Here is a 115,343-nt window from a genome sequence, read left to right on the forward strand (position 1 = left end):
ACATCATCTATTTAACGCACAAAACAGCCGCTCGATTTGATCAGGTGGCTGTTTTATTTAAATATTTAATTAAAAATAAGTTAAATGAAAATTGAATTCTGTTTTTATTTAACTTTAACAAAAAATTGACTATGAAAAAATCACTACTTATTTTATTGGGAACCTCAGCGGTTCTTTCAGCACAGATCACCCTTACCAAAGCTTCTCACGATCCTATCGTTGGTGATATTGTCAATAACAATCTGGTAACGGGAACTGTAGATAACTCTGCAACAGGAGCTAATGTAACATTTTCAAACGGGAGCCTTACGATGGGCGCTGCATCACAAACTACTTATTCTGCACCTACTTCCACGGAAATAACAACATTCCCCGGTTCTAATATTAAAATGGCAGATGGTACTACAACGATTTATTACAAAGCTTCCACTACAAAACTGGAAATTACAGGAATCGTAAATCCACAGGCTACTTTAAATTTCAATGTAGATAACGGTACGTATAATAACTATCCTACCACTTATGGACCTGCCCAAAATGACAATGCCAAAGGAACATTTACCTCATCTGTTGCCAACGGACTATTTAGCGGAACGCTGGCTACACAGGCTGATGCTTACGGAACTCTGATCATAGGAAGCCAGACCTACAGCAATGTCCTTAGGGTAAAATATACCCAGAACTTTAATTTATACGCTTCTTTTGACATTACCTACGCTAATCCGATAGGAACTGCCACCAATACGGCATATGCTTATTATGATGCTTCTCACAGGTATGCACTACTGAGCTCCACAAATGGAAACATCAGTGTCCCTCTTTTGGGTATCAATCAGTCTACTTCAAGTGCACAGGCTTTAGCAGGGGCATTTTTGGCAGTCAACAATGCTGTAAAAAAGCAAAATCTGATGGTTTATCCTAATCCAGCACAAGATTTCATAGGCTTTAAAGGAGATGCGGAAAACTTTTCCACAGCAAAAATCTACAGTCTTGACGGAAAACTGATTAAAACTTCAGAGATAAAATCAGGAAACATACAGATCTCAGACCTTCCCCCTTCATCTTACTTTATTGAAGTCAGTGGAAAGAATTCTGAAAAACAGAATACAAAATTCATCAAAAAATAATACAAAAATCCCGTTCAACTTATTGAACGGGATTTTTTTTACCAGGAAACCAGAGCTGGGAAAATAGAATCAACCTTCGCCCCTATTCTCGCAGTATTATTCTTAAAAAGTAGCAGCCGGCGCCGTCTCATTGTTAAGTTTTCGTTGAATCTCAGTCTTTTTTCCTTTCGAGAAATCATAGCTGAGTCCCAGTATAAACATCGATTTATTGTTCATGATCTGGGTATGTACCTGATAATCGACCAAACTCTCCGGTAAACTTTTTGTCTTATATTCGGAAGGCATCCCTATCCAATACATTCCTGTAGAAAACGTCCAGTTTTTATGTTTATAGCTTACAAAAATATTGTTCTGGTTTTCATTGGTATTCAGGAATGCTCCGCTGAGACTATAGGTTGGGATATTAAACTGATACTGCATTGAAAAAGATTTATATTCCGAAGACAGCACAAAATAATTGCCTAAATAATTATTTTTAATCAATGCTCCTTTACTGGTTTTTACCGTTTCAGAAGTAGGAACAATCACAGCCTTTATCACCAGCAAACTGCTTCCAAAAGGCTTATAAGAACCCGTAAGCTGCGCTCCGTACCTCTGACCGCTTTTTCCGTTCTCATAGGTTAACGCATATCCTCCCAAAACATCATCCTGAACGTAATACTGATTGATTACACGATCTGTATAACGATAAAACAAAGCCGCATTAAAATCAAAATATTTATTATTGAAAGAATAGGTCAGATTATTGGAAAAGACTTGCTGTGACTCCAGAAAAGGATTTCCTCGCTGAACGATGTTGGGAGCCAGCTGCACCACATTACTGCTCAGTGCATTACTTTGTGGGCTAACCGGTGTATAACTTCCTGTATAACGGAGATTCTGATTATTCTTCAATTGGTAACCTAAAACGACTTTCGGGGTAAAGGTCCATTCATCAAAAGTATTTTCAGCACTCTTATTGTGAATATTGGTAAGCCCTGCTCCAAGCCTGTAACTGAATTTATCTATTTTGCCGGAAAACTCTGTGTAAAAATACTGCTCCAGATAATTGACACTGTACTGGGAATATCCGGCAAGGTTATTCAGATCATTGGAAATGGAAGACCTCGAGATCCTATACCCGGATGAAAGTTTTCCTGACCTGAAATCATGAGTATGCGCAAGTTCTCCTACAATACTGGTCTGTTTTGCTTTCAGAACCATGTCATTATCATACACAGAAAGCCCGGAAGCTGTAATCCATTCCTTAGCCGTTTCTGAGGTATTGGTTGTATAATGAGACCCCACCACATTGATGCTCAATTCATCTTTTTCTCCGATTTTTTTAGAATAATAAAGATCCAGTTTAGGAATCACATAGTTCGAACCGTTATTTTTAAACATCGAATGTACTTCACTGGAAGCATCTTCCGAAAAAATACTTCCCCCCACTGCTTTTGAGAACCTGCTGAAAATATCCATATTCAGTTTTGCCTGAAAAGAATAGTTATCAGGAACCAGCCTTGTATAGCGCAGCGCAATGTTTTGGAAAGTATATCCGAAATGATCTTTTCTGTTCTCATCCGAACGGTAGTGCGTGCCTCCCAGATTATAATCATAGATACTGTTGACTTTTCTGTTATTATAATCTCTTAAGTTGATTGAATATTCCAGCCCGAAATCGTTTTTCCCTTTTGTGTAATTGGCATATGCAGAACCGTTCACAAATCCTGTATTCAAAGCAGAAAAAACTTCAGTTCCGAATATATATCCCGTTTCAGTAGACCTTGTCAGAATATTGACCACCGTCTCTGCTCTGGTAGCCCATCTTGCCGGCGGAATATCATAATACTCCACTTTTACCACCTCATTGGGAGCAACACTTCGGATTTGCAAATCTGTAGCCTCAATTCCATTGATCAGGAAAAGTATAGATCCTCCTTTTGTACTGGTAATCGTATTACCGATAGGGTCAAGCTGCAATTCCGGCAGGGTTCTCAACAGATCTTTTGCATAGCGCGCCTTTTCCAGAGCTTCTTTATCAAAAGTATAAACAGCTTTATCTGCAAATTGCTTTTTACGTTGTGCTTTCAAAATGACCTCCTGAATTTCTTTGGCTGCTGAAACTTCTGCAGTATCTTTTTTTGCTTCCTGAGCAAACATGAAGGTTCCACAAAGAAAGAACAGGCTATATATCGTTTTTTTCATATCAGAAATAGGATTATACTGGTATGACAATCTGGTTCTGCCATTTGTTACATTTCCTGTATTTCTTTTTTATCAGTTTTAACCGTAAAATGCCTGTAAAGACCGAAGTATTATTTTTTATACCATTACCTTTGCCGGCCTTTATTTTTATCGACATACAAGGCAAACACTATTAAAAATTTAACATTAATAATTATTTTTAAAGATCATAAATGAAAACATATAAAAATAATATTGATTTTTTGCCCGTTTTTTGCTGTCATTTTCACACACCACAAAATATTAAGTCATGAAAAAGTCAGTCTTATTCATTTCATGCTTCCTGTTTTCGGCAATGCAGGCACAGGAAACCCAGAACAGTACTACAGAAAAGATGAATATCATCAAAACCAATGTGACCGCCTATGCTTTCAGAAATATTAATCTGTCCTACGAAAGAGCGATCAATCAATGGTTCTCCGTGAATATTGGTTTTGGTACGATGCCTGAGGGAAAAGTTCCTTTCATTAACGCCTTTTTGAAAGATAAGGATGAAAAAAGATTTGAAAACCTTAGAGTAAAAGCCACCAATTTTACAATTGAACCCAGATTTTATATTGGTCATGGATACGGAAAAGGATTCTACATTGCTCCTTATTACCGTCATTCTGATGTTTCATCCAATACATTTGATTTTTATTATGATTATAACGGACCAGATGGAAAAACCTATCAGATCCCACTCAAAGGACAAGGAAGTACCAAAGGAGACAGTGGAGGTTTAATGGTAGGGGTACAATTCTTTCTGACCAGAAGCCAGAATCTGGTCCTTGATTTCTGGATTGCAGGGGCTCATTACGGAAGCGGAAGAGGTGATTTTACGATGACTTCAGATTATGTTCTTACTTCGGATATGCAGGCACAGCTTAAAAAAGAAATAGAAAACCTGGATATTCCGTTTGTAAAATATACGGTGGAAACCGATGCTAATGGTGCAAGAATAAAAGTGGACGGACCATGGGCCGGGTTCAGGAGCGGGCTTTCTTTAGGCTATAGATTTTAAAACAATTCAACAATATAACAGGAAACCGTTCTTCTCAGAGCGGTTTTATTATTACCTGAAATTCATATGTTCAGACTCTTCTTTTAAAATGCTATCCATTTGATACCTCGAAAAACAGAAAACAATCTTTTTCAAAACAGAAAACAGAGTATTGCTAAATTTGTATCTTAGGTTGCTTATTTATTAAAACTAACAACATGAGTTTTTTTTCAAAATTGTTTGGTTCAAAAAAACAGAATCAACAGACATCACACGACAGGAGTCATCAGCAAAAAGCTGCAGAAGAACCTGCAAAAGGGAATCCTTTTTTCACTAACGCTCCATCACACTGGCCCATCATTACAGATGAATTTTTATCCAGTAATGTCACCTTCACCCATAAATTTGATCATAATAAAGAGGAAGCTGTATTTAACAAAAGGTTATATATGGTAAATTCCATGGCTTTATTAGGAGCTGTTAATAAAGGACTTACAGATAATATCGGCACAAAAGTACTTTCTTCCTATTCCGGAGGATTTTTTGATTCTAAAGAGCAATATGCAACAACCTTCTGTGTAGAAAAGCTTTCATCGAAAGGAATTATTAAGACCAATGGAATTGTAATTGATAATTTTGAAAAATATGCCGTTTTTCTATTTGAAAAACCCACTTCCGCAGCTTATCATCAGGAACTGAGAAACCTGTTTGCAGAAGATGGATTTAAAGATGTTATCTATTATTCTCAGACCGATCCGGAAACTGTGGAGCAGACGGGAGAAATTGTTCTTCCTTTTGAAGGGCTTAATGACAGCTGCTTTAGAATGAATCCTGAGAAACAGAAGAGCACAGACCGCAGCTATGAAACCTATGCGATGTGGTGGAGCGGTAATTCTGACGCTTCTTTTATGGATTCTTATGCTTTTAATTCTATTTCCAGCTATTACAACAGTTGTGCAGACTGCTATTCCTATATTCTCGGGAAACTGGGATTTGCACTTGGGCTCAACAAAGATGATTCCCGTATTGCATTGCCTGATTATGATGAAGTTCTGATCAGCGGTCCTGAAGATGCAGAAATACTCATGACTCTTTCTAAAACATCAGGAATTAATTTTCACTTCCCTACCATGCAGAAGTCAGAAAAATACAGAGATAATTTCCTTAAGGTATTTGCCACATTCGCAGAAAGCTTAAAAAAAGAAATTGAGAATAACAATTTTGATAAAGATCCGGAATCTGTACAACCGGTGTGGTTTGAGCAGGTAAAAAATAATCCTGATGCTGATCAGATCAGTTTTATCAGTCTTATATTAAGTGATCAGGTCCGTACGATGCTCAATTAAAACAAAAATTAAAGAATAACAGTCAATATATGGATCAACAGCCTATCAGCACTACTCAGAGAATCAAAGCCATCATAGGCGGCTCTATCGGAAATCTTGTAGAATGGTACGACTGGTATGCGTATGCTGCCTTTGCCATTTATTTTTCTCATTCTTTTTTTCCGGATTCTGATCTCAATGCCCAGTTGATGAATACTGCCGGAATTTTTGCAGTAGGTTTTCTGATGCGGCCTATCGGTGGATGGATGTTTGGCAGTATTGCGGATAAGGTCGGAAGAAAAAAGGCGATGACACTTTCTGTATTGCTGATGTCTTTCGGTTCATTGCTTATTGCCCTTACCCCCACCTATAAGTCTATAGGAATTCTTGCTCCTCTCCTTCTTTTGCTGGCAAGACTGCTTCAGGGATTGAGCGTTGGCGGAGAATATGGAGTGTCGGCAACTTATCTCAGCGAAATGGCAACCCAGGACAGGAGGGGATTTTATTCCAGTTTTCAGTATGTGACACTGATCGGTGGGCAGCTGATTGCCTTGGGAATTCAGCTTATCTTACAGAAATTACTGCTTACAGAGGCTCAGCTTGAAGATTGGGGCTGGAGAATTCCTTTTGTGATCGGTGCTTTGCTTTCCATCATTGCATTATACCTGCGGGCCAACCTTCATGAAACAGAAGCTTTTGAGAATAAAAAAGAAGTCAGTGAAAAGAAAAAAGGGACGGTAAAAGAACTCCTTAAGCATCCTAAGGCCTTACTTACTGTTGTAGGATTAACTTTAGGCGGAACACTGGCGTTTTATACCTATACGACTTATATGCAGAAATTCCTGGTCAATACGGTACATCTTACCAAAGAAGAGTCTACACTGGTTTCATTTATTTCTCTGTTTATATTTGCCTGTCTTCAGCCTGTCTTCGGTGGTTTATCTGATAAAATCGGGAGAAGACCGCTTCTTTTAGGCTTTGGGATTTTGGGAACTTTGTGTACTGTTCCGCTTCTTACAGCGCTGAGCACAACTACTTCAATGTGGGGTGCCTTCTTACTGATCATGGCTGCTCTGATTATTGTGAGTGGCTACACTTCTATCAACGCTGTTGTAAAGGCAGAACTTTTCCCTTCTGAGATCAGGGCTCTTGGTGTAGGACTTCCCTATGCGGTCACTGTAGCAGTTTTTGGAGGAACGGCAGAGTATATAGCCCTTTGGTTCAAAAAGATTGGCTCAGAAGAGTACTTTTACTGGTATATCACCGGCTGTATATTGTTTTCGCTGGTTGTATATATCGGGATGAAAGATACTAAAGACATTTCCACGCTCGATAAAGATTAAATTTCTATAAAAATCGTGCGCCGCAGATTCTCTGCGGCGCACGGTCTATTTTTTAATGATAAGCTTGTTTAAATTTTTCAATCATACTATCCAGTGTATGGCGCTGGACATATATACTTTTTACCTCATTATACCTCGGTGATTTGTAGAAAACTTCGTGGAAATCCATACTGCCGTTCCCCACTTTTACCACTTTCTGTACTTCGATATTCAACTTTCTTAATTCGTCTTTAAAGACTTTAAATTCATCTTGGATACTACTGCTCATTAATATTTTTTGGATTTTAATTAAAAAACTACTTTTATGATCCAATACCCTTATGATAGTCAGGGGGTAAGTCTCAATTTCTGATTAAAGTTAGTAAATTTATCAATACACACATACACTTTAGCAACATTTTATCATTTTTTTTACAAATAGAAGATTCATTTTTAAAATTCTATACAGATTCCGTATTTTTACCCCCGATAAAAACTATAAAAAACATGAATATTAAAGCCTTTTTCTCTTTGTTCTTACTGATTCTGATGAGTCTTGTACAGGCCCAGAAACCTGAATTCAAAGCTCCTGATTACTCTTTGATTCAAAAGAATATCGAGAATAAAAATTCAGAATTTTATTATCCTGAACTTTTAAAAAGGTTAAAGCAGAATGATACCCTTCTTACCGGTGAGCAATATCGCCATCTTTATTTCGGGTATACCTTTCAAAAAAACTACAAACCTTATAAAACCGGTAAGAAAGCGGAAGAGATGGCCAAATATTATCGTGGAGAAGGGATTACTGAAAAAGATATACCAGCTGGAATCAAACTTTTCCGTGAAGCTTTGGAAGAAAACCCATTGGATCTTCGTGCCATGAACTATATTGCTTATATGTATCATCTGGCACAGGATGAGAACACCGCAAAGAAAATATCAAATAATTTCCATGGATTGCTGGGAGCGATCCTCACTTCCGGAGATGGAATGAAATGTAGTACGGGTTTCCATGTAATTTCCGTCACAGATGAATATGTTCTTATGAATAGATTTCAAATGGAGGTAAAATCTCAAAGCCTGACCATCGAGAAATGTGATTATATGGAGTTTGAAAAAGACAAATATAAAATCCCGGGGTTATATTTCAATATAAGCAGATTCTACGGAAAGATCATGGATTGATGCAAGTAGCCGAAGGAGACCGGAAGTTTTTACCCATCAGAAAACAACCGGCTTTTTTATTCATCCAATCTCAGGAAAAGATTTTCAAAATTATTTTATAAAATTAATAGCTGATGATTTTCCTTTTGTAGTAAGGGTTTCAGAGAAGGAAAAATATTTTTTTCAAAAAAAATCAAAATTTAATGTAACATTTTTTCAGGGCTCGTCTCTAAAAGACAAATAAACCTTAAAACTTTAGAAATCATGAAAAAATCAACATTCCTTCTTATCATCCTATTATTTTTAGCAGCAGCATGTAATATATTTGGCCAGACCAAAACTTATCCTTTTGAAGTAAAGAAAACCGGAAAAGGAAGCCAGTCTTTAATATTCATTCCCGGATTTGCTTCTTCCGGTGAGGTATGGAATGAGACGACAGCCAAATTTGAAAAAAACTTTACCTGTTATACTTTAACAATGGCAGGATTCGCAGGGGTAAAACCGGAAGCAGATGCCAGCTTTACAGACTGGGAAAAGGCAATTGCTTCTTATATCAAGGACAACAAAATCGAAAAGCCTGTTATCATCGGCCACAGTATGGGAGGAGGCCTCGCTCTGGCCATTGCAGCAGATTACCCGGAGCTGGTTGGTAAAATTGTAATTGTAGACACTCTTCCATGTCTTGCAGCACTATCCAACCCTGCTTTCACTTCTAAAGAAAATAATGACTGCTCATCAACAATCGCTAAATTAACGTCAATGACAGATGAACAGTTCCGCCAGATGCAGAATCAGTCCATTCCACGTTTGTTGGCAGATACTTCCATGCAGGAGACTGTGATTGGCTGGAGCATGAAATCTGACCGAAAGATATTCGCCAAAATGTACTGTGATTTCTCGAATACTGATCTCAGAGAGAAAATAAAAAACATCCAATGTCCTTCTCTTATTCTGCTGGAATCTTTTTTTATCAACATGAAACCAATGATCGAAGAGCAGTACAAAAATCTGAAAAATGCCAATATGCAATATGCTTCAAAAGGCTTACACTTCATCATGTATGATGACAAAGAATGGTACTTTAGCCAGCTTAATAACTTTTTATCTGCGAAATAATGGTTTTTGAAGAGATCTACGAACTCTACTGGCAGAAAATATTCCGTTTGTGTATGGGATATGTGAATGATCCCGAACTGGCACAGGATCTGGCCCAGGAAACCTTTATCATCGTATGGCAGCAGCTTCCGAAATTCCGAAATGAATCCAGTGTGGGGACATGGATCTTCAGAATTGCTTCCAACAACTGCCTTCGGCAAATAGAAAAGGAAAAAAAATTCGCTAAAGCTGATCTTCCGGTCAATCTGGAAGAAAAGAAACAGGAATCTCTGGAACCGCAGATTCAGCTGCTCTATCAGTTTATTTCTGAATTACCGGAAACCGACAGAATTATCATTTCTTTGGAACTGGAAGAAGTAAAACAGGCGGAAATAGCCCATATCGTAGGACTTTCAGAATCCAACATAAGGGTGAAAATTCACAGGATAAAAGAAAAATTAACGCAAAAGTTTAAAGAAAATGGATACTAACATCGATTTCAAAAATATATGGAAACAGCAAACTTCCAACAAGCCCAATATAGAAGAGCTTTTGGGTAAACTGAAAAAGTTTAAAAATGAAAACCTGCGCAGGCTGATCACGACTAATCTTCTTCTGATTGCAACGTGTATAGGAATTGCTTTTGTCTGGTATCGCTATCAGCCTGAACTGGCTACTACAAAAATCGGGATTGTATTGGTGATTCTGGCAATGGTTGTCTTTTTGCTGGCTTACAACAAAATGTTTATGATCTTTTATAAAATCGACAGTACCCAATCTAACAGTGAATACCTGCACAACCTGTATCTGGTGAAAAATAAACAGAAGTTTATGCAGACAACAATGCTCAACATCTACTTCATTATGTTATTTACAGGTCTTATTCTTTATATGTATGAATATACTTCAAAAATGACAGCCACTTCCTCAGTCATTGCTTACGTCGCTGTTCTGACATGGGTGGGTATCAACTGGTTTTATCTGAGACCAAAAACAATAAAGAAACAACAGGCCAAAATTAACGGATTAATCAATAAATTTGAAGAACTCAACAATCAATTAAAAGGATCATGAATTCTTCGGAACATAAAAACCATTGGGAAAACGTATACGAAACCAAAAATCCCGATCAGGTAAGCTGGACACAGACAAAACCCCAAACCTCACTTGATTTTATCGCCTCCCTGGGATTGGGAAAAGAGGCCAAAATCATTGATATTGGTGGTGGAGACAGCAATCTTGTCGACTTTCTCCTTCAGGAAGGTTACGAAAACATTACAGTACTTGATATTTCCGCCAAAGCCCTGGAAAAAGCAAAGGAAAGACTTGGAGAGGCCGCCTCAAAAGTACAATGGATCGCCACTGATATTACGGAATTTGAACCTACAGAAACCTATGACATCTGGCATGACAGAGCCGCTTTTCATTTTCTGACCACTCCGGAACAGGTTTCAAAATATATTGATATTACAGAGAAATCTATAACCGGTTTCATGATTCTTGGAACTTTTTCTAAAAACGGACCTACGAAATGCAGTGGCCTGGATATTCAGCAATATGATGATGAATCTTTATCTGAAAAATTTGAATCCGGTTTTGAAAGAATAAAATGCATTACTGAGGATCATACTACTCCTTTTGGGACTACTCAGAATTTTGTTTTCTGCAGCTTTAAGAAGCGTTAGAAAGTGTATATATTTTGCTGTTGAAAAATGGCTAAAGATGGAATTTTGTTGTATAACGCAAGATTATCTGCGATAAAATTGTATACCGCTGAATATTGCCACGAATGCCGAATAAATGGTATGCGTTTAATTTATGCATAAAGAAAATTATTCGTTCATTCGTGGCAATAAAATCATCGAAACACCTACTAAAGATCTTTGATATTTTTTCGTCTTAAAGATATATACAATGCAAGTAAAAGTTTTGTGCCCTCGCACATTTCAGATCAATTTAACTTCCGCTTTGTATTTCCATCTATATCAGCAAACCAATACCTATGAAAAACTGCCAATTATTTCTTTTCCTGATCATTCTTTCATTTCCGGGATTTGCCTTGGCTCAAAAATCAGATGAAATTAAAGTACACATGATTCAGAAAGGTAAAAAAACAGCGTTAAAACAGGAAAATATCCCGCATTTTATTCAGTTCGGAATCATGTCAAAAAACCATGATGATTTCAGGAAAAAATACCACACAGGCATTACCTACCAAAACTGTGTGATCAGTTCAGCCATATCAAAGCAAGCTAAAGAAAATAATCTTGCTGTTGCAAAAGTTTTAACTGAAAAATATGGTGAGGCCTGGAAAAAAGATCTTGGTATGATTCCTTATGGATTATGATTTTTCCTCTTCTTCCATTTCCACTTCGTGACGCAGCTGAGCTTTGTACAGAGTAGCATAGTAGCCGTTCTTATCTAAAAGCTCCAGGTGTTTCCCTTCTTCCACAATTTTACCATGTTCCATCACAATGATCTTATCTGCCTTTTCGATGGTAGACAATCTGTGGGCGATAATGATAGACGTTCTGTTTTTGGTAATTTTTTCTGTGGCTCTCTGAATCAGTTTCTCACTTTCGTGGTCAATAGAAGAAGTAGCCTCATCCAGAATTAGAATTTTAGGATCAGATAGGTATGCTCTTAAGAAAGACAATAGCTGTCTCTGTCCTAAAGAAATTGAAGAACCTCTTTCACTCACAACATAATCGTAACCTCCTGGAAGCTGCTCAATAAACTGATCGACCTCAATTTCTCTGGCTCCTGCTTTGATCTGCTCCAGAGTAATGCTTTCGTCACCAAAGGAAAGATTCTCAAAGATACTTCCATGGAAAAGGAAAACATCCTGTAATACGACTCCGATATGGCTTCTCAGATTGTAAAGTTCATAATCTTTCAAATCCACATCATCGATCAGGATATTTCCGGAATTAATATCGTAAAGTCTTGTGATCAGACTGATAATCGTAGATTTCCCGGCACCTGTTGCTCCTACAATAGCTACAGTTTCTCCCGGATTTACTTTAAAATCAATTCCTTTCAGTACTTCCTGCTTTTCGTCATAGGCAAAATGTACTTTCTGAAATTCGATTTTTCCGGCAAAATGATCTTTCTTCACCGTTCCGGTATTCGGCATTGAATTTTCTTCATCCATCAGCCCCAAGACTCTTTCTGCTCCTACAATTCCTCTCTGAATATTGTTGAAACGGTCAGCAATCTGTCTCAGCGGACGGATCAGCATGGAAATATATTGGATGAAAGCGATCACCACCCCGGCACTGATCGTAATATACCCGCCATAGAACAGGATAAACCCGATAAACAATGAAGAAATAAGTTCTACTACCGGAAAGAACAATGAGAATATAAATACGGTTCTCAGCAATGCTCCTTTCAGCGTAATGTTAATATCATCAAATTTTTTAAACTCAGATTCCTGTCTGTTGAATACCTGGATAATAGACATTCCTGCCAATCTTTCCTGTACAAAAGAGTTTTGAGTAGACGTCCAGTTTCTTTCATCGCCGAAAGCTTTTTTAAGCCTTTTCTGGAAAAATCTTGTAATGACTACCATTAAAGGAAGAATAGCCAGCGTAATATAACTCAGATGTACATTGGTGCTGAACATCATAATCAGTACAAACACAATTCTCAAAATATCCCCGAAAACCATCAGAAATCCGTCTGTATAAACGGTTGCTATGGTCTCAACATCTCCTACGGCACGGGTAACCAGCTGCCCGATAGGAGTTTTATCAAAAAATGAAGTTTTAAAATAAATCAGCTTGGCATACAATCTTTCTCTAATGTCACGGATAACATTCTGTGAAATGAAGTTGGAAAAATAAACCAGGAAAAAATTTAAAATGGTTTCTGCAAATACCAACCCTACCAGAATATAGATATGCTTCATCATCAAAGCCTTATCCTGAAGCTTTGTAATATCATTATCCACTACTTCCATGGTAAGATATGGCCTATAAGTAGAAACGATGGAAAGTATAACGGAGATGATTAAGGTAAGGATGAACCAGGATCGAAATTTCATCCCGATAAAAAACAGCCTCTTTACAATCCCCCAGGTATCTTGTTTTTTCATTGTACGAATCGAAGAAAGAATTAAAATAAAATTCTATGCAAAAATAAGACTTTATAAATTGACAGCCTTTACAACTTCAACAAATCGTCATAGAAAATTTCAGATACCTATGATTTACAATATGAATATATTAGACATTTTTTTGCAGCCAACCCGAAATATAAGTGGTCCATTCCTTTCTCCGCAGATGGGTACTCCAAACCGCAGCAGTGAAATCAGCCGACTGATTATACTTCCAAAGGTCCATAATGTTATTTTGATTTCACAGGCCTTTTGACTACCTGGACATAATGCTGGAAGTACTGGTGAGTATCGTTTTTGAGTTTTTAAAATTCGTAGCCTACATCTACCAGATACAGTCCATGGGCAGGTGCTGAGGTTCCGGCAGCATTACGGTTTTTATCTTCAATGACTTTACGCAGATCTTCAGGTTTCAGTTTCCCCGTACCGATCTCTACCATTGTCCCTACAATGGCCCGCACCATATTTCTAAGAAAACGGTTGGCAGAAACCGTAAACTTCAGCTCAGATCCGTTCTGTTCCCATTCTGCTTTATACATTTTGCAGATATTGGTCTTATTGTCGGTCTTCAGTTTTGCAAAACTTGTAAAATCTTCGTATTCAAATAAAATCTTGCAGGCTTCATTCATTTTATCAATATCCAGAGGCCTTTTCCAGTGCTGCCAAGCTGATTCCTGTGTGAACGGATTTTTTTCCAAAGAAATATAATATTCATACATTCTGTAAGTGGCATCAAAACGGGCATGAAAATCATCCTTTACCGGAAATATTCTTTTGATAGAAATATCCGGTGGCAGAAAGCTGTTCAGCCTTCGTGGAAGTTCGTCGTTCAGCTCCTGTTCCGTATCGAAATGGGCAAATATTTTTTTAGCATGAACACCGGTATCCGTTCTTCCGGCACCGGTAGTTTTAATTTCTTCTCTTAAAATGGTGGAAAGTGCTTTTTCCAGTTCTTCTTGCACAGAAATAGCATCCGGCTGTATCTGGTAGCCAAAATAATTCTTTCCGTTGTAAGAAAATTCAATAAAGTATCTCAATGTATTGTAATAACTCCACAAAAATACTTTAATTTGACGAAATATTTGTTGAAAAGTCTTTGAGAATATTACACCAAATGCTTATGAAAATTCCTATTTTTGCAATCGTATGAAAAGATGGTACCTTTATCCTTTTTCCCTCGGTTATCATTTGGTAACGGGTATCCGGAACACCCTATATGATCTGGGAATTTTTAAGTCGACAAAATTCAAGACACCGATAATCAATGTCGGAAATCTCTCTGTGGGCGGAAGTGGAAAGTCCCCCATGGTGATGTATCTTGCCCAGTTTTTATCCAAACATTACAGAACCGGAGTCCTTTCACGAGGCTACGGAAGGCTCACCAAAGGCTATGAAGTCACCAATTATGACAGCAACTACAAAATCGTGGGTGATGAAGCGATGCAGCTTTTTGAGCGTTTCAAAAACCGCTTTGTAATTGCCGTTTCAGAAGAACGTGTTCCCGGAGCCAAAAAAGTGATTGAAGATATGGATCTTGGTGTACTGGTATTGGATGATGCCATGCAGCACAGAGCGATCAAAGCAGGATTCAATATTCTGATGACCGATTTTCATGATCCGTTTTTCAAAGATTACCTTCTTCCTGCCGGAGACCTCAGAGAATCGAGATCCGGTTACAAAAGAGCAGACATCATTATGGTCAGCAAATGTCCTGATGAACTGACGGAGGAAACCAAAAGATACTATATTTCAAGGATCAGACCTTCTCATACCCAAAAAGTATTCTTTTCGTCCATCGGCTATGATGAAAATGTATACGGAAAAGATAAAATACTTCCGGATAACAACCTGAATTATTACGATATTTTACTGATCACAGGAATTGCCAATCCTAAACCGCTTCTGGAGCATCTGGCTAAATTCTCGAAAAGGGTGAAACATTTAAAATTCAGAGACCATCATAATTTCACGGATGATGATATTAAAAAAATCCTTGCAGAGTATAAAAAATTAGGAGAATATAAGCTGATATTAACCACAGAGAAAGATTACGTTCGTCTGAAAACTTTTGACTATCTTAGAGAAATTGTTTACTACTGGCCTATCAATGTACTTATTGATAAGAAAGAAGAATTCAATCAAATCATCTTAGATTATGTTAGAAAAAATTAAAGAGACAGCTGATTTTATCAAAAATATCATTCAGGAAACGCCTGATTTTGCTGTTGTTTTAGGATCAGGACTGGGAAAGCTGCAGAATGAAGTAGATCAGATCCATGTTTTAGAGTACAAAGATATTCCTAACTTTCCTCAGACTACTGTTGCCGGACATACCGGAAAGCTCATCTACGGAATACTGGAAGGTAAAAAAGTACTGATGATGAGTGGCCGCTTCCATTACTACGAAGGTCATTCTATGGAAACCGTAACTTTCCCCGTGAGAGTTTTTCATTTGCTGGGCATTAAAAATCTTATTCTTTCCAATGCGTGTGGCGGAGTAAATCCGGACTACAGCGTTGCGGACATCGTTATATTAAAAGATCATATCAATATGATGCCTGAACATCCGCTTCGTGGAAAAAATATTGATGAACTCGGGCCACGTTTTGTGGATATGAGTGAGCCTTACAACAAAAAAATGATTGCTGTAGCTGAACAGGCTGCTACCGAAAATACAATTAAAATTCACCAGGGCGTTTACGTTGCATTGCAGGGGCCTACCTTTGAAACTCCGGCCGAATATGGAATGATAAAAGCCATCGGTGGAGATATGGTGGGCATGAGCACCGTTCCTGAAGTAATTGTCGCCATCCATATGGGAATGGATGTATTCTGCATGTCTGTGATCACAGATCTTGGCGGACCGGATATTGCATTTGCCGTTTCTCATGAAGAAGTTCTGAATGCTGCCAATAAAGCCATGCCAAATGTGATTACTGTGGTAAAAGGACTGATTAAAAACTATCAGTAGACCCTTCTTAATTCACAAAAAGATATTTTTAAAATATTTAAGAGTAACCAAAAATCTTTTTAAATAATTTTTTTTTGCCACGAATGCACAAATTCTTTTTATTAGTGCATTCGTGGCAATTATATTTTTTCATGAGTATCAGCATCATCTGCCTAACCCACGAGAGATAGAAACGTTTTTAAAATTTTCTACTTTAGAGTCTTCTTCCTTTAATACAGGATTCATAGAAATTTTCAATAATATAAATTTTTCCCAATTCATCAAAAATCAATCTCAGATTGCAATCCATTGCTTAGTTTTGTGTAAATGAAATTGTACGAAATGAAAAAGTTGTTATTAATTTTTATGATAGGGATATTTGGAGCAAGCTACGCCCAGAAGGCACCTACTGTGCTGAAAAAAGGGTTTTCCAAAGAAGCCTTACAGCAGAAACTCGAAGATGAAGACGGAAAAAGCATAACGATCCAACAGATTCTTGACCAGCATAAAGGAAAAGTTTTAGTGATTGATTTCTGGGCCGGATGGTGCAGAGACTGTCTTCAGGCCCTTCCAAAAGCCGAACAGTTGGAAAAAAACAATCCTAATATAGACTTTGTATTCCTGTCGCTGGAAAGATCAAAAGAAGGTTTTGATAAAAGCCTTGCAAGATTCAATATGAAAGATAAAGACAATTATTGGTTTGCTTCAGGCTGGAAAAATGATTTCAACAATTATGTTGACCTGAACTGGATTCCAAGATATATGGTTATCGATCAGAAATCTTCTATTGCCAAGTATTATGCAATTTCTCCGGAAGACCCTGAGATTCAGCAGACGATTGATAGTCTTTTAAAATAATTTTTTATCACCAACATATCAGCACTTAAGTTTTAAGCATTCCTTCAAAACTTAAGTGTTTATTATTTATTAAATCAACACCATGACCACAAGAGAAGCTACAGAACAGGATTTAGAAACGCTTTTAGAATTTGAACAGGGAATTGTTTCGGCAGAAAGACCATTCAACGTTACCCTTATTGATGGAGAGATTCATTATTATGACTTGAATCACTTTATACAATCTCCCGATGCCACCTTAATTATTGCAGAAGAGAACAATGAAATCATAGGATCCGGATATGCCCTGATCAAAAAAGCTGAAAAATATTATTATAAGTTTGAAAAATACGCTTATCTGGGCTTTATGTATGTGAAACCTGAGTACAGAGGAAAAGGAGTCAATAAAGTGATTACCGACGAACTGATCAGCTGGGCAAAATCCAAAGGTATATCAGAAGTAAGGCTCGATGTTTATGCCGAAAACGAATCTGCTGTAAAAGCGTATGAAAAGGCAGGATTTGAACCACATCTTCTTACGATGAGACTGAAGCAGTAAGGATGAAAAAATGGAAGATGGAAGTCGTTGATGTACCAAGAATAATCTGTAATGTTTTTAATTGATTTTCAATCAATAGATCATCAATTTCCAGATCGTCTTCTTTAACTTCCATCCTCCAGCTTCAAACTTCCATCATATAAAAAATTTACCGTCAATACAGGAATCCATATCTTTGCTATATGGATTTTTCTTTGCCGCTTCGTAAAATTATTCACGTAGATATGGATGCATTCTATGCTTCTGTGGAGCAGCATGATAATCCTGCGCTTAAAGGCAAACCTATTGCGGTAGGCGGTCAGCACCGGGGTGTGGTGGCAGCGGCCAGCTATGAAGCGAGAAAATATGGGGTACGTTCTGCAATGCCCAGTAAAACAGCTAAAGAAAAATGTCCTCACCTTATATTTGTTCCGCCCCGTTTTCCCCGGTATAAAGAAATTTCAAAGAAAATCCGTGAAATTTTTCATGAATACACCGATCTTGTAGAACCTTTATCCCTGGATGAAGCTTACCTTGATGTAACTGAAAACAAGAAAGGAATGGATTCTGCCAATCTGATCGCCAGGGAGATTCGTCAGAAAATATTTGAAGAGACCGGCCTTACTGCTTCTGCCGGAATTTCTGTGAATAAATTTCTGGCCAAAGTAGCTTCAGACATCAATAAACCCAACGGCCAGAAAACGATTCATCCGGATAAAGTAGAAAGCTTTCTGGAAGAGCTTCCTGTTGAGAAATTTTACGGTGTTGGAAAGGTTACGGCTAACAAAATGTTTAGTTTAGGAATTTATAAAGGAAAAGATTTAAAGAAAAGATCTCTGGAAGACCTGGTACGGCTTTTTGGAAAATCCGGCAAACATTATTACAATGTGGTACGGGGGATTCATACTTCCGAAGTAAAACCTCACCGTATCCAGAAAAGTGTAGCGGTAGAAAGAACCTTTTTTGAAGATCTTTCTGATGAACAGCAGATCAATGAAAAGCTGGAAAGTCTGAGCCAGGAACTTCATCAACGGCTGCAGAAAAACAGTATCCTCGGAAGAACTTTAACCTTAAAAATTAAATATAAAGATTTTTCACTTTTCACAAGAAGCATTACAAGAGAAGATTATTTCACCTCGCCGGAACAGTATTTCAATACCGGGAAACAGCTTTGGGAACTTCGCCCTTACGACAAAGCAGTACGTCTGCTGGGCTTGTCTTTATCACACCTGAATACGGAAGAAAAAAAGCAGGTTTCCGTTCAACTAAAAATCCCGTTTGAGGAATTCCAAAATTAACAGTCTTTTTTTGCTAACTTGTATCAATCAAATCAGCAAATTATGAACCCAACAATAATTCAGTTTTTTCACTGGTATTCTGAAGGAGACGGAAAATTGTGGAAAGAAGCCGAAAAACAGGCCAGATATTTAGCAAAGCTGGGAATTACCTCGGTGTGGTTTCCCCCTGCCTACAAAGGAGCTAACGGCGGCTATTCTACCGGCTATGATGCCTATGACCTTTATGATCTTGGAGAGTTTGATCAAAAAGGAACGATTCCTACAAAATATGGCTCTAAAAACGATTACCTGAAAGCCATCAAAGCCTTAAAAAAACAGAATATCGAAGTGATCATAGACATTGTTCTGGGACATAAAGCAGGAGGTGATGAGCTGGAAAAATTCAGGGCTGTAAAAGTAGATGAAGATAACAGGGAAAAAGTCATTTCCGATGTGATTGAAATAGAATCCTATACTAAATTTACGTTTCCCGGAAGAGGAAAAAAATATTCTGATTTTGAATGGAATTTCACCTGCTTCAGCGGTGTAGACTATGCAGAAGGAATGGATTCCCATATTTATAAAATACAGTCCGAATATGGGGATGACTGGGAGGAAATGATTGACGATGAAAAAGGCAACTACGACTATCTGATGTATAATGACATCGAACACCGCAATCCTTTTGTACGGGAAGAGCTCAATACATGGGCGAAATGGTATTTTGACCAGACCGATTTTGATGGGGTAAGGCTGGATGCCTTAAAGCATATTTCATTTGATTTTTATAAGGAATGGCTAAGCCTTCTCCGTTCCAATACAGGGAAAAATATTTTTGCTGTGGGCGAATATTGGGCTCCGGGCTATCTTCATCTGCTTCAAAAATATATTGAGGTGACAGAAGGCTGTATGAGTCTTTTCGACAGTTCTCTTCAGAATAATTTCCATAATGCATCTAAAGAAGGAAGTTCTTATGACCTTCGGAAGATTTTTGATGAAACTCTTACCCAGGCAGATCCCATGCATTCTGTAAGCTTGGTAGCCAACCATGACACTCAGCCTTTACAAGCCCTTGAAGCCCCTGTTGAACCCTGGTTCAAGCCTATTGCCTATGCGCTGATCTTATTGAGAAAAGACGGCTATCCATGTATTTTTTACCCTGATCTGTATGGTGCTCATTATGTGGATAAAGACCGGGAAGGCAACGATCAGGAAATATTCATGGAAAAAACAAACGGTATTGAGGAGCTTCTTAAAGCGAGAAAAGAGTATGCCTATGGAGAACAAAGGGATTATTTTGAAGATGCTAATTGTCTTGCCTGGGTACGTGAAGGTGATGACCAACATACAGGATGTGCTGTTGTTTTAAGCAATAAAGATGCATATAATAAACCTATGGAAATGGGCAAACGCTATGCTGGAAAAAAATATAAAGATCTGTTGAAGAGATTCAAGGAAAAAGTAACAATCGATGAAAACGGCTGGGGAAATTTTCCTGTTCCTGCAGGAAATGTGAGTGTTTGGATTTTAGAATAAAAAAGGCATACAGCAGAAAGATTTTTCTTTTGATGTATGCCCAAGACATTCTTTTAATTCTATAATTTTATCTAGCAATAAATGAATTTACAGCTTTTGAAGTCTCTTGCCCATTCACAGCAATCTCCTTCTTCTGTCATTGTGCAGCATACTTTATCAACAATGACTCCACCATCTACTTTTCTTAATTGTTTTCGATCCAGTTTTTTCATGTTCTGAAAAATTTTTGTTTTCATAAGGTTATATTTTAAAAATTTGTTTCATAAATATAATAAAAAAACATCATAACAAATTAGAAAATAACCCAAGAGTATTAAAATGAAAATTATGATCAACTTTCATTACTATCTATCTACAATTTAATTTTTTCTATTGTTAAAATTTCAGGCCGCTCTGATTGATCAGAAATTTTTCCAGTTCTGGCAAACTCGGCCCATAATGCCCTGAGTTTTGTTCCCTGCTTATGAATACGTTCCCAGGGTATATCTTTAAGCATTTCCGAAGATCTCCATGCAGATTCATTGCCAAAAATTAAAGGAAGGTCAATACAATGCGAAGCTCCAATATGATTGTCTTTTAATTTGGAATGTATTCTGAATAAATAGACATTACCTCCTCCTTTTGCTTGGTTTTCCGCAAATTGTCTGGCAGGTGATCCATAGATAAATTCTGTAGTTTTTTCAACTGTTTTATCCATAATTTTCAGTCCGAGACCTTTTCCAAAATATTTGTTCAAAGCTTCGGAAGTTTTGAGATAAAAAGCAGTTTCGTCATTATTCAGGCCAATTAACACATCATATTCTTTTGCATTTTGTCTCCATTTTTCAACAGATTCTTCTTCTTTACATAAAGGAGGAAATCCGTATTGAGTTCCAAAAGGCATAGCAGCCTTCAAACCATATTTCATCACAGATGGAACGAACTTTCCATAGTCCTCCATCATCTTATAAACATCAACCTCATCTTTGATTTCTTCTGTTTTTTTCAAAAACTCAGCAGACATTCCCTGTCTTTTATAACGTAACCCCAAAGGCGCACTTTGAATAATTACCCGTCGAAATAGCCCATCAACGCCTTCTGATATCATTAAATGAGCAATTGCATCGCCACCAGAAGACTGACCAAGCAGGGTTACATTTTCCGGATCCCCACCAAAGTCTGCTATATTGGTTTTGATCCACTTCAATGCTTCAATCATATCCAACAGTCCTAAATTTGGAGGTCTTTTTTCATCACCACCTAAAAATCCAAAGAGTCCCAGGCGATAGGAAACCGTAACAACAATGATATTCTGCTCTTTTACCCATTCTGCAGGATCGGCAGTTGGAAGATCTCCACATCCTATTTCGTGGGAACCGCCATGAATCCAGACAATAACGGAAAGTTTTTCATTATCATCAATGGGGTCCGGACGGGTTATAGAAAGGTATTGAGTAGATTCTTCAGGTTCAAACTCTTCAACAGGTGTTGTCCCAATCATTTTTTCTACAAGCGGGCTGAGTTTCTGCGGACAAACCGGAGTTTTATTTTCTAGCCTGTCATCAAATACAAAATATTCAACCGGAATGGGTCTTTGAAATCTCTCAGAACGGGCATAACGAATACTTTTTGCTCTGATAATTCCATTTTCTCTGAATGCTGTAATTTTTCCAAATTTGGTATCGAAAACCACCGTTTCTATATGTTGTGAACTCATTTTTAAAACTGTGAAAACTTTACAATAAAGATAATTCTGTTTTTTGAATATAAAAAATTTATGCGGTTAATAAACACTAATAGCACTAATGAATACACTAATTTTCACAAATAAATTCGTGGGATTTGTGAAAAACATTTGTGGTATTTATGGTTAAGTCTGTGTGGTTAATAAACACTAATAGCACTAATGAATGCACTAATTTTCACAAATAAATTCGTGGGATTTGTGAAAAACATTTGTGGTATTTGTGTTTCAACTCAATTCAAGGATTTGTATTCACTCGGGGAAACTCCCACTTTGGTTTTGAATAATCTGGTGAAGTGCTGCGGGTATTTGAATCCCAGATCGTAAGAAATTTCGCTGATCGATTTTCCCTGGTCCAGAATCTGTTCTTTAGCCACATCAATCAGTTTATTGTGAATCAGTTCCTGAGGAGAAATACCCAGCTCTTTTTTGATCAGATCTCCAAAGTAGTTGGCAGATAGATTCAGCTTTTCGGCAAAGTAATTCACCATAGGAAAACCGATATTTTTAGGGTTTTCAGATTTTAAATAATCATCTACAAGGTTTTCAAACTTACCAATGACTCCCTGATTGACATGATCTCTTGTAATGAACTGCCGGTCATAAAACCGCATGCAGTAATTTAAAAACAATTCAATATTATTTACCACTAAGGATTTGCTGTGTTTATCGATCGGCTGCTCAAGTTCCAGTCTGATATTTTTGAAGCATTCCAATATAATTTCTCTTTCTTTTTCAGAAAGATGTAATGCTTCATGTACATCATAGGAAAAGAAAGAATAATCTTTGATATGTTTCCCCAGATTGGTTCCTTTAATCAAATCAGGATGAAACAGTAAGGCATATCCACCGGGCTGAATGGGTACTCCGTCATTTTTCACCCCGCTGATCTGTCCGGGAGCAATGAAAACCAATGTCCCTTCCTGGTAATCGTAGCTGTGTTTACCATAATACATATCACCGCACACCACATCTTTCAGGAAAACGGTATAAAAGGCATAGGTTCTTCTGTAACTGCAAATGGGAGCGGATTTCGAAAAATCTACCACACTTACCAACGGGTGCAGGGTTTCATGATTGGTCATTTTATTGTAATCTGAAATGCTGCTGATTCTTTCAAATTCCTGATTTTCCATTGAATTGATTTTAATTCTTATTCAAAATTACTACTTTCCCGGGTAACGGATCCGGTGTCTGTAAAATTGGTAAGTAATTCGGTAATCTGTATAAGTTCGGTTTAAGTGAAAGTTTCGACTTTTGTACCGTTATGGAAAATTTTAATTCAACCATTTTTCCAAAAGGAGAAAAAGCACCTTCCGAGTATTTCTCCGGAGGAACAGCCTGGGTACATCTTTTGAAACCCAATGACAATGAACTGAACTGCCAGATCGGGAAAGTTATTTTTGAACCGGGATGCAGAAATAACTGGCACTCTCATGGTGGTGGACAGATTTTAATCGTAACTTCAGGATCAGGATTTTATCAGGAAAAAGGTAAACCTGCACAGGCTTTGCACCCGGGAGATGTTGTCAATATTCTTCCGAATGTGATCCACTGGCATGGTGCTGCCCCCGACAGTGAGCTGGTTCATATAGCCATCAATACCAATACACAGAACGGAATTGTGGAATGGCTGGCCCCTGTAACGGATGATGAATACCATAATTTATAAACCAAACTTATTAACTTAAATTAAATAAACCAATGAGTACATTTACAGTAAAAGCTTACGGAGCAGAATCCAAAACAGCTGATCTGAAAGAAATGAATATTGAGAGAAGAGAAGTCACCGCTAAAGATGTAGAAATCGAAATTCTATACTGCGGCGTATGCCACTCTGATCTTCACACAGCAAGAAATGACTGGGGCGGAAGCCTCTACCCTGCGGTTCCCGGACATGAAATTATAGGAAGAATTACAAAAGTAGGAAACGAGGTTTCTAAATTTAAAGTGGGTGACCTTGCAGGGGTAGGCTGTATCGTAGATTCATGCGGACATTGTGAAAGCTGCCAACATGATCTTGAACAATATTGTTTGAATGGATTTACCGGAACTTATAACGGTCATGATAAACATTCCGGAGGTCATACTTTCGGGGGATATTCTCAGAAGGTAGTGGTAGATTCTCACCATGTTTTAAAAGTTCCTGAAAATCTTGACCCTGCTGCCGTAGCACCAATTTTGTGTGCAGGTATTACCACATGGTCTCCTCTGAGACATTGGAATGTAGGTCCCGGATCAAAAGTAGCGGTTGTAGGATTGGGCGGATTAGGACATATGGCGATCAAACTGGCAAAAGGATTAGGCGCTGAAGTTACTTTATTTTCCAGAACTCCTGGAAAAACGGAAGATGCAAAACAGCTAGGTGCTGATCATGTCATCATTTCTACGGATGAAGAGCAGATGAAATCTGTAAAAGGAAAGTTTGATGTGATCATTGATACGGTTCCTTATGTACATGATGTAAATCCTTATGTTTCGACTTTAAATATCAACGGAACTCACGTTCTTGTCGGTTATCTGGGTGGGCTTGAACCGATCTTAAATACGGTTCCTTTAATTCTTGGAAGAAAGTCTGTAGCAGGTTCCGTGATCGGAGGAATTGCAGAAACTCAGGAATTGTTGGATTTCTGTGGAAAACACAATATTGTTTCTGATATTGAACTGATCAAGATGCAGGATATTAATCATGCCTATGAAAGAATGCTTAAAAGTGATGTCAAATATCGTTTTGTGATTGATATGAAATCGTTGTAATCCGCTTTTTACTTTAAAATAACACGGCAGCCTCGGTGAGGCTGCCGTTTTTGTTTTGCTACGAATGCACGAATAAATAAATAAATAAATAAATAAATAAATTCGTGCATTTGTGGCAATTAAAATGATTTCGCTGATTTTTCTAAGTGACAGTGTCATCAGTGAAAACCCTACTTTAAGAATAATCAGATATTTTATTTCTGTGTCTGCACCTTTCTTTCCATATCCTGAAAGGCCCATTCTGCCATAGCATCAATTACCGGAGACAGTTCATTTCCTGCCTTACTCAGTTTATAGGTAACATGAGGCGGAACTACAGGTTTTGCGGTCCTGATGATCAACCCATCTGCTTCCAATTGTTTGAGATGCTGAATCAGCATTTTCTCCGTAACAGCAGGAATAGCTTTTTTCAATTCGCTGTATCTTTTTTCTCCTGTGGAAAGATTGAACAGGATAATAGGTTTCCAGAATCCCCCGATTCTTTCCATCACATACATTACAGGACAGTCCTGCACTATTTTTTTATTTTCCTGAATGGTTGAACTTTCTTTGATTGCTGTCATAGATACATACTTTAGGGTAAGTACTTGTATAAAAGTAAGTACAAATATAACTTTGTTCTCAGAAATAAAAAAACATTTTTCTCATAAAAATCACTGATAATTAATCCATTGACAAAAAATCAATTCATATTCAGCCATTGCATATGAACATTAAAAACCATAAAAAAATTTACTTATGAAAATTGTAATCACCGGATCATTAGGAAACGTAGCAAAACCTCTAACGCAACAACTGGTTGCAGAAGGACACGATATTACTGTAATAAGCAGTAACGAAGACCGAAAACAGAATATTGAATCTTTGGGTGCAACCCCGGCTATAGGATCTATTACGGATGTAGATTTTTTAACACAAACATTTCAGGGAGCAGATGCTGTTTTTGTGATGACTCCCCCAGCCATCAGTGCTGCCCATATTGTGGAAAACACCATTAATGCTGGAAAAAACTATGCAGAAGCTATCAAAAATGCCCATGTAAAAAGAGCTGTAATGCTCAGCAGTGTAGGCGCTGCATCTCCCGTGGAAAACGGCCCGATAAAAGGGCTTCATCATATCGAAAATCTATATCAGAATATAGAAAATACTTCTTTCACCTTTTTAAGAGCAGGATATTTCTATACCAACTTTTTCAATGATATTCCTTTAATTCAAAATGCAGGAATCATTGGGGGAAATTATCCGGAAAATATAGAAATTCCTGTGGTACATCCCCATGATATTGCAAAAGCAGCCGCCGAAGAGTTGGTAAAAGATCAGGCAGGTAAAAATATCCGATATATTGTAAGCGACAATCGAAAAGCCTCTGACTTTGCAAGCGTTTTAGGAGCATCTGTACAGAAACCGGAACTTCCGTGGATAGAGTTCTCTGATGAGGATGCATTGAACGGAATGCTTCAGGCATGTCTTCCCCAGGATATGGCAGAATTGTATGTTGAAATGGGAAAGGGAATGAGAACAGGTACGGTACAGAAAGATTTTATTGAGCATGGTTCTCCGGTTACGGGTAACATTAAGCTGGAAGATTTTGCTAAAGAATTTTCTTCTAAATTTTAAAAGATAAGAATATAGGTAAACAAGATTCGGCGCACCAGAGGTGCGCCGAATCTTATTATTTTAATAACAAAAAACTGTCCGATTATTTAGTGGTAAAAGTCCAGATCAAAGCTTTGTCTTTGCTGGCTTTGAAAATGGTAGCGTGAGTTTCTTTCGGCGCATTTTCGTATTTCCATTTTACATTCTTCATATCCGCAGATTTAAATACCTCAGATAGCCTATTCACAGGTTCAAAGATCCCTTTTTCTCCGGATGAAGTAAACCATAGTCTTTTAGAGCTGTTGGTAATATTAGCAAGGCTCTCTTTTGCCGTTTTCACTTCGTATTCATCGTTCCACCATAATGAAGGATCCATAGCAATATAGAAATCAAACATATCGGAATGGTGCAAAAAAGTTTCGATCACAAAAAGTCCGGCCAGGGATTCTCCTATGATTCCTTTTTCATTTCCGGTTCTGTATCGTTTGTTGATTTCGGCAAAAAGTTCATTGTTGATAAATGCTCTGAATTTTTCAGAACCTCCTACAACGGGAGCAATTTTTTTATCCTCTTCATTTTCTGTAGGTCCTGTAAGATCTCTTCTGCGCTGGGTATTTTCAATCCCAACAAGGATCATAGGAGGTATTGTTTTTGATTTGATAAGCTTTGCCAGAGTATTGGCAACATGGGGAAAATCTTCCTGAACTCCACCGTCTGCCATATATAAAACCGGAAATTTTGCAGAACTTTTATCATAGCCTAAAGGTTTCCATACATTAATTGTTCTGGTCTCACCCACTTCTTTCGACTCCATTGTAAAATGATCATGTGTCGGAACAGCATCCTGATTCTGAGAAAATACCTGACCGCTCAACAGCAATAAAAATACGAATAGTAACCTATACTTCATGTTTAATTTTTTATTAAAAGTACTGCTTTTTATTGATAACAAGGCTATACAAAGCAAAATCGCAATGTAACAATTCATGCTACACTGCGATTTTATATGAGTAAGTAAGTTTAATGATAAACAGATGTTCTCACTTTATCTTTATTTCTTCTCCTGCAAAATACCATACAGTACTTTTAGTTTTCCGTCAATCGGCTGGTCGATCTTTAATCCTAACACTTCAGCCACTAAAGGATAAACATTAACGTTGGTAAATTCATCGATGACCTTATTATTTTTAAATTCAGGGCCCCAAGCATAGAATGTAGCCTTCATTTCCGGAACAATGCAAGGATTATAGCCATGTTTTCCTACTGAAGATTTTTTTCCTTTTTCTAAGAATATTTTCGGGGCTTTCGGGATCAGGAGAATCTGTCCTATCCTGTTGTAGCGGTCATCTCTTGTTGCAAAATGAAGGTATCTGGGAAGCTTTTTATCTAGATAAACTTCATAATCAGCTGTTTTTTTAGCTTTCAGTTCTTTATAAACCGTTTTTACCTCATCAGGATTTTTTACATATACTCTCAATAACGTCTGGGAATTATAAAAATCAAAACGGTTCTTATCCAGAAGAAGCTCCGGAATTTCCAGTGGAGCGCCTCCATCCACCTTGATCATTCCATGGTCCGAAACAAATATAAAGTTGACATTTTTTAATCCTAATGCATTTACTTTTTGTACCAAATCACCAACAGCCTGGTCGATCAGATGAACAGCTGCTTCCGTTTCTTTGGTATCCGGGCCATAGTGATGCCCGCTTCCATCCACTTCCGGGAAGTATAATGAAATAAAATGAGGTCTTTTGTCTTCCGGTAACTTCAGCCAGTTGACCACTTTTTCCACTTTTTCTGCAGGGGTAAATTTCTCGTGGTAAGGGTAGTAGTAAGAAGGTCTTGTTCCTCCTGCGTCACTGGCAGAGCCTACCCACATCAGTGATGCTGTTACCACGCCTTGTTTTTCAGCCAATCCCCAAAGTGGAGTTCCTCCGTACCAACTTCCGTCTTCAGCATTTTTCTTATTGCTCAGCGCATAGGATTCCTTACGCTTATAGTCGTAGAAAAAATTATCGATCAATCCGTGATGAGAAGGATAAAGGCCTGTGATCAGGCTCCAGTGGTTAGGAAAAGTAATACTCGGATAGCTGGGAATCATTGCTTTTGCCTGTACTCCGTTACTGGAAAGCTTCAGAAGATTTTCAGCGTTATATTTTTTGGCGTAATCATAACGGAATCCGTCGGTGGAGATCATGATCACATAAGGCTTCGACTGAGCTTCTGTACTGTTCTGACGGCCGGGTATCACAACCTGAGCTGTATCAATGTTTGCCTGCTGTGCAAAACCCGTAAAGGAGATAAGCAGCAGCAAAAGATGTATTCCTCGCTTCATTATTTAAATTTTGACAAAGGTACATCCTCTCCTGCTGCCTGAAAAGTTTAAGAGGTTAAAAGTATATTAAAAACCACTCATTTTATTTTTAAGAGCATATTGGATCAAATGCTACGCTTCATTTCAAATTGAGAGACCGGATTTTTAAGCCCGATGGTCTGGGTCAAAAATAGATGGGTATCTTCGGCAGTATCTTCTACATTATTCAGGGAAATAGCTTCTCCGTTATTTCTTTCTCTTATTGCATTGAAAAGCTTTGTACCAACTCCTTGTTTTCTATGATCTTTATCTACTGCAATCTGATATACTTTTTTTGCAGCAGGGCCATAGATGATATATCCAACGAGTTTTTCCCCTACATAAGCTCCTAAAGTGATATAATTTTCAGGCATAGGATTCAGCACAAAAACAGATCCCTGCCATGAAGGTTCAATATCCCAGAAAGCCGATAATTTTTCCCATTGAAAATCTTTCAGTTCCTGAACAGATACCTCAGCGCTTTCTTTTTCTGCATTGATATTTCCGTTAAAGCAAAGCAATCTCCGCACCTTATTAAAACCTAAATTTTCATAAGCCCTGATTGCAGCAGCATTTCCTTCAATAACTTCAAGAAGGAGTGTATCTGCATTTCTCTCTTTCAAAATAGGAATAATAAAATCATACATCTTCCTTACCAGACCTTTACCTCTTGCCTCTGGTATTACTCCTGTTCCGCCGTTGTAAATAATTTTTTCTCCACTTCCAGTTTTTTCAGCCTGAAGGATAAATCCAACCAGTCTGCCATTTTCAAATGCGCCTACCGATAGATCCGGGTTTATTTTCTCCGCTGCAATTTTTGTTGTCAGCTGCTCTAATGATAAATGAAAGGGAACGATATAGTCTGAAAAAGAAAGATTGAATACAGATAAAATATCTTCTGTACTTGTATTTGAAAGGGTTTTGAATTCCATTGTTATATATTGTTTAAAAAAAATCAGATTAAAAAATTACCATTCACGGCCGAGATCTTCTTTCCAGTCGTAAGGCAAAAGTTCTTTTAAAGTCATAAACACTCCATTTTTCACTTCTACAATTGCCTTGAGGTTTTCTTTTGACAGCTGACTCATCAGTTCTCTGCAGCGCCCACAAGGAGGTACCGCATTCCCATCTTCTCCTACAGCGACTACAGCCCTGATCTGATATTCTCCGTTTTTCAGCATTTCTGCCACAGCACTGTGTTCTGCACAAAATCCCATGGAGCAGGCTGTATCTATACTGATTCCTGTATATACATTTCCCGCTTCTGTTTCAATGGCCGCAGCTACTCCTCCATATTCTATAAAGTCATTCAATGTTTTTGAACCGGCAAACCGGGCGGCTATTTCTTTTAAATCCTTTCTCATATGATATACTAAGTTTTTGGTGTTTTATTGCTGACGATCCAGATACCACTGAACTGCATTTCGCTCTTCTCTCTTGATAAATGGATCTTTTCCGTCATTATAGTCATTCCCGTCGTGCCATTCCTGTAAGCTGAGATGTTCTTTTAACCGCTGATATTCGTCTCTTACCTCAACATGGGTACGCAGATAATCCCTGAATGCAATATGACGAAGCCAATGTTCTGAAGAAACAGGAATGGTATGAATATGAGCGATACGAAGTTTGTGATCATGCATTTTGTCAGGAATCACGTCCCCTGAATGAATGATTTCCGGAAATCCTAAATTCTGCGTCTGGTCTGTAAGTTTAATAAAGAAACGGCGATACGGCATCTCCTCATTGTACTTTTCGTAGTATACATAGTCTTTTCCTGTCATCAAAGGCGGAATTTTATCCAGGTCATCCTCACTCTGTACACCAATCATAATGTCGATAACAGGTTTTGCTGATAAACCTTCCACTGACGTACTCCCGATATGTTCAATGTGCAGGTTCAAGAAACCAATGTTTTCCTCCAATTCATTTTTAATGGATTCAAACTGTTTTTTCCAGGAAGGATTGTATTTTTCAAAGGTAATTTTCATGAGGATCCGGCTGTACACAAATATAGGAAATTTCAACCAAAGCCTTTAGAATAAAGCGTTTCGATAATTTTAAATATGTATATAAAAAAACACCTCTGAAGAATCAGAGGTATTCATTTGAAATATTTAGGTGTGTTTTTTACTTTTATTCTTTAATGAGTTTTTCATAAGAGGTACTTCCATCTTTCAGCAGAATTTCAAAATAATAAATTCCTGATTTCAAATCTTCAACATTTATTTTTTCCTGATCCGGTTTTACTGTTCTTACTTTTCTTCCTGTAGCTTCGTAAATATCTATGGTTTTTATCTTGTCAACATTCTTAAGACTTACAGATATTTTGGCAGGATTAGGATAGAGCATTGTTTTTTTAGCTTCTGCTGCTATTTCATTGACAGACAAAGTACTGGACACCATTGTTAGCTTGGCATAATCTCTTCCTGCAGTATGGTAGCCCAAAGTTGTACCTCCCCCTCTGCGGGCATAAAATATATTGATTGTTCCTGCAGCATTGGCAATGGCGAAATCTCCTGCCCCTCCTGAGAGTGATCTCGTAGCAACAATTGTTCTGGTGCTTCCAGCTACGGTATTGGATGTTTCGGTCCAATCTTGTGAAGGATCAGCTGTAGGTGCGATTCCTGAGCCACTAAACGAATAATCTCTATTGGCAGAAGAATTATAAATAAATCCATCTGCTCCTGCTGCCATACCGCCGCCATCTACCCCATTTCCTCCAAATCCGATTCCCAGCATAGAATTGCTGTCGCCGGTTACTGTAATGGTTGCTCCGGTAGGTGTAGTGTCTAATTTCACCGTCATACCGGTAGTGGGTAAACTTACCGTTCCTGACGAAAACTGGGCCCAGGCAAAATTTGCAAGGACCATACTAAAGGTGAGTAAAAGTTTTTTCATATCAATTTTTTAAAAGATTAATAATTTCCTTATGGTCTGTTTTTAAGGCATATTCAAAGGGAGTCATTCCCATTGAATCTTTTTTTGTTTTATCCGCTTTATATTGAAGCAGCAATTCTACCAGTTCTTTATTTCCGAATTTCACGGCCCAGAATAAAGGAGTATATCCTGTAGCATCTGCAATATTGGGATCCGCTTTTTTCTTTAGCAGGCGTTCCACCAGATCTTTGTTATACTTTACGGCAAGCCCGGCCAAAGCTGTCCCTTCCTTGCTTTTATAGTTCAAATCCTTTACATGATCAATCAGGTATCTGGCAACTTCGGTATTTCCTCTATAGCAGGCCAATATCAGAGGAGAAAATCCGTTTTCATTCACCTGGTTGATAATATCCGGGTTCTGTTTCATCAGTTCCGTTACTTCAGCTACGGTTCCGGTTCTCGCAATATCAAATATTGACTTTGTTTTTTCCTGAGCAGATAAAAGACTAGTCAGAAATATCCCCAGTACTACGATGATGTTTCTCATTGTTTGATCAATACATAGTTGTAGTCAATATTCACATTCTCAGCAATTTTCTTGGTCACCATCTTCGGAATGGTCACTTTATAATCTGCAGGTCTGGCTACAAAACCGCCCTGCATATAGATCTTACCGTCTTTTGCATACAATGTAGCTGCGGAAGAGACCGCTTTATCTACTCCATGAAAATTAAGCGTCCCCTGCACCGTATACTTTTGAGGGCTTGCTGTAAGTTTCGTTTTATCAAAATTGACAATTTTCCCTTTAAATGTTGTCTTAGGGTATTTTGCCGTTTCTGCATAGCTTTCATTGAAATGCTCTTCCATTAGCTTGGTTTTGAAATGAAAGTTTTTCACAACTGAAACGGAAGCTATTTCTCCATTATCTGCATTCATCACCACCAGATTGTTATCATCCTGAGCGTAAATATCATCAAATAATGGCACTGATGCTTCGAAAGTCACCTTTCCGGTTTTAGAACTGTATTTCTGTGCTGAAGCGTAGCCGGCAAAAACCAGGAATACGCTGAATACTATTAATTTTTTCATATCAAATATTTTTAATTTTCAGTAAGCCCGTCAGCTTTCCATTTGATGAAGGTATTGATCTGCGCTGGAGACAGTGAACCTCCTTTGGGCATCTTCCCGGGATCTCCATCGGGTCTTTGGATACGATCCAGAATACTATTGATGTTGTTTTTTACCTGCTCATAGGTTGCGAGGGGTTTAATAAAAGAACCTTCTGAATGACAACCGATACAATTGTTATCAATGATAGGTTTGATGTCTGCTGTATATTTTACAGGCAGTTCGATAGGTTTATTGTCTGAAATTTCTTCATAGGTTCTGCTATCACAGCTGCAAAGGATGATCATTGAGGATAAGCTCAAAAGGAATGTTAATTTTTTCATATTAAAAAACTCTATAAAGATTAAACCCAAAGAAAATATGTCCTTTTCCCCAATTTCCGGATGCATTGGTAAGGTATCCAATATCTGAATTGATCTGGGAATTGGTGAATAAAAGCTGGAAAACGTGTCCCCCGGTTTCTATATCTACTCCCAATGAGAGCGGATTTTTATAAAAACTGTGATTGTCAAAATTCACAAAGTATTCTGCATTTACAGATACTCTTTTTGAAATTTTATAACGACCGCCCAAACCTGTCAGAAACTGATTTTTGTCTTCATTTCTCGGTTCATAGAGATTTTTGTGAACAAATGAAGGGGTAAGCTGTAAGGAAAGTTTATCTGTAAACCTTCTGGAAATCAGTGCCTGAGTAAGGTAAGAAAGCCTGTCATTGAATTTAAGATAAGGATAATTGTCTTTTTTCAGATCAGTATTGACAGCCATCACATTGTAGCCGACAATATCTACCGGAAATTTTTCGTTCTGTCTGATCAGCCTATATTTCACCCCTCCTTCAAAGGTTTTCATATTGGTCTCTCTGGACAGACTTACAGAGACAGCATCTGAAATTCCATAGATGGCGCCTAATTTGGTGGAAGCATTATCCAAACCAAAAAAATCTTTAAATCCTGCGCTTATGTCGCCAAACCTATGGGCAACGATCATATACCATTCTTTTTTGGCCGCCAGTTTGGTGGATTGTCCTGTAACAATCTGAAGGGCTTTGAAAGCAGGCTGTGAGATTTCTGAATTGGTTTGAATGGTGTCTATATCTTTCAGCAGATCTTCCTGTGCAAAGGCAAAAACTGAAGAAAATACAGACAAAAATAAGAGAGCTTTTGTCATATATACTTTAAATTTAGTTATATGACAAACTTATAGAGTTCTCAATTCAAAAATGTGTGATAAAAGTCACCGAAGAAATTGTTTTTATCAATCGTAAAACAAAAACTTTTAAAACATTACAAATTAGACAAGTCTAACATTTTCATTTACAGCCACTTTTATTCCTTCTTTGGTCTGTACAATGTCTCCATCGCTTTCAATTTTTTTCAGCACTCTGCTTACTACTTCTCTGGAAGACCCCAGGCTATTGGCAATCTCCCGATGTGTAATTTTAATAGGATTATTTCCTGTAAGGGCAATCTGCTGCTTGATATGGTTCAGGACTCTCTTATCCAGTCTGTGGAAAACAGCATCGTTAACCATATTCATGATTTCTGAAAACCTTCTGTCATACTCACGATAGAAGAGTTTATTGATTTCCGGAAACTGAATCAGCCAACTGTGCATCACGGAGATAGGGATCAGCAGTGCTTCCGAATCTTCTTCTGCTACAGCATATATCCTGCTTATATGATCTGTAAAAATTGAAGAAAAGGTCATCAGGCAGCTGTCACTGGGCTTAATGTAATAGTATATAAGTTCCCGCCCGTCATTAAGGGTAAAAACTTTAATGGAGCCTTTTACTAAAAAGGGAACATATTTATTTTTTTGTCCTTCTCTGATAATTTCCGTCTTCGCTTTTATATTGGTTATGATGGCATGCTCTTCAAGTTCTGCTAAAAAAGCGCTGCCTAAAAAACCAAATTTCTGATGAATTAACTTATTGCTTACCATATTTTCTTGTCAAGTATTTTGAACAAATATATAAAATCAGACAAACAATATATCAGATAAATAATACTCTTTCATTATAAGAATTAAAACGGCAATATTCAGATGATTTCACTATATTTTTCAACAATAAAAAGATATTAGCATTAAAAATATAATTGTAAAATTCAAGCTATCCGGTAGTATAGAACTATGTTTTTCAAAACTGTTTTGGAAAAAGAATCTGAATTTTCTCCGGATCTTCTCCCTAACAAAAAACTGCTCCATAGAAATGAAGCAGTTTTTAAGTTTTAGAACCTGTATTTCAGATTCAGGCCATAAAAGAAGTAAGCTTTGCTTGGTCCGGGGTTAAGATCGGTAGCTGTTCCTTTTGGGTAATTACTTCCCTGATCCCAATCACCAATACTGTTTCCTAAGAACAGGAATGTATAATTGATCTGGTTGGTAAGGTTATTCCCCATTACATAAACATCTACATCCAGTTTATTAAAGGATTTCTTAAAGCCCAGTTTCGAATTCAGCAATCCAAAACCTTTTACGAGATTAGTATTATTAAAATCGGTATATACATTACCCATATAATTATAAGTATTAACCAGGTAGAATCCAGGTTTTGTAAAAATATCCAAACCTACGGCGTATTTATTTCTTGGAACACCTACAACGGTTTTATGATCGTATACTCTTAGCATTCCCATTTTTTTGGTATCAGGATCCTGATATTTGGGATCGAAAACAGAAAAGTCTTTATATTTTGTATCATAATAGGACAGGTTTACAAACGGAACAATTCGTTCAATAAAAGAATTGTCTGTTCTGTACTGATACCCTACACTGAATTCTAATCCGGTATTTTTCTGACTTCCGGTATTTGCCCAGTATGTCTGATTAGCTGTATTCCCCGGAATCAGCAGCTGAGTAAGTTTATTGGAATAATCTATTCTGAATGCCGAAATGCGGTAGTCCAATTTTGTATTGAGTAAAAGCCCCTGAATACTAAAATCTACCATTCTCGCTCTTTCCGGCTTTAAATCATCGTTTACAGTATTGGTACCTGTAGTAAATGATGATGCGGCTGTTGGCGAATTGTATCCTTCGCTATAGCTCAGATTAAAGATCTGATGTTTCCATTCTTTCTGTAAGGCAAAATGAGGGGTATAGGCTACATCAAACTTTTTTTCAAATGACTGATCTTTGTGCCCCGGAACTAAATCAGGAAATGCATAAAGGTCTTTTCTGTCATAATTGGTTCTATTGGCACTTACTCCAGCCAACAAAGTAAGTCCCCATGGTTTATAGGTAAGATAATCGATGGCAAAATAAGTCGACTGGTTATTATTGTATTTAAAATATGAAGCTCCAGCCATCCCTGTTGTCTGTAAAGGATTCGTCAATGAACCTGTAAAGCGGTAACTTGAGGTAGTGGAAACAGAATTCTGTATCTCCAGACCGAAATCCAAACGGTTCTCAAAATTTTTAAATTCATTTTTCAAGGTAAATGTGGAACGAAGGCCTACATTGGGAGAACTGGTCAATCCATATGCTCCGGCAGAAACACTTTCTGTATTTCCGTTATAATAGAATAAAGTGGTATAGTTCCTTAAATTGGAGGTAAGGCTTACCATATTGCTCAACCCTACTCTGGTCGATTTTATTTTCGTTCCCGCATTCTTACGGATATAAGCATCATTTCCGTTGTCAATGCCCGCATAATAATCATCATAAGAAATCTGCCCGGAAGTATGTTCGTAAGAATATGACTGACTTGCAAAGAAGCTTAGCTGGTCTTTTTTGCCCAGTTTAACAGTTCCGTTTACGTTGAAAAAGTTTTTTAATCCGCTTCCGTTTGGTCTGTATCCGTCTGTTTCAAGGTGTCCATAAGCCGCACTTACGGAATAATTATCATCAGCCACATTCAGTTGTGTTCTCGACTGGAAGGTTTTGAATGCTCCAAACATTGCATTTTCTGATATGGATACTCCTTTGGTAAAATCCGGACGGGTATAGAAACGTACGGCTCCACCTACTCCACCTCCGTACATGGTGGCAGCGGGTCCTTTGATCACTTCCACATTGGTCACATATGCAAAATCCACATCATCGAGAGTAGTAGTCCCTTCTGCGGTGGTGAGTGGCATATTATTCCAGTAAGCTTTTATCCCCCAGTTATTGAATTTCTGGTCGTTTCCATATCCTCTCAGAACAAGTCTCTGACCTCCGAAATTGGTTCGTTTATCCACCTGAAGTCCGGGCATAGTAGATAAAGTCTGATCGATTGCTGCCGGATTGTTTCTGTTAAGGTCTTCCTCTGAAAGGGTTTCTACTGACTGTGCATGTCTTTTGAATTCTGCACGTTCCTGTTTTATTTTTTTTCTTCCCAGGATGTTGATTTCGTCAATTGAACCTTCCTGTGTCTGCTGAGCATGTGCAATAGTGCAGCCTAACATCGCTGCTATGCATATATATTTTTTCATTATTTATTTGTTTACCATTAATATTATATTCGCTTTGTGACTAAGCGATCTCCGGAGGAGGTATAATAATGGATACATAATGATTGTCTTCTGACGAAGGGGGGGTGTTGTATATTATTTTCAGATAAAAAAAAGAAAAGAATCTGAATTCTTTATTGTCAAAGATGACAGAAAAGCCCGATGTTTTAAATATTCCTTTCTCGTGTATGGGAAGGTTGATCTGCCGTTGTAAGCAGGTCTTTTTTACGGCAAGTTTTTTTGAAAAGTCCAGCAATGAGTTGATGATAATATCTTTTTTGTCGATATAACAGAAATATGTTTTTTCTCCATCCACAATGCTGGTGGTAATAACATCATAAGAAAACCCATCAAGGATAAATTCTTTTTCTTCTCTCCATTCTGCTCCTGCCAGGTCTTTTTCTGAGAAACATATCGTTTTTCCTCTTCCTATGCTATTTCGTGTGATGGCATATTGTGTTTTTTCATAGTATTCTTTTTTTACATGAGACATCACAGAATATATCATGTTACTGAATAACATCATCACCGGGATACACAAAAAAATAAGAAATAATTTTTTATTCAAAGAATGAAAGATATTTTAAGGAATAGGATCTCCCGTTGGTTGTACGGAAGTAAATTTTGGAATATTGATCCTATGGGAAGCAGCAGATCCTTTTATGGTATATTCTATCCAACTGTCTTTTGGATTTGAATTTTGAACATTAGGAGCACTCGTGGATACTCCTTCCGGCATATCAGCAACCTTACTTTCTTCTTCATTTTTATACTGGAAATTGCCTTTTACTGTAATGATATTTCCCGAATCATTCTGAGAGAAAGGAATTGTATTACCTTCTGCCCGTAATGTTTTTATAATAACAGTTTTATTATTCTTTTTTTTAAGTTTAATACGATACATGATCCCTTTTACTCCTGCTCTACCCCCTGCCCATACTGTTTTTTCAGCAGAGATCACAGATACTGTATTATCCTGATATAAAGAGGATACCGGCATCCCACAGGAAGCCAGCATCCAGAATATTATTAAATATAACTGATTATTCATCTTAATCATCTTCCCCTACCGGAGGTTTTCCTATCACCAGATAATTACCGCTATATACCATCTGTCCTTTAGATTCCGCTTTCAGGATATAATTACCAGGGGTAAGCCTTTGGCCGAATTCTTCATCAGATTTTACATTTTTCTTGGTATAGATAAGTCTTCCCGCTCCGTCAATAATGCTTATGTCTACACTATTGTATTTAGCTGTATCGAATCTCAAATGTGAAATTCCTTTTGACGGATTAGGGTATACCATCATCATATCCTTTTTAGACTTGGTCTCTATCGTTGACAAAGTAGCATTGGTATTCTGGGTAGTCCATACTCCTCTTCCGTAAGTACATACCAACACCGTTTTGGTAGAAGGTCTGTAATCTAAATTGGTAATTCTTATATTCCCGATATTTCCTGTCACTGATGCCCACTCCGGTGTTGATGAAAGGAAATTGGTTGTTCCCCAAACTCCCATTTCCGTTCCTACCAATACTTCATTGGAGTCGTCTGGATTTCTGAGAACTGTTCGTACCGGCATATCAGGAAGATTTCCTTCTTTGCTCTGCCACGTGGAACCTCCGTTCGTAGAATAGAAAATACTGGTCAGATTATAATTGGATAACGTTACAATAATCTCACTTTCACTGGCTCCGAATTCTATATCAGAAATGGTTCCTGTAATTGGGGACGGCAGCATGGCATAGGTAGGAGTTGCCGTATTGGCATTTGTTACTTTAAAGATTCTTCCCAAATTGGTTCCTACAAAAAGGGTTGTAGAAGCTGTTGTATAAGGAGAAACTTTCATCCATGAAATCTGCTCACCATTCAGTGCCGTTCCTACGGTAAGAACCTCATTGGTAAATGTGGTCGCAGTAGCGGAAAGACCTGCTGTTTTGAAGAGCGAAAGTCCTGAACGATAAGAAAAGAACACATCATTGACTCTATCTAATGCGATCTCGTTCACAAAGTGTCCATAGTTTTCTCTATCCGCCGCTAATGTTATCAGGTTACGACGGGTATTGGTCAATATATAGTGGTTATTGTTGTAATAACTTGCAATTTCATAGGTATCCAGATCATCATACTCAGTCATCATACCGTCTCCACTGCTGGCATTGGTGATACTTGGAAGGAAATTGTTAGCCAGTGGCGCACCATACATCCACCATGAACCATTATCCTGTGCTCCTGCCAGGATTTCTTCATTAGCAGGGGTAACGACAGGGCTAAGTGTTGCACTGTAGAACTGTGTTACATTGTATCTTGTATTTCTTGCAGCAAAGCCATTCGTAGCTCCGATAGTTGCTTTATTGGCCGCATAATAGATCCCTCCATCATTACCAAAAAGCATCTGTCCTGTACCATAATTGTTGTATGGATTGAAGACAATAGCATGCTGATCGGCATGTACTGTAGATACCTGCAGGGCAGCCATATTATTATTGTTGGACCATTTTGAAATCTGGGTCCAGTTTGCCCCGCCATTCGTTGATTTAAACAGATCAATACCTCCTATATAAAGGGTATTGTCATCCTGAGGATCTGCCTTGATTACAAGATCATAAAAAGATTGTCCTCTTGTAAAATCATTTGTCGGAATTCCCGTATCTGTAGCCTTAGGTAATGTGATAACCGGTGTAGTGTCATTGGTAGCCTGCCATGTGGTTCCACCATCTGAAGTTTTGATTATTCTGATAGGCTCAGTAGATGTAGATGCTCCCTGCATAAAGGCGTACGCTTTGTTTGCATCGGTTCTGGAAAGGCAGAAGTTCACCCTTGAACCTGAGTTCCCTACAGCATATACCTGACTGAAAGTATTTCCATCAGCAGATTTAAAAATTCGTCCTCCTGAGTCTATATTCGAAAATCTGGAAGATCTGGTAGAAACCCATACTGCATTATCAGCTCCTATTTCTATCTGTTGAATAGAATATCCGGTTGTGCTGGTTACCCCTGTTGTTGTATTTAATGCCAGCAAACTCGTGTTCTTGGTAAAGGTAGCTCCACCATCTGTAGATTTATACAATCCAGCCTGGCTTAGCCCCTGCCATCCGTCATTAAACGAAATTCCTACATAAGCACCGCTTACTCCTGCATAGACTTCAGAAACTCCGTTATTGTTTCTTACTTTGATGTCATTAATATAAAAGTTTCCGTTTCTTACTCCTGAAGAAGAATAGGTTACCGGGATAGTAAAGATTTGTGTCCACGTTGCTCCGCCATCTGTAGTTTTCCATATTCCGGATCCTACGGCATCAGCGGTAGGTGCTTCTCCTGTTCCTACGTAAAAGATTTGTGAATTGTTCGGATCATAAGCAATACATGCGATGGAAGTATTGGCCCAGAATGTACTCAATGGAGTCCATTCATTTGTACTTACGGAAGGGTCCTGGTTTACCCAAAGTCCGCCGGAAACTCCTCCTGCGAAAACTCTTTTACCTGTTGCATCGTTCGGATCATACATAATGGCTCTTGTTCGTCCTCCAATACTGTATGGCCCTCTTTCAATCCAGGGTTCATTGATTATTTTTCCAGTAGCGGAACCGCCTTTGTTAATGAAAGACATTGGTTTGCCCGCTTTATAATTTCCGGCTACAATATCTTTATTTACTTTTGCTAATTCTTCAAAATTGGTTCTCCCTGTGACAGGGTCCATTGTTCTCTTATAATCTTCTTCGTTATAAAGATTAGGAGGAATTCCTTCTTTCTTTGCATTTTTATGTACCTTTTTAAGGTCTTTGTCATATTTTGCATAGAGTTGCTGTAAATGCTTTTGGTTCGCCTGAGGTGTATTTTGCGTCTGTGCATGTACACTCATAAAGAGAAGAACGGCTGCAATAGGGTAGAGTTTCATTTCCATTCAATTTTCCGCAAATGTAGATAAGTTGTATGATATTTTTTTATTATTCCCAAATTATCAGCACTAATTTGTATTTAAAATCAATAAAAAAATCTTAAATTACGTTAAAATCATTTTATATCCTCATATTGAATGTGAAATTGCGAAAAACATAAAATTAATAAAAAGAAACAGAGGTGTGAATTAATTCTACATGAAGATCAGAATATGTCCATGGATTATACATCTTATCAGTGGCAGTCTCAAAAGTTGAGGGGAATAATTGGATACAGATTGGCTATTCTAAATTTTATATAAGTGATTCGAGGCGTTTATTTGGGGAAATTAAAGAGATGGCAGCATCGTCACCTCTGATGAACGCTGTGGCTAAGCGTACGCTAACTAAAAAAAAGAATCAGCAAATACTGAAATCTTTATATCAATAAAAATGCCCCGGTAAAAACCGGGGCATTCTATTTTATTGTAAAAGAAATCTTAAGCTTGTACGTTGTTTCCTCCTAATACGAAAGGCTCAACTTCTTTGATTTCTCCGAACTGCTGCTCGTAGTTAGCGATGTTCTGCTGAAGAGCGTTTAATACTCTTTTAGCGTGAAGTGGAGCAAGAATAACTCTTGATCTTACTTTAGCCTGCTGAACACCTGGCATCAACTGAATAAAGTCTACTACAAATTCAGATGGAGAGTGGTTTACCAATGCTAAGTTAGCATAGATACCAGCAGCTACCATTTCGTTTAATTCGATGTTGATGTTTCCGTCTTGTGGATTTTGATTGTTGTCCATTGTTATAAATTATGTTTTTAAAATTCGAAATTTGAGATTGTGAAAATATAAAAATAATTTCAAATCCCAAATTTCAAATCATTAATTTTAGTTAAGGTCTTCGAATTCTTTCTTAGAACCTACGATAACATTCTGATACTCTTTCAGACCTGTACCTGCAGGAATTCTGTGTCCTACAATTACATTTTCTTTAAGACCGTTAAGATCATCCACTTTACCGGCAACTGCTGCTTCGTTCAGAACTTTAGTTGTTTCCTGGAACGATGCTGCAGACATGAACGATTTCGTTTGAAGAGCCGCTCTTGTAATACCTTGTAGTACTGGAGTTGCAGTAGCAGGAAGAGCTTCTCTTACTTCTACTAAGCTTTGATCTTCACGTCTCAATTTAGAGTTTTCATCTCTTAATTCTCTTGCGGTAATCATCTGACCTGGCTTGAATTCTTTAGAATCACCAGCATCAACAACTACTTTAAGACCGAATACTCTGTTGTTTTCTTCTAAGAAGTCATATTTATGCTCAAGAGCTCCTTCAAGGAATTGAGTATCACCTCCATCTACGATAGATACTTTTGTCATCATCTGTCTTACGATGATTTCGAAGTGCTTGTCGTCGATTTTTACCCCCTGTAGACGGTAAACTTCCTGGATCTCGTTTACTAAGTATTCCTGAACCGCTGTTGGACCTTTGATTCTTAGGATATCTTCCGGTGTAATAGAACCGTCAGAAAGTGGAGAACCTGCTCTTACGAAGTCATTCTCCTGTACTAAGATCTGGTTTGATAATTTAACTAAGTAAATTTTTCTTTCTCCAGTTTTAGCCTCAACAATAAGTTCACGGTTACCTCTCTTAATTTTTCCGTAAGAAACTACCCCGTCGATTTCAGTAACCACCGCTGGGTTTGAAGGGTTTCTTGCTTCGAATAATTCGGTAACTCTCGGAAGACCTCCGGTAATATCCCCTGCTTTCGCAGATTTTCTTGGGATCTTGATTAAGACTTTACCAGCCTTAATTTTTTCACCGTCGTTAACCATCAAGTGGGCTCCTACCGGTAAGTTGTAACCTTTCTGTTCAACTCCTTTAGAATCTACCACTTTTAATGTAGGTACTGCTTTCTTGTTTCTTGATTCAGAGATTACTTTCTCTTCGAAACCTGTAGCTTCGTCAATTTCCAACTGGAATGAAATACCCTGGATGATGTCTTCGTATTCTACTTTACCTGAAGTTTCTGCAATAATTACAGCGTTATAGGCATCCCACTTACAGATCGTATCTCCTTTCTTCACTTTATCACCTGGTTTTACAGATAATATAGATCCGTAAGGTACGTTAGCAACCATTAATGGAGTTCTAGACTCATTATCAGCTACTAATCTGAATTCCGTTGAACGGGAAACTACTACCTCAGTTGTATTACCGTTTTCATCTTCAGAAGTAATGGTTCTTACCTCATCCATTTCAACGATACCATCTCTTCTTGCAACGATAGATGGGTTTTCTGATACGTTTCCTGCAGTACCCCCCTGGTGGAAAGTTCTCAACGTAAGCTGAGTACCTGGTTCCCCAATTGATTGTGCTGCAATTACCCCTACTGCTTCACCCATGTGGATTACTTTACCAGTAGCTAAGTTTCTACCATAACATTTCGCACAGATACCTTTCTTAGCTTCACATGTTAATGGAGAACGTACTTCAACCGCTTCTAATCCTGCCTGTTCAATTTTCTTCGCTAATTCTTCAATGATTACCTGATCAGCCTCAGCAATTAATTCATCAGTTTCAGGATCATAGATATTATGAAGAGATACTCTACCTAAGATTCTTTCAGAGATTCTTTCAACGATCTCGTCATTTTTCTTAAGTGCAGTAACTTCTGTACCTCTTAGAGTTCCACAGTCGTCTTCTGTAACGATAACGTCCTGAGCAACATCTACCAATCTTCTGGTTAGGTAACCAGCATCGGCAGTTTTAAGAGCGGTATCCGCAAGACCCTTACGAGCACCGTGGGTAGAGATAAAGTACTCTAGAATCGAAAGACCTTCTTTAAAGTTTGCAAGGATCGGGTTTTCGATGATCTCCGCACCGGTAGAACCAGCTTTTTGCGGTTTCGCCATCAAACCTCTCATCCCTGATAACTGACGGATCTGTTCTTTAGAACCCCTCGCTCCAGAGTCAAGCATCATGTATACAGAGTTGAAACCACCTTGGTCAGTTTTCATTCTGCTCATGATCATTTCAGTTAATCCTGCGTTCGTGTTTGTCCAAACGTCGATTACCTGGTTATAACGTTCTGTATCGGTAATTAGACCCATGTTATAGTTAGCTCTAATTTCGTCTACAGTTTCAATTGAAGTAGCAATCATCTGCTTTTTCTCAACAGGAACTACAATATCCCCAAGTGAGAAAGAAAGACCTCCTTTGAATGCGTTTGAATATCCTAAGTCTTTCATTGCATCAAGGAACTTCACAGTGGTAGGGAAATCTGTATCAGCAAGGATCTTACCGATAACGTTTCTCAATGATTTCTTAGTAAGAAGCTCATTGATATATCCTACCTGCTTAGGTACAATCTGGTTGAATAAGATTCTACCTACAGAAGTTTCGATCAATCTTGTAACGATTTCTCCATCTTCTTTGATAGGTAGTCTACATCTTACTTTAGCATTTAAAGATACTCTTCCTTCAGCATAAGCGATTTCCGCTTCTTCAGGAGAATAGAATGCAAGACCTTCTCCTTTTACTTTCATGGTCTCCGTAGAGCTTAATTCTTTAGTCATGAAATAAAGACCAAGAACCATGTCCTGAGATGGTACCGTAATTGGAGAACCGTTTGCAGGGTTCAAGATGTTTTGAGAACCTAACATCAATAACTGAGCTTCAAGGATCGCTTCTGGTCCTAACGGTAAGTGTACCGCCATCTGGTCACCATCGAAATCGGCGTTGAAGGCCGTAGTTACTAACGGGTGTAGCTGGATTGCCTTACCTTCGATCATCTTAGGTTGGAAAGCCTGAATACCCAGTCTGTGAAGCGTAGGTGCCCTGTTCAATAGTACCGGGTGACCTTTCATCACGTTTTCTAGGATATCATAAACTACTGGTTCTTTTCTATCGATAATTCTCTTTGCAGATTTTACTGTTTTTACAATACCTCTCTCGATTAGTTTTCTAATGATGAATGGTTTGTAAAGTTCAGCTGCCATATCTTTAGGAATACCACACTCGTGAAGCTGTAAGTTTGGACCTACAACAATTACCGAACGCGCAGAGTAGTCAACCCTTTTTCCTAGTAGGTTCTGACGGAAACGACCTTGCTTACCTTTCAATGAATCAGAAAGTGATTTCAATGGTCTGTTTGATTCAGATTTTACTGCAGAAGATTTTCTTGTGTTATCAAATAATGAATCTACTGATTCCTGAAGCATACGCTTCTCGTTTCTCAAGATTACTTCAGGAGCTTTGATCTCCAATAATCTCTTCAAACGGTTGTTTCTGATGATCACTCTTCTATAAAGGTCATTCAAGTCAGAAGTTGCGAAACGTCCTCCATCCAATGGAACCAATGGTCTCAATTCTGGTGGGATAACAGGAAGTACACGCATGATCATCCACTCTGGTCTGTTGATCATTCTTGTATTAGCACCTCTTAATGCTTCTACAACGTTCAATCTCTTAAGAGCTTCAGTTCTTCTTTGTTTTGAACCTTCGTTGTGAGCTTTGTGTCTCAAGTCGAAAGACAATGCATCAAGATCGATTCTCTTTAATAGATCTTCTACAGCTTCAGCACCCATTCTGGCGATGAATTTGTTTGGATCAGAATCATCAAGATACTGGTTTTCTACAGGAAGAGTTTCCATGATGTCCAGGTACTCTTCTTCTGTAAGGAATTCCATATTTTCGAAATCAGAACCATCCAATTTCTTAGCAATACCTTGCTGGATCACTACATATCTTTCGTAGTAGATGATCATATCTAATTTCTTGGAAGGAATTCCAAGAAGGTATCCGATTTTGTTTGGTAATGAACGGAAATACCAGATGTGTGCAATTGGAACTACAAGATTAATGTGCCCGATTCTCTCTCTTCTTACTTTTTTCTCAGTAACTTCTACTCCACAACGGTCACAAACGATTCCTTTGTAACGAATTCTCTTGTATTTACCACAAGCACATTCGTAATCCTTTACAGGACCAAAGATTTTCTCACAGAATAGCCCGTCTCTTTCAGGCTTGTGAGTTCTGTAGTTAATAGTTTCCGGTTTCAAAACCTCCCCTCTTGAGTCCTGTAAAATAGACTCCGGTGAAGCTAAACCGATGGTTATTTTATTAAATCTACTTGTTTTATTTTTATTTGACATTTTTTAGATTTTAGATTTTGGATTATAAATTTTGGATTTAAGAATTTCGAAAATGATTCAAAACTCAGCATTCAAAATTTAAAATTATTCCTCAAGTCTTACATCAAGTCCAAGCCCTTGTAACTCGTGAAGTAATACGTTGAATGATTCCGGAATACCTGGTTCAGGCATAGATTCACCTTTTGCAATTGCTTCATAAGTTTTTGCTCTACCAATCACGTCATCCGACTTCACAGTAAGGATCTCTCTAAGGATGTTAGATGCACCGAATGCTTCAAGTGCCCAAACCTCCATCTCTCCAAATCTCTGACCTCCGAACTGAGCTTTACCTCCTAACGGCTGCTGAGTAATCAATGAGTAAGGACCAATAGAACGTGCGTGCATCTTATCATCAACCATGTGTCCCAGTTTCAGCATGTAGATAACACCCACTGTAGCTGCCTGCGTAAATCTTTCTCCGGTACCACCATCATAAAGGTGAGTGTGACCGAATTTAGGAAGACCTGCTTTCTCAGTGTACTCAGTAATCTGATCAAGGCTAGCTCCATCGAAGATTGGCGTAGCGAACTTCATTCCTAACTTCTGACCAGCCCATCCAAGAACTGTTTCATAAATCTGTCCGATGTTCATACGAGAAGGTACCCCTAGTGGATTCAATACGATATCTACCGGTGTTCCGTCTTCAAGGAATGGCATATCTTCTTCACGAACGATTCTTGATACGATACCTTTATTACCGTGACGTCCTGCCATTTTATCCCCTACATTCAGTTTACGTTTCTTAGCGATGTAAACTTTAGCCAACTTCATGATACCTGCCGGAAGCTCATCTCCGATTGAAATAGCAAATTTCTCACGGTTTTTAACTCCCTGGATGTCGTTATATTTGATTTTGTAATTGTGAATCAATTGTTTGATCAATTCATTCTTGTCAGCGTCTACTGTCCAGTCTGCACCACTAACGTTTACATAATCTTCAACTGAAGTTAATAACTTGTGAGTGAACTTCACACCTTTACCGATGATTTCTTCATCAAGGTCATTTTGTACCCCTTGAGAAGTTTTACCGCTTACCAGTGTATTTAATTTTTCAATTAAAGTGTTTCTCAACTCGTCAAACTTAGCCTTGTAAGTGTTTTCAATCTCTTCAAGTTTAAGTTTTTCTTCAGTTCTTTTCTTTTTGTCTTTAATGTTTCTAGAGAACAATTTCTTGTTGATAACCACCCCTCTTAATGAAGAGTCAGCTTTCAATGATGCATCTTTTACATCACCAGCTTTATCACCGAAGATTGCTCTAAGAAGTTTTTCTTCTGGAGTCGGGTCAGATTCACCTTTTGGAGTAATTTTACCAATCATGATATCTCCAGGCTTCACTTCAGCACCGATTCTGATCATACCGTTCTCGTCAAGATCTTTCGTAGCTTCTTCAGAAACGTTAGGAATATCTGCCGTAAGTTCTTCCATACCTAATTTAGTATCACGAACTTCTAGTGAATATTCATCTACGTGGATTGAAGTAAACCAGTCTTCACGTACAACTTTTTCGTTGATTACGATCGCATCCTCGAAGTTGTACCCTTTCCAAGGCATGAACGCTACCACTAAGTTTCTACCAAGAGCTAATTCTCCTTTTTCAGTAGCATAACCGTCGCAAAGTACCTGTCCTTTTTCCACTACATCCCCTACTCTTACGTTTGGTCTTAGGGTAATGGTTGTACTCTGGTTCGTTTTTCTGAACTTAGTAAGTTTGTATGTTTTAGTAGCAGACTCGAATTGTACTAAATCTTCGTCTTCGCTTCTTTCATATTTGATAACGATTCTGTCGGCATCTACGTACTCTACAGTACCTGTACCTTCAGCGTTAATTAAGATTCTTGAATCTCTTGCAACTTGTTGCTCAAGCCCTGTACCAACAACTGGAGCCTGTGGCTTCAATAGAGGAACGGCCTGACGCATCATGTTAGATCCCATCAATGCACGGTTCGCATCATCATGCTCCAAGAATGGAATTAGAGAAGCGGAAATACCGGAAATCTGGTTAGGTGCAACGTCGATAAGGTTTACCTGAGCTGGTTCAACTACCGGGTAGTCACCATCTAATCTTGCAATAATTCTGTCTGTTAAGAAATCTCCATCATCACTCAATTCAACGTTTGCCTGAGCAATTACCTTATCTTCTTCGTCTTCTGCATTTAGGTAAATAGGATCTGCGTTAAGATTAATCTTACCATCTTCTACTTTTCTATATGGAGTTTCGATGAAACCTAGGTTGTTGATTTTTGCATAAATACCTAAAGATGAAATCAAACCGATGTTTGGTCCTTCCGGAGTTTCAATCGGACAAATTCTTCCGTAGTGAGTATGGTGAACGTCTCGAACCTCGAAACCTGCTCTTTCTCTTGATAAACCACCAGGCCCTAGTGCAGAAAGTCTACGCTTGTGCGTGATCTCTGATAGAGGGTTGGTCTGGTCCATGAACTGAGATAGCTGGTTGGTACCGAAGAATGAGTTGATTACCGATGTTAAAGTCTTAGCGTTAACAAGATCAAGTGGAGTAAAGATTTCGTTATCTCTAACGTTCATTCTCTCCTTGATTGTTCTTGCAATTCTTGAAAGACCTACACCGAACTGTCCTGCTAATTGCTCACCAACAGTTTTAATTCTTCTGTTTGATAAGTGGTCGATATCATCAACCTCTGCTTTAGAGTTTACAAGCTCGATTAAGTGTCTTACGATTGCAATAATATCTTCTTTTGTAAGAACCTCAGTTGTAGTTGGGATGTTTAGACCTAACTTTTTGTTTAGTCTGTAACGTCCTACTTCACCTAAAGAGTATCTCTGCTCAGAGAAGAATAATTTTTCAATGATTCCTCTTGCAGTTTCCTCATCTGGTGGATCTGCGTTTCTTAACTGACGATAGATGTACTCTACTGCTTCTTTCTCAGAGTTCGTAGGGTCTTTTTGTAATGTATTCTGGATGATAGAGAATTCATTGCTGTTTTCTTTGTGGATCAAAATTGATTTCACACCAGCATCCAGGATAAGATCTAAGTGTTCTTTTTCAAGGATCGTCTCTCTATCTAAGATGATTTCGTTTCTTTCGATAGAAACTACTTCACCTGTATCTTCGTCTACGAAATCTTCGAACCAAGTGTTCAATACTCTCGCAGCCAATGTTCTCCCTTCCACTTTTTTAAGGGCAGCTTTAGAAACTTTCACTTCTTCAGCAAGGTCGAAGATCTGAAGGATGTCCTTATCAGACTCGTACCCGATAGCTCTTAATAAAGTTGTTAATGGTAACTTTTTCTTACGGTCGATATATGCGTACATTACGCTGTTGATATCGGTTGTAAATTCCATCCAAGATCCTTTGAAAGGGATAATTCTTGAATAGTAAAGTTTGGTTCCGTTAGCGTGGTAAGTCTGTCCGAAGAATACCCCCGGAGATCTGTGTAACTGAGTTACGATTACACGCTCTGCTCCATTGATAATGAATGAACCAGAAGGAGTCATATAAGGAACCGGACCTAAATATACATCCTGAACCACAGTTTGGAAATCTTCGTGTTCCGGGTCAGTACAGTACAGTTTAAGTCTTGCTTTTAGAGGAACTGAATAAGTAAGTCCTCTTTCCACACACTCATCGATTGAATAACGTGGAGAATCTACCAGATAGTCTAAGAATTCTAATACGAATTGGTTTCTTGAATCCGTAATTGGAAAATTCTCCTGGAAAGTCTTGTAAAGAGCTTCTGTCTTTCTGGCTTCAGGAAGTGTATCAAGCTGGAAAAATTCTCTGAAAGACTCAATTTGGATGTCCAAGAAGTCTGGAGTGATGATTTTTCCTTTCGCTGATGAGAAATTAATTCTCGGATTTCCTTGAGTTGTTGATTTTGTTTTACTCATAAAACTTTTAAGAAAGGGTTAAAAAATATTTTGATTCATTAAAAAATATCAGGAGTAGAAGAAAGAAAATAGAGAAAAGATAAAAGACTTCAAATGTTTGGCGCTATTAGAAATAGTTTTTATTCTTTTTTCTTTATTCTTACAGTCTGATTCCTAACTGCAACACTGGTATATCTTTTCACAGCGTAATGCAAAATATTTTTACTACTTTTGAGGCTATATTACCCGTAATACCTACAAACACAAAATCCCTTTCCTGCATAACACAATGAAAGAGTTGATTTTCAGTATTTTATAAATTTACAAACAATTTTTAGCGCCAAAAGAGGGGCAAAGATACAAAAAGTTAATCACAATAACAAATAAATCACCTCATTTTTAAGGTGTTAAAATAAAAAGGCTGCCCGAAACGAGCAGCCTTCTATTATGAAGTTACCAAATTATTTTACAATAACCTTATAAGATTTTACAGTTGATTTAGTCTCAATCTTAATGATATAAACTCCTGTAGGCAATGAAGAAGTATCAATACCAGTACGTGCAGAGAATTTATCAGATTTCACAACTTTTCCTTCTGTAGAGAATAGTGTATAAACTCCCTCTTCAGCGGATGTAATCATAAGATTTTCTCCAGCTTTTACCGGGTTTGGATATACTTTAACGTCATTAGCTACTTCTGTAACATCTGATGCAATAACTTTTGCCGTTGTAGCTGAACCGTTTTTCAGGAACGTAGCATAAGGTGAAAGCGGAGAATTTGGAGCTCCTCTCTTCACTAGATCTGTATCTACAACAGACTGAATACCATCTTTATCACTATCATTGATTATAGAAATGAATCCACCTCCTAAGGTATCAAGATTTGCTTTTCCTATAGCATATAAATCGAATGTTAAATTATTTGATTTTGTATTTAAGAAATCAGGAATATTACCACCTGATGTATTTTTAAGAGGATATTTCATTTTACCAGAATCTGGGAAAGTTTCCAGAATGTCTGCAATACCATTTTTACCAAATCCTCCAGGTACATTACTATCAATTACACCGTTACGGTCTTTATCAACCTGATCAATAATTGATGTTGGAATACCAGATTCAAATAAATCTAAAACACCGTCGTTATCAGAATCCAAATCAAGATAGTTAGATATACCATCTCCCAATACTGGAACAATTAAGATATTACCTTCACTGTCGTCATCTTCAAACACCCCGTTATTGTTAAAATCTTCTATACCGTCAGGAATACCATCATTATCTGAATCCATATCACAAGCATCTATAATGCCATCGCCATCTGTATCCAGAACAGGAGACTTGTCATTTACCGTAGTACAACTTCCGCCGCCTGTTTCTGCACAATCCGGAATACCGTTACCATTAAGGTCTACACTATCATCTCCGTTCGGACATTTATCAAAGCAGTTTGGAACACCATCATTATCATCATCCTTACTTGCAAATGCATTATAGATATTATACCCTTGAAGAAGGTTAACTGATAATAATGAACTAAAAGTAACCTTAATACGATTGAAAGGCTTTGTAGATTTCCCTCCTATATAGAATCTGTTAGATCCGGATGTAAAAAGATTTCCTGTAACAAGACTTCCAGATGTAAAAGTATCTGTCAGTTTATTTCCGTTATAAAACTGAACAGTAACTGCATCCAGTACACTCACTCCAATTAATCCTCCTGTTTTTTCAACAGTATATCCCGCAACGGTATTCGCAGGAAGCATACTGTTAGTCCCCACTGTTAAGCTTCCTGAAAAAAGGAAAGTTCCTAGCAACGGGAAAGTAAGTCTTGCATAGCTGGCAGGATCATTATCTACAACAGAACCCGGATTAGTCAAACTTGGAGTAAGAAGCCCTAAACCAGACTGTGTCCATCCAAATCCGTTGACAATATTTCCCGGAATTGAAGAACCGGTTGCCTGAATTTTATCATCACATTCACATCCTACAGGCTCCTCGAAAGCATAATATACTTTAAGAGCGCCCAAATTAACTCCTACAGTCTGCGTAAGTCTTAATCTAACTTCATTAAAAGGTTTGGTTGTTGTTAATGAAAGCTTCTGTCTTCCTGTACCATAGCTCAGAATTTTAATATTGATCAATCCTCCACCATCAGATAATGCTCTGGAATCCTGTAGCTGGCCAAATAAATAAGTTTCAATAGTAATATTTTTAAGAATCTCTACACTTAAGAATTTCCCCTGATCATCAGGATCTACAACAAAGCCAGCTCTGTTTCCTGCAGGATAAACCTGATTTTTATCTAAAACCCCAACAGAATAAGATCCTAATACCCCTACCGGAAGAACAACTGAACCATAAGTATTCTTGTTTCCGTCTCCGATATTTTCTTTATTATGTACAAAAGAAAGTGGAGCAAGGAAACTGCTGCTTCCTGATACATTTCCGTCTACACCACTTCCTGCAATAATATCATCACAAGCTGCATTATTATCTACAGGAACCTTAGTCGGATCAAACGCAAATGCATAATACACATTCAGCGCACTGAATATTGCCAATACATTGGTCTGATACAATCTCACTTCATTAAATTCTTTTGTTGTTCTTAAATTAAGAAAGATTCTGTTCTTCGTTCCTCCAAATAAAGGTATCGAAAGCAAAGATCCTGTAGCAGAAGTCTCCTGAAGAACACCGTTTTTATACGTACTGATTCTCAAAGAGCTTAACAAGTCTACCGTGATAGGACTTGTTCCCAAATCTACATTGAATCCGGTAATATATCCTGCAGGATACATGGTGTTTGTATTCTTCACAGCAATACCGTTTCCACTTACAAGGGTAGCAAAGCTTCCCATACTTACTTTGTTATCAGGATCGGCATCTACTACCGCACTCATACTGCCATTGTAGCATCCTAAACAGATTCCAAAGTTGTTGACAGGGTATGCCTCAACTCCCATCCCACGGATAGGCTCATACCCTTTCTGCGCAAATAATACTGCTGACATCACTAATGTCATAAGCATTGCAGCAAATTTTCCGAATAGTTTTTTTGTCATTTTTTTATTGTTTTTATAAGGTTTGTGTTTTTATCTTAATATAGAGCATTCCAGTTTGTTCCATTACATCCTTCATGTCTTTTTAAAGTACTATTATAACGTATAGCTCCTTCCTCTGATGACAAACATGTCGTTGCATTTGTTGCATTAGGAGTAAATCCTTTTAACTGAATAGCTGCACCATTAGAAGAGGTGGCCGTTGGTATCATATTTATTCCTACTATTGAACTTATACTGTTTCCTTGTCCTAAAAAAGCATGGATAGTATTTGTATATAAAGATTGATTTCCACCAGTTGATGTTCCATTAAACCCTAACACTAAAGCTCCAGAAGTCGAAGCTGCAGAACTTGCTGTGTTGTTAAATCCAAATGCAAAATTATTCGCTGAAGCAGCACTTCCACTTCCCACAATTACCCCCCCCGTATTTGTATTACCGTTTCCAACCGTAACACCTGTTATACCAGTAGAGGTATTATTATTTCCAACGACAAAACTGGTTCCTCCACTAAGAGTATTACTATTACCAAATGCTTTACCTCCATCACTAACAGTATTTTTAGCTCCTACAGCTACACTAGGAAAATTAGCGGCCAATGCTGACACTGTATTATCTCTTCCAATTGCAACATTTGAGGAGATATTGTCATTAAGTTTATTATTGGAGCCCCAGCTAAATGAAGCATAGGGTCCTGCTGTATTAGCATTTCCTCCCGTCAAATTACCTTCAAGATCCAGAATTGCTTTTACATTTTTCTTTGTGGCAATAACAAGATTCCGATCATCTGATGTGCCTAAGTAATTTCCTTTAGCAATATCATTTCCCAAAGTTGCAACAGGTGTTACTGTACTGTGATTACCTTCTGTATGCCAGTTTGTTCCTAAACCTGACCATTCTGCGCCATCAAAATAATAATATCCTGATGAGTTAACATTTATTGTCTGTCCTGCAGGTGCAGAATCTGCAACCGTAACATAAACAATTGCTCCTGTTTGTGCAGCTGTATAATTCTTGTCTCTCAATTGATTTCCGGTAAGTCTCGGGGCAATAATACCATCCAATTTAGTTTTCGTTCCCGGAACTCCTGTTACATCCAGAGTAGCCTGAGGAGACCCTGTATTAATCCCAACCTGTGCTATTGACATAAACCCCGCTGATACGAATGCGAGAATGCATAATTTCTTTTTCATTTGTTAAATATTTGTTATTAGTAGATTCAGTTTTTACATGATAATATCAGTTCATTTAATAATAAATGAAAGCAGATAATCTTAAAACATGGCCATAGGAAGCCAGAACCCCAAATGCTACTGATTTGAGGCAGACAGGTCAAGATGAAAGAAATTCAAAAGTAATCTTGACTTGTCAACTTCTATAAAAGAATTAAAGAAAACTCTCCTGACCTTCTTAAAATTGGTGACAAAAAATTGATGAAATTTTGATAGTAAGCGTGGTAATCTATTTAAAAACAAAATAGATTCTAGGCATTTAAGGGTGCTATTATCCTTAAATGTATCATTCACGGGAAAGCCAGCCAGTAACCGCTGCTCGATAGTCTTATTTCTACAGTTCAGCAATCCTGAGTGGTTTACTGTTGCAGATATAAATCTTGTGTTTGGTTTTCCTACATCATATAGCAGCAAGATAAAAGCATATATAAGACTGTAGGAAAGAAAATAATTTCGTTCCACTTGTATTGTGTTTTTTCAATACAAATATACTATTTTTTTAATAAAAACAACATTTAAGTATCAAAAATACATAAAAAACAACATAAAACAATACACAAAAACAATATATTATGTTAAAAATTAAAATATATTCAATTATAAACAAATATAACGACAAATAAAAAACAAATATTGCAATACCTTTAAATTTATTGTTTAAAAAAATAATAATTCTCTCAGAGACGATGTTTAATTGTTGACAAAAAACACAAAAAAATGTAGAAATTCTATTAAATTTTTGTAATTGAAGGGTCATTTACTTGGAAATACTTTAAGAATAAATTCTAATAATATGATCAGACAAAAGCAGAAGGATATCTTCCACGACATTCAGAACTTTCCAGCACAAAAAAGCCCGGGCAAATATGCCCGGGCTCTTATATTTATAATAAAACTGAAATTATTTCAATTCTACTTCAGCACCAGCTTCTTCTAATTGCTTCTTAAGAGCTTCAGCTTCGTCTTTAGAAACTCCTTCTTTGATTGGAGCAGGAGCACCGTCTACGATATCTTTAGCTTCTTTAAGACCAGCACCAGTTAAATCTTTTACTAATTTAACGATAGCTAATTTAGAAGCACCTGCAGACTTAAGAATTACGTCGAATTCAGTCTTTTCTTCAGCAGCTTCACCTGCACCACCTGCAGCAACTACTACAGCAGCAGCAGCTGGCTCAATTCCGTACTCATCCTTAAGGATAGCAGCTAATTCGTTTACGTCTTTTACAGTTAGGTTTACTAGCGTTTCAGCTAAATTTTTTAAATCTGACATTGTTGTAATGTTTTTGTTGATTATTTATTTAATTTTTTGAGTATAATTATTCAGCACTTGTTTCTTCAGTGCTTTCTGCAGCAGCTTCTGGAGCTTCAGCAGCAGGGGTTTCTTCTACCGCAGGAGCAGCTTCTTCAGCTTTAGCTTCTACAGTTTCAGGTTTGTTTTGAAGAGCAGAAACAACTCTCTGGATTGGAGACTGAAGTAATCCGATGATTTCACCGATCATTTCTTCTCTAGACTTGATGTTAGCCAACATGTCTAGGTTGTTGTCACCTAAGTAGAAAGTTTCCTGAACAAAAGCAGACTTTAAAGCTGGCTTTTCATCTTTCTTTCTGAATCCTTGGATTAACTTAGCAGGAGCGTTTGCTGTATCAGCAATCATCAACGCTGAGTTCCCTTTGAAAGTAGGGAACATTTCAGAGTAATCTACTCCTTCAATTTGTTCCATTGCTTTCTGTAAAAGTGTATTTTTTACAACTTTTACTTTAATGTTTTGCTTGAAAGCCTGTCTTCTGAAGTCAGAAGATTTACCAGCGTTCAAACCGTCTAAATCTGCTACGTATACTACTTTTGCATCCTGAAGCAAATCTTTGATCTCTTGTATTGCTACAACTTTTTGGTCTTTTGTCATTGTCTTAAGGATTATTATTAGTTAACAGATTTAGTATCAATTGCAATACCTGGGCTCATTGTAGAAGACAAATAGATCGACTTCACATAAGTTCCTTTAGCAGCAGTTGGCTTCATTTTGATCAATGTAGAGATCAATTCCTGAGCATTTTCCTTGATTTTAGCAGCATCGAAAGACACTTTACCAATACCAGCGTGGATAATACCGTATTTATCTACTTTGAAATCAATTTTACCAGCTTTTACTTCAGTTACTGCTTTACCAATTTCCATAGTTACAGTTCCTGATTTAGGGTTTGGCATTAAACCTCTTGGACCTAATACTCTACCTAATGGACCTAATTTACCCATTACAGCTGGCATCGTAACGATAACGTCAACGTCTGTCCAACCTTCTTTGATTTTTTGTAAATATTCGTCAAGACCTACATAGTCAGCACCAGCAGCTTTAGCTTCTGCTTCTTTATCTGGAGTTACTAAAGCCAAAACTTTAACATCTTTACCAGTACCGTGAGGAAGAGATACAACACCTCTTACCATTTGGTTTGCTTTTCTAGGGTCTACTCCTAATCTTACAGCGATATCTACTGAAGCATCAAACTTTGTAGTGTTCACTTCTTTTACAAGAGCTGAACCTTCTTCAAGGTTATAGATTCTTCCTTTTTCTACTTTGCTTAAAGCTTCCTTTTGCTTTTTTGTTAATTTTGCCATTTCTTCTTTAAGTATTAAGCGTTAAAAGTTGGTTTAGCTCCTGTTACTCTTAATCCCATAGATCTAGCAGTACCTGCTACCATAGAAACAGCAGAATCCATTGTAAAACAGTTAAGATCCGCCATTTTATCTTCAGCGATTTTCTTTACCTGTTCCCAAGTTACAGAACCTACTTTGTTTCTGTTTGGTTCACCAGAACCTCCCTTGATTTTAGCTGCATCCATCAACTGGATTGCTGCAGGTGGAGTTTTAATAACGAATTCAAAAGATTTGTCTTCGTATACTGTAATTACTACAGGTAAAACTTGCCCTGGCTTATCTTGGGTTCTTCCGTTAAATTGCTTACAAAACTCCATGATGTTCACACCTGCAGAACCTAATGCTGGACCTACTGGTGGAGAAGGGTTAGCTGCGCCACCTTTCACCTGAAGCTTTACCATTTTAAAGACTTTCTTAGCCATTGTTTGTTTTTTAAATTTGAATAATTAATGAGTTTGGAAGCATTTATTATTCAGCAGATTATCGCACTCACTTATGATAAGTCTGCTTTTTGGACTGCAAAAGTATAAAATATTTTTGAAACTACAAACGGATACTGTTGATTTTTAAAAAGTTTTAAAAAAATAATTGATATTCAGAATTTCATATTTCCGATTTCTATCCCTTCAAAATATTTTCACCGGTCTAAACAAAGAAAAGGAGAACAGATCACTGCCTCCTTCACCCTAATTCTATTATGATTATTATGAAAAATTATTTTTTAAGAAATTTCAGGCTCTCCTCTTTTTCTTTTATTTTAAGAATATACATTCCTTTTACAAGATCTTTAACCTCTATTATCCCCTGTTTTATTGATCCGTTTTTCACCAGTTGCCCTGCAGCATTATAAATACTGAAATCCTGATCTTTCACACCCTCTATATGAATAAAGTCTGTAGCAGGGTTAGGATATATTCTGAATCCTGAATTTTTAGAAATCTCGTGGGTAGACATTGTTCCTTCAGGAAAAATTAAATTCTGTGCGTATACCGCCTGTACATTATCACCGGCTTTCTGTTCCTGAAATACAACAACTCCCTGACCGCTTACAGGTCTTAATACGGAAGGATATGCTTTAGAGGCTGCAAAGGTTGCCACAGGAAGATAATGCTCCTGCCACGCAAATTCTCCGTTACCATCAAGCAAAACAGCATTCAGAGAAACATTGAGTGCAGTTCCTTCTTTTTTCTGGACTACAAAATAAGGTTTATCATTCACCAGCTGCAAGTCGCCATAATGAAACATCGATATATTATCAATAGGGAAAACCTGCTTGGCATTATCGGTGAAAAGTCTTGCTCCCGTACCTTTATCAAACTTTTGGATGAATTCCCCATTCTGTCCCTGCGATGAAGAGCTATAATTCGACATGGCCCAGATATAAGGTGATCCCGGGGCAAATGCCATTTTCATATCTTTTTCGAAATAAGTCTGATTGGTATCAAAGTCTACTCCTACATTTCCCCACGGAAGATTACTGTTCGCATCAATTCTCTGAAGGTAAGCATCAAACCTCATATTTTCGCCACTGCTAAATCCGTAATAAACCACGTTGCCATCTACAGCTCCCGAATACTTTGTATTGTATGCCGTAGATTTTGTGGTGATCTGCTTAGAGCCATCCCAGAGAATTGTTCCTGTTTTCAGACTAAGCTTTTGAGCAAACAGATAACTTGTAGTACCGAAAGATACCTGCTTATGGAAAATCAGCTCACATTCGTCATTAGGTAATTCAAAAAGGTTGGCAGGAATTGTATTTTTGGCAGCGTCATTGGATTGAATCTGAGTTGGAGCTGACCACATTGCCTGCCCCGCAGCATCAAATTTCTGAACTTTTGTATATTTCTGACTGGGTGGGAAATACGCCACTACAATTTCTCCTGTAGACAAAGGCAGGATAGTTGGCAGATAAGCTTCTCCAAGACTGATTCCATTAGGCCATTCTGATACGCCTTGTGGAGTAATTTTAAAAACATATCCAGGATTACCAGACCCGGTTCCCGTCACTCCTATATAAAGATTATCCGAAGAATCTACTGCTGTATTTTCTACCACGGTATAAGTACTCATTGGGATCTGGTCTGTAATTTTGATTCCGTCTGCACCTAATTGTTTATTTCCGAGTTTGTCTAAAATCTGCAGTCTCAATTCAAAGTTTATAGGTGCCGGTACACTTTTCCAGTAGCCGATATAGGTTTTTCCATCACTGGTCGTTGCCGCAAAAGAAGATCCGCCAGGTTTTGATATTAAAAGATTCTGATCAAGTAAAGGATTCCATTGCGCTTTTCCTGAAAAGCATAAGGATAAGGCCGCAAAAAGGGTAAGTAATTTTTTCATAGTGGTATTGTTTTAAATATGAAGCAAAGGAATACAATCTCTGCTGACAGTCTTTAAAATTGGCCACACAATTACCACTTAAAGGATAAAAAGCACCACACTATTACCACACACCATTAAAATAAATACTAGTAATCAACACCTTACAATTCATTCAGATATTGAGCAAGATCTTCTTTTGTATTGGTAAGGTTCATTTTTTTTCTCAATCTTGTCCTTGAATTTTCGATTGTTTTTGGGGTAACATTCAGAAGGTTCGAAATTTCTTTTGTAGATAGTTTAAGTTTCAGCATAGCCGCCAACCTTTTGTCATAATTGGTCAGTCCCGGATGTTTACGGTCCAGATTTTCGTAAAACGATTCATGGATATTCAGAAAATGATATTCAAAATCTCCCCAGGAATCCTGTTTGGTATTCAGTTTTATTTCGTTGATAATTCTTGAAACTTCGTCGATTTCACTATCTTTCAGTTTAGATTTCAATACGTTTACCTGTTCTAAAAGAGACTTGAAAATTTCTTCAATTTTAGACTGCTCCATCGATTTGTAGACCAGCATTTTCTCTTTCATCTGATTATCTATCTCCAGTTCTTTTTCACGGTTTTCAATGAGTTTTTTTTCAAGACGAAGCTTTTCCGCTTTGTTTCTGAAGTTGATAAGAAGCAGAATGCAAATCACCAACACCAGCAAAAGAATAATAACCATTACCGCATACTGCATATTCTTTCTGTCCTGTTCTATTGTATCCAGCCTCTTCTGTAATTCGTAATCATGTTTCACTTTCAGCCTTTCAACGTTCACGGCTTTTTCTTCTACATTCAGCAAATCTCTGATGGAGTCATATTTCTTAAAGGTTTCAGTTGAATGCTTATAATCTTTATTCAGCTGATATGCTTTGTATAAAGTTCGCAGATAGTTTGTATCATCAAAACTTACAGCATTCGGAACTACATAATTTCCAACATTTCTGGCATACAGCAGTGCTTTTTCAGGGTTTCCTGTTTCGATATAAAAATTGGCAAGGTTGTAATTGACCTGATAGTTTGATTTTTTATCGTCAATATTATTTTTTTTCAAAATATCATTGGCTTCCAGCAGATAGCTTTCTGCTTTCACATGATTTCCTTCCAGAAAATTCAGCTTCCCAAAGTTTGAAAAGACAAATGCTTTCAGAACAGGATTATCATAATTTTCAAAAGTTGACAGTCCTTTTTCAAAATAATATCTTGAAGAGTCCAATTTAGACAGTACCAGATATGCGTTTCCCAGGTTATTGAATGCTTTAACGGTTTCTACCTGTTTTTTCTGTTTCTGATAAAAGGTTAAAAGTTTTTTGTAGTAAGTGACCGCCCGCCTGGTATCATTAAGCTGAGAATAGGTATAGGCAAAAATACCATCTATTTTAGCCGTTTTTTCTTCATCTTTATCCAGAAATAAATGATAAGCTTTGTTAGAATAATCCAATGCTATGTCGAAATAGTTCATATCACTGTAGATTTTGGCCGCTTCTATATAAAAGTCACCTAAATCCTTATCCTGAACACTTTTCCTCGCTTTCTGTATATAAAGTTCTGCTTTTGGCCAATCTTTAAATTTCAGCTCATTGGCTGTATTCATATATTGCTCATACTCTTTTCTTTCCTGCCCCCAACAGAATATCACTGAAAGTAACAGCCCTATAAAAAGTAGACGTTTCCCCATAATCAATATAATTCCATATAAAATTATAAAATCATTTGATAAAACAATAGGTAATCTCTCATTCTACCTTAGAAATTGACAAAACATTCCATTTATAATGAAAAAGGTATTAAACGAAAAAAGGCCATTTAGAATAAATGACCTTTGTATTTTAAATAATAAATTTCAGCTTTTAAAAACCTGAAGGTTTGCTAATCGTTTTTGTAGAACCATCTGTTCCCCCGAGATCAGCATTTACATCATTGATGTTTTGTTTGGTGATCAATCTTTTATAGGCCATCAGATAGAGTTCTACTGTAAAATTGTTATAGTTTCTTGATGGCGGATTACTGTTGGTAGCCACAAGTCTACTATCTGTAAACCTTGCTTTGATATGCCATGTTCCGTTACTTTTGAAAGCAACAGCATCAGGTGATCCCTGTTTGTTGTCATTGATTCCGTTGTCTCCGTAATCAAGCATCACATTCGTGGAATTATCATTAAGTTTGAAAGAATAATTGTGAAGAACCACCAGAAAATTATTGGCATCAATCTTCGTGTCATAATCTGTAATTCCCAATCCTGATACTCCGGTAAGGGTAAGCTTAATATAGTTGAACAATCCACTGCTTTCCAATTTCGGATCATACACCTGCAGGGCATTCTCAGATGTAGCTAAAAAACTACCTCCTGTCATTGTAGGTTCTCCCGGATTTCTGAGATATAATGCGTTCGTATATGTTTTTCCGTTGACGTCAAGTGTTTCTGTAGGTTTATCGGTTTTGATTCCTACTTTACCGGTTTGGGCATTAAAAAAGATTCCCAGACCCATCATTATTGTTATAAAAATTTTTTCTCTCATATTGTTTTATTGAAGCCCTAGTGGCGTATTGGTTGAAACTCCGGAATAGGCTGGTGAAGCTGATGCTGAAACTGATCCTGTGAAAGTCCCCCAGTCTTTTACCAGTGATTTTTCAAATACATTCAGCGTAAGCGTCCATGTCCCGTTTTGTGAAGAAACAGTCCCTGCTCCTTTAAAACTTAAATTGATTGCATGGTAATTCTTTCCTCCACTTGCTATTTTCGTAATTTCTGTAGAATAAGCTCCGTATGATTTTGGATTTGTAGAAGTATTAGCTGCCAATACTGCTCCGCTGAAGGTTGCTCCGGTAACAGCCACTACATATTTGTCTGCCTCAAGACCGGTGTTCAGATTCACTACTTCATCCTGATTCACATTTTTAAGGATGATGGTGTATATATTAACAGGAGCTACATTCCGAAGCGAAATGTCCAGCATTTTTACTTTTCCTACTGGTGAACTGTCTTTGGAACGGGTAAGAAGCAGGTAGCTTCCTCTTGCCGTTGTATTTTCAGTATCCACCAAATAAGATTCTACCAATGTTTCTCCCTCCACATCAAGGGTACCTTTCGGATTTGCAGTATTGATTCCTACCTGAGCTTTCATTCCAAGAGAAGCAAAAGCAACGATGAGTAATGCCGTTATTTTTTTCATATGTGTATTTTTATTGAATTAATGGTGCAGAAGCAGCACCTGTTGTAGTTCCTCCAAGATCTTGTGTAGGAGCGTTATCTTTTGCATAAGACCTGTCGAAGACCAATAAATTAAGTGTCCATTCACCGGTAGGTAAAGTTGAAGCCGGAGAGAATCCCTGATAATCTGCTTTAAGCTTCCATGTACCGCCTGAAGAGTATGCGAATATCTGAGGTACCGGCGTTACCCAGTCAGTAGATGATCTGATGGGCTGTGTAAATCCGAAAGAAGAAATAACGACAAGGAATTTCTGAGAATTGATCTTAGTATCAAACTGATTTACCCAGTCTTTGTCTGTGGGATCACAAGTAATTTTATACTGGATAAGATTAATAGGCGCTGGTGAATTCGGTACAAAAGTATCGTTGTATGCCGTAATTTTATTTTCCGGCGCAGGGGATTTGATAATAAAGGTATAGTTTTCATTAGCCCCCAGCTTTTCCATAGGTTGTTTGAAAACAATTCCGGATGTCTTCATGGTGCCGTTTACAGTGAGTTCCTTTTCAGGTTTCGATGTATTAATACCAACTTGAGCATTAGCCACACCGGCTAACCCTATCAAAAGGATAGTCGAAATAATTTTTGTCATGGGATATGTGTTTATTTTACTACTTTTCTTTCCTTATGCTTCAAATTCCATTTCAATGTCATTAGAAAACACAGAGGTTCTATACATATCTATACTATGCATAAAATAAGAAAAATATAAATTTTATGGATTAACAGACAATAAACTTACAATAAGCATGCCATCAAAAGTGAATCTATTGTGAGAAACCCTCATCAATAAAAGGAAAACCACGAGTTATCCCGAAAATGTGAATATTCAATCCCGGCAAAGTACTCTATAGAAGCAGATACCAACCATGTGAATATTTTATATTTTCAATAAAAAAAATCTTAAAAAATTACTAAAACTTAAAAATAAAAGATAAAATAAGACTATTTATTTTCAATAATTAATTATTGACGATAAAGCCATAACGAATAGCATATCAATGAGTGTATTATCTGGTTAATATACCCGGTTCCTGTTAAAGCAAAGCATAAGAGGACTGTATCGTATAAACGGACTGGAAGAATATCTGGTGATAAAATAACTTTATTGAGATTGCTATGAACTGATAATGTCTGGGCATATTTAAAACACCAAACCTAACAGGTTTTTGAAACCTGTTAGGTTTATATTATATAGAGTCAAGCGCAAAAGTTGGCGGCAACATAAAAATATATGAATGTAAATTTAAAATTATTTTTCATTTATACTTTTGTCTTAAAACAAAAGTATACAAAAATTCAAGACTGGAATCATCCGCTAAAAATTGAGATTGACTCCTAAAATTTCCAAACTCGCATGGAATCAAATCTTTCTTCTTCGATTCAAAATCCCAGCCATGCTCAGACAGTGGAAATTTTTTAACGGATTCAATCTTAATTTTTTTAACGCTCCTGCTTCCTAGGTCAATTAAAGATTACCCTTTTCAAGTCCAGTCGTTTTTTTATCCTCGTTTTTCTTTGTATCTGAAATTCAAATTCTCTCCAACTTTTGCGCTTGATCCATTATATATTCCAAATTTTCAATTCAACAATTACCATAGTCTTAAAACAAAAAAGACCGCTAAAATAGCAGTCTTTTAATTTTATATAAGTAATTGTTATACTTTTTCTACTTGCATGTAGCTAAGCTCCATTGGAGTTTTTCTACCGAAGATCAATACAGAAACTTCAATTTTCTTTTTGTCTTCAAGAATCTTCTCAACTGTACCGTTGAATCCGTTGAAAGGTCCGTCGATTACTTTCACGTTTTCACCTACTACATATGGAATCTCAACATCGCTTGCGAATTCTGAAAGTTCATCCATTCTTCCAAGCATTCTGTTCACTTCTGATTTTCTCATTGGAACAGGATCCCCACCTTTTGTTAAGCTTAAGAAAGATATAACTCCAGGGATGTTTTTGATAACGTGAGGAATTTCTCCCATCAGATCAGCTTCGATCATCAGGTAACCAGGATAGTAAGGTCTCTCTTTAGGAACTTTTTTACCGTTTCTAATCTGAATTACCTTTTCCATAGGAATAACCACTTGAGTAACATACTGCTCAAACCCTAAACGTTTGATTTCTGTCTCAATATAGTTTTTCACTTTATTTTCCTGTCCGCTGATAGCTTTCAGCACATACCATTTCAATTCGCTCATTATGGGAAAATACTTTTAATTAATTGAACAAGTTGATTAGCATTCCGATGATGTTGCTGATTGCTTTTGAAAACAATTCATCAACTCCAAAGGTAAATAATGCCAGAATCACTGTCGCAATAGTCACTACAATAGTAGATGACTGAAGGTCAGCCCACTTTGGCCATTCAACTTTATGTCTGAATTCGTTATAAGAACCTTTTAAAAAATCGACAAATGAACTCATAATTTATATTTGCACGGGCACAAGGATTCGAACCCTGATCAACGGTTTTGGAGACCGGTATCCTACCATTGGACGATGCCCGTAGATTAAAGCTTCCGAGAAGTTTCCTTTCGGAAGCTTTATTTATTTTAAGATGATTAGTCTACGATTTCAGTAACCTGACCTGAACCAACTGTTCTACCACCTTCTCTGATCGCAAATCTAAGACCTACGTTAAGAGCGATTGGTTGTAACAATTCTACAGTGATCTCTAAGTTATCACCAGGCATTACCATTTCTACACCTTCTGGTAAGAAGATCTCACCTGTAACGTCAGTAGTTCTTACGTAGAACTGAGGACGGTACTTGTTGTGGAATGGAGTGTGACGTCCACCTTCTTCTTTAGAAAGGATATAAACAGAAGCCTTGAATTTTTTGTGTGGCTTAACTGAATCTTTCTTAGCGATAACCATACCTCTCTTGATGTCAGTTTTTTCAATACCTCTCAACAATAGACCTACGTTATCTCCAGCTTCACCTCTATCTAGGATCTTTCTGAACATCTCAACTCCTGTAATAGTAGAAGTTAATTTCTCGTCACCCATACCTACGATATCAACTGGATCTCCAGTGTTGATAACACCAGCCTCGATTCTACCAGTTGCTACAGTACCTCTACCTGTAATAGAGAATACGTCTTCGATTGGCATCAAGAAAGGCTTATCAGTATCTCTTGGTGGTTGCTCGATCCACTCATCAACAGCGTTCATTAATTCTTCAACGCTCTTGAACCACTTATCTTCTGTGTTAGCAGGAGATGCAGTAGCTGCAGTAAGAGCTCCTAGTGCAGAACCTTGAATTACTGGAGAGTTATCTCCGTCAAATTCGTAAGTAGACAATAGGTCTCTAAGTTCCATTTCAACAAGTTCTAACAATTCTGGATCATCCACCATGTCAACTTTGTTCATGAAAACAACGATTCTAGGTACGTTTACCTGACGGCAAAGTAGGATATGTTCTCTAGTTTGAGGCATTGGACCATCAGTTGCAGCACATACTACGATAGCTCCATCCATTTGAGCAGCACCAGTTACCATGTTCTTAACATAGTCGGCGTGACCTGGACAGTCAACGTGAGCATAGTGTCTTTTTTCAGTTTCGTACTCGATGTGAGCAGTATTGATAGTGATCCCTCTTTCTTTTTCTTCTGGAGCAGAGTCAATTGCAGAGAAGTCTTTTTTCTCAGCAAGACCTTTGCTAGCTAATACAGCAGAAATAGCAGCTGTAAGAGTAGTTTTACCATGGTCAACGTGACCAATAGTACCAATGTTCAAGTGTGGTTTGTTACGATTAAACGTTTCCTTTGCCATGATTTAAAATTATTTATTTATTGTTTTTCAAATTTTCGGTGTGCAAATATAATGAATTTTTAAATACCAAAAACTTTTTCTTTAAAAAACTTTCAATATTATCATCCAATGAAGGACAAACCTTATATTTAAACGTATTGAGACTGCAAATTTACACATTTTTCCGAATAGAAAAAATCTTTATAATACCTTTTATAGTACCTTTTACGAAAAAGCCTGAAATACAGAATATTCCAGGCTCAATTAATATATAAAATAAAAGAATAATCAGGCTTGATGGGGCCTTCTGGTCCTGTTGAAGATCCAGAAAATGATCGGAAATATCAGCAATGTAAGAATCGTTGCCGTAATTAATCCTCCGATAATAACAATTGCTAAAGGTTTTTGTGATTCTGAACCAATTCCTGTAGATAATGCAGCCGGCATCAGTCCGATGGATGCCATCAATGCGGTCATAATCACCGGTCTGGTTCTGGATTTCACCCCATTTAATATGGCAGTATCTATATCAAGACCATTTTTAACATTCTGATGGAATTCTGTAATAAGGATGACCCCGTTCTGTATACAGATCCCCAATAGAGCAATCATTCCTACTCCGGCAGAGATCCCGAAATTGATTCCGGTAACATGCAGGGCAATGATCCCCCCTATCAATGCAAAAGGTACGTTGGCCAGCACGAGAAGTGAATCTTTCATGTTTCCAAACAGAATAAATAACAGGAAGAAAATCATCAGGATACTCACCGGTACTACCTGTGCCAATCTGTGTGAAGCACGCTGCTGGTTTTCAAACTGCCCGGTCCATCCTACAGAATACCCGTCCGGAAGGTCAATGGTAGCCACTTTTTTCTGTGCATCAGCAATGGTCCCTCCAAGGTCTCTGTCACGAATCGAAAACTTCACCCCGATATATCTTTTGATATTATCTCTGTAAATAAATGCCGCACCGTTGTCTTTTACAATTGTACTGATCTCTTTTAAAGGTATTTTTGCGCCATCCTGGGTAGGCACCATCAGAGAAGCAATATCGTTTTCATTGGTTCTGTATTCCTGGGAATAACGGAGACGAATCGGGAATTTTCTTTCTCCATCAAACATTTCTGAAGCTGTCTTCCCACCGAAAGCCATTTCAAGAACAGCCTGTGCATCTGCCGGCATTACTCCATATGCAGCCATTTTATCCCTGTCAAGGACTACACTTACTTCAGGCTGACCGATATTTTTAATGATTCCGGGATCTTTTACCCCGTCTACATCTTTAATTTTAAGTAAAACCTCATGGGCTAATTTATCAAGGGTTTCCAGATTATCTCCATAAATCTTGATTCCGTTTTCTGCTTTGAAACCCGCTACAGCCTCTGCTACGTTATCAGAGATCGGCTGGGAATAGTTGAAGGTAATTCCCTGGTAGCTTCGTAATTTCTGATCAATTTCATTAATCAGTTCATCATAGGTGATCTTTCGCTTCCATTCTTCTCTTGGCTTAAGGTTTACCGCGAACTGTACAAATCCGAATCCGTTCGGATCAGTTCCGTCGTTACTTCGCCCCGTCTGTGCAAGAACATCTGTTACTTCGGAGAAGCTCAGAATGTCTTTCTTCAAAAGATCAGCGGTTTTCAATGATTCTTTTAGTGAAGAACTCATCGGCATTTCTGCAGTAATCCAAAGAGATCCTTCGTTCAATTGCGGTAAGAATTCTGTTCCTAAAAATTTACCTGAGAACAGAGTCACCGCCAGGAATGAGATGGCTACGATCATACTCGTTCTTTTATGTTTGAAAGTAAGATTAAAACCCTTCAGAACAATTCTGTCCCAAAAGTTCACAAACGGGTTATTTTTTTCTTTTACATTTTTATTTAAAAGGATATGTGAAAGAACGGGTACCAGTGTCAATGTGAATATCAGAGCTCCCATCAATGCAAATCCTAAGGTAAATGCTAATGGTGAGAACATCTTCCCTTCTACTTTCTGGAATGAGAAGATCGGAATCAAAGAGGTAATGATAATCAGCTTCGAAAAGAAGATCGCTTTTCCTAAACCGGTTCCGGTCTGCTTGATCCAGCCTCCTTTTGCCAGTTTATTGAATTTCTCCATTCCATATTTATGAGCTTTGTGGTCGAGCATTACGAAGAGCCCTTCCACCATGACGACGGCACCGTCAATGATAATCCCGAAGTCTACTGCTCCTAGTGAAAGGAGATTGGCACTCATTCCCGCAAGCTTTAAACATAAGAATGCAAATAATAAGGATAAAGGAATGATAATAGAAACAATTAGGGTCGTTCTCCAGTCTGCCATGAAAATTAAAACGATAACCGTTACCAACACAATCCCCTCAATAAGGTTATGCATTACAGTATGCGTAGTAAAGTCCATCAGGTTGTCTCTATCATAGAAGGTCACCATTTTTACATCTTTGGGAAGGATCTTTTCATTAAGTTCTTTGATTTTAGCTTTCACTCCGATCAGAACTTCTCTTGGATTTTCCCCTTTTCTCATCACAACAATTCCTTCTACGGTATCATCATGATGATTTAATGCTGCCTGTCCTACTCTAGGCATCGAACTTTCATGAACTTCAGCAACATTTTTTACCAGGACTGGGTTTCCACTGTCGTTCTGAATGGTAATATTTCCTATATCAGCAACAGATTTTACCAAACCAATCCCTCTTACCACATAGGCTTGTCCGTTCTTTTCGATAACGTCACCACCCACATTCAGGTTACTTTTCGTAACGGCATCGTATACCTGAAGCGGGGTCAGGTTATATTTATCCAAAGCTCTCGGATCGATACTTAATTCGAAAACTTTGTCCTGTCCTCCGAAAACGTTGATGTCTGCTACACCGGGTACGCCTCTTAAAGCACGGTCAATAACCCAGTTTTGCAGGGTAAGCAGTTTTCGGGAGTCTTTTGTTTTACTTTCCAGCGTGTATCTGAAAATTTCTCCGGTTGGCCCGTAGGGTGGCTGCACTTCAGGGTCTACCTCGTCAGGAAGGCTAATGGTTCTTAATTGGTTGTTGACCTGATTTCTGGCAAAAGTATCATCCACCCCGTCGTCAAACAGAATTTTAACAATGGAAAGTCCAAACATCGTAGTACTTCTCACACTGGTTTTCTTCTGAACCGGGCTCATGGCCAATTCGATGGGGGTTGTTACAAAACGTTCTACTTCTTCTGCACTACGTCCATTCCATTGGGTAATAATGACAATCTGGGTATTTGTAACATCCGGAAAAGCTTCAATGGGCATGTTCTTGAAACTTATAAAACCGGAAATCGCTAAAATAGCCACCCAGATAAAGGTAAAGGCTTTATTTTTTAACGAAAAAGCGATTATATTTTTAATGAATTTATTCATGATAGATAAATTGATGACCTAAAAAAGCCGTTGAAAGAAATTTTTCTAAATGGTTTAATAGATTAGCTATTCAGTGAGCGATATATCAATAGCTGATTGTTGGTAATCACTTCTTCTCCTTCTTTAAGACCATCAGCAATATAAGTCACATCTCCTACCTGTTTCAGGACCTTCACTTCTCTGATCTTTACATCGGTTCTTGATTTAAAAACTACTACAAAGCTTTTATTGTCATCAAAGATCACCGCTTTAGAAGGTACGGTAAGCATCGCATTGTTCTCTAAGCTGGAAACTTTTATGGTTGCTTTACTATCCGGGATCAGTAAACCATTGGCATTATCCAGTACCACTCTTGCCTGCATTGCATTGGTTTGCGGATCAATAATTTTAAATATTTTATCAATCTTTCCGTCGAAAAACTTATCCGGATATGAAAGTGTAGAAACCTGAGCTTTCATTCCAAGACTGATCTTATCAATATCTGATTCGTTAACGTTCATGATCGCCCATACATTGGTTGTATTGGCTACGTCAAAAATATTATCACTTCTATCGCTTCTCAGCTGCATATCTTTATTGATGCTCTTCTGAACAATGTATCCGTTAATAGGAGCCACGACACTATAGATATTTCCGGATTTCACATTATAAACCGTACTTACAGCACTGGCTCTCTGCAACTGATCCTGCGCTTTCTGCAACTGGCTTTTGGCTTCCAGAACATCTCTTTCCGTATTCAGCTTTCCTTCATATAGTTCTTTGGCTACCCGAAGATTATTTTTGGCAACTACCAAATCTGTTTTGGCATCACTTACATCTTTTTGGATCTCAGCCAACTCGGTACTTCTGATAGTAGCCAACACCTGTCCTTTCTTTACATAGTCTCCCAACTCCACGTTGACACTCATCACATTTCCTCCTACCAGCGGATAAACATCTATATAACTGTTTTTATCCGCAGAAATCTTTCCGTAAAAGCTGTATTCATCTTCTATATTCTTTTTTTCAACTTTTGCCAAAGAAATGGAACTTAACATGGTATTACTAAGTTCAAAACCTTTTTTAGCCGGATTATTTTTTACTTCCTCTTTTTTTGAACAGGCCAATAATGATAAGACCATCAATACGGGGATAATATATGTTTTCATTGTTTTAATAGAAGATTTTCGTTTGTACTAGTTGATTAAGCTGTTCTGCAGACTGCATGATCTCGTTTTTCATATCATAGATCTGGAGAGCAGTTTCCCGGTAACTATCCATAAAGTCTGTAAATTCAATAAGATTCACATTTCCTTTTCTGAAATTGGTCAGCATTCCGTTGTATACTAACTCCATATTCTGTAAATCGGCAGTTTTTATATCCAGTAGCTGGTCATATTGAGCCTTCCAGGTTTTATAGGCAGATTGTACCTTGGTTTCAAGGGTCAGCTTCTGAAAGTCTGCATTCTTTTGATTCTGCTGGATGGCATAATTGGCTTTTACCACATTTCCCTGATTCACTCTCCATAAAGGCAATGGAATTCCCAGGGTAAGATTGGCTTCATTATTAAAGGTTCCTCCTGCCTGATCCCATGCAGCGCCTACATTCAGATCCGGTACATTCATTGATTTTTGCCATTGGGCATAGAGCTTACTGTTGTCTATTAACTTTAAGTTGTAACGATAGTCAGCATTGTTTTCCAGAGCTTTGCTTTTCAGTTCTTCTTCATCTCCAAAAGGCTGTGCTGCCAGTGCATCTTTGGCTTCGGATTCTGACATTTGTGGCTCTATATCTTCAGAAATACCGGTTAATACTTTTAAGTTCTGTTCAAACTCAAGGATATTTTTATTGATTTCCAGTTTATCGTGGTTCAGCTGAATAACAATACTCTGCAGTCTTACCGCGTCTTTCAATGAGACGTTTCCTTTTGCTGACTGTACCCGGTAAGCATTTAAAAGATCATTCATGTATCCCAACTGCTTATTGGTATTTTCCAGCTTCAGTTTTTCGTAATAAAGATTGAAATAGGTGGTACGAAGCTGGGATCTCAGATCAACCAGGAGTTGGGTAAACTGAAGCTGGGCCAATTCTTTATTCGATTTGGCAAAGGCAATTTCATTTTTCTTTTTGCCGCCCATATAAATTAATTGGGTAATTCCTGCTCCTTTTGAATGTCCTACATCAAAGAATTTTTTATCCTGAGGATTGTAAGCATTGAATTGACCGCTGAGTTGCGGCAGTTCCCAGATTTTGGCCTGCAGAATATCCGCATCAGCCATATTGATGTTGTATTGTTCGGCGAGCAGCTGGAGATTGTTCTTCTGAAATGCTTCTTCACATTCCACAAGAGACATTTGCTGTTGTGCCGCCAAAAGTGAGGAAAAGGCAAGACACAGCACTGCAATTCTGTTCATTATTTTTTCTTTTTAAATTACAAAATTGCTTGGATGCGATTAAAAGAAACTTAAATGATCCTTAAAAAAATATTAAAATCTCCTTAAACAGGCTATTTCAATATGCTTTTTTTTAAAAAATACATTAAAATTATTCTCCATCTTTTGAATTCTTCGTCAAAATTTAATCAAAAGTTTAACTGAAAATGGTCATTATTTTTTGAGAATAACTTGTAGCGGAAATTTATTTTTTAAAAATAACGGTAAATTTATTCATGTAATCGGCAGGAGATGAGTAGATGATCTGAGCATCATGATATTCAAGAATCCGTTTGGCAATTCTGAGTCCAAGTCCGGAACCTGATATATTCTGGGCATTATTTCCTCTCGTAAACGCTTCGAACAGCCTGGCCTGCTCTTCTTCAGAAATGGTATCTCCATGGGAAATCACTTCAACACTGAGGTTATCATTCGTTTCTGTGATCAATACTTTTACTTCGGTAATATCTGAGTAAATGGCAGCATTCTTAAAAAGGTTAATGAAAACAATAATTAGTAGGGATGGAATTCCTTTTATAGTCAGGAAAGCATTTTCAGAGGTTTCTTCTGTAATCAGAAAGTCAAGCTTAAGATCAGGGTAACTTTTTTCAACCGCTTCAAAGGCTTCAAAAATAGCTTCATCAATTCTTACTTCCTCATAAATACTCTGAATATTCTCTTTGTCGAATTTGGTAAGCAGCAGCAATGAATTGGTAAGGTCAGACAACTGATAAATATCCCGCTGTATCTGCTGCAGAGATGAAAGGGTCTTCGGGGAATGTTCTTCAAACTTAATAAGATTCTCCAGCTGAAATGCCATTCTTGTAATGGGCGTTCTGATCTCATGTGAAGCACTGGCTGTAAAATCTTTTTGTGACTGGAAAACATCATTCAGCCTTGCAATCATCGTATTAAAAGATTTAGCCAGTACACTGACTTCATCATTGGACTGCTGAACCGGAATCTGTGTGGTAAGCTTATGGGCTGTAACTTCCGATATTTCCTGATTCAGATCTTCTAAAGGCCGCAGGAATTTTTCCACAAAATAATAACTGAAAAATCCGATAAGAAGTGTACTCATCGCATAAGCGGTAATCAAAAGATATTTAAGGTAGCCCAGTTTTGATTTTCCATTGGTATCAAAAGCACTGGTAAGGATATAATAGTTCTCCCCATTGATATTTCTGAGTGCTGCATAAATTTCCGGAACTGTTTTCTCTGTATAAATAATCTTCTTCTTATCCAGTTCTTTCAGCATCGCACTATCCCAGGTCACATTTCGATCTTTTATGGTACTATAGATAAGCTCCTTCTGCTCGTTGAAGATCAGGATTTTCTCATTCAATAAGATATTATCTGAATTTTCATTGAAAAAAACCGGAGCTTCTTCTTCAAAGTCTTTGGATTTGGAGATGAAGTGAGTCGTAAATTCAAGTCTTTGTCTGAATCTTTCTTTGAACTCGTCCCTTCTGAAATCATTAAAAGATAAATAAATAACCGCCATCACCATTCCAAAAAGTAATGAAAAGGCGATACTGATCGTTAAAGCTATCTTTCTTTTTAAAGACATTTATAATGGGCTTAAGTAATATCCGAAACCGGAACGGGTATGGATCAGCTTTATTTTAAAATCCTTATCAATCTTTTTTCTCAGAAAGTTGATGTAAACTTCCACCGTATTGGTATTGGTATTAAAATTATGTTCCCATACATGTTCTGTAATCTGCTGCTTGGATACGGTTCTTCCCTGTGCTTCGGCAAGATATACCAACAACTGAAATTCCTTTAAGGTAAGGGTTATTTCATTTCCCCCACGGTATACCTTCTGCTCGGTTTTGTTGATAATAAGGTCATCTATTCTGATAATGTCCTGATCAGAGGTATCGGAAGATGTTTTTCTTCTTAAAAGAGAGTTGATTCTCAAAAGAAGCTCTTCAAACTGAAAAGGTTTTACCAGGTAATCATCCGCAAGACGGGTAAAGGCGTCTTTTTTGTCGGAAATATCTCCGTAGGCAGAGATCATGATGATCGGGGTATTTTTATCAAAAGAACGGATGGTCTGGCAAACATCCAGTCCGTTTATTTTGGGAACATTAATATCCAGCAAATACAGATCGTAGGTATTATTTTTAATCTGACGGAGAAAAGTTTCTCCATCATATATTTTATCACAGGTAAAGTGATTGGATTCTAAAAACCTGCAAAGCTCTGCTGAAAGAATAAGATCGTCTTCTAATAAAAGAATATTCATCAAAAATTTATTTTACACGAATTTAACGAAAATTTTTAGGATTGTGATTCTAAAGGTCAAGTAAAAACATTTTTAAAGTAAAAGGGATAAAACCGGAAATAGATTCTATAAGTTTTGGCTAAAGCCAATGGAAGGTTTTTATTTTTTTTAAACGGACTAAAGTCCGTTTCTATTGAATATTGATATGCGCCCTATTTTTATTTATATGTTGTCCGTTGTATATCTTGCTTAAAATTTGAACAAAAAAAATTCCCGAATTTCTTCGGGAAGCAAGGAATCAAAATCAGATTCTTATTTTTTACCAAAAAGTTTATCCAGTTGCTTTTTTGTAAAAGATTGAGTCATTCCGGTTACTCCAGCTTTATTCGTATGATAAATAGTTGCTGTAGTAATTCCCAATGCTTTTTCAAACTTTATACTAAGAAGATCTTCAGGAAGCTTAAGAACAACATCCTCTTTTGGCGGGTTCTCTAATCCTTTCGCTATTGTTTTATATAAAAACTCATAGGCTCCGTCTTTATCAGCAAAGGAAAATTGTTTAATGTCAGTAATTTTTGTGAATTTATAATCCCTGTAGGCAAACTCATACACATCTCCGGGGCATTTTTTCATTTCACCCATAAATACTCCTAATGGGCTCACTTTTCCTATAGTTTCACATTTAAGACTTTTAGCTACATCGCTTACATCAGTAATCTGAGCGAATGTTACAGAGGAAGCAGCGATTCCCAATAGTAAAATAATTTTTTTCATCTTTTTTAGTTCAATGATTAATAGATTTTATAAGCTTTAAAAAGCCTCGCAAAGATAATGATTATCGGAAAAATTTTAAAAGTAAAACAGAAATGAAATATTAGAATTTGAGCAAAAAAAAATCCCGAAGGAAATTCGGGAAAATCGAGAGCCAACTACGGGACTTGAACCCGTGACCTCTTCCTTACCAAGGAAGCACTCTACCGCTGAGCTAAGTCGGCACTAACTAAAAAAATCACACTAAGGAGCGTGATTTTCTTTGAGCGGAAGACGGGGGTCGAACCCGCGACATTCAGCTTGGAAGGCTGACGCTCTACCAACTGAGCTACTTCCGCAATTTTGTTTCCAAAACTATTGGTAAACGCTGTGCAAAACTAAGAAATTTTCTTTAATCCTGCAAGTTTTTTTTTCTAATATAAAATGTGGGGAGAGCAGGATTCGAACCTACGAAGCCGAAGCAACTGAGTTACAGTCAGTCCCATTTAGCCACTCTGGAATCTCCCCAGATATTTTATATTAAATTGAGCCTCCAGAGGGATTCGAACCCACGACCCCGAGATTACAAATCACGTGCTCTGGCCAACTGAGCTATGGAGGCATTTAATATTTTAGCCTGAAACTGATCGAGAAACTCTACTCTACACATTTCAGTGTTAAAAAAATTACTTTTTGACGGTAATTTTATGGAGCGGAAGACGGGGGTCGAACCCGCGACATTCAGCTTGGAAGGCTGACGCTCTACCAACTGAGCTACTTCCGCGATTTTGTTTACAAAACCATTGGTAAACGCTGTGCAAAACTAAGAAAACTTATTTAATCCTGCAAGTTTTTTTTATAAAAATATAAAGTGGGGAGAGCAGGATTCGAACCTACGAAGCCGAAGCAACTGAGTTACAGTCAGTCCCATTTAGCCACTCTGGAATCTCCCCAAAAGTTTATATTTTATGAGCCTCCAGAGGGATTCGAACCCACGACCCCGAGATTACAAATCACGTGCTCTGGCCAACTGAGCTATGGAGGCAAATATAAAAAAGAATTCAAAAGATCGCTGTTCCTTTTTTGCGAGTGCAAATATAGAACGGATTTTTTGAATTCTCAAATTTTTTATGAACTTTTTTTAACTTTTTTTTCTATGCCATTTCTTTTTTCTTGATTAATAGCTTTTTAGCAGTATCAACACAAAGGTCCAGACTTTCTTCAAAACTGGCTGAAGTCTTCTTTACTACGATATCGTCTCCCGGAACCGCCAAAATAATCTCGGCTGTTTTATTAGCTTTATCAGCATTATTTTCTACTTTCAAGAATACCTTACACTCCTGAATTTTGTCATAGAAGGTATCTAATTTGCTTACTTTTTTGTCGATGTGTGATTCTAGTGGTTCGTGTGGAGTTAAACCAATTGATTGAACTGTGATCTTCATAATTCTTCTTTTTTTGATGCTCGAGGATGAGCCTGATTAAACACTTTTTTCAATTGTTCAATATTAGCATTCGTATAGACTTGAGTACTGGCAAGACTGGAATGCCCTAATATTTTTTTTACTTTGGAGATCTCCGCCCCATTATCCAATACGTGAGTAGCAAAGCTGTGCCGTAGGATATGAGGACTTTTTTTTTCTTTTGTTGTTATAAGACTAAGGTACTTATTAACTACCACATAAACAAATTTTTCGTTGAGTTTTTTCCCTTTCTTATTGACAAAAAAATGGGATTGATATTCTGTCTGTGGATTTCTTATTTCCAGATAACTCTTAAGGAGTTCAGACAAATCTTCGGAAATGGGAACTACTCTTTGTTTATTCCCTTTTCCCATGATTTTTAATTCGTTTCCATTTAGATCAACATGTTCAAATACCAGGCCACAAAGTTCTGCTTTACGCATGCCGGTTTGATAAAGCACTTCTATAATAGATTTCTCCAATAGATCATAGGTATGCTCAAGAACCCGGTCACTAAGATCTGTCATTTCCTCTTTAGACATAGGGATCTGTTTTTCAGCATAAAACTTCAGGGACGAAATACCTTCTGTAGGAGAAACTTTTATTTCGCCAATTTTTAAAAGAAATAGATAAAAACTTCTAAGGGAGGATAATTTCCTGTTGATACTTCTTTTTGAAATATTATTTTCGCTTAGTTCAACGATGAAATTTCGGATTATTTTCTTGTCAGCCTTGGTTACGTCTTCAGAAGATTCTGTTCTGAGATAGAAATGGAGAAAGTCTTCAAGGTCTTTTTTGTAGCTTGTAATGGTATGAGGAGAATATCTTTTTTCGAACTGCAGATATTCTAAAAACTTTTCCAGCATCATGGGTATAAAAATAAAAATTCACTCCTCAAATATAAGAATTTAAGAAGTGAATTAATATATGGTTAAGAAAAATCTTAAGCCTGCTCTTCCTTGCTAAGTGCTCTTTGTTTGTAAGCAGCTTTTAACTTAGATTGTCTCAAAGTTACAGAAGGCTTGATAAAAGCTTGTCTAGCTCTTAATTGACGAACAGTACCTGTTTTATCAAATTTTCTCTTGTATTTTTTTAAAGCTCTGTCGATGGATTCACCATCTTTTACTGGAATTATTAACATATTTTACATCTCATTTTGGATTGCAAAACTAGACATTTTTTATGACAACACAAAATATATTGCAATAAACAATCACTACTGCATCTTAAGCCACTTGGAAAACCACGTATTTAAGGCAGTTAACAGGTAATAATATTTTTATCCACAATGACTGAATATTCCATACTTACAGCTTAAAGTTTTATTATTTCAACATCAATTTCTATTAAAACCACCTGTATTAATGAAATGTAAACAAAAAGCACTATCTTTGCATTCACTTTACTCATGGGGTTGACTGGTTTCGACAGCAAGGTCAATGGGTAAGTAAGCATGCAGAGAACCGTAGCGCGATCTCTATAATCCCTTGCTACAAAATTTTAACTGGCAACGAAGAGTTCGCTCTTGCAGCTTAATATCGAAGTATAGTAGATCAAGCGTTTTCCCGAAGATTTCAGTAGGGAAGCAAGATATTCCACAAATGCTCTGTTCTGCGGCGTTTGATCCTGGGATATAGGAATGCGGAAATAAGGTTTCAGAAGCTTCGGCTGAAATTCGAAAAACTCAGAAGATAAGCTGGAAGTTGGGTGTCTATCCTCTGCCTCCAGTCGAAAACCAATGGTAGAATAAGCATGTAGAAAGCTTATGTATTGCTTGTTTGGACGAGGGTTCGAATCCCTCCAACTCCACAAAAAAACCACTTATTTTTTAAGTGGTTTTTTGATTTCTAAGAAATCACTCACTGTCATCATCTAAGATTCAAAATACGTTTATCAGTAAATTCATATATTTACATCAATATTTATTGACAAAGTGAACATTAAATCATTTTAATAAATAAAACTAATACTATATTTTATGAAAACAACAAAAAACATTTTATTAATCCCCATTCTGGCATTATCATTTTTAACATTAAATTGTTCAGGAAACGATGACAATTTACCTCCTAATAATCAAGAAAAAGAAACTCTACCACCACCACCAGCTACTCATTTTAATCCACCAGCCTGGATACAAGGCGTATGGCACTGGAAACAAACCAGCAGCGCCCCTGTTCAACGTATAGAATTCACACAAAATGACATTATCCTACCTAACAACGTAAGTTACAACAACTTAATAAACCAATCAAAAACTACAACTTTGGTAATAGCAATTGAAAAAGAAGGATCCTCAAGCACTATGTATTATTATACGGAAACCCGCAGACCAACTACTGGAACTATGTATAGCGCTGAAGAATTTAGAGTCAAAAAAATAAATGACACACTAATGGTAAGATACCCGGATTTCTCTCCTGCTATTTATTACACAAAAGAATAGACCACTTTAAGAATTAATATCTATCATATGTTATCAAAAAAATGAGGCTACCACTAAGGTAACCTCCTTTTTTTTAACATCATCCTACAAAGATGTTTTAATGCTTAACCAGTTATTAATATAAACGGCTAATACTATTTAAAGGAAACCTCTTATATCCTCATCCTTTAAACTTCCTTTTCATCTCATACTTATCTATATCAATATGCAACAGATAAATTTACGACTACTGCATGGTTGAAACATTGAAAAAAAACAAGACTTTTTAATAAATGATAATATGCTAAAAACTTAATAAATCACAAGGTAAACTACTGAATACAACTCTAAGCCTCCAACTCCACTAAAAAAGAGAATCTATTATTTACAGATTCTCTTTTTTTATTTCTACTCTACAAACTATGATAAGATTTCAGAAATAGTCGTTGAAATTCACTCTTTACAATGACAATTTACTAGGTGACAATCCAAATTGTTTTTTAAAGGTAAAAGAGAAATGGGATAAATCTTCAAATCCGAGATCAAGATAAATGTCTGAAGCCTTCTTCCCTTTTTCCAAAAGATAGCGGGCTTCCTGAAGTCTCCTTTGAAGCAGCCACTTCCCCGGTGCTATTCCGAATATTTTCTCAAAATCTCTTTTAAATGAAGCTAAACTCCTTCCTGTAAGATAAGCAAACCTGTCAAGTTTTACATTAAAATGATAGTTCTTCTGCATAAACTCCTCAAGATTGATTTTATAAGGATCAGCACTATCGTATAAAATGTTTTTTAATGATTCATCATATCCAAACAAAAGCAATAAAGCTTCCTTTTGTTTTAATAAAGCCAACTCAGGAGATTTATTCTCAAGGAGATCCTTGTATTGCAGTAAAGATTCCATAAAATATTTTAAATGCGGAACCTGTGACAAATCGGTAAAAACAGGAGATTTTACTTTTTCAGGAACAACAAAATACTCTTCTTCACTCATCTGTTTAAGCATTTCATCATCAAACCTGATCGATAAAGATTTAAATTCGGTTTCTTCTCCCGGTTTTTTCAGGTATTTTAATAGTTGATTTTTTCTGACAAGATACACATCCCCACTGCGGAATACTTTCCTCAACTCTCCGTCATTAAGCTCCATTTCTCCCGAAATTACCATAGACAATGCATTATAAGAAACAAACTGTTCCCCTTCACGGAACACCGTAAAGTAGCATGAATAATTGATATAGTCTAAATTTTCTGACATCTTTATGATACTATTAATACAGTCAGGTAAAAAATAATTTCTACCTGACTGTTAAATATAATGATTTTTATACTAAAATGGATTTTGGTTCCAGATATTCCTCTAAGCCATACACTCCAAATTCTCTTCCTATTCCCGATTGTTTAAAGCCTCCAAAAGGAGCTAACGGATCATGCTTAAAACCATTGACACAAACTCTTCCGGCTTCTATCTGTGAAGCAACATTCAACGCACGTTTTTCATTTGAAGAAGAAACATAGGCGGCTAATCCATAAGTTGTATCATTGGCAATAGCAATCGCCTCTTCTTCATTTTCATAAGGAATGATCGAAAGAACGGGACCGAAAATCTCTTCCTGTGCAATTCTCATCTCATTCTGTACATTGGTAAAAATAGTCGCTTTAACGAAGTTTCCATTTTCCAGACCTTCCGGCTTTCCGATACCGCCTGCCAACAATTCAGCGCCTTCTTCTACTCCGATCTGGATATAGCTTTGTACCCGCTCATATTGTTTTTCTGAAACCATTGGTCCCACATTCGTATTTTCATCTTCAGGATTCCCTACCCTGACCTGTTGAGCGACCTCTTTTGCAATAGCATTCACTTCCTCCAGTTTTGAATGGGGAACCAATAAACGTGTGGGAGCAATGCAAGCCTGGCCACTATTCATATAAGCTCCAAACACAGCCTGAGGAATCACCTGATTCAAATCGGCATCATCAAGAATGATATTAGGAGATTTACCACCCAGCTCCAATGTCACTCTCTTCATGGAATCTACCGCTCCTTTTGCTATCATTTTCCCGGTCTGTGTGGAACCTGTAAATGATATTTTAGCAACATCAGGATTATTAACAATTTCATTTCCTACAACGCTTCCCAATCCATTTAATACATTAAAAATCCCCTTCGGAAGTTCTGCACTATGGAAACACTCCATAATAACCTGTGTCTGCAATGCACTCATCTCACTAGGCTTCACTACAACTGTACACCCTGCAGCAACGGCAGTCGCAAATTTGCTACAGATAAAACTATTACTGGAATTCCAGGGGGTAATAATTCCTACCACTCCTACAGGAGTCATTTGTACCTGAGTATTTCCCACTTTCCTGTTAAATTCAAAATGATGCAGGACCTCTATCATGCTATCGAAACCACTCACCATATTTTGAAAACTCATTGTACAAAACTGTCTTGTTCCTCCATATTCCAGGATCATGGTTTCAATAAGATCTTTTTCCCGACTTTCGACAGCTTTTTTCACTTTCTTAAGAATAGCGATTCGTTCTTCTATTGTTGTTTTTGAAAATGTTTTAAACGCTTCTTTGGCAGCAGCAATTGCTTTTTGGGTATCTGCCTCATTTCCCAATACCACTTCTCCAATTTTCTGATGATTTGAAGGATTAATAAGATCAAAAACTTCTGTTCCTGCCAATGGGGCAAATTCTCCATTAATGTAGGCCTTGTCTATACTTTTCATATGTAATTATTTTAATTTTACATGACAAAGTTCCGATAATCCCCTACTTATTACTTTGCTGAAAAGCTCAATCTAACTTTGTTAAAAAGCTCAAAAAAGTTGGAAAAGAAATTTATTGATAAAAAATAAAAAAGTCCCAAAACGAGACTTTCTCAATTAGCGTATCTTTTGGTAATATTCATATAATGCCTCAATATCTGCAGAGCACAGTATGGAAACGGCATCTTTCAGGATACTTTCATCCCACTCCCACCATTTCATTTCGAGCAAAAGTTCTATATGATGATCACTGAATCTTTTTTTAATTGTTTTTGCAGGATTTCCGCCAACAATTGTGTAGGGCTCAACATCTCTGGTAATCAGAGCCCGGCTTCCGATGACCGCTCCATCTCCTATTTGGATCCCAGGCATGATCATCGCTTCAGTGCCAATCCATACATCATTTCCTATGATGGTGTCACCCGCCGGCTGGAAAGCATCAATGCTATTCTGGAAACATTCTACCTCAGACATATAGAAAAAGGGGAAACATGAAATCCAGTCATGTCGATGACCCTGATTGCCACACATGATAAAACTCGCTCCGGTACCTATAGAACAGTAAGAGCCGATCACCAACCTGTCGACATCGTTCCTGTCAGGGATCAGATAACGGGCACAGTCATCAAAGGAATGCCCATGGTAATATCCGGAATAATAGGAATATTTACCTGCAATAATATTAGGATTCTGAATATGGTCTTTTATGATTTTGCCTTTAAAAGGACTTTCAAAGAAATTTTTCATTTTTTAGCTTTTAAAATATAACAATAGAGATAAGGGAACAGCTATAAGCTATTCTTAAGAAAAAAAAGATTTGTTAATTCAAAAAAGCTAACGTGTTAATTTCATGACAAACAAATATAGTTAAAATCACATTGTTTTTCAGTTCATTTCTACTCAAATAAGATAAAATACGACCTGATTTCAAAATATTCGGGGAACAAAACTGATCAACTTATCAGAAATTGAAATTCAATCTCTTATATCCTTATAAATATAAACACCTGAAAACTAAAACACTAAAGTATCAAGTTCTAAAATGAGAGCTTCCCATCCACAAAAAAGACTAAAAAAATGTTTTATCGTAAAGAATTTTATATATTTGCACCATCTAACAATTAAAAAAATAATTTACTATGTCAGACATTGCATCAAGAGTAAAAGCTATCATCGCTGATAAGCTTGACGTTGAAGAAACAGAAGTAACTCCTGAAGCTAGCTTCACTAACGATTTAGGAGCTGACTCACTAGATACAGTTGAGTTAATCATGGAATTTGAAAAAGAATTTAACATTCAAATCCCTGATGATCAAGCTGAAAAAATTACTACTGTAGGACACGCTATCGCTTACATCGAAGAAGTAGTAAATAAATAATATTCTTCAACAAAAAAAGAAATTAAACAAAGTTTATGGAATTAAAAAGAGTAGTTGTAACCGGATTTGGAGCAATAACGCCAATAGGAAATAATGCAAAAGAATACTGGGAAAATCTTGTGAAAGGTGAGAGCGGAGCCGCTCCGATTACTCTTTTTGATGCCACAAACTTTAAAACAAAGTTCGCTTGTGAAGTGAAAAATTTCGATCCGTTACAGCATTTCGATAAGAAAGAGGCTAAAAAAATGGACCGAAATACTCAATTGGGACTTGTTGCAGCCAGAGAGGCAGTAACACATTCCGGCATTATTGAAGATAATGTAGATAAAAACAGAGTAGGTGTAATTTGGGGCTCCGGAATCGGAGGTCTGGAAACATTTGAAACGGAAGTATTAGGATGGGCCAACACGGAAATTCCTAGATTCAACCCTTTCTTTATTCCTAAAATGATTGCAGATATGACTCCTGGTCAGATCTCAATTGAATATGGTTTCCACGGACCGAATTATACAACTGTATCTGCATGTGCTTCTTCAGCCAATGCAATAATTGATTCCAAGATGCTGATCCAACTAGGAAAAGCTGACGTGATTGTGTGCGGAGGCTCTGAAGCAGCCGTTACAGCAAGTGGTGTCGGTGGATTCAATGCAATGATGGCACTTTCTACAAGAAATGATGATCCGAAAACAGCTTCAAGACCTTTTGACAAAGACAGAGACGGATTTGTACTAGGTGAAGGTGCAGGATGTATCATCCTTGAAGAATACGAGCACGCCGTAAAACGTGGTGCTACAATTTATGCAGAATTATTAGGAGGTGGTATGAGTGCAGATGCATATCATATGACGGCTCCGCATCCTGAAGGTCTTGGGGCTTATCTGGTAATGAAAAACTGTTTGGACGATGCAGGCTTAACTGCTGATGAAGTAGACCATATCAACATGCATGGTACCTCTACTCCATTAGGAGACATTGCAGAATCCAACGCAATTTCGAAGTTATTGGGCGAGCACGCTTATGATATTCAGATCAATTCTACAAAATCAATGACGGGTCACCTTTTAGGAGCGGCAGGTGTTATTGAAGCTATCGCTGCGTTGGGAACTATTATTCATGGTACTGTTCCTCCTACCATCAACCATTTTACTGATGATGAAAAGATTGACAGCAGACTAAACTTTACGTTTAATACCGCTGTGAAGAAAGATGTAAAAGTAGCCATGAGCAATACTTTTGGATTTGGCGGGCATAACGCTTGCGTTCTATTTAAGAAAATCTAAATTCAATGAATGGAGTTACAGAAATACTTTTCTAAATTCCTTCTCAAAAAAAGAAAAAGACAACTAACGGAGAGAGATTATTTTCTCAGTACCGAGCTCAGTAAAGTGCTAGGTACCGAGGTGCAAAATATTGCTCTTTACCGCGAAGCTTTTTCTTTGAAAAATTCTTCTAAAAATCAAGACAGCAATTACGAAAGACTTGAATTTTTGGGAGATTCTGTTTTGGGTACAATTATTTCTTGTCATTTGTTTCAGACGTATCCTCAGGCTAATGAGGGCTATCTGACCCAGATGAAATCTAAGATTGTTAATAGGAAAAACCTTAATAAATTAGGAGAAGACCTCAAGCTTACCAGCCTTTTGCAAAAGCAAAACAATTCATCAGCTTTGGGGGAGAATATCTCCGGAAATTTATTTGAAGCCTTGATCGGTGCCGTTTATTTAGACTTCCATTATGATGCCTGTAAAAAGATCATTCTAGAAAAATTGCTGACGCCTTCTGAAATCAATAAGCTTGAAAACAAAATTGTAAGCTATAAAGGTCTCCTTCTAGAATGGAGCCAAAAGAAGAAGGTCAATATCAAGTATGAAACCTGCGAAGAGATACAGGTCAACAAATCTGTAGTATTCAGATGCCATGTATGGCTGGGAGAAGAAAAGATTGCCAACGCAACAGAGACTTCCAAGAAGAAAGCAGAGGAAAAGGCAGCACAGAGGGCATTTTATATTTTAAATAAAAAAGAAAATATACTTGGAAATTCAAAAACTTTATGATCTGGATGATATAGAATTTGAAGATATTGCCATAGGATTGGTAAGATTAGCAAAAGATATACCCGCTCATGAGTTTTTCTACAAAATCAATCAAACAAACAACCTCAGCTTTTCAAGAAAGAAAGATCTGGTCTTTCATGGGGCGTATTATGATTATTTTTTTCCAAGATTTGAGGCCTACCACAAGTATTCCAAGACCTGTTTTACCTTTATTTCCAACAAATCTTCTGAAAGTAAGCAAAAAAAAGTTCAGACCGAACTTTTTACAGAAGAAGAAAATATTAAGTTTTTATTAAATAATCAGGTAGATGTAGAATATATTTTGCATAGTTCGGAACAGTTTCCTGATTTTTCCGTAATTTTGCTCCCTGAAAATCTTGTGTTTCCAATTCAAGATTACACACTGAGTTCTGATGAAGAACTTTATCAAATTATCCAGTATTATGAATAAGTATTTAAAGAAGACAAAAATTATCGCAACACTAGGGCCTGCTTCATCGTCGAAGGAGGTAATGTTAGATCTGATGAAAGCGGGTGTTGATATTTTCAGAATAAATTTTTCCCATGCAGATTACGACTTAGTTCGAAAAAATATTGAAATAATTAGAGAACTCAACAGTGAGTACGGTTATTCAGTGGGTATTTTAGGGGACCTTCAGGGACCTAAACTAAGGGTAGGTGTTGTAAAAGAAGGTTCTTATCTGAACCCGGGAGATGTTCTTACTTTCACCAATGAAAAGATGGAAGGTGACTCTACCAAGGTTTATATGACGTACCAACAGTTTCCACAAGACGTAAAAGTAGGGGAAAGAATCCTTATTGATGACGGTAAACTGGTATTAGAAGTTACTGAAACCAATGAGGTAGATACAGTAAAGGCTAAAACGATTCAAGGGGGACCTCTGAGCTCTAAAAAAGGTGTAAACCTACCTAATACACAGGTATCTCTTCCTGCATTGACAGAAAAGGATATTCAGGATGCTAATTTCATGCTTGACATGGAGGTAGACTGGATTGCTCTTTCTTTTGTACGTCATGCTCAAGACATCATTGACCTGAAAGAATTAATTGCAAAACATCCGAACGGTAAATTCAAAACTCCGATCATTGCGAAGATTGAAAAACCTGAAGGGGTTAAAAATATTGAAGAAATCCTATTGGAATGTGACGGACTGATGGTTGCCCGTGGTGACCTTGGTGTAGAAGTTCCGATGGAAGAAGTTCCTGCGATCCAGAAAAACCTGGTAGAAAAAGCAAGGTTCTACTCTAAGCCTGTAATTATCGCGACTCAAATGATGGAAACGATGATCAACAGCTTAACGCCTACAAGAGCTGAAGTAAATGACGTTGCAAACTCTGTATTGGATGGAGCTGACGCGGTAATGCTTTCAGGAGAAACTTCTGTAGGTAGATACCCGGTACAGGTAGTAGAAAACATGGCTAAAATTGTGAAAAACATTGAAACCACTCATTTCTACCAACACAAGAACGAACCGATTGAAAAGGACTATAACTGCATCGATGAGCGATTCATCACGAACAGGGTATGTCTTGCAGCAGTAAGAATTGCTAAAACAACCAACGTTTCTGCGATCGTTACCCTTACGCATTCAGGATATACGGCTTTCCAGCTTGCAGCACACAGACCAAATTCTCACATCATCGTATACAGTGGCAACAGAAGAGTAATTACCATGCTGAACCTTCTTTGGGGTGTTCACGCTTACTACTATGATATGAAGAAATCTACTGACGAAACGATCATCCAGGTAAATATGTTAACGCATAACTACGGTTATATCGAAACAGGAGATTTCGTTATCAACATCAATGCTACGCCGTCATATGAAGGTGGTAAGACCAATACGTTGAGATTGACTACTGTTTAAGAGGCGAAAAGGCAAAAATGTAAAATCGTAAAATTGTAAAATCGTGGAATCGTGAAATTGCAAAAAAGCTGATTACGTTTTTCAAAACATAAAAAACTCCCGGAAATTAATTTCCGGGAGTTTTTATTTATATTGTAATGACAGCTTTTAATTACCTACAATGGTCTTTGCTGTTACAAACTCTTTTAAAGCCAATAATGAGAGCTCTGTCCCATATCCTGAAGCCTTTGATCCTCCAAATGGGAAACGTGGGTCAGAACTGGTCATTCTGTTGATATTAACCGTACCTGACTCAAGGTTTTCGATAAAGAATAGCTGGCGGTCCTTATCTTTAGTCCAAACTGAATTGGAAAGTCCGAAAGGAATATCATTGGCAATCTGCAATGCTTCTTCAGCATCTTTTGCAATCATCACCATACCAAGAGGCCCGAAAAGTTCTTCTTTTAAAATAGGGTTACCTTCCTGAACCCTGATTAAGCCGGGCTTAAATTCATTTTCTGAAATTCTTTCTAAAGGAATGATGATCTCAGCCCCATTTTCTAATGCTCTTTTGAATTGAGCTTCCAATTCGTCGGCCAGATCCGGTCTTGCCATTCCTGCCAACTTGGTTTCTTTATTGAAAGGGTCTCCAATTTCGTATTTCTTGTATTCTTCGATGAATAGAGGTAAAAATTGGTATTCAATTTTTTCATCAAGGATAAATCTTTTGGCCGCCGTGCAAGTTTGTCCGCAGTTTTGAAGCCTTGATTTTGCTCCCGCTTTGGCAGCAGCTTCCAGGTCTCCATCCTCAAAAATGATAAAAGCATCACTTCCTCCTAATTCAAGTAAAGATTTTTTGATATTTAAACCAGCGATTGAAGCCACTTCTCCACCTGCTTTTCCACTTCCTGTAAGACTTACTCCTTTTACCGCATCATGTTCAAGAATTTCTTTTACGGCTTTATGCCCTACTTCAAGGTTTTGGAAAATCCCTTCAGGGAAACCTGCTTCCAGAAGAACTTCTTCTATCGCATTTCCACTTCCGAAACAAATTGAAGCATGCTTCAGAACCACTGTATTTCCCGCTAATATTGCAGGAACAGCAAATCTTAATACCTGCCAGAAAGGAAAATTCCAGGGCATTACTCCAAGAATGACTCCTTTGGGAGCGTAATGAACTTCAGAATATGCAAATTCAGATTCCACTTTTTCAGGTTGTAAAATATTCTCAGCATCAGCATAATAATTCATCATCAGAGCACATTTCTCTACCTCAGCAATGGATTCTGAAATGGGTTTATTCATTTCTGTAGTAATGATCCTTCCAAACTTCTCTGAATTATTTTTTAAAATTTCTGCTGCTTTTGCAATTAACTTCTGCCTTTCCTCAAACGGCACTTTTCTCCACACTGAAAACGCTTTATCTGCTTTTATAAGCTTGCTTTCAATTAATTGTTCCATAATATAATTTCTGTTTTAAATTCAGCTAATGAATTTATGAGCGCTTTTGTTTTAAAAGCACGGTGAAATCAGCAAATTTCATTCCTTAAGGATCAATAAAATAATGATTTTCTCTATCGGAAGAATATAACTTTATCTTAAATCATTAGCCATTCATTCACCAGACATGCTGCGAGTCTTGCCGTCCTGTCCTGAATATCGAAAGACGGGTTAACCTCAGCTACATCCAGTGCAACCGTTTTTTTGTTTTTCAAAATATGCCTGTAAAAATGCATAAAGGTTGAATCTGCAAAGATACCATTATATGCGGAAGCGGAAACCCCCGGAGCGATAGAAGCATTAAAAACATCCATACAAATGGTAAGATAGACGAAATCTACAGTCTCCAGCAGGTCATCAATACGTTGATATATGGAAGGAAGATTTTCAAAAAACAGTTCGTCAGCCAGGATATATTTCATCCCATATTGATGGGCGGTATCAAAAAGTTTTAAAGTATTGGAGTTTCTTTGAATCCCGATGTGCAGAGAATGGATGGGACCTTCCTGTGCAATCTGCCAGAATCCTGTTCCTGAGCTTGGCCCTACTCCTTTTTCCGGCTGTCTGTTATCAAAATGGGCATCGATATTGATAATCCCGATTTTCTGTTCCGGAAAGGCTGTCTTAACGCCTAAATAATGAGCATAGGTTACTTCATGACCACCGCCTAAAACAAGAGATTTCCCACCTTTTAAAAGAACTTTTGAAACATTCTTGGCCAGATTATTCTGTGTATTTTCCAGATTACCGTCTTCACAGGTAATATTTCCAAAATCCAGCATTGAAAAATCGGGAATGATTACCGGAAAATTAGACATATTCTTCCTGATGATGTCCGGAGCATCTTTTGCTCCCTGACGGCCTCTGTTTCTTCTTACGCCTTCGTCCACGGCAAAACCATGCAATACGAAGTCGTTCGTTGAAATATTGTCGTAATTGTGTTCTTCTTTTACTCTCTGAAATAGTCTGTGGAAAAGGAGCTCTTCTCCATCCAATCTACCCTGCCAAATATTTTGAAACATAATTCTTTAAAATTCAATTTTAGTCACATCATTATATCCATGTAAAGCTAACTAATATTGTTTAGATAAAAAAGCTCCTTTCACACATTATGCAAAGAATTCATGATAAGAACAACGGCTCTGTTCTTATTCTTTATTCTCGTTGGCATTGCTGCTGATAAACATCTCATTCCGTTCTTCAGAAATAATTTCCAGAAACCGTTCGTAATGTTTCAGTACATCAGAGATCAGCTCATTTTTTGTAAAATACTGCACATCATACCCTTCTCTCCCATCACCGAAATAAGATCTTGGATAATGGGTTTTATTATCATCCAGATCCGGAAGGTTCTCTTCATTAATGATGTATTCGGAAACCGTTTTTGCCTGATTTCTGATACCGTAAACAAAATTGTTGACAACTCCCTGATGAATTTCTATTTCTATTCTGACAGGATTTTCATGCTGATTTATTTTTGCTTCTATTCCATTGGCTGCAAATTCCTGCTGAAGGTCTGTAAATGCTTCTTTGGCTTTTATCTGAATAAAATGATCTACCGAAGAATTATCTTTAAAGGAAACAATATTTTTTAAACGTTCCTTCCAGAATTCACCGGACCATGGGACTGTGGAAGCAGAGAAGTTTCTTTCGTAGTATTTCTGATCAATACTCAGCCCTTTCATCAGACTTACCATAAATAAAATAATGATGACCGAAAACGGTAAAGCTGTGATCAGGGTCATGCTCTGAAGTGCTTTTAATCCTCCTGCATTCAAAAGAAGAAGGGATAAAACAGCCAGTAAAACACCCCAGAATACAATCTGCCATTTCGGAGATTTATTGGCATTCTTGGTTGCAATACTGTTCATTACAAATATTCCTGAATCTGCTGACGTCACAAAAAAGATAATGATGATAAGAATAACAAAGAAACCGGTAAAAGATGAAAAAGGCATATATTCTAAAAACCTGAACATCAAAGCATCGGGATCTGAAGCAAATTTACTTAGTTGCCCATCCGCAATATTCAGATCAAACCATATGGCACTGTTTCCAAATACGGACATCCAAATGAAATTGAAAAGTGTAGGTAAGATTAAAACCGCAAGAATAAATTCCCTGATTGTACGTCCTTTGGAAATTTTTGCAATGAATAAGCCTACATAAGGTGACCAGGAAATCCACCATGCCCAATACAGAATCGTCCAGTCATAGAACCATGGCAATGCATTTTTCTCATAAACATGGGTATTGAACGTAAGATTGAAAAAATTATTGATATAATTTCCCAGTCCTTCCGTAAAGCTTCCGATCAGATAAACTGTTGGCCCCAATACCAATACAAAAAGAAGAAGCACTATCACACTTACTACATTGATATTGCTTAATATTTTAACACCCTTCCCTACTCCGGAAATTGCGGAAATAACCGATATGGAAACAAGACATACTACAATGATGATCTGGTAGATAAAGCTGTTTTCAGGAGTAATGTGTAAAATATTCAATCCGGAACTGATCTGTACCACTCCAAATCCCAGTGTGGTAGTGATCCCGAAGAATGTACAGCAAAGTGCAAAAACATCAATAGCATTCCCCCATCGGCCGTTTATTTTATTTTTTAATAATGGATAAAAACAGCTGCGTAATGAAAGCGGTAATCTGTAACGGTAAGCAAAATAGGATAATGAGAGTCCTACAACTCCATAAATAGCCCATGCATGGATACCCCAGTGAAAAAAGGTATATAGCTGTGCCTGTTTTGCTCTGCTTACATAATGATTATCTGCAAAAACTTCGGAAGAATAGTGCTGCATGGGCTCTGCTACACTGAAATAGATAAGCCCGATTCCCATTCCTGCAGCAAACAACATTGAAATCCATGAAAAGAATGAATATTCCGGTTTACTGTCATTAGCTCCCAGCTTAATATTGGCATATTTACTGAAAAGCAGGTATACCAGGAAAATAACAAATAAGGTTACGGACCATACATATACCCAGTTTAAGTTGACAAATATGAATTGTTTGATTTCGTTTAGGATATTCTCCGTCGGTTTTGGATACACCGCTGAAAGAAAACAGGTACCTATAATAAATATCAAACTCGGAATAGTGACCCCTTTGTTAAAAGTAGATCTAACATTTTGAAAATTCATTTTTTATATTTTCGAATTTATAGTATTGACAAGTCTTCCTGGTACGGGATATAGCTGTAAAAAAAGTACTGAGAAATAAGAAAATATCCAGGTTTTCCGGGATCTCCGGTGCACTTAAGAACTATTGAAAATGCGCTATTTATCTAAAAATCAACGCTAATTGCACCGCAAGATAAGAAAACTTATAGAGAAAATGAAAAAAATGAGAGACTTTATGATTTTGCCACTCTTCTATTCACGTGTATTTTTGGAAATATTTTACTTCAAAAAAGGAAGTAGGTTTCCTGCAGATTACATGGATATTAGTCATTAATAAAAATGTGGATAAGAACAAACTTATCCACATTTTCTATTTTTAAACTGCGTTATTATAATATTTAAAATATTGCCAGTATTTATCTTTAAAGATTCTGAACGAAGTGTTGTATTCAGGCGTATTATCTTTTATGGTTTTAAAAACTTTAGAGATCTCTCTGAAGTCTTTACCTGCAAAGTAACTTTCCTTGATATTATCTGCTGTTTCACGGCCTATATACAAATAGCCTTTTTCTTTCAGATCTTCAATAGCTTTATCTTCAATCTCGCCTAGTTTTTCAAAATCTTCTTTTTCAGGAAGTCCATCATTATTGTCTCCGTTATAATGAAATTTCAGTACTGAAATCCATGGATAGGAAGCCTTTGCATCATAATTCAGCAGCGGAAGGTTCATACAGGCGATAAGAGGTTTTTCATCACCCAGAGTTGCTCTGAGAATAGAAAACTGTTCGTCCACCTCTTCTCTCTTTACACTTTTATATTTTTCTGTAAATTCTCTTTCCCGCCACGAAAGGAAATCTTTCAACTTCTCAATAGGAACAAGTTCTTTTTGAGTCTGCTCTCTTCCTACAACAATAAAGGTATCAATCTGTGTGGCAAAATTCAATTCTCCTAAAAAGCTATCTAAGAAAATACAGATTCCTGTAGTGACAGCATCTTTATTGTCAACATTACCATCGTATACAAACACCAGATCAATCTCATCAGGATACTCTTCCTGTTCGTTGGAATAGAAAAAAATATTCTCTTTTGTAAATTGGTATTCACCCATGGTAACATTTACATTTTCTATATCCTGGGCCGGTTTCAAAGCGGTAAATTTCCAATGATCCAATTGAGGAGCTGCTGCAATAAGTTCTTCAATGAAAACTACATTCCTGACCTCTCCATCTGCGGTAAGAATTAATTCTGCCGTGGAATCATCACTCATCCCGGTTAGAAAATAATACCCTTCATTAATCTCATTAAGTTTAGGCGCAATGCTATCGAAAAAATCTTTTTCTATCGATTCCTGACCACCTTTTTGAACAATGGAATAGAAATCTTTCTCCTTTGTTAAAAACCAATCCCAAAAACCATTATAGTCAAACTGATACCCTTCCATTTTGATAAAGCTTTTATATTTTAATTAGCCTGTTGTCCATCAATATAAACATGTTCAGCTTTAAGGCTTCCCTGATTATAAAGAATATTCTGGAAATTATTGGTTTTAAAGGTCACAAAGTCTGCTTTTTTACCTGCTTCCAGGATTCCTCTGTCTTCCAGATTAAGCGCATAGGCTGCACGGAATGTCATCCCGGCCAATACCTCAGCAGTTGTCAGCTTTTGGAATGTGGCTAAAATAGAAGCTTGGGTAATTAAGTTCCCCATAGGCGCAGATCCCGGATTCCAGTCACTTGCTATGGCTACGATTGCTCCAGCATCCAATAATTTTCTTGCCGGAGTAAATTTTTCCCCTAAACCTAAACTTGCTCCCGGAAGTGCTGTAGCTACCGTATCAGATTGGGCCAGGAAGTCAATATCTTCGTCAATAGTTGCCTCTAAATGGTCTGCCGATTTGGCTCCCACTTCTACTGCTATTCTTGAACTTCCGGGTGTAAACTGGTCAGCATGGACCGTAATTTCAAAACCTAAATCTTTAGTTTTAATTAAGAAATCTTTGCTCTCTTCAGGCTGGAAGGCCGATTTCTCAATAAATATATCTACACGCTTGGCTAAATCTTCTTCTTTTACTTTAGGTAAGATCTCGGTAAGAATATATTCCAAATATTCAGGATTGCTTCCTTCAAAGTCTCTTGGCTTCAAATGAGCAGAAAGGCAAGTAGGCACTAAAGTAGCTTTTGCAGACTCCTGTGCTTTTTTGATGATACGAAGCATTTTCAGTTCGTTTTCCACATCCAGCCCATAACCGCTTTTTACTTCAATGGTTGTAATCCCCAGATCCACAAGAAACTTGATTCTTTCCAACAAGGTTTTCAACAATTCTTCTTCTGAAGCATTTCTTGTATGCTGTACGGAACTCCAGATACCACCGCCACTTTCAGCAATTTCCAGATAGGTTTTCCCTGCATTACGCATCGCAAAATCATTCGCTCTGTTTCCCCCGAAACAGATATGAGTATGGGAGTCTACGAAAGCGGGAATCACTACCTGCTCTCCTTCAATTTTTTCGATTTCTATACCTGGATTTTCTGATCTTAATGCATCAAAATTTCCAATTTTCTGAATGACATTCTGGTCTACTACAATTCCTCCATCAACAATAATTTCCAGTTGTTCATCAGAAAGTTTTCCTCTTAATGGTAAGTTGGCAAGCGTTACAACCTGCTTAAATGGCCCTATTAATTTCATTTATTTAGGTTAAAGGTTAAAAAATGAACTGTTTATTTCCATATCCTGTTTTAAAATCCAAACGGGATGAAGTTTACAATTCATCCATAATTATTCTTCTCAAAAATACTTAAAATATCTCAATATATTAAATCCTAAGTGCCTCGTGATCCTATCTGCCTATATCTTTTCTGTAGTTTCAGTCCTTTTCTCAATCTACCTTTTAACCTTAGTCTAAATTTCCTATCTTTGAGGTAAATGAAATGAATTAATGCCAGATTTTTTACATCCAGATAAAGAAAACTACTCACGAGAGGAGCTGATGCAGGAAGAACAGATCCGTCCCCAAAGTTTTAAAGATTTTGCGGGCCAAAGAAAAACGCTGGAAAATCTTGAGGTTTTTGTTACTGCTGCCAAAAGGCGTGGCGGTGCATTGGATCATGTCCTGTTACATGGTCCTCCCGGACTTGGAAAGACAACTTTAGCCAATATCATTGCCAATGAACTTGGAGTAAACTGTAAGATCACTTCCGGCCCTGTATTGGATAAACCTGGAAGTTTAGCAGGATTATTGACCAATCTGGAAGAAAATGATGTTCTTTTTATTGATGAGATTCATCGTCTTTCTCCTGTTGTAGAAGAATATTTGTATTCTGCAATGGAAGATTACAAAATTGATATTATGCTGGAAACAGGTCCCAATGCAAGAAGTGTACAGATCGGGCTGAACCCTTTCACACTGGTTGGAGCCACTACCAGAAGCGGTATGCTTACCAAGCCAATGCTTGCCAGGTTCGGAATTCAAAGCAGACTGGAGTATTACTCTATTGAGCTTCTATCAATGATCATTCAGAGAAGTGCCAGAGTATTGGGCGTTGCTATTTATGAAGATGCTGCCATAGAAATTGCAAGAAGAAGCCGGGGAACTCCGAGAATTGCCAATGCACTATTGAGAAGGGTAAGAGATTTTGCTGAGATCAAAGGGAATGGCGAAATTGAAATCAAGATCACTAAATATGCATTAGACTCCCTGAATGTAGATGAATTCGGGCTTGATGAAATGGACAATAAGATCATGCGGGTAATGATCGAAAACTTTAAGGGAAAGCCTGTCGGTATTTCTGCATTAGCAACTTCCATTGGTGAAAACCCTGAAACATTGGAGGAAGTGTATGAACCGTTTCTGATTCAGGAAGGATTTATCATCAGAACTCCAAGAGGAAGAGAAGTTACCGATAAGGCCTATCAGCATTTAAGTATTTCAAGACCTAAAAACCCGGGAGAACTTTTTTAGTATAAAAATTTAATGATAGATAATTAACTGATGTTTGTTCCTAAATTATATCGAAGTGAAGATCTGAATCTGATGAAAACCATCATCAGTGAAAATTCTTTTGCTTTACTCATTTCTTCTGTGGATAAAATCCGTGCAACTCATGCCATGTTTATGCTGAATGAAAATGATCCGGAAAATGTTTATCTTGAAACTCATATTTCGAAAGTAAATCCTCAGGCAAAAACATTAAAAAACGGTGATGAGGTATTGTGTGATTTTTTAGGCGCTCATGCCTATATTTCAAGCAGCTGGTACGATCACATCAATGTTTCTACATGGAACTATGAGGCGGTACAGATCTATGGTAAAGTAGAACTGATGAATCATGATGAACTGTATGCCCACTTGGAGACTTTAACCTCAAAATATGAAAAGTTTCAGCAGTGTCCGATGATGGTGAAAGATATGGGAAAGGAGTTTGTGGAAAAAGAAATGAAAGGAGCTTTCGGAATTAAAATAATACCTTCTGAAATATTTATCAAACAGAAGCTTTCTCAGAACAGAAAAGAACATGATTTTCATAACATCATCTCACATCTTGAGAAATCAACTGATGATAATGCTAAAAAGGTGGCTGAGAAAATGAAATTAATAAAGAAATAATCAAAATATACATATGAAGCTATATCCAATACAATGTGGAAAATTTAAACTGGACGGCGGTGCCATGTTCGGAGTCGTCCCAAAGAGTCTGTGGGAAAAAACAAACCCGGCAGACGAAAAAAATCTGATCGAATTAGGAACCCGTTCTCTGCTTATTGAAGACGGAAAAAAACTGATCCTGGTAGATTGCGGACTGGGCAATAAACAGGATGATAAGTTTTTCGGGCACTACTCTCTTTGGGGAGATGATAATCTTGATAAAAATTTAAAGAAATATGGTTTTGTAAAGGAAGATATTACCGATGTATTCCTTACCCACCTTCATTTTGACCACTGCGGTGGTGCCATTGAATGGAATGATGACCGAACCGGATACAGACCGGCATTCAAAAATGCTCATTTCTGGACCAACGAAAATCATTGGAAATGGGCAACAGAGCCTAATGCAAGAGAAAAGGCAAGTTTTCTTAAAGAGAATATTATGCCTATGCAGGAAAGCGGCCAATTGAACTACTTACCTCTTCCTACAACAGGAAATTATGGTTTTGCTCCTGATCTGAAGATGGATGTTATCTTTGTAGACGGACATACTGAAAAGCAAATGCTTCCTGTCATCCAATATCAGGAGAAAACGGTTGTTTTTGCTGCAGATCTTATTCCTACTGCAGGACACATCAATCAGGTGTATGTAATGGGCTATGATACAAGACCTCTTTTAACATTGGAGGAGAAAGGTAAATTTCTTAAACAATGTATTGATAATGAATATCTATTGTTCTTTGAACATGATGCTCACCACGAGCTGGCAAGTCTTAAAATGACCGAGAAAGGGGTAAGACTTGATGAGACGTTTAGTTTTAATGATGTTTTTGGATATTAATTTTGGAATATGGAAGAATTACATTCAGAAGCGCAACAGACAGAGCCGCCCGCACCCAAGATCATTGGTTTAACAGGAGGAATTGGTTCAGGCAAAACGACAGTAGCCCATTTTATTGAAGAATTTGGTTTTCCTGTTTATTATTCGGATGACAGAGCAAAGGCTATTGTCAATGAAAGTGAAGATCTTAAAATAAAAATCAAAGCATTACTGGGAGAAGAGTCTTATGATGAAAACGGCCTTTATGACAGAAAATTTGTCGCAGGAAAGGTTTTCAGCAATAAAGATCTTCTTCAGCAGTTAAATGAAATCATCCATCCGGCTGTGCGAATAGATTTTGAAGATTGGGTAAAGAAACAAACCAAGTATCTGGTCTTTAAGGAAACGGCATTATTGTTTGAATTAAAACTCAACAGACAATGTTACAAATCTCTATTGGTAACCGCTGAGGACAACATCAGAATCAAAAGAGTGATGGACAGAGACCATAAAACTTACCGTGAGGTGGAAGCTGTAATGGAGAAACAAATGTCTGAGAAGGATAAAATCAAAATAGCAGATTGCATCATCTACAACAATACCAATCTGGAAGAATTAAAAGAACAGACAGAAAAAGTCATCTTTGCTATTGAATAAATAAAAAACTCGTTAGAAGTATTTCTAACGAGTTTTTTTATGCACATTTTTCTCTATCAGAAAATGATAGTCAGATTCATCTTATTCTTTTATGAATTTCTTCTGTGTAGTCTTACCGTTATCGTCAATATCAATTACATATACTCCATTAATCAGCTTACCAACATTAATCTGATTATTTAGGAGAATTCCATCAGCAATCACCTGACCTACGGCATTGTAAATCTTATATTTCGCTCTTTTGCTAATATTTTTCACAAACAATACTGAACTTACAGGGTTAGGATAGATCAGAACCTCGTCCTGATTGATAGGATTAGCGCCAACCTTTTTAGAAATCCTTACTGAATAATCTTCTACTTCTCCATTCTTAAAGCTCAGACAGTTCACAGGAACTCCATCTCTTTCCATGGCCACTCTCATTACTACATATTTGTAGTCTGTCATACTTACAAAGGCATCTACTGGTACATTGAATTTACCTGATACCGGGCTTGTTGTATTGGGAGGTGAAGTAAACACTCTTTCGTTAACGTCAAATTCTCCGTTTCTGTTGAAGTCAATCCATACTGCAATTCCTTCATTATAAGTATTTCCTGTCCATTTCTTCTCAATAATGATTTCATTATCGGTAGATCCCTGGATCAGCTCGATGAATGTTTTAGGAACTCCTGTGTAATCTGTATAAGTAGAAGCTCCTGATTCATTTTCCATCACATTCTTACCGTTTGGTTTCACGGTTACTTTAGAAATATGCTCTCCTATAGAACTTCCTGAATTCATTTTACAATACGTTACTGTAGGAGTGGTAAAGTAATAAGGTGGAGTGAAAGTTCCAGGGATACTGTTACAGATATTGGCAACCTGCATTTCATATTTAGTAAGTTCCGATAATCCTGTCAATATATAAGTATTGGTAGGGACCTGAATATTCGTCCAACTTGGAATTCCTACTTTTCTATATCTCAGAATATAAGTAGCCCCAGGAAAAGGATCCCACTTAATCTCTGCAGATGTTGGAAACAGCTGGGTAATAGTCAACCCTGGTGGAGGAAGTTCACAAATTCTCTCTGTTGTAAACACCACAGGATTCGAATATGAATTCCAGATGTTTTCTCCAAAACATCTGTTGGCAATCTGTACTTCATAAGTAGTATATGGATCAAGATTTCCAAGGGTATAGGTATTGAGAGGTGCTGCAGGCAGATTAATTTCCGGATTTGGCCATCCTGTACTTCCTACCTTTCTCCAACGCATTTTATAGGCTACTCCTGCTACACTTGGTGTCCAGGTAATTAATGCAGAATTTACTGTAATGCTTCCAACCGTTACATTTGGAGGAGTAGGATCACATCTTGTCGTGAATGTTTTAATAGGAGTAAATGTTCCTACAGAAGCACCACAATTGGCAGCAATCTGAACCTCATAGGTGGTAGATGGCAATAAATTATTCAGTGTATAAGGGGTATCAATAAGGTAAATATCCGTCCATGCTGTTGTCCCTAATACCCTGTATTGTAAAAGATAGCTAAGGTTATCGGTTGCAGCAGTCCAGCTTATAATAGCTGAATTGTGTGTAACCGTATTAAATGCAAGCCCAGTTGGAGTAGCTGTACTGCAGGGTCTTAATTTCACAACATAATCTTCCACTTCTCCATCAACGATATTCTGACACATAACAGGAGCACTTGTCTTGCGTAAAGCCACTCTCATAGTCGTTGTTAGTGGTCCAGAATAGGCATTGGCAGGAACAGCAAAAGTTGCGGTAACAGGGGTAGTAGGATTCGCTGCGGAAATAAGAATTCTTTCTGAATTATCAAATTGTCCATCCCTGTTAAAATCAATCCAGGCAGTCACAGCAGTATTAGTGGTCACTCCATTCCAGCCTTTCGCTACTGAGATCTTATTATTGACGGAGCCTATTTCCAATGTGATTCTTGTATCAGGAGTTGTATAGTTGGTATAATTATTCTGTACGGAAGTATTATTCATTACCGGCAGCCCAGGATTGACAGAAGTCACCGTTACATTTGAAATATGTTCATTGGTACCTGTACCTGTCATTGGACAGTATGATAATATTGGCGTAGTAAATTGTTGTGATGCAGAAAATCCACCCTGACTATTATTGCATATTGTGGCAACCTGAACTTCATACTTAGTATCCTCTGTAAGGCCCGGAATTGTATAGTTATTTCCCGGTGCCAACACAGGGTTTACGGTCGTCCATGCTGTAGTTCCTACTTTTCTATATCTTAATGCATAGGTTGCTCCTGTGGTGGTTGCCCAAGATACATTGGCAGAATTTGGTGTCAGATTGGTAATCGTAATGTTGGTAGGTGCTACATTTGTACATGCTGCAAGATCTATGAGTTTAATGGCATAGTCTTCTACTTCGCCATTCGAGAAAGAACCACATGCAGCAGGACTGCTTATATCCCGCATTAGAACACGCATTCTTGTAGTAAGAGGTCCTGTATAAGCTGTAGCAGGTACCTGAAACTGAGCTGTTATGGGGGTTATCTGACTGTTGGTTCCATTAAGAACTCTTTCAGTCGTTTCGAAGACTCCGTTTTTATTAAAATCGATCCAGACACTTACGGCTTTGCTGCTCAGAGCAGCCGGCCATGATTTGGAAACTGATATATTATTATTGTTAGTCCCGCGAACCAATGTTATTAATTTTGCCGCATCGCCCGAATAATCTGTATAATTATTAGCTCCCGAATTATTACTCATTGTATAGGAACTTGTTGCAGCTACTGTTACATTGGAAATATAACCGTCATTGGCGTTACTTGAAGTGGCAGTACAATAAGGGGTCATGAAAACCGTAATGGCAGAGAAATTTCCAGTTACTCCTGCACAGATATTGGCGATCTGGATTTCATAATGCGTACCGGCCGTGAGCCCGTTAATGGTTACTGTATTAACCGTCGGATTAGGGGTAACGGTAGTCCATACAGTAGTTCCTGCTATGCGATAACGCACAATATAGGTTGCATTATAAGAAGCATTCCATGCAATCGTTGCGGTTGCCTGTGTAACAGTTGTAACAGAAACTCCTCCAGGAGCATTGGTACTACAGATCGGTAAAGTATTTATCGGAGCATTTCCAATGGCATAAAATACATTATTAACAGCACTTACCCTAATCTTAGCAGTTCCCCCCACAGTAAGAGGAAAAGGGCTGAAATCCAGGGATTCAGATCCGTCATTAGGTGTTGAGGCTGATACTACATTCCAGGTTACGCCATTATCTGTTGTAAAATCTATCTTCACATTGGGAGCATTATAAGGTGCCGTATTGGTATTCACCACATCCCAGACTACATTGGTAGGCCCGTTGTTATAAACAGTAGTCGGATTCACCTTGAACGGCCCTTCATTTCCTACAGTAATGGTCTGAACTGCGAACTTCGTCTGCTGTTGAGTGGCAATAGGGCTATTATCCCTTACTGTAACCGCAAAATTGGTCGATCTTGGTACAGTGGAAACAGCTTCCCAGAGATTATTGGAATTATTTAAAACTCCCGCCAGCACTGAAGATAATCTTGGAAAATAACGTGTGGGATTTGCAGATGGAAACATAGACCTGAATGAAGGTCCTGCATCTGTATTCCCTAAATTAACCGCATTGATGGAAACGTTCATATTATCAACTTGTTCCCAGGTGTAGGTCATAGGATCATTTTCAGGATCTGTAGCTGAGGCTGTCAAAACAAAAGCTGTTCCTTTAGGAATAGTATAGGTAGGTAATGCCGCAATTACCGGAGGATTATTGGTGGTCGGAAGCTCTACATCACAAGTAGCCGACACTAAGACAGCCTGCACCTGATCTATGGTTCCTTTAAAGAAATAAGCATCAGATTTTTGCTGCACATTAAAGGTTGTACCTGCAGGAGGAGTAACTCCCTGTGCGTCTGCTACACCGGCATAAGCCATAATTGTGGTTCCTGAAGCAGGTTCCATTTGTACCGGACCTCCTTGGTTCTGATAGGAAAATGTATGATACCCTCCCAATTGATGCCCCATCTCATGAGCGACAAAATCAATATCAAATGAATCTCCCTGTGGAATTCCATTGGATGGAGAAGTAATCCCAGATCCTTTACCTTGTGGCTGAGCTGTTGAAGGGTCCCGGCATATACACCCTAAACATCCTGCATTTCCTCCTCCTCCTGAAGCTCCGAATAAATGCCCTATATCATAATTTGTATTTCCTACATTTGCTGTTAAGGTTTGCTGCAATTCTAAATTCCATGAGTTGGGTACTCCGCCTCCCGGTGTTACTGAAGTGTAGGGATCTGAAGCAGCGTTTGTGTAGATTACATTGGGATAATTCTGCAGATTCATATGCAATGCAAAATCTTTTTCAAAAACCCCATTCACTCTGGTAAGTGTTGCATTGATTGCCGTTAATGCTCCGGCAACTGTTCCGCCAAAAAATTGAGTATATTCTCCAGTCACAGACATGGCCAGTCTTAATGTTCTATATTTTTTGTCAGAAGATTTAGCAAAATTCGCAGGCTGGTTTTTAAAAGATTGCCCTTCTTTGTAAAGCTTTTCTATTTCATGTTTGTCAATTTCCTTTTCTTCAGTTGAGCAAACAAATCCTGCTTTACCATTTCCTGTTTTAGGATAAACACGGTAAATTGTTTTTCCTCCATTAGCCGGCTCAATAAACTCAGACCCTCCTTCTTTCATAATCATTGACTGAAAGTCATTAGGAGCTAAACTGAATCTAAGGTATTTTCCAGGATCGTCGATTCCTATTCCAACATAAGAACCCAACTTGTATTGATCTGCCAGTTCTTTCACTACAACCGGAAAACTATACACGGAAAATTTTTCTACTCTCCCGTCCAGAGTTGGTAAAGATATAATAACAGGTTTTGCATTTTTCCCTGTTTCCTGCGCATTCTCCAATTGAGATCTTAGCAGTGAAATGTCTAAAGAATAATAGCTGTTAGTTTGTGAGCCATCTTTAATTGTTTTTCCGTCAGGTACTATGGGAGTCCATTGTGCATGTACTATTGCGAACAAATAAAGGAAAAAGAAAGAAATAAAAGTTTTCTTCATAATTTTTCTTAAAGATTTGTATTAATTTCACGAAAATAAACATTTACATATCAATAAACAATACATTTCATGATTTGATTACAAACTTCGCAATAAAAACAACAAAACAATTAAAAATATTAATTGTTTCATATGAAATCAATGAATAAATTCGAAATATGATGATAAATGGACAAATAAGACAAAAAAATAAGCCTCCATTCCTGGAGGCTTATTCTATCTGAAATTTAGCTTATTATTCTTTGATAAATTTCTTTTGAACAGTTTTGCCGTTATCATCGATATCGATTACATAAACACCATTAATCAATTTGCTTACGTTGATTTGGCTATTCAATAGGATACCGTCTGCGATTACCTGTCCGGCAGCATTGTAAATTTTATATTTCGCTCTTTTGCTGATATTTTTAACAAACAATACTGAACTTACCGGGTTAGGATAGATCATCACTTCAGTCTGGTCAAGAGGGTTAGCGACTACTTTCTTAGAAATTCTAACGGTATAGTCTTCTACCTCTCCATTCTTAAAGCTCAGACAGTTCACAGGAACTCCGTCTCTTTCCATTGCCACTCTCATTACTACATATTTGTAGTCTGTCATACTTACAAAGGCATCCACTGGCACATTGAATTTACCTGATACCGGGCTTGTTGTATTTGGAGGTGAAGTAAAGACTCTTTCGTTAACGTCAAATTCTCCGTTTCTGTTGAAGTCAATCCATACCGCAATTCCTTCATTGTAAGTATTTCCTGTCCACTTCTTCTCAATAATGATTTCATTATCGGTAGATCCCTGGATCAGTTCGATGAATGTTTTAGGAACTCCTGTGTAATCTGTATAAGTAGAAGGTCCTGATTCATTTTCCATCACTTTCTTACCGTTTGGCTTCACAGTTACTTTAGAGATATGTTCTCCTATCGAACTTCCTGAATTCATTTTACAATAGATTACAGTAGGTGTTGTAAAGTAGTATGGAGGAGTATAATTTCCTGGTGTACCATTACAGATATTTACAACCTGCATTTCATATTTCGTTAATTCTGAAAGACCTGTCAGGACAATATTGTTAACCAATGTAGGAACTTCTGTCCAGCTAGGAATACCTACTTTTCTATATCTAAGCAGATAGGTTGCTCCTGGGAAAGGATCCCATTTGATCTCTGCTGATGTTGGTAACAATTGAGTAATCGTTAATCCCGGAGGCGGAATTGTACATATTCTTTCTGTAGTAAATACTTTAGGGTTAGAATAGGTATTGGTTGTACTTTCTCCGTTACATTTGTTAGCAATCTGTACTTCATAAGTAGTATATGGCTCTAAAGGAGTTACACTTCCTAATACGTAAGTATTGGTAGGAGGGTTAGGTAAACTAACAGTAGTCCATGTTGATGTACCTACTTTTCTCCATTGCATTGTATAAGTCGCACTTGCAACAAGTGGAGACCATGTAACCAATGCAGTTGTTGGTGTAATATTAGTTACCGTTACATTCGGAGGAGTAGGATCACATCTTGTTGTGAATGTCTTGATAGGAGTAGCTGTACCTACAACATCTCCACAGATTGCAGCGATTTCAACTTCATACGTCGTAGCCGGAGTAAGTCCGTTGATCGTAAGATTCGGCAGGTTATTTAATAATGCTGAAGCATATACCACTGTCCATGCTGAAGTTCCCGCTACTCTGTATCTTACTACATAGCTTACTCCTGCTCCTGTAATATTAATCGTTACAGAATTATGGGTAGGCGTGAAAACAGGTGTATTTGGAATGGCATTACTACAAGGTCTGATTCTTACTCTATAATCTTCTACCTCACCGTCTACTGCGTTAGCACATAAAACAGGAGAACTTGAACGCTTCAGTACCACTCTCATGGTAGTAGTTAATGGTCCTGTATAAGCTGTAGAAGGAACTGCGAATGTAGCGTTAACAGGCGTAGCTGTACTGGCTGCAGAAAACAGAATTCTCTCTGTAGTATTATCAAATACTCCATCTCTGTTGAAATCGATCCAAGCAGTAACAGCATCGTTTCCTGTTGAAGCATTCCAACCTTTCGCTACAGAGATTTTATTATTTTGAGAGTTAACATCTAAAGTAATAAGAGTCTCAGGCGTTGTATAACTGATATAATTAGTCTGTACTGAAGTATTATTCATTGGCGGTACCCCAAGGTTTGAAGAAGTAACAGTTACATTTGAAATGTGATCGTTAGTTCCGGAACCGATCATCGGACAATAAGACAACGGTGGTGTTGTAAATGTCACGGATGTTGAGTAGCTACCTGTAGAAGTTCCACACTTCGTAGAAACCTGAACCTCATAAGTCGTCTGCTCTGTAAGACCAGGAATTGTATAATAGTTCTGACCTGCAGGCAAAGTAATAGACTGCCAAGCGCCAGTTCCTGTTCTCCATCTTATTGTATAAGTAGCTCCTGCTGATGATACCCATGATACTGTAGCAGTAGTAGCTGTAAGGCTGTTAACCGTGATATTGGTTGGAGCCGCTGTTGTACAGTTCTGAGGATCTACAAATCTTACTGCATAATCCTCTACCTCTCCTTCAGAGAAAGATCCGCAGGCATCAGCATCACTATAATATCTCATCGCTACACGCATACGGGTGGTAAGGTTTCCTGTATAAGCATTGGCAGGTACAGCAAAATTAGCAGTTACCGGAGTTGTATTATTATAAGTCGTATTCAGGATTCTTTCGCCTATTTCAAAAATTCCGTTTCTGTTGAAATCGATCCATGCAGCAACCCCATAAGAAGAAGTAGAACCTGGCCAGTATTTGGTAACCGAAATTTTATTGGTATTAGGTGTACCTCTTTCAAGGATAACCAATCTTGTAGCATCTGTACTATAATCTTTGTACCCATCCGATCCTGAATTACTTACCATAATTGGAGCATTGGTTGGAGTTACTGTTACATTGCTGATATATCCACTTGTAGAGGTATTCCCTGTAGGACTTGATGTACAATAACTAAGAGTAGGAGTAGTAAAGTTCACACTAGCAGAGAATGCTCCTGTAACGCCGCCACATACCGTAGCGACCTGTACTTCGTAAGCTGTTCCATCTATTAAGTTTGAAAGCAATAGGCTGCTCGCTAATGTTGTATTCACAGGAATTGTTGTCCATGTAGTTCCCGCTACCGTTTTGTACCTTACTACATATGTAGCTCCTATCGCAGGAACCCAGCTTACAAGAGCTGTACCTGCTGTAACGTTTGACACTGCAATATTAGTTGGAGGTGCTGTACTACATGGTTGTAATGCAATAACATTTAATGTATAATCTACATAATTCCCATAAGGTGCAGGACCGCAGGCCGTAATATTTCCTGAATAAGATGTTGCAGTTCTTACTCTATAATTTCCTGGTGGCGTTGTTGATGGGATCGGAATTGTTGCAGTAGCTGTAGCAGCATAACTTGTAGTTGCAAGAATTGTCTCCCCCGGATCATTAAAGCTCATGTTATTATTCCAGTCAATCCACACATAATAATAGAAAGAGCTAAAGCTGCTAGGCATAGAGCTCGCAAGATTCATCGTTAGTGTAGCTGAAGGTATAGCCGAAAAAGGAGCATTAGAATTAACGTATGCTGTATAGGAATTTGCAGTATAACCTAAGTTTGCAATACCTCCTGTAGTCGTCACATTGTTCAGATAATACTGAGTTGAAGTAGACCCTGCTGTTGGTGTACAGTATGCTGTAAATACAGATATAGGACCTACCCACCAGCTTTTGGTTGTAGCATCACATTTTGCTCTTACCCAGATATAATAGGTTGTACTTGGGTTTAATGGAGAAATTGTCGCACTTGTTCCCGTCGTCACTGTTTGTGATGGCGGAGTACCTGCTGTCGGAGCAGTACTTGAAGTACTGTAATAGATTTCATATCCACCTGCAGGAGCTGGGTTAGGTGCAGTCCAGCTGATCCCCGCACTCGTTGGTGTAGCAGAGTTTAAGGTCAATGCCCCAAGAGGGACGCATGCTGGTGGCGGTCCAAACGTCAGTCGAACATTCGGTCTGTTATTGGTTACTGTACCAACATCCGTAGGAGGGTTACTATCCCCCTGAATATACATATGCATAGAAGTAGCACTGGAATAGGTAAAGGCATTTCCTGCCAATGGTCCTGTTCCATAACCTCCAAAACTGGTCTCCACTAATACCATCAGGTTATCTGACCCGTTATAGTAAAAGGGATTTTGCAGTGTAATGGTATTCCATCCTACCGGCATATTATTTAAAGTTCCATCATACACTAAAGAGGCACCAGAAGTTATACTGGCCCAGTTTTGTGAAGAAATGGTATTTGCGGTACTTGGCACAGCTTTCAGATAAACCTTTACCGGAAGGCTAAAACTTGTAGCTGCTGTAGCGTTCCATGCCACAGAAAGAACGCTTCCTCCTGCGGGAAGATTGATTTCCGAAGCGGTATAAAGAGATGCGGATCTTTCAAATCCGTAATACCCACCCACAGGATATCTTTGAGTAGAGGTCCCTGTACCAATCGTAACTGTTTGTGCCTGCATGAGTAGTCCGAAAACTATACAGAGCATTGTTATGAGCGGCTTAAATGGCCGACTCATTTTACCGAGTAAAAATACACTCATATTTTTTAAAATTTAATAATGAAATACTAGTAAAAGTAATGATAGAGTTCTATCTACGGGATTTCGAATATACTTTTGAAACATCCCTATTTACAGACAAATCTGTATTAAAAAGTAATTTTTATTCCATACGCTATTATTTTAACAATTACACAAATCTAATCATTTTTTCATTATAACATATTCATTAAACCATTTTTTTTGTAAAAATTAAACAATATATCACTTTATGCATTAAATAAATAAATCCCCGACAATGCCGGGGATTTAGTAAAATTTAAAGATTATCTTTATTTTTTGATGAATTTGGACTTGAATTGCTCGTTGCCCTTATCCTCTATTGTAATTATATATCCGCCTTTAACTAAAGTTGAAACATTAACTTTTCCATTATTGATATTTCCACTATTTACCAATTGTCCGGCAGCGTTATAAATTTTGTAAGCTGCTTTATCTGAAACTTTTGTTACATTTAAAACATCAGCCGCAGGGTTTGGATAAATCTGAATACCATTATTTTTAAGGTCTGTTTCTGAAGTAGAAAGAGATGCTGGTGAAATCACAACATTGTAGTCTTCAATTTCTCCGTAATAGAAATTAGTACCACACAGGTAACTGTTTGGAAGCATACCTGCACTACCAGGACCTGTATAGAATACTACTGCTCTCATTCTTAATGCCTGATTTTCCACAGCACTAGCAGGAACAGTAAATGTTGATGAGAACAGAGGCGTTCCCGCAGTTGTAACAGGAACATTCAATACAGCTTCTTCGTTTTCAAAAATTCCGTTTTTATTATAATCTATATAAACAGCAACTACGTCATTAGCATCTGCGCTTCCTACAGATAAGCTAAGAGGATACGATACTCCTTTTGTCAGGTTGATCTGAAGAGAAGGGTTTGTAGTAAAGTTTGTATATGTAGATTCTGTTGAAGTATTGTTAACATTCGCTACCGTAATATTTGAAATATACTCTCCATCTGTAAGAACTGTTTCAGCATCACAATACGTAACAACAACTGTACTAAAGTTAACTGATGCAGAATATGCTCCAACAGTATTTTCACAAACTAAGGCTACCTGTACTTCATAAGTTGTTCCATCTACCAAACCATAGATGTTAACAGCTGAATATGGTGAATTTATTTCTGTCCATACAGCAGAACCTACTTTTCTGTAACGTACTTTATAAGTAGCTCCTGTGTAAGCCATCCATGAAATACTTGCTGCTGAAGTACTGATATTGCTTACCACTACGTTTGTAGGTGCTGAACTGTTACATGGAGAAAGAGGCGTTAACGTAACTGCTCCTACTGTGTAGAAAACATTTCCGATTGCTGAGATTCTTACTTTAATTGTTTGTCCGCTCAATGAAGAAGGGAATGTAAAGTTTTCAGACCCGTCATTAGGTGTTGAAGCAGCTAATACAGTCCATGTTGTTCCATTATCGGTAGTATAGTCAATTTTAACATTGGATACGTTGTAAGGAGCAGCATTGGTATTCGAAACAAGCCACTGGATTGGTGTAGGTGTATTCACATCAGCATATTGACTTGCTAATTTGAAAGGCCCTTGATCTCCTACAACAATTGTCTGCACTCCAAAAGCAGTCTGTTGCTGCTGAACGTTTGGACTATTATCTCTTACTGTTACTGCAAAGTTGGTAGTTCTTGGTATTAATGATACCGATTCCCATTTATTATTCGCATTGTTCAGTATACCACTCATTACAGATGTAAAGTCAGGGAAATATCTTGTTGGATTAGATCCCATAAATTTAGATCTGAATGATGCACCTGTAGCAGTAGTTCCTATATTATTTTTATCAATAGGTGCCGCAGCATCATCTACTTCCTCCCAAACATAACTAAGTGGATCATTTTCAGCATCCGTAGCAGAAGCTGTTAATACAAATGCAGTTCCTCTTGGAATATTATACGTTGGTAAAGCTGCAATTACAGGAGGATTATTGGCAATCGGAGTTTCAACATCACAAGTTTTTTCAATTAGATTCTCCTGAATCTGATCAATACTTGCAATATGGAAATACGGATCAGAATGTTGCTGAACATCAGTCAATGGTCCTGTAATTCCCGCATATGCCATAATAGTAGAACCTGAACCTGGTTCCATATTTACCCCTGATCCTTCAACATCAAATGAGAATGTATGGTTAGCTCCTAGCTGGTGTCCCATTTCGTGAGCTACATAATCGATATCAAAGTTATCTCCTGATGGTGGATATGTTGCAGAAGCGTTCACAGATCCTGTAGCAGGAGAAGTAATTCCTGATCCTTTTCCTTTTGGAACCTGTGTAGTAGGATCTATACATACGCAACCAATACATCCAGCGTTACCTCCACCTCCTGAAGCACCGAATAAATGCCCAAGATCGTAGTTAGTATTTCCTACAATATTTGTTAATTGTGTTTGCAATGCTGTATTCCAGCTAGCTGGCGGCTGATTAGCGTTAGATACCGTAGCATACGGATCTGTAGCAGCATTCGTAAAAATAAGACTCGGATAACTTAATACATTTAAGTGTAATGCGAAATCTTTTTCAAACACTCCGCTTACTCTTGTTAATGTATTGTTGATTTGCGTCCATGCTCCGGAAACACCTCCGAAGAACGTTGTATATTCACCAGTTACAGACATCGCTACTCTGATAGTTCTGTACTTCTTGTCAGAATTTTTAGCAAAGTTGGTTGGCTGGTTGGTAACAGCCTGTCCTTTTTTCAATAGATGATCGATCTGCTTTTTGGCACCCGGACTTTCTTCGGTAGAACATACGAATCCGTTAGGATTTTTCATCGTTTTAGGATGTACTGAATATACAGACTTATCTGTAGTAGCAGGCTCAATAAATTCGTATTTCCCTCCATTCATGACCATTGTCTGAATTTCTGTTGGCGAAACACTAAATCTTAAATATTTGCTTGGATCTTCAACACTTGTTCCCACATAAGAACCCAGCTGATATTGATCAGCAATATCTTTTGCCAATACCGGAAAGCTAAATACTTTAAATTGTTCTATTTTCCCATCCAGATTAGGAAGAGAAATAATAACCGGAGCAGCATTAGGTCCCATCTCCTGAGCATTTTTCAATTGAGATCTTAGTAAAGCTAAGTCCAATTTATAATACCCATTATCTCTTACACCAGATCTCTCTACTGTAAATGTCCCTCTTTTTTTGCTGTCTACTTTGTTAAATGAAGTTGGCGTCCATTGTCCGAACACTGCTCCACCTATAAAAGTACACACTAAGGCAGTAAATACTCTTTTCATAAATTAAAACACAATTATAATTTCCGCCAAATATAACCATTTTATAAATCAAATAAATAAAATAACTTAATATTTTTAATACATTACACATAATAATACTATTCATTAAAAAAAATACAAACTCCAGAATATCCTGAAGTTTGTATTTTACATATCTTAAAAGCAAAGAATATATATTTCTAAAACTTATATGCCAAATTCCATGCAAAGCCCATATTGAATTTTGAAGAGCTTCTTCCGAATCCCGGAACAATCATAGGATATATATCATCTTGTTTGGAGGTGTATACCATATATCTTGGCTGAAGATTTACATCTATATAGAAATTGGAGCTGAATAACTGAACCCTGCCTCCCAATGTACCTTCCAACCAAAAGGAAGACTGAGATGAAGATGGGAAAGCTTCTGAAAAGTTACTTCCTCCAAATCCACGCACAGGAATAGCCATATACTCCTGATTATAGAATGCCCCGGCAACTTTTCCGCCTACATAAAACCCGTTGAATTCATTCTCGGCATCTTTTGCCAGCATATAAAATGCGCCCAGTTTCACAAATGGTCCGTTAGCCTTAGCATCATAACCGTTCTTCTGGTATATATTTTTCTCAAAACCTGCTTCTGCAATGGCGTGAACATTTTCTTTCACCTTTGAAGAAATAAATCCCTGATACAACTTTCTATCTGAGAAGAATCCCATACCGGTATTCAACACGTCAAAACCAACCATAAAGTTCGGCTCGTATTTCCAATGTTTCTTTTGGTCTTCTTTTTTCTCTTGCTTATCCTGTGCCCAGCTTATTATTCCTAATAAACTAAAAAAGAAGGATAAGATTAGTCTTGTCTTCATTCTCTATTTGATTTTGTCCGTTTTCCACGCTAACAACAGGAGTAGGTGTTATTAGTTCTGAAGTTAAATTCTCATAAGATTTTTTGATCCCACATCCCGGAGATACATACGTTGACTTGGTGGTGTACTTCACTCTTACCTGAGATTCCGGTCCTTTAAGTCTGGTTTTAAAATACACATCCGTATAAGGAGAATCATCTACCCTTAAAGGAATAAGTCTTGAGTCAATATTTGCAAGTTTTCCTAACTCTACTTTTCCAGAACCATAATCTACTGATACATAAAGCGTATCTATAGTAGTTAACTTTCCACTTCTTTTGAAAGCTACTTTCATTCTTGGAGTTCCTTCTCCGCTTTCACAAATATCATCATCTCCTCCACAAGAGAAAAGCAGTCCTAAAAAACAGATTGCTATGAGTAATTTAAAATACTTCATATTAAGATTTGAAATTCAAATTTAAATAATTTTATTTTTTTACCAGTAAGGCAATATTCTCAACATGATGCGTCTGTGGGAACATATCTACAGGTAAGATTTTGACAACATTATAATGATCTTTCATCAGTGCCAGATCTCTTGCCTGCGTTGCTGAATTACAGCTTACATAAACCACCTTCTCAGGAGAAAGCTTTAAAATCTGCTCTACTACCTTCTGGTGCATTCCGTCTCTTGGCGGGTCTGTAATCAGTACATCTGCTTTCGGATGGTTTTCCAGGAACTCATCATTGAAAACATTTTTCATATCACCACAGTAGAAAGTACAGTTAGTAAGTCCGTTCAATTCTGCGTGCTCAATAGCTGCATCAATAGCTTCCTGAACGGATTCTATACCTATTACCTGTTTTGCATTTCTTGCCACATATTGAGCAATAGTACCTGTTCCTGTATAAAGGTCATATACCACTTCATCTCCTTTCAGATCAGCAAATTCCAAGGTTTTTCTATATAATTCTAAAGCCTGCTTATAATTGGTCTGGAAGAAAGATTTCGGTCCTATTTTAAACTTCAGCCCATCCATTTCTTCCATCAGGAATCCTTCTCCGGAGTATACTTCAATATCCAGATCATAAATGGAATCATTCTGCTTTGAATTGATTGCGTATACTAATGTTTTAATCTGTGGGAATTTTTCTAACAGGAATTCAAAAAGTTTCTCTCTGTTTTCTTTTTCTTCTCTGTACAACTGGAAAAGCACCATCCATTCCCCTTTAGAGTTCTGTCTCATCATCAGCGTTCTCAGAAATCCTTCATGATTCCTTACATCAAAGAAATCTAACCCGTTATCTACCGCATAGTTTTTCACTGCCAGACGAATGGCATTGGAAGGATCTTCCTGCAGGAAACATTCTTTAAGGTCCAGAATCTTACTCCACATTCCCGGAATATGAAATCCTAATGCATCTTTACTTCCGAAATTTTCTTCAGAGCTTATTTCGTATTGAGTAAGCCATCTTGCATTGGAGAATGAAAACTCCATTTTATTTCTGTAAAAATACTGCTCTTTTGAACCCAGGATTGATACGGTTTCAAAGTCTTCAATTCCGCCGATTCTTTTAATATTATTGTATACTTCTTCCTGCTTGAAGTCCAGTTGTTTTTCATAGCTCATATTCTGCCATTTACAACCACCACAGGTACCGAAATGAACACATTTAGCATCCACTCTGTAAGGAGATTTTTCAAGTATTTCAATGGCTTCACCTTCGAAATATTTCGACTTAGCTTTCTTCACTTTTACATTCACAATATCTCCTGGAATTGCTCCTGAAACCATCACAGCTTTTCCTTCTTCTGTCCGTCCTATTGCCACACCTTTTGCACCGGCAGTCAATAGCTTTATATTTTCAAGAATTAAATCTCTTTTTTTCTTCCTACTCATTTTAAAATTTTCTATTTTCCTAATTGAAACGATTACGTTCCGGTTTGCAAAAATACAATAAAAAAAACCTTATCCGAAGATAAGGTTTCTAACTATATGAAAGTTTATTATTTTGTTTTAGCCGGTTGAGGATTGGCAGGCTGTGGAGCAGCTTGCTGTACAGAAGGATCAATCTGCAGCTGAGGCGACATCTGCTGCGCAGAAGGGTCTACTTTTGGTGCTGAAAGTCCTGTAAGTTTATCCAGAATTGTTACCAGTTCCTGCTCTCCTAAGTTAACGAAAGATCTGCTGGCAATTTTACCGTCTTTATCAACAATTACAAAGCAAGGTAATTTGAACCCGTAAACACCATATTTTTTAGCAATATCAGATTCCATTCCTTTTTCACCGTATACATTCACTCCCTGAATACCTTTCAGTAAAGAGTTACTTGTTTTCACAAACTGATCTTTAGTATCGTCTACATTTACAAATACAAAGTTCATTTTAGACTTGTAGAAGTTCACCACTTCTTTCAATACAGGGATTGTAGCCTCACCGATATAAGGATTCCATGAAGCGTAGAAGAATAACATATAAGGTTTTCCTTTGTTTTCAGAAAGCTGATACGCTTTTCCGTCCTGCTTTACCAAAGCTGCTTCAGGAGCTGCCTCTCCGATCTTAAGTCCTGTAATAGCCATCTGCATTTTCAACAGATCGCTTTTGATAGTAGCATCTTTAATATCTGTATCGATCAGTTTTTTGATCTTGTCAATATTCTTAGCCGGAGTAGTAGGGTGAATATCTGCCTGAGCCATTACAAATGCCAAAAGGTAATCTTTTGCCGTCTGAGAAAGGTCTTTTTGAGTTTTCAAATACTGAGCAAACATGTCTGAAGTTGTAATATCTTTTTTCCCTTTGCTGTTTGCTTCTGCATATTTCTGGAAATCGGGAGTCATTTTCACAAGAAGATACTGTCTGTAAAGAGGAATAGTCTTCACCATTGCATCTTTATCGTTATCCAGTTTCGTCTCATAATCTGTAAGAGCTTTTGAAGCTTTGTAAGATGGATTTCCTGACATTGGACCATGAGACATTTCGTAGTTTGCAAGCAGGTTAAGAATAGTCACCTTAGCATCATTCTTTTTCCATGCTAAAAGTCCTTTGCTAGGATTGTTTTTCTGAGCAAGGTCATCGATATTTTTATTAATATCAGTTTCCACTTTCTGCATTCCTTTTACGAATGTAGCTTCGTCTCCAGACATTAAAGCCCCCAAGTTCACTTTAGCTCCGTATTCTCCTAAAAATTTCTGAGTAGCTGCAAGGAAATCATTATTCTTTTTAGCATCACCCGTGATAACATACTCGTTAGGGAAAGTCATTGAGTTTCCTGAGATGTTCACTTTCTGTCCACCCTCAAGGTAGATCAGGTTTTGTTTGTTGGCATAGTTGATGACATACATTCCATCTTTAGGAGCATCAAAGCTTCCTGAGAAGTTGCCGTCTTTATCTACACCTATATTAATCAAAGGTAAGGTTCCTACTCCTGAAGCTTCTACGAATTCAATTCTTTC

At 37.5% G+C, this 115,343-nt stretch carries 93 protein-coding genes, 8 tRNA genes and 1 other RNA gene (1 of these 102 only partly in view); 30 read left to right on the forward strand and 72 right to left on the reverse strand.

What is annotated here, in order from left to right:
* Positions 1-131 precede the first annotated feature (131 nt).
* Positions 132-1,127, forward strand: a complete 996-nt coding sequence (locus AC106K_RS19280) for a T9SS type A sorting domain-containing protein (RefSeq protein ID WP_482447093.1) — start codon at positions 132-134, stop codon at positions 1,125-1,127.
* Positions 1,128-1,229: 102 nt separating this feature from the next.
* On the opposite strand, the gene AC106K_RS19285 is transcribed toward AC106K_RS19280, so the two are convergent.
* On the reverse strand, positions 1,230-3,314 hold the full coding sequence (locus AC106K_RS19285) for a TonB-dependent receptor domain-containing protein (RefSeq protein ID WP_482447094.1): 2,085 nt from the start codon (positions 3,312-3,314) through the stop codon (positions 1,230-1,232).
* A 289-nt stretch (positions 3,315-3,603) separates the two neighbouring features.
* Between AC106K_RS19285 and AC106K_RS19290 the strand changes: the two genes are divergently transcribed.
* The 3 genes from AC106K_RS19290 to AC106K_RS19300 all read left to right on the forward strand — a co-directional run bounded on the left by AC106K_RS19290 (position 3,604) and on the right by AC106K_RS19300 (position 7,003).
* Positions 3,604-4,356 carry a DUF3575 domain-containing protein gene (locus AC106K_RS19290; RefSeq protein ID WP_482447096.1) on the forward strand — a complete coding sequence of 251 codons (753 nt, stop codon included), beginning with the start codon at positions 3,604-3,606 and terminating at the stop codon, positions 4,354-4,356.
* A gap of 197 nt (positions 4,357-4,553) precedes the next feature.
* Positions 4,554-5,681, forward strand: coding sequence for a hypothetical protein (locus tag AC106K_RS19295; protein WP_482447097.1), 1,128 nt, complete (start codon positions 4,554-4,556; stop codon positions 5,679-5,681).
* A 29-nt stretch (positions 5,682-5,710) separates the two neighbouring features.
* The gene (locus AC106K_RS19300; protein ID WP_482447098.1) at positions 5,711-7,003 is read left to right on the forward strand and encodes an MFS transporter; all 1,293 of its coding nucleotides are present in this window, start codon (positions 5,711-5,713) and stop codon (positions 7,001-7,003) included.
* A 52-nt stretch (positions 7,004-7,055) separates the two neighbouring features.
* Here the strand turns inward: AC106K_RS19300 and AC106K_RS19305 are convergent, their stop codons facing one another.
* Positions 7,056-7,271, reverse strand: coding sequence for a hypothetical protein (locus tag AC106K_RS19305; RefSeq protein WP_482447100.1), 216 nt, complete (start codon positions 7,269-7,271; stop codon positions 7,056-7,058).
* Between the two features lie 218 nt (positions 7,272-7,489).
* On the opposite strand from AC106K_RS19305, the gene AC106K_RS19310 reads away from it, so the two are divergent.
* From AC106K_RS19310 to AC106K_RS19335, 6 genes are all read left to right on the forward strand, one after another.
* A complete protein-coding gene (locus AC106K_RS19310; RefSeq protein ID WP_482447101.1) occupies positions 7,490-8,167 on the forward strand; it encodes a DUF4919 domain-containing protein in 678 nt (225 codons plus the stop codon).
* Positions 8,168-8,410: 243 nt separating this feature from the next.
* A complete protein-coding gene (locus AC106K_RS19315; protein WP_482447102.1) occupies positions 8,411-9,262 on the forward strand; it encodes an alpha/beta fold hydrolase in 852 nt (283 codons plus the stop codon).
* Positions 9,262-9,732 carry an RNA polymerase sigma factor gene (locus AC106K_RS19320; protein WP_482447104.1) on the forward strand — a complete coding sequence of 157 codons (471 nt, stop codon included), beginning with the start codon at positions 9,262-9,264 and terminating at the stop codon, positions 9,730-9,732. The genes AC106K_RS19315 and AC106K_RS19320 overlap by 1 nt, the downstream gene beginning before the upstream one ends.
* Complete coding sequence (locus AC106K_RS19325) at positions 9,722-10,315, forward strand: hypothetical protein (protein WP_482447106.1); 594 nt, start codon at positions 9,722-9,724, stop codon at positions 10,313-10,315. The genes AC106K_RS19320 and AC106K_RS19325 overlap by 11 nt, the downstream gene beginning before the upstream one ends.
* Positions 10,312-10,926 (forward strand): class I SAM-dependent methyltransferase, encoded by a 615-nt coding sequence (locus AC106K_RS19330; RefSeq protein ID WP_482447107.1) that lies wholly within the window; start codon positions 10,312-10,314, stop codon positions 10,924-10,926. The genes AC106K_RS19325 and AC106K_RS19330 overlap by 4 nt, the downstream gene beginning before the upstream one ends.
* Positions 10,927-11,243: 317 nt before the next feature.
* Positions 11,244-11,588 (forward strand): FEKKY domain-containing protein, encoded by a 345-nt coding sequence (locus AC106K_RS19335; protein ID WP_482447108.1) that lies wholly within the window; start codon positions 11,244-11,246, stop codon positions 11,586-11,588.
* Here AC106K_RS19335 and AC106K_RS19340 read toward each other — a convergent pair.
* Complete coding sequence (locus AC106K_RS19340) at positions 11,583-13,340, reverse strand: ABC transporter ATP-binding protein (protein ID WP_047097629.1); 1,758 nt, start codon at positions 13,338-13,340, stop codon at positions 11,583-11,585. The two genes, AC106K_RS19335 and AC106K_RS19340, sit on opposite strands and share 6 nt — an antisense overlap.
* A gap of 326 nt (positions 13,341-13,666) precedes the next feature.
* Positions 13,667-14,398, reverse strand: a complete 732-nt coding sequence (truA, locus tag AC106K_RS19345; RefSeq protein WP_047097631.1) for a tRNA pseudouridine(38-40) synthase TruA — start codon at positions 14,396-14,398, stop codon at positions 13,667-13,669.
* 109 nt (positions 14,399-14,507) lie between these two features.
* On the opposite strand from truA, the gene lpxK reads away from it, so the two are divergent.
* From lpxK to AC106K_RS19375, 6 genes are all read left to right on the forward strand, one after another.
* Positions 14,508-15,533 carry a tetraacyldisaccharide 4'-kinase gene (gene lpxK, locus AC106K_RS19350; protein ID WP_482447109.1) on the forward strand — a complete coding sequence of 342 codons (1,026 nt, stop codon included), beginning with the start codon at positions 14,508-14,510 and terminating at the stop codon, positions 15,531-15,533.
* Positions 15,517-16,332, forward strand: a complete 816-nt coding sequence (locus AC106K_RS19355; protein ID WP_482447110.1) for a purine-nucleoside phosphorylase — start codon at positions 15,517-15,519, stop codon at positions 16,330-16,332. The genes lpxK and AC106K_RS19355 overlap by 17 nt, the downstream gene beginning before the upstream one ends.
* Before the next feature lie 321 nt (positions 16,333-16,653).
* Positions 16,654-17,169, forward strand: coding sequence for a TlpA family protein disulfide reductase (locus AC106K_RS19360; protein WP_482447111.1), 516 nt, complete (start codon positions 16,654-16,656; stop codon positions 17,167-17,169).
* An 82-nt stretch (positions 17,170-17,251) separates the two neighbouring features.
* Positions 17,252-17,707: a GNAT family N-acetyltransferase gene (locus tag AC106K_RS19365; protein WP_482447112.1), complete on the forward strand. Its 456-nt coding sequence runs from the start codon at positions 17,252-17,254 to the stop codon at positions 17,705-17,707.
* Between the two features lie 182 nt (positions 17,708-17,889).
* Positions 17,890-18,984, forward strand: a complete 1,095-nt coding sequence (gene dinB / locus AC106K_RS19370; protein WP_482447113.1) for a DNA polymerase IV — start codon at positions 17,890-17,892, stop codon at positions 18,982-18,984.
* A 42-nt stretch (positions 18,985-19,026) separates the two neighbouring features.
* Positions 19,027-20,499: an alpha-amylase gene (locus AC106K_RS19375; protein WP_482447114.1), complete on the forward strand. Its 1,473-nt coding sequence runs from the start codon at positions 19,027-19,029 to the stop codon at positions 20,497-20,499.
* Positions 20,500-20,570: 71 nt separating this feature from the next.
* Here the strand turns inward: AC106K_RS19375 and AC106K_RS19380 are convergent, their stop codons facing one another.
* The 3 genes from AC106K_RS19380 to AC106K_RS19390 form a co-directional block, all read right to left on the reverse strand.
* The gene (locus AC106K_RS19380; RefSeq protein WP_482447115.1) at positions 20,571-20,735 is read right to left on the reverse strand and encodes a hypothetical protein; all 165 of its coding nucleotides are present in this window, start codon (positions 20,733-20,735) and stop codon (positions 20,571-20,573) included.
* A gap of 116 nt (positions 20,736-20,851) precedes the next feature.
* Positions 20,852-22,195, reverse strand: coding sequence for a carboxylesterase family protein (locus AC106K_RS19385; RefSeq protein ID WP_482447116.1), 1,344 nt, complete (start codon positions 22,193-22,195; stop codon positions 20,852-20,854).
* 260 nt (positions 22,196-22,455) lie between these two features.
* Positions 22,456-23,358: a helix-turn-helix domain-containing protein gene (locus AC106K_RS19390; protein WP_482447117.1), complete on the reverse strand. Its 903-nt coding sequence runs from the start codon at positions 23,356-23,358 to the stop codon at positions 22,456-22,458.
* A gap of 131 nt (positions 23,359-23,489) precedes the next feature.
* Here AC106K_RS19390 and AC106K_RS19395 point away from each other — a divergent pair, with 131 nt between their 5' ends.
* Together AC106K_RS19395 and AC106K_RS19400 are read left to right on the forward strand one after the other, a co-directional pair.
* Entirely contained in the window at positions 23,490-23,894 is a 405-nt protein-coding gene (locus AC106K_RS19395; protein ID WP_482447118.1) for a cupin domain-containing protein, read from the forward strand.
* 32 nt (positions 23,895-23,926) lie between these two features.
* On the forward strand, positions 23,927-24,979 hold the full coding sequence (locus tag AC106K_RS19400; protein ID WP_482447119.1) for an NAD(P)-dependent alcohol dehydrogenase: 1,053 nt from the start codon (positions 23,927-23,929) through the stop codon (positions 24,977-24,979).
* A 194-nt stretch (positions 24,980-25,173) separates the two neighbouring features.
* Here the strand turns inward: AC106K_RS19400 and AC106K_RS19405 are convergent, their stop codons facing one another.
* Positions 25,174-25,542: a winged helix-turn-helix transcriptional regulator gene (locus AC106K_RS19405; RefSeq protein ID WP_482447120.1), complete on the reverse strand. Its 369-nt coding sequence runs from the start codon at positions 25,540-25,542 to the stop codon at positions 25,174-25,176.
* Between the two features lie 175 nt (positions 25,543-25,717).
* Between AC106K_RS19405 and AC106K_RS19410 the strand changes: the two genes are divergently transcribed.
* Positions 25,718-26,596 carry an NAD(P)H-binding protein gene (locus tag AC106K_RS19410; protein WP_482447121.1) on the forward strand — a complete coding sequence of 293 codons (879 nt, stop codon included), beginning with the start codon at positions 25,718-25,720 and terminating at the stop codon, positions 26,594-26,596.
* An 82-nt stretch (positions 26,597-26,678) separates the two neighbouring features.
* Here AC106K_RS19410 and AC106K_RS19415 read toward each other — a convergent pair whose 3' ends face one another.
* From AC106K_RS19415 to rpsU, 49 genes are all read right to left on the reverse strand, one after another.
* The gene (locus tag AC106K_RS19415; protein WP_482447122.1) at positions 26,679-27,485 is read right to left on the reverse strand and encodes an alpha/beta hydrolase; all 807 of its coding nucleotides are present in this window, start codon (positions 27,483-27,485) and stop codon (positions 26,679-26,681) included.
* A 141-nt stretch (positions 27,486-27,626) separates the two neighbouring features.
* Entirely contained in the window at positions 27,627-28,910 is a 1,284-nt protein-coding gene (locus AC106K_RS19420) for an alkaline phosphatase family protein (RefSeq protein ID WP_482447124.1), read from the reverse strand.
* Between the two features lie 104 nt (positions 28,911-29,014).
* Positions 29,015-29,860: a GNAT family N-acetyltransferase gene (locus tag AC106K_RS19425; protein WP_482447126.1), complete on the reverse strand. Its 846-nt coding sequence runs from the start codon at positions 29,858-29,860 to the stop codon at positions 29,015-29,017.
* Positions 29,861-29,896: 36 nt separating this feature from the next.
* Positions 29,897-30,292 (reverse strand): cytidine deaminase family protein, encoded by a 396-nt coding sequence (locus AC106K_RS19430; RefSeq protein ID WP_482447127.1) that lies wholly within the window; start codon positions 30,290-30,292, stop codon positions 29,897-29,899.
* 24 nt (positions 30,293-30,316) lie between these two features.
* Positions 30,317-30,916 carry a GrpB family protein gene (locus AC106K_RS19435; RefSeq protein ID WP_482447128.1) on the reverse strand — a complete coding sequence of 200 codons (600 nt, stop codon included), beginning with the start codon at positions 30,914-30,916 and terminating at the stop codon, positions 30,317-30,319.
* 145 nt (positions 30,917-31,061) lie between these two features.
* The gene (locus tag AC106K_RS19440) at positions 31,062-31,826 is read right to left on the reverse strand and encodes a T9SS type A sorting domain-containing protein (RefSeq protein WP_482447130.1); all 765 of its coding nucleotides are present in this window, start codon (positions 31,824-31,826) and stop codon (positions 31,062-31,064) included.
* 1 nt (position 31,827) lies between these two features.
* Positions 31,828-32,352 carry an ankyrin repeat domain-containing protein gene (locus AC106K_RS19445; RefSeq protein WP_482447131.1) on the reverse strand — a complete coding sequence of 175 codons (525 nt, stop codon included), beginning with the start codon at positions 32,350-32,352 and terminating at the stop codon, positions 31,828-31,830.
* Positions 32,349-32,894, reverse strand: a complete 546-nt coding sequence (locus AC106K_RS19450; RefSeq protein WP_185289404.1) for a YceI family protein — start codon at positions 32,892-32,894, stop codon at positions 32,349-32,351. Before AC106K_RS19450 ends, AC106K_RS19445 begins: the two co-directional genes overlap by 4 nt.
* An 11-nt stretch (positions 32,895-32,905) precedes the next feature.
* Positions 32,906-33,256 (reverse strand): hypothetical protein, encoded by a 351-nt coding sequence (locus AC106K_RS19455; protein ID WP_482447132.1) that lies wholly within the window; start codon positions 33,254-33,256, stop codon positions 32,906-32,908.
* A 1-nt stretch (position 33,257) separates the two neighbouring features.
* Positions 33,258-34,100, reverse strand: coding sequence for a DUF5777 family beta-barrel protein (locus AC106K_RS19460; protein WP_047099687.1), 843 nt, complete (start codon positions 34,098-34,100; stop codon positions 33,258-33,260).
* Between the two features lie 123 nt (positions 34,101-34,223).
* Positions 34,224-34,874, reverse strand: coding sequence for a Crp/Fnr family transcriptional regulator (locus AC106K_RS19465; protein WP_482447133.1), 651 nt, complete (start codon positions 34,872-34,874; stop codon positions 34,224-34,226).
* Between the two features lie 287 nt (positions 34,875-35,161).
* Positions 35,162-37,345: a TonB-dependent receptor gene (locus tag AC106K_RS19470; protein WP_482447134.1), complete on the reverse strand. Its 2,184-nt coding sequence runs from the start codon at positions 37,343-37,345 to the stop codon at positions 35,162-35,164.
* 40 nt (positions 37,346-37,385) lie between these two features.
* Positions 37,386-37,856, reverse strand: coding sequence for a hypothetical protein (locus tag AC106K_RS19475; RefSeq protein WP_482447135.1), 471 nt, complete (start codon positions 37,854-37,856; stop codon positions 37,386-37,388).
* A 90-nt stretch (positions 37,857-37,946) separates the two neighbouring features.
* Positions 37,947-38,414, reverse strand: a complete 468-nt coding sequence (locus tag AC106K_RS19480) for a hypothetical protein (protein ID WP_482447136.1) — start codon at positions 38,412-38,414, stop codon at positions 37,947-37,949.
* 1 nt (position 38,415) lies between these two features.
* Positions 38,416-41,262, reverse strand: coding sequence for a T9SS type A sorting domain-containing protein (locus AC106K_RS19485; RefSeq protein ID WP_482447137.1), 2,847 nt, complete (start codon positions 41,260-41,262; stop codon positions 38,416-38,418).
* A gap of 480 nt (positions 41,263-41,742) precedes the next feature.
* Complete coding sequence (locus AC106K_RS19490) at positions 41,743-42,048, reverse strand: DUF3467 domain-containing protein (protein WP_002976436.1); 306 nt, start codon at positions 42,046-42,048, stop codon at positions 41,743-41,745.
* Positions 42,049-42,135: 87 nt separating this feature from the next.
* A complete protein-coding gene (gene rpoC / locus AC106K_RS19495) occupies positions 42,136-46,401 on the reverse strand; it encodes a DNA-directed RNA polymerase subunit beta' (protein ID WP_482447138.1) in 4,266 nt (1,421 codons plus the stop codon).
* Between the two features lie 84 nt (positions 46,402-46,485).
* A complete protein-coding gene (gene rpoB / locus AC106K_RS19500; RefSeq protein ID WP_047099693.1) occupies positions 46,486-50,307 on the reverse strand; it encodes a DNA-directed RNA polymerase subunit beta in 3,822 nt (1,273 codons plus the stop codon).
* Between the two features lie 440 nt (positions 50,308-50,747).
* Positions 50,748-53,351, reverse strand: a complete 2,604-nt coding sequence (locus tag AC106K_RS19505; RefSeq protein ID WP_482447139.1) for a T9SS type A sorting domain-containing protein — start codon at positions 53,349-53,351, stop codon at positions 50,748-50,750.
* 35 nt (positions 53,352-53,386) lie between these two features.
* Entirely contained in the window at positions 53,387-54,496 is a 1,110-nt protein-coding gene (locus tag AC106K_RS19510) for a hypothetical protein (protein ID WP_482447140.1), read from the reverse strand.
* Positions 54,497-55,481: 985 nt separating this feature from the next.
* Complete coding sequence (gene rplL / locus AC106K_RS19515; RefSeq protein ID WP_047099697.1) at positions 55,482-55,850, reverse strand: 50S ribosomal protein L7/L12; 369 nt, start codon at positions 55,848-55,850, stop codon at positions 55,482-55,484.
* Positions 55,851-55,896: 46 nt separating this feature from the next.
* On the reverse strand, positions 55,897-56,484 hold the full coding sequence (gene rplJ / locus AC106K_RS19520; protein ID WP_482447141.1) for a 50S ribosomal protein L10: 588 nt from the start codon (positions 56,482-56,484) through the stop codon (positions 55,897-55,899).
* Positions 56,485-56,501: 17 nt separating this feature from the next.
* Complete coding sequence (rplA, locus tag AC106K_RS19525; protein ID WP_047099699.1) at positions 56,502-57,194, reverse strand: 50S ribosomal protein L1; 693 nt, start codon at positions 57,192-57,194, stop codon at positions 56,502-56,504.
* A 14-nt stretch (positions 57,195-57,208) separates the two neighbouring features.
* Positions 57,209-57,655, reverse strand: a complete 447-nt coding sequence (rplK, locus tag AC106K_RS19530) for a 50S ribosomal protein L11 (RefSeq protein ID WP_065395252.1) — start codon at positions 57,653-57,655, stop codon at positions 57,209-57,211.
* Positions 57,656-57,947: 292 nt separating this feature from the next.
* Positions 57,948-59,570 carry a T9SS type A sorting domain-containing protein gene (locus AC106K_RS19535; RefSeq protein WP_482447142.1) on the reverse strand — a complete coding sequence of 541 codons (1,623 nt, stop codon included), beginning with the start codon at positions 59,568-59,570 and terminating at the stop codon, positions 57,948-57,950.
* A gap of 143 nt (positions 59,571-59,713) precedes the next feature.
* The gene (locus tag AC106K_RS19540) at positions 59,714-61,270 is read right to left on the reverse strand and encodes a tetratricopeptide repeat protein (protein WP_482447143.1); all 1,557 of its coding nucleotides are present in this window, start codon (positions 61,268-61,270) and stop codon (positions 59,714-59,716) included.
* A gap of 172 nt (positions 61,271-61,442) precedes the next feature.
* Positions 61,443-62,111 carry a hypothetical protein gene (locus AC106K_RS19545; protein ID WP_482447144.1) on the reverse strand — a complete coding sequence of 223 codons (669 nt, stop codon included), beginning with the start codon at positions 62,109-62,111 and terminating at the stop codon, positions 61,443-61,445.
* Positions 62,112-62,117: 6 nt separating this feature from the next.
* Positions 62,118-62,765: a hypothetical protein gene (locus tag AC106K_RS19550; protein WP_482447145.1), complete on the reverse strand. Its 648-nt coding sequence runs from the start codon at positions 62,763-62,765 to the stop codon at positions 62,118-62,120.
* A 10-nt stretch (positions 62,766-62,775) separates the two neighbouring features.
* Positions 62,776-63,393, reverse strand: a complete 618-nt coding sequence (locus AC106K_RS19555) for a hypothetical protein (RefSeq protein WP_482447146.1) — start codon at positions 63,391-63,393, stop codon at positions 62,776-62,778.
* Between the two features lie 1,066 nt (positions 63,394-64,459).
* Positions 64,460-65,002, reverse strand: a complete 543-nt coding sequence (gene nusG / locus AC106K_RS19560) for a transcription termination/antitermination protein NusG (RefSeq protein ID WP_002976412.1) — start codon at positions 65,000-65,002, stop codon at positions 64,460-64,462.
* A 19-nt stretch (positions 65,003-65,021) separates the two neighbouring features.
* Positions 65,022-65,228 carry a preprotein translocase subunit SecE gene (secE, locus tag AC106K_RS19565; RefSeq protein ID WP_002976410.1) on the reverse strand — a complete coding sequence of 69 codons (207 nt, stop codon included), beginning with the start codon at positions 65,226-65,228 and terminating at the stop codon, positions 65,022-65,024.
* 12 nt (positions 65,229-65,240) lie between these two features.
* Positions 65,241-65,311: transfer RNA gene (locus AC106K_RS19570), tRNA-Trp, on the reverse strand.
* 54 nt (positions 65,312-65,365) lie between these two features.
* The gene (gene tuf, locus AC106K_RS19575; RefSeq protein WP_482447147.1) at positions 65,366-66,577 is read right to left on the reverse strand and encodes an elongation factor Tu; all 1,212 of its coding nucleotides are present in this window, start codon (positions 66,575-66,577) and stop codon (positions 65,366-65,368) included.
* Between the two features lie 267 nt (positions 66,578-66,844).
* Entirely contained in the window at positions 66,845-69,943 is a 3,099-nt protein-coding gene (locus AC106K_RS19580) for an efflux RND transporter permease subunit (RefSeq protein ID WP_482447148.1), read from the reverse strand.
* Between the two features lie 62 nt (positions 69,944-70,005).
* On the reverse strand, positions 70,006-71,091 hold the full coding sequence (locus tag AC106K_RS19585) for an efflux RND transporter periplasmic adaptor subunit (protein WP_482447149.1): 1,086 nt from the start codon (positions 71,089-71,091) through the stop codon (positions 70,006-70,008).
* Positions 71,092-71,095: 4 nt separating this feature from the next.
* On the reverse strand, positions 71,096-72,337 hold the full coding sequence (locus AC106K_RS19590) for a TolC family protein (protein WP_482447151.1): 1,242 nt from the start codon (positions 72,335-72,337) through the stop codon (positions 71,096-71,098).
* Between the two features lie 223 nt (positions 72,338-72,560).
* Entirely contained in the window at positions 72,561-73,925 is a 1,365-nt protein-coding gene (locus AC106K_RS19595; protein ID WP_482447152.1) for a HAMP domain-containing sensor histidine kinase, read from the reverse strand.
* Positions 73,926-74,606, reverse strand: a complete 681-nt coding sequence (locus tag AC106K_RS19600) for a response regulator transcription factor (protein ID WP_482447154.1) — start codon at positions 74,604-74,606, stop codon at positions 73,926-73,928. It lies immediately after the preceding gene.
* Between the two features lie 291 nt (positions 74,607-74,897).
* A complete protein-coding gene (locus AC106K_RS19605; protein WP_482447155.1) occupies positions 74,898-75,359 on the reverse strand; it encodes a hypothetical protein in 462 nt (153 codons plus the stop codon).
* Between the two features lie 149 nt (positions 75,360-75,508).
* Positions 75,509-75,580, reverse strand: a tRNA-Thr gene (locus tag AC106K_RS19610).
* 41 nt (positions 75,581-75,621) lie between these two features.
* Positions 75,622-75,694 (reverse strand) — tRNA-Gly (locus AC106K_RS19615).
* Positions 75,695-75,782: 88 nt separating this feature from the next.
* Positions 75,783-75,863 (reverse strand) — tRNA-Tyr (locus tag AC106K_RS19620).
* 20 nt (positions 75,864-75,883) lie between these two features.
* Positions 75,884-75,957: transfer RNA gene (locus AC106K_RS19625), tRNA-Thr, on the reverse strand.
* Positions 75,958-76,043: 86 nt separating this feature from the next.
* A tRNA-Gly gene (locus AC106K_RS19630) sits at positions 76,044-76,119 on the reverse strand.
* An 88-nt stretch (positions 76,120-76,207) separates the two neighbouring features.
* A tRNA-Tyr gene (locus tag AC106K_RS19635) sits at positions 76,208-76,288 on the reverse strand.
* A gap of 18 nt (positions 76,289-76,306) precedes the next feature.
* Positions 76,307-76,380, reverse strand: a tRNA-Thr gene (locus tag AC106K_RS19640).
* Positions 76,381-76,489: 109 nt separating this feature from the next.
* Entirely contained in the window at positions 76,490-76,780 is a 291-nt protein-coding gene (locus AC106K_RS19645; protein ID WP_185247212.1) for an HPF/RaiA family ribosome-associated protein, read from the reverse strand.
* Positions 76,777-77,664, reverse strand: coding sequence for a tyrosine-type recombinase/integrase (locus tag AC106K_RS19650; RefSeq protein ID WP_482447299.1), 888 nt, complete (start codon positions 77,662-77,664; stop codon positions 76,777-76,779). Before AC106K_RS19650 ends, AC106K_RS19645 begins: the two co-directional genes overlap by 4 nt.
* Positions 77,665-77,741: 77 nt before the next feature.
* Entirely contained in the window at positions 77,742-77,939 is a 198-nt protein-coding gene (gene rpsU / locus AC106K_RS19655; RefSeq protein WP_047098587.1) for a 30S ribosomal protein S21, read from the reverse strand.
* 269 nt (positions 77,940-78,208) lie between these two features.
* Between rpsU and ssrA the strand changes: the two genes are divergently transcribed.
* Both ssrA and AC106K_RS19665 read left to right on the forward strand, forming a co-directional pair.
* Positions 78,209-78,610, forward strand: a transfer-messenger RNA (tmRNA) gene (ssrA, locus tag AC106K_RS19660).
* Between the two features lie 166 nt (positions 78,611-78,776).
* Entirely contained in the window at positions 78,777-79,244 is a 468-nt protein-coding gene (locus tag AC106K_RS19665; protein ID WP_482447156.1) for a hypothetical protein, read from the forward strand.
* A gap of 439 nt (positions 79,245-79,683) precedes the next feature.
* Here the strand turns inward: AC106K_RS19665 and AC106K_RS19670 are convergent, their stop codons facing one another.
* The 3 genes from AC106K_RS19670 to catB form a co-directional block, all read right to left on the reverse strand.
* A complete protein-coding gene (locus AC106K_RS19670) occupies positions 79,684-80,478 on the reverse strand; it encodes a helix-turn-helix domain-containing protein (RefSeq protein ID WP_482447157.1) in 795 nt (264 codons plus the stop codon).
* Between the two features lie 67 nt (positions 80,479-80,545).
* Entirely contained in the window at positions 80,546-81,961 is a 1,416-nt protein-coding gene (locus AC106K_RS19675) for an aldehyde dehydrogenase family protein (protein ID WP_482447158.1), read from the reverse strand.
* 156 nt (positions 81,962-82,117) lie between these two features.
* Positions 82,118-82,747: a type B chloramphenicol O-acetyltransferase gene (catB, locus tag AC106K_RS19680; RefSeq protein WP_482447159.1), complete on the reverse strand. Its 630-nt coding sequence runs from the start codon at positions 82,745-82,747 to the stop codon at positions 82,118-82,120.
* A gap of 392 nt (positions 82,748-83,139) precedes the next feature.
* On the opposite strand from catB, the gene AC106K_RS19685 reads away from it, so the two are divergent.
* Genes AC106K_RS19685 through pyk form a run of 5 tightly spaced genes read left to right on the forward strand, consistent with a single transcriptional unit; the run spans position 83,140 to position 87,322 of the window.
* Entirely contained in the window at positions 83,140-83,379 is a 240-nt protein-coding gene (locus AC106K_RS19685; RefSeq protein ID WP_002976354.1) for an acyl carrier protein, read from the forward strand.
* A gap of 35 nt (positions 83,380-83,414) precedes the next feature.
* Positions 83,415-84,659, forward strand: coding sequence for a beta-ketoacyl-ACP synthase II (gene fabF, locus AC106K_RS19690; protein WP_185286949.1), 1,245 nt, complete (start codon positions 83,415-83,417; stop codon positions 84,657-84,659).
* 9 nt (positions 84,660-84,668) lie between these two features.
* Positions 84,669-85,433 (forward strand): ribonuclease III, encoded by a 765-nt coding sequence (rnc, locus tag AC106K_RS19695; RefSeq protein ID WP_482447160.1) that lies wholly within the window; start codon positions 84,669-84,671, stop codon positions 85,431-85,433.
* Positions 85,411-85,884: an IPExxxVDY family protein gene (locus AC106K_RS19700; RefSeq protein WP_047096249.1), complete on the forward strand. Its 474-nt coding sequence runs from the start codon at positions 85,411-85,413 to the stop codon at positions 85,882-85,884. Before rnc ends, AC106K_RS19700 begins: the two co-directional genes overlap by 23 nt.
* On the forward strand, positions 85,877-87,322 hold the full coding sequence (pyk, locus tag AC106K_RS19705; RefSeq protein ID WP_047096286.1) for a pyruvate kinase: 1,446 nt from the start codon (positions 85,877-85,879) through the stop codon (positions 87,320-87,322). The genes AC106K_RS19700 and pyk overlap by 8 nt, the downstream gene beginning before the upstream one ends.
* 147 nt (positions 87,323-87,469) lie before the next feature.
* On the opposite strand, the gene AC106K_RS19710 is transcribed toward pyk, so the two are convergent.
* From AC106K_RS19710 to hutI, 5 genes are all read right to left on the reverse strand, one after another.
* Positions 87,470-88,762 (reverse strand): aldehyde dehydrogenase family protein, encoded by a 1,293-nt coding sequence (locus AC106K_RS19710; protein ID WP_482447161.1) that lies wholly within the window; start codon positions 88,760-88,762, stop codon positions 87,470-87,472.
* A gap of 137 nt (positions 88,763-88,899) precedes the next feature.
* Positions 88,900-89,823: a formimidoylglutamase gene (gene hutG / locus AC106K_RS19715; RefSeq protein WP_185288556.1), complete on the reverse strand. Its 924-nt coding sequence runs from the start codon at positions 89,821-89,823 to the stop codon at positions 88,900-88,902.
* A 126-nt stretch (positions 89,824-89,949) separates the two neighbouring features.
* Positions 89,950-91,962, reverse strand: a complete 2,013-nt coding sequence (locus tag AC106K_RS19720) for a BCCT family transporter (protein ID WP_482447162.1) — start codon at positions 91,960-91,962, stop codon at positions 89,950-89,952.
* Between the two features lie 355 nt (positions 91,963-92,317).
* Positions 92,318-93,382 (reverse strand): DUF695 domain-containing protein, encoded by a 1,065-nt coding sequence (locus AC106K_RS19725; RefSeq protein WP_482447163.1) that lies wholly within the window; start codon positions 93,380-93,382, stop codon positions 92,318-92,320.
* A gap of 20 nt (positions 93,383-93,402) precedes the next feature.
* The gene (gene hutI / locus AC106K_RS19730; RefSeq protein WP_482447164.1) at positions 93,403-94,629 is read right to left on the reverse strand and encodes an imidazolonepropionase; all 1,227 of its coding nucleotides are present in this window, start codon (positions 94,627-94,629) and stop codon (positions 93,403-93,405) included.
* Positions 94,630-94,879: 250 nt separating this feature from the next.
* On the opposite strand from hutI, the gene ruvB reads away from it, so the two are divergent.
* From ruvB to coaE, 4 genes are read left to right on the forward strand one after another with little or no spacing between them, the layout of a single operon-like run.
* The gene (gene ruvB, locus AC106K_RS19735) at positions 94,880-95,902 is read left to right on the forward strand and encodes a Holliday junction branch migration DNA helicase RuvB (protein ID WP_047096255.1); all 1,023 of its coding nucleotides are present in this window, start codon (positions 94,880-94,882) and stop codon (positions 95,900-95,902) included.
* Between the two features lie 30 nt (positions 95,903-95,932).
* The gene (locus AC106K_RS19740; RefSeq protein WP_482447165.1) at positions 95,933-96,547 is read left to right on the forward strand and encodes an FMN-binding negative transcriptional regulator; all 615 of its coding nucleotides are present in this window, start codon (positions 95,933-95,935) and stop codon (positions 96,545-96,547) included.
* A gap of 13 nt (positions 96,548-96,560) precedes the next feature.
* A complete protein-coding gene (locus AC106K_RS19745) occupies positions 96,561-97,427 on the forward strand; it encodes an MBL fold metallo-hydrolase (protein ID WP_047096257.1) in 867 nt (288 codons plus the stop codon).
* Between the two features lie 9 nt (positions 97,428-97,436).
* Entirely contained in the window at positions 97,437-98,063 is a 627-nt protein-coding gene (gene coaE / locus AC106K_RS19750) for a dephospho-CoA kinase (protein ID WP_482447166.1), read from the forward strand.
* A gap of 81 nt (positions 98,064-98,144) precedes the next feature.
* On the opposite strand, the gene AC106K_RS19755 is transcribed toward coaE, so the two are convergent.
* From AC106K_RS19755 to AC106K_RS19785, 7 genes are all read right to left on the reverse strand, one after another.
* A complete protein-coding gene (locus AC106K_RS19755) occupies positions 98,145-103,145 on the reverse strand; it encodes a GEVED domain-containing protein (protein ID WP_482447167.1) in 5,001 nt (1,666 codons plus the stop codon).
* A 235-nt stretch (positions 103,146-103,380) separates the two neighbouring features.
* Positions 103,381-107,715, reverse strand: coding sequence for a GEVED domain-containing protein (locus tag AC106K_RS19760; RefSeq protein ID WP_482447168.1), 4,335 nt, complete (start codon positions 107,713-107,715; stop codon positions 103,381-103,383).
* A 344-nt stretch (positions 107,716-108,059) separates the two neighbouring features.
* Complete coding sequence (locus AC106K_RS19765; RefSeq protein ID WP_482447169.1) at positions 108,060-111,062, reverse strand: reprolysin-like metallopeptidase; 3,003 nt, start codon at positions 111,060-111,062, stop codon at positions 108,060-108,062.
* Positions 111,063-111,241: 179 nt separating this feature from the next.
* Positions 111,242-111,910 carry a DUF6048 family protein gene (locus tag AC106K_RS19770; protein ID WP_482447170.1) on the reverse strand — a complete coding sequence of 223 codons (669 nt, stop codon included), beginning with the start codon at positions 111,908-111,910 and terminating at the stop codon, positions 111,242-111,244.
* Complete coding sequence (locus AC106K_RS19775; protein ID WP_047096262.1) at positions 111,876-112,346, reverse strand: DUF6452 family protein; 471 nt, start codon at positions 112,344-112,346, stop codon at positions 111,876-111,878. The genes AC106K_RS19770 and AC106K_RS19775 overlap by 35 nt, the downstream gene beginning before the upstream one ends.
* A 31-nt stretch (positions 112,347-112,377) precedes the next feature.
* Entirely contained in the window at positions 112,378-113,790 is a 1,413-nt protein-coding gene (gene rlmD / locus AC106K_RS19780) for a 23S rRNA (uracil(1939)-C(5))-methyltransferase RlmD (protein WP_482447171.1), read from the reverse strand.
* Positions 113,791-113,897: 107 nt separating this feature from the next.
* A protein-coding gene (locus AC106K_RS19785) for a TlpA family protein disulfide reductase (protein WP_482447172.1) crosses the window boundary here: on the reverse strand, positions 113,898-115,343 show its 3' portion. The gene runs 99 nt beyond the window's last position; only the last 1,446 of its 1,545 coding nucleotides appear in the window; the start codon falls outside the window, past its right edge; it ends in the stop codon at positions 113,898-113,900.

This window comes from Chryseobacterium sp. FR048, assembly GCF_056844665.1.

Bases quoted from the DNA above. Each gene is read 5' to 3' on its own strand.
- AC106K_RS19315 (WP_482447102.1), top strand. From the start codon at position 8,411: ATGAAAAAATCAACATTCCTTCTTATCATCCTATTATTTTTAGCAGCA.
- AC106K_RS19645 (WP_185247212.1), bottom strand. From the start codon at position 76,780: ATGAAGATCACAGTTCAATCAATTGGTTTAACTCCACACGAACCACTA.
- AC106K_RS19600 (WP_482447154.1), bottom strand. From the start codon at position 74,606: ATGAATATTCTTTTATTAGAAGACGATCTTATTCTTTCAGCAGAGCTT.
- AC106K_RS19550 (WP_482447145.1), bottom strand. From the start codon at position 62,765: ATGAAAAAAATAACGGCATTACTCATCGTTGCTTTTGCTTCTCTTGGA.
- AC106K_RS19760 (WP_482447168.1), bottom strand. From the start codon at position 107,715: ATGCTCTGTATAGTTTTCGGACTACTCATGCAGGCACAAACAGTTACG.
- nusG (WP_002976412.1), bottom strand. From the start codon at position 65,002: ATGAGCGAATTGAAATGGTATGTGCTGAAAGCTATCAGCGGACAGGAA.
- AC106K_RS19770 (WP_482447170.1), bottom strand. From the start codon at position 111,910: ATGAAGACAAGACTAATCTTATCCTTCTTTTTTAGTTTATTAGGAATA.
- rplA (WP_047099699.1), bottom strand. From the start codon at position 57,194: ATGGCAAAATTAACAAAAAAGCAAAAGGAAGCTTTAAGCAAAGTAGAA.
- AC106K_RS19595 (WP_482447152.1), bottom strand. From the start codon at position 73,925: ATGTCTTTAAAAAGAAAGATAGCTTTAACGATCAGTATCGCCTTTTCA.
- AC106K_RS19340 (WP_047097629.1), bottom strand. From the start codon at position 13,340: ATGAAAAAACAAGATACCTGGGGGATTGTAAAGAGGCTGTTTTTTATC.
- AC106K_RS19725 (WP_482447163.1), bottom strand. From the start codon at position 93,382: ATGGAAGGGTATCAGTTTGACTATAATGGTTTTTGGGATTGGTTTTTA.
- hutG (WP_185288556.1), bottom strand. From the start codon at position 89,823: ATGTTTCAAAATATTTGGCAGGGTAGATTGGATGGAGAAGAGCTCCTT.
- AC106K_RS19510 (WP_482447140.1), bottom strand. From the start codon at position 54,496: ATGTCAATAGCACAGGTTGGGATTAATACAGGGTCTCCTCAGGCTACT.
- AC106K_RS19450 (WP_185289404.1), bottom strand. From the start codon at position 32,894: ATGAAAAAATTAATAGTATTCAGCGTATTCCTGGTTTTTGCCGGCTAC.
- AC106K_RS19740 (WP_482447165.1), top strand. From the start codon at position 95,933: ATGTTTGTTCCTAAATTATATCGAAGTGAAGATCTGAATCTGATGAAA.
- AC106K_RS19375 (WP_482447114.1), top strand. From the start codon at position 19,027: ATGAACCCAACAATAATTCAGTTTTTTCACTGGTATTCTGAAGGAGAC.
- AC106K_RS19395 (WP_482447118.1), top strand. From the start codon at position 23,490: ATGGAAAATTTTAATTCAACCATTTTTCCAAAAGGAGAAAAAGCACCT.
- AC106K_RS19540 (WP_482447143.1), bottom strand. From the start codon at position 61,270: ATGGGGAAACGTCTACTTTTTATAGGGCTGTTACTTTCAGTGATATTC.
- AC106K_RS19470 (WP_482447134.1), bottom strand. From the start codon at position 37,345: ATGAAAAAATATATATGCATAGCAGCGATGTTAGGCTGCACTATTGCA.
- fabF (WP_185286949.1), top strand. From the start codon at position 83,415: ATGGAATTAAAAAGAGTAGTTGTAACCGGATTTGGAGCAATAACGCCA.
- AC106K_RS19380 (WP_482447115.1), bottom strand. From the start codon at position 20,735: ATGAAAACAAAAATTTTTCAGAACATGAAAAAACTGGATCGAAAACAA.
- AC106K_RS19365 (WP_482447112.1), top strand. From the start codon at position 17,252: ATGACCACAAGAGAAGCTACAGAACAGGATTTAGAAACGCTTTTAGAA.
- AC106K_RS19355 (WP_482447110.1), top strand. From the start codon at position 15,517: ATGTTAGAAAAAATTAAAGAGACAGCTGATTTTATCAAAAATATCATT.
- AC106K_RS19285 (WP_482447094.1), bottom strand. From the start codon at position 3,314: ATGAAAAAAACGATATATAGCCTGTTCTTTCTTTGTGGAACCTTCATG.
- AC106K_RS19385 (WP_482447116.1), bottom strand. From the start codon at position 22,195: ATGAGTTCACAACATATAGAAACGGTGGTTTTCGATACCAAATTTGGA.
- AC106K_RS19320 (WP_482447104.1), top strand. From the start codon at position 9,262: ATGGTTTTTGAAGAGATCTACGAACTCTACTGGCAGAAAATATTCCGT.
- AC106K_RS19305 (WP_482447100.1), bottom strand. From the start codon at position 7,271: ATGAGCAGTAGTATCCAAGATGAATTTAAAGTCTTTAAAGACGAATTA.
- tuf (WP_482447147.1), bottom strand. From the start codon at position 66,577: ATGGCAAAGGAAACGTTTAATCGTAACAAACCACACTTGAACATTGGT.
- AC106K_RS19545 (WP_482447144.1), bottom strand. From the start codon at position 62,111: ATGAGAGAAAAAATTTTTATAACAATAATGATGGGTCTGGGAATCTTT.
- AC106K_RS19415 (WP_482447122.1), bottom strand. From the start codon at position 27,485: ATGAAGTATAGGTTACTATTCGTATTTTTATTGCTGTTGAGCGGTCAG.
- AC106K_RS19290 (WP_482447096.1), top strand. From the start codon at position 3,604: ATGAAAAAGTCAGTCTTATTCATTTCATGCTTCCTGTTTTCGGCAATG.
- rpoB (WP_047099693.1), bottom strand. From the start codon at position 50,307: ATGAGTAAAACAAAATCAACAACTCAAGGAAATCCGAGAATTAATTTC.
- AC106K_RS19485 (WP_482447137.1), bottom strand. From the start codon at position 41,262: ATGAAACTCTACCCTATTGCAGCCGTTCTTCTCTTTATGAGTGTACAT.
- AC106K_RS19430 (WP_482447127.1), bottom strand. From the start codon at position 30,292: ATGAGAAAGGATTTAAAAGAAATAGCCGCCCGGTTTGCCGGTTCAAAA.
- AC106K_RS19465 (WP_482447133.1), bottom strand. From the start codon at position 34,874: ATGGTAAGCAATAAGTTAATTCATCAGAAATTTGGTTTTTTAGGCAGC.
- AC106K_RS19535 (WP_482447142.1), bottom strand. From the start codon at position 59,570: ATGAAAAAATTACTTACCCTTTTTGCGGCCTTATCCTTATGCTTTTCA.
- AC106K_RS19435 (WP_482447128.1), bottom strand. From the start codon at position 30,916: ATGAAAATTACCTTTGAAAAATACAATCCTTCCTGGAAAAAACAGTTT.
- AC106K_RS19665 (WP_482447156.1), top strand. From the start codon at position 78,777: ATGAAAACAACAAAAAACATTTTATTAATCCCCATTCTGGCATTATCA.
- rpoC (WP_482447138.1), bottom strand. From the start codon at position 46,401: ATGTCAAATAAAAATAAAACAAGTAGATTTAATAAAATAACCATCGGT.
- AC106K_RS19280 (WP_482447093.1), top strand. From the start codon at position 132: ATGAAAAAATCACTACTTATTTTATTGGGAACCTCAGCGGTTCTTTCA.
- dinB (WP_482447113.1), top strand. From the start codon at position 17,890: ATGGATTTTTCTTTGCCGCTTCGTAAAATTATTCACGTAGATATGGAT.
- AC106K_RS19555 (WP_482447146.1), bottom strand. From the start codon at position 63,393: ATGACAAAAATTATTTCGACTATCCTTTTGATAGGGTTAGCCGGTGTG.
- AC106K_RS19410 (WP_482447121.1), top strand. From the start codon at position 25,718: ATGAAAATTGTAATCACCGGATCATTAGGAAACGTAGCAAAACCTCTA.
- secE (WP_002976410.1), bottom strand. From the start codon at position 65,228: ATGAGTTCATTTGTCGATTTTTTAAAAGGTTCTTATAACGAATTCAGA.
- AC106K_RS19605 (WP_482447155.1), bottom strand. From the start codon at position 75,359: ATGAAAAAAATTATTTTACTATTGGGAATCGCTGCTTCCTCTGTAACA.
- AC106K_RS19650 (WP_482447299.1), bottom strand. From the start codon at position 77,664: ATGCTGGAAAAGTTTTTAGAATATCTGCAGTTCGAAAAAAGATATTCT.
- AC106K_RS19455 (WP_482447132.1), bottom strand. From the start codon at position 33,256: ATGAAAAAATTAACATTCCTTTTGAGCTTATCCTCAATGATCATCCTT.
- AC106K_RS19710 (WP_482447161.1), bottom strand. From the start codon at position 88,762: ATGGAACAATTAATTGAAAGCAAGCTTATAAAAGCAGATAAAGCGTTT.
- AC106K_RS19585 (WP_482447149.1), bottom strand. From the start codon at position 71,091: ATGAAAACATATATTATCCCCGTATTGATGGTCTTATCATTATTGGCC.
- rnc (WP_482447160.1), top strand. From the start codon at position 84,669: ATGGAGTTACAGAAATACTTTTCTAAATTCCTTCTCAAAAAAAGAAAA.
- AC106K_RS19445 (WP_482447131.1), bottom strand. From the start codon at position 32,352: ATGAGAAACATCATCGTAGTACTGGGGATATTTCTGACTAGTCTTTTA.
- AC106K_RS19755 (WP_482447167.1), bottom strand. From the start codon at position 103,145: ATGAAGAAAACTTTTATTTCTTTCTTTTTCCTTTATTTGTTCGCAATA.
- lpxK (WP_482447109.1), top strand. From the start codon at position 14,508: ATGAAAAGATGGTACCTTTATCCTTTTTCCCTCGGTTATCATTTGGTA.
- rplK (WP_065395252.1), bottom strand. From the start codon at position 57,655: ATGGCTAAGAAAGTCTTTAAAATGGTAAAGCTTCAGGTGAAAGGTGGC.
- AC106K_RS19490 (WP_002976436.1), bottom strand. From the start codon at position 42,048: ATGGACAACAATCAAAATCCACAAGACGGAAACATCAACATCGAATTA.
- AC106K_RS19440 (WP_482447130.1), bottom strand. From the start codon at position 31,826: ATGAAAAAACTTTTACTCACCTTTAGTATGGTCCTTGCAAATTTTGCC.
- AC106K_RS19720 (WP_482447162.1), bottom strand. From the start codon at position 91,962: ATGAATTTTCAAAATGTTAGATCTACTTTTAACAAAGGGGTCACTATT.
- catB (WP_482447159.1), bottom strand. From the start codon at position 82,747: ATGAAAAATTTCTTTGAAAGTCCTTTTAAAGGCAAAATCATAAAAGAC.
- AC106K_RS19765 (WP_482447169.1), bottom strand. From the start codon at position 111,062: ATGAAAAGAGTATTTACTGCCTTAGTGTGTACTTTTATAGGTGGAGCA.
- AC106K_RS19670 (WP_482447157.1), bottom strand. From the start codon at position 80,478: ATGTCAGAAAATTTAGACTATATCAATTATTCATGCTACTTTACGGTG.
- AC106K_RS19475 (WP_482447135.1), bottom strand. From the start codon at position 37,856: ATGTCTCATGTAAAAAAAGAATACTATGAAAAAACACAATATGCCATC.
- AC106K_RS19390 (WP_482447117.1), bottom strand. From the start codon at position 23,358: ATGGAAAATCAGGAATTTGAAAGAATCAGCAGCATTTCAGATTACAAT.
- AC106K_RS19335 (WP_482447108.1), top strand. From the start codon at position 11,244: ATGAAAAACTGCCAATTATTTCTTTTCCTGATCATTCTTTCATTTCCG.
- rlmD (WP_482447171.1), bottom strand. From the start codon at position 113,790: ATGAGTAGGAAGAAAAAAAGAGATTTAATTCTTGAAAATATAAAGCTA.
- AC106K_RS19685 (WP_002976354.1), top strand. From the start codon at position 83,140: ATGTCAGACATTGCATCAAGAGTAAAAGCTATCATCGCTGATAAGCTT.
- rplJ (WP_482447141.1), bottom strand. From the start codon at position 56,484: ATGACAAAAGACCAAAAAGTTGTAGCAATACAAGAGATCAAAGATTTG.
- AC106K_RS19505 (WP_482447139.1), bottom strand. From the start codon at position 53,351: ATGACAAAAAAACTATTCGGAAAATTTGCTGCAATGCTTATGACATTA.
- AC106K_RS19330 (WP_482447107.1), top strand. From the start codon at position 10,312: ATGAATTCTTCGGAACATAAAAACCATTGGGAAAACGTATACGAAACC.
- AC106K_RS19590 (WP_482447151.1), bottom strand. From the start codon at position 72,337: ATGAACAGAATTGCAGTGCTGTGTCTTGCCTTTTCCTCACTTTTGGCG.
- AC106K_RS19425 (WP_482447126.1), bottom strand. From the start codon at position 29,860: ATGGAATTCAAAACCCTTTCAAATACAAGTACAGAAGATATTTTATCT.
- AC106K_RS19580 (WP_482447148.1), bottom strand. From the start codon at position 69,943: ATGAATAAATTCATTAAAAATATAATCGCTTTTTCGTTAAAAAATAAA.
- AC106K_RS19480 (WP_482447136.1), bottom strand. From the start codon at position 38,414: ATGAATAATCAGTTATATTTAATAATATTCTGGATGCTGGCTTCCTGT.
- AC106K_RS19360 (WP_482447111.1), top strand. From the start codon at position 16,654: ATGAAAAAGTTGTTATTAATTTTTATGATAGGGATATTTGGAGCAAGC.
- coaE (WP_482447166.1), top strand. From the start codon at position 97,437: ATGGAAGAATTACATTCAGAAGCGCAACAGACAGAGCCGCCCGCACCC.
- AC106K_RS19325 (WP_482447106.1), top strand. From the start codon at position 9,722: ATGGATACTAACATCGATTTCAAAAATATATGGAAACAGCAAACTTCC.
- rpsU (WP_047098587.1), bottom strand. From the start codon at position 77,939: ATGTTAATAATTCCAGTAAAAGATGGTGAATCCATCGACAGAGCTTTA.
- AC106K_RS19460 (WP_047099687.1), bottom strand. From the start codon at position 34,100: ATGACAAAAGCTCTCTTATTTTTGTCTGTATTTTCTTCAGTTTTTGCC.
- AC106K_RS19295 (WP_482447097.1), top strand. From the start codon at position 4,554: ATGAGTTTTTTTTCAAAATTGTTTGGTTCAAAAAAACAGAATCAACAG.
- rplL (WP_047099697.1), bottom strand. From the start codon at position 55,850: ATGTCAGATTTAAAAAATTTAGCTGAAACGCTAGTAAACCTAACTGTA.
- AC106K_RS19775 (WP_047096262.1), bottom strand. From the start codon at position 112,346: ATGAAGTATTTTAAATTACTCATAGCAATCTGTTTTTTAGGACTGCTT.
- hutI (WP_482447164.1), bottom strand. From the start codon at position 94,629: ATGAAATTAATAGGGCCATTTAAGCAGGTTGTAACGCTTGCCAACTTA.
- AC106K_RS19300 (WP_482447098.1), top strand. From the start codon at position 5,711: ATGGATCAACAGCCTATCAGCACTACTCAGAGAATCAAAGCCATCATA.
- AC106K_RS19310 (WP_482447101.1), top strand. From the start codon at position 7,490: ATGAATATTAAAGCCTTTTTCTCTTTGTTCTTACTGATTCTGATGAGT.
- pyk (WP_047096286.1), top strand. From the start codon at position 85,877: ATGAATAAGTATTTAAAGAAGACAAAAATTATCGCAACACTAGGGCCT.
- AC106K_RS19420 (WP_482447124.1), bottom strand. From the start codon at position 28,910: ATGAAGCGAGGAATACATCTTTTGCTGCTGCTTATCTCCTTTACGGGT.
- AC106K_RS19675 (WP_482447158.1), bottom strand. From the start codon at position 81,961: ATGAAAAGTATAGACAAGGCCTACATTAATGGAGAATTTGCCCCATTG.
- AC106K_RS19400 (WP_482447119.1), top strand. From the start codon at position 23,927: ATGAGTACATTTACAGTAAAAGCTTACGGAGCAGAATCCAAAACAGCT.
- ruvB (WP_047096255.1), top strand. From the start codon at position 94,880: ATGCCAGATTTTTTACATCCAGATAAAGAAAACTACTCACGAGAGGAG.
- AC106K_RS19405 (WP_482447120.1), bottom strand. From the start codon at position 25,542: ATGACAGCAATCAAAGAAAGTTCAACCATTCAGGAAAATAAAAAAATA.
- AC106K_RS19745 (WP_047096257.1), top strand. From the start codon at position 96,561: ATGAAGCTATATCCAATACAATGTGGAAAATTTAAACTGGACGGCGGT.